The following is a 115,343-nucleotide window of genomic DNA, read 5'->3' on the forward strand; positions in this document are numbered from 1 at the left end:
CTCGCTAGCGCTCGGTACAAATCTGCCCTCTGGCACCACTCTCCTTTCAACCGATTCCAGCCAGCGGGATCGGCTTTTTTGTGTCTCAACCCCTTAGATTGCCGACCAAAGGCTCAAGACAACAAGCAATGTCATGCCTGCTCGCGTTCGCTCGTGAACAGATATGCCCTTTGGCTGCCACTCGTGCCCTTCAAATCACCCCTCACTGTCGGTCTTAGGAAAGAGGTTCTTCGTGGTGGTAAGCACGAGCTTCACATAATGCAGCTGAATCGAGTACAAGTTTTTAAACCTGAACTGCCCCAGAAGAAAGGTGTTCAAGACGAAAGAGCGACAAGCGGATAAACCCACAACGCTACAGAAGTTCGTCGATTTGATGACGGCAGTACAGCTACGTCCCGTTACCAGCAATCGGAACGCAGTTTCTATCCCAGCCACATGCAGTGGGCATTTCGAAATTTCGAATCCTCAGTACTCGATGATGCCGTGCATGAGACAACCACTCAAGCGCCTTGATGACGCGACTTTTCATCTATTTAGAGCCATCTAGCAAGCTATCCAGACTCGGAGCCTGCTGTCCTTCCCTATATTTGAATAGCCAACCCCGCTTGAGCTTGTCTACGTTCTCCAGGCGGCGGATCATGTATCCAGGTTTTCCGGACATTGGCTCGCTGTCGGAAAAATCCGTAATTTTCTCCCAATTGCGCAGGTCCGGGTTGTACTCGTACAACCCAATCGTGCTCTCGGTCTCCGTAGGCATTTCGATATGCACCAGCTCTAGCCGGCTTCCATCATAACTGAGTCGCAACTCGATTGCTCCTTCGTCCACAAACGGGTTCATGTCCCAAAGAAATTCTCGGTAGTTTGAGAGGCCGTCAAAGTCCCTATCCGCGCTGGGCTCGAGCAATGAAAGATCGTAGCCTTTACCTCCGGAATAGCGGTGCCACCAGTCGAGGTAGTCCGACTTTCCCTCACCCTCTGACATCGAAAAATCAAAGAGCTGCACGAAAGCTCCCTTCTTGGATGAAATACTGAGCTCTATCACATCCTCCTCGGAATCGACCACCACGAGACCTTCATACTTGCCTGATTCTTTGATCGGACTATGCCACACGCTGCCGTCTTCGCTCGTCACACTGAGGTTGACAAAAATCCTTTCTGCGGCGGAAAGGTCTACCCTGAAAATTCCTGCGCGCCCTGGCTTGAAACGAATTCGATTAAGCTCTCCTGCGTGCAGCGGTCTTAGCTGGATCGTCCCTCCTTGGTGGATCCAGTCCTCGCGACCAGAATACTCGGCCAATATTCGATTGAAATAACGCAGCCTCCAAACGCTTGCCGTCGGCTCTGCGTGCTCGGACACCGTCCAACGTGCCCTTTCCCCCTCCACGACGGCGCCGGCAGGAAGATTCGACCACTCAAACCCACGCGTCACTCCGCCGGTCAAGGCCATCAACTCGATCTCAGTGCCTTCGGGATAAACCTCCAAATCCGGCGAAACCGCATAGCTACCACCGTTCACACTGGGCATTACTAGATAGCCATCCAAAAGATCAAACACCGGTGCGAATCCGTATCCATTCGTGTATTGGCTAAATACAAATGCGACTTCATGCTCCGCCTCTGGGATAGCAATGTAGTAGTCGCCTCCACGCAACTCATGCAGAAAATCGCTTTCCTCCAGTTCCGATCCATCCAACCTGAGCCTCTGTTCTGAAGACTTCGAGATCCGCAAAACGCACGGTCCCGAAATCTTGGTATTCATCACACCTACTTGCTCGCCATAGGTTCGTGGATACAGCTGCGTAGTGTACCCATTCCATGCATTAGTCGAACGCCTACTCATCTCCATACCGCTCACTTCCCAGGTCAGTCCAAACGCCTCTATCTCCGAGCGTTTCAGCGCGAATCGAGGCTCTGGCTGCACGAAATCTGATCTGACCTCCGTTTCGAACGACTGAGGCTGCCCCGCATACTCGCCCTCCCAGTCTAGAAACTCATAGCCGTCATCGGGTAATGCTACGAATCCGATCGCGTCTCCCATTTGAAACAGCTCGCGACTCTGCATCACGCGTGCCGTTCCGCCTTCGACTGCGATATCATCGATCAGATAACCACTCTGTACCTGTATATTCGATACAGTTAGAAAAGACATCTCTTCAGCGCGAAAAGCCACCGTCACCTCATGAACTCCCTCAGGTATGTTGACCTGAACCGTTTCCCCGTAATAGGGAAAGTCATAAGCCGACTTCACTACCGTCCCGTCTATCATCACGATCAGGTCGATTTCCCCGCTCTCTTCGTCAGCCACAAACCCGATTGAAGCGGGCCCTTCCACAGTAGTGGAAAATGAGGCATCCTGACGTTCGACTCCCGCCAACACGCTTTCCCAAAAGACAAGATCTTCATCATCCTCGTCAGCGCTCTTCCACCAAGACTCCATCGGAGAGAACTCGATTTCTCCGGCCTGAGTTGTCTGCGTATTGCTAAAGTAAGGACGGATCACCGCCTCGTCGCCCTCGGCGACTGTCAAACTCGCATCATAAACCGTCTCTCCGTCCACAGACCAGTATTCAAACCACTCCTTCGCGCTTTCCGGTATTCCGACTTTGACCTCTCCATTTTCCGCATCCCAGGCATAGGTCGGAACAATCGACTCTGCATACACCATCGAGGGTCCCCAACCTGAAGTCACTTGAATATCTCCCACGTATCCAGATTTTCCGTACCCGCTATCAAATTCGATCTGCGCCCAGCCGCCCGCTTCCACAAAAAGAGAGTAGACCACCCATTCATTCGTCTTCACGGACTTCAGAGTCTCAGTAGAGCCAGAACGTTTCACAGTAAAAGACGACCTATCGGAATCAACCTTCAGAGCGAAAGACACCACCGAATCTTCCAGCACATTGATCGAGATAGAAGCATCATCGCTTATGGTAAACGACTTCGACCCGAGAGGAGTCTCTTCAGCAGAAACCGACCAGCCTCGCGGTTCGGTGAGATCCTGAACAACCCCTCCATCGATGCTCACCAAGCTATCAGAGTAGCGGGCTTCTAAACTCCAGTCCCTAACCACAGTAAAGCTCCACTCGCGATCAGAGGAGTAGAGCTTGCTTCCCCAACGCGTCCACCAACCGCTGAAAGCCTCTCCATTGCTCCCAGTCTCGCTCGCCGTCACCGTTACAAGTTCGCCATAGGCGTAGCTCTCCTGCTCGGGGCTTATCGAGGCAACCCCACCCGATCTAGCTGAGACTGCTATCGCGAACTCGCTCTTCAAGTCGGGCAATCTTAAAGCATGCGAGAAACTGGAGTAGAACCCCCAATCCCAAACGGACAACTCCCAAGTCAATTCGCAGCTCTCGCCCTCATCCAGCGTAACGTCAAATGCCTTCCATGACGATCCGTCGAAAACCACTTCCCCATCCTTCTTCAAGACCACCGTCATCCCATAGGGCAGATTGTAGTAGTCACCTCGATACATCTCCAAAACCCCTGGTCCAGAAAAAGTACCGGTTGTGGTGGCAGTTTCGTCATACAAGCCACCTAACTCCCATAGAAAGCGGGGGACTGACGAATAGTTTGAATACACCGGACGCGCACCCTCAAATTCCCATATCTGTCCGTCGATCTCGGATTCCGCCTCGAAAATCGCATACGCCCTTCCGTTCTCATTCACCTGCACGGAAAAGCTAGCTGCCTTATCCTCAAAAGGCTCCGCCCAACCAACGAAACGATTCCCTTCATTCGCCACCGCCTCGACTTGCACAGTCGTGCCCGGTTCGAAAAACAGTTGATCCAAGGAAGTCTCAATCGTCCCGCCCCCATTCGTGCTCGTCGTGAACAGGTATCCTTCCTCATAACCCAAGCCGCGAACTACGTAGTCGATAAAGTCACGACGAAATCCCCCCCTAAACGGTTCGGTCAGCTCAATGACAAGATCTAGATCATGACTTCCTTCCTCAATTGCATGAGCCCGATCACGCTCCGGAAATCCTTCCACCACCTCGCCATCCACAAATAGACGCGTTCGCATTCCCCAATTCTGTGGGAAGGCATAAAGAATTCCGGGTCCTTCCACCGTGGCAGACAGAGTCGCGCCATCAGTGATGCCGTTTAAGCCAAACACGCTAGCATCCCATCGTTCGGTGCTGATTCCGCCACGTCCCTCAGTCACGGTCCAATCCGCTCCATTTCCCACAATATCGACATCAACAAGAAGATCCGCAGAAATCGGTCCATCGACGACCGTATCGATCGCTTCTGGCTGCCCCTCGAAACTCTTCGTCCAACCAACAAACTCCATCCCCGCCGGTATCGTCGGCGTCACCGCTAGAGCCGCGCCTTTCTCCACCCAGCCTTCCCAAACGGGAGTCTCGTAGGCGTCGGGATCTGGCAAAGCTCCATTCGTATCGATGGAAACATTGGGAGAAAAGATCTCCACCCAATACTCCATCTTCAATTCCGACAAGGTTCGCGGCTCATAATTCCCATCGCTGTCAGAACGAGCGGATACGGAAAACCGATGGGCCCCTTCGGGAATCGTTAGGTAGCTTCCAGTGTAGTTTGATTCCGCAGTCAATAGCCGCAGCTGATACGCTCCAATCCCGTATCCTAAACCGAATTTCAACCGACCTGGGCCCGTCACCTCGCCGATTAACACCGCAGTCTCGCCTTCCTGCATTTCTGCGGGCGACCGCCACACTCCATCGATCTTCTCCCAAGCAGTCGTTCCGCTCAAGGCAGTCACATACGCGTCGTCTTCAACCTGGGTTTCAAACCAAGCCTCTAGCTCGATCGGTCCGTCCACCACAAGTGAGAGCGTATCCGTATCTACAATTCGACTACCATTCCAACCACCAAATTCATAGCCTTCGTCCGCCGTCGCCGTCAGTTCCAGAGACGTCCCGCCCCAAACGCGACTAGATTCCGGAATCCCCGAAACGCTCCCCCCTGTTCCCACTTTCACCCGTACGGGATACCCGGGCTCAAACCGTACATTACTCAGCGAGAAACTCTCCTCAGAGTTAAAATCCCATGTATCATAATCCACGATCCACACTTCGTTCCTCCCTACTGGCAGTTCTATCGCTACCGAAGTGCCCTCAAAATTGTCATCGAGCCTGTAGATCCGTTCCCCATTTACCTTAACGTCAAAGCCGTCCCCTCCAGTTTCGAAATCAAAGCTCAACGCACCGGGCCCATCCAAGGTGAAACGCACCCCAGGCGACACTCCCGGAGTCATCTCTCCACTGGCTTCAAGCTTCTCCATTCCATCTACGACGGACTTCGTCCAAATCGGATCTCCGATCGTATCGATCGCTAGTCCCCCCACAGTCTCCTTCTTATAAAAGATCGCAACCAACTCGACCGATTCGCTTGGGGCCAAGTTCAAAGTCTCAGTACCGTAATCTCGCTTACCTACCCACTTCCATTTTTCAAATCGCCACCCGTCGTCCGCAGTCGCGGTCAAATTCAAGGCTTCGCTCGGATCCAAAATCCCACCTTCAGGCATACCGCTAACAGTGCCCTGCCCTATGATCTCGAGACTTACCTCGTACCCAGGCTCCCAAACCAAATCCGTCAACTGGAGGCGTCCCCCCACCTCAATCGGAAAGCTGAACGCGCCATCACTTAGAACCCGCAACTGGAATTCCTCGTACTCTGCTTCGAATCGATAATTACCGAATTCCGAGTAGCGCGCCTCGCTCCCAGGCGTCTTTCGACCTAGCCCTTTCAGAATTCCTGGCCCCTCGCCAGAAATCGTGATCGTCGGAGTCGGGTAGGTATTCCCAACCTCAACGATATCCAAAAGCAATGGCTCGCCCTCGGCATTCAAAGCCGCCACATCGTAGTCGTCCAACGGCACAGCTAGCGAACCCCATTCCAACTCGAAAACCTTTTCGCCTGCGGCCGTAAGTTTCCGATGCCCGACCACTTCGTAGAAAACTTCCGCGCTCTCGGACAATTCTTCATTCCCTTCTTTCCACCGAAAAAACCGTACCGATTCGTCCTCTGACCAAGCCGTCAGTTTCACGATCTCCCCGCGCTCGTAAGTCTCCTTCACCGGGTTCACATCCATCTCCACGCCCGCTTCATCGATATCGAGATATAACCCTGGCAAAACCTCCAATCCGTCGAAATACAGCACCCGCGATTCGGGACCGCTACCGGAAGAGTACAACTTCCAGGAGAAGCTTGTCGAATTCTCCTGCTCGCCAAACGCGAACTTGTAATCAATCCACTCATCCTGTGGAGATTGATAAGCCAACGAGTCATTTCTTCCATAAGGAAGGTCCTGCGCATACAGATTACTCACCGGGACTTCCGAAGACAATTGGTAGCGAAACCTCACGAGGTGGCTGCCTGTCATCGCTCTCTGGAGCTTGAATTCCTCGTTCATCGGCACGCTCACTTTTAGGGCCGTGCCATTGGTCGCCCCTTCCATTTCCACAACTTCCAGGGTCACGCCTTCCCCTGCCTCCAGAATCCAATCGGTATCGATGTCTGTGTCGAGGGCCTCGCTTACACTGGCCGAATCGATCTCGGCGAACGCGCTCGCGCAAAATAGAAGGATCAAGGGATAGAGAAATCGTAGAGTCACGTATATCCCTAAAAGCGAACACTTAGGTCGAATCAAGTATTCTATCTGTAATTTTGCCCAACCGAGCCAGGCGTCTTAAATCAGACCGGACTCTTGCCCCTGATTGAGTGCCCACCTAAGTTCCGTGGTTAGAATAGATCGTTCAACATACGAAACCTCCATCGATGCAAGGATTTCGTCGATGCCTTCTCCAAGCGAGGTCTGAGCCTTGCCTTGCTTGCGCCAATGGTTCTGCTGCCGAGGCTAAACTGATCGAAGGTACGCACAAATAAAAAGACCTCGGCTTATCGAAACCGAGTTCTTTGAGTGTTGTTCGGATTCATTCCGAGTGCTTTAGTAGACTTCCCTCGCCTCGACGAAGATCGTGCAAGAGAGGGCGGCAAGGATAAGTATTGAATAAGCAACTACGAGCATCATGGCATTTATGGATTTAGCGGTTTCAGTCATCGATTGATTTCGATATCCATAAGTGCCCTTCCCTCAGCAAAAGGTGACAACATCTTTGAAAAGAATCAAAACCGGGTATGATTCTAAGGTCCGAGACTTAAAAATACCAACGACTTCGCCTACACCGCAGCGGCGGGCTTGTGCTGCTTGATTTCGTCGGGGCTTAGACCTTTAAGTTCGTAGGGGAAGACCAGCCATTCGTCGGTGGTGTGCAGAAAATAGTTGGGCTGCACGTCCGCTCGCTTGAAATGAGGGCGGTGCCAGAGAACTGCGGTTTGGGTCTCGGCAGGATAGTTCCGCTTGAGCTTCTTCTGAAGGCGCATCTGCACGGCCCGGATGCTGTGGCCGGAGCTGCAGACATCGTCGACGATCAGCAAACGATCGTGGGCGTTGAGGTTTTCATAGAGGTATCGAGCCCCATGCACGCGGATGTTCTCCGGCGCGTCGATCATGTCTTGGTAGCCGGGCAGCCCCTGGTAGGAGGTCCTCACCGAAAAGTGATCAGTTTCCACACCGAGCGCTTGCAAGCACTCCTGCACGTAGATCCCCACCGAACTGCCACCGCGCCATAGGCCAACGATAAAAGTAGGACGAAAGCCGCTTTCGAAGATCTGAACGCCGAGGCGAAAGGAGTCTTCAATGATGGTTGCCTCGTCTAGAAAACGCTTTTTCATGGGTCTTGTTCGATTAGCTGACGTGAATGTCATTGGCTTTTCGATTGCCGGTCGATTTTAAAAACGAATGGAGAAGCTTTTTCTAACCGCTGAGGGTCTCTTGGAAGATTCGTGGAAGCTCGCCGCGAAGGTGCTAGCAAGCGGCTTTCAGCCCACCTTCATGATCGCCATCTGGCGGGGCGGAGCTCCAATCGGTATCGCGGTGCAGGAGTACCTGAGCTACCACGGCATCGAAACGGACAATATCGCCATTCGCACATCCTCCTACTCGTCGGGCATCGACGAGCAGAGCCGCGAGGTGCAGGTCTATGGACTGAACTACCTGATCGAGAAGGTGCAGTACGAAGACAGCTTGCTGATCGTGGACGATGTTTTCGACAGCGGGAAATCCGTGGAGGCCATCATCAACGACTTGAAGGCCGGAGCCCGCCTGAACATGCCACACGACGTTCGCGTGGCGGTGCCGTATTATAAGCCTGAACGCAACAAGACCGATCTTGTACCCGATTATTACATACACGAGACCAGCGCTTGGTTGAAATACCCGCACTCCTTGGAAGGGCTCACGACAGAGGAAATCAGAAAAGAACGTCCAGAGCTGTACGAGATTTTGAAGAATCACCTTCCCCAGCCCTGAATCTGGTTCGTGGCAAGTCGCTACTCGCCCAAGCACGCTTTTATGCAGACCTTGACTCCTTCCGCCAGGTCCTCAGTCGAAAACCTCTGCTCCGACTGCTCCAGACACCTTGGCAGATGGATGAAACCACAGGACACGCTGCCTCCGCTTTGAGCGATGTAATGGGCGACCCGATAGAAAACATGGTTACATACGAAGCGCCCCGCGGAGTCCGATATCTCCGCTGGTAAGCCGAGCTGCTGCAGACGATGAACCATCGCATCCAAGGGAAGTGTCGATGAGTAATGAGGGGGACCATCTTTCACAATGGTCTCGTTACGAGGCTGATTTCCTCGATTGTCTCGGATTTCAAAGTCATCCAAATTGACGGCGATTCGTTCGGGCGTGATGGAAGACCTTCCCGCAGCTTCGCCGAGCATGATGACCACGGTGGGCTGCAGCTCGCGAACAAAGCTCTCCACCATCGAGGGAGCTTCACCACGAACAACGGGAAGAACCCGTGGATGCAACTCGACCTCGCCCCAATCCTCAGCTTGCAATCGCTTAAGCGTTTCAAGGGAAACATTGCCTGCGCGCCCGCCGAACGCTTCAAACGCCGTGATTAGAACGCCACTCATGGAGCCGCTTTTTCTTTCTGAATACCTGAAAAGTCGACCAGATAAAAAGCCCAACGCAGACGCCTCCCTTTATCCATGTAGGGCTGAGCGCTGGTCCGCTGCCGCTGGAATGTCGCCTCGAAGCGGCGAGCGACGACGTACGAACACCATTGGATTCGCAGACGAATGTGGCGTCCAGCAACTCCTCTGCCGAAAGGATTGCATGACCGAATAGTAGCTGCAAATCTCCCGCAATACGCCTGATCTTAATACCTTTGAAATCTCGTCATGGCCGAATCCGATTCTAACTCTCCCGCCCGGGGCAAACTCACTTCCAATCAATGGCGCCTCCTCGGCGCTGCGGTCGCGGTTCTTAGTGTCACCGTCATCGCCTTCTTCATCCTCGGCATTTTCACGCTGCTGCGGGACTTCATCGCGACCTTTTCCGATGTCCTATGGCCCCTTGCAGTGGCAGGCATCCTCGCCATGATCTTCCGTCCCTTCGTAGTCTTTTTGCAACGACGGGCCAAGTTCAGCCGCACCTGGGCCATCGTGACCCTTTTCCTTGTCGCGGCGCTATTGCTGGCCGGAGCTTTACTGATCGTCGTTCCGACTCTGGTGGACCAAACGGTTCGATTCATCGAGTACCTACCGGATCTATTCCAAAGTCTCCGCACCGCTCTCGCTGAAAACTATCCGAAGGTCGTTGAATTCGCGAACGAGAAGATTGGTCAAGAAAACCTACAACGTATCCAAACGTTTCTCACAGATTCTGTTTCCGTGATTCTGAGCAAATCAGAAACGGCTATCGCAAACCTTGGGGGCTTCGTATCGCGCATCATCGCGATCGGTACGGGACTGGCAATCATCCCTGTCTACCTCTTTTTCATGTTGGAAAGCCGACGCAACCTGATTCGCGATCTCAAGAAACAGCTCTCCTTCATCCGTGACGACTGGAGGGACGACATTCTCTTCCTCACCGAGGAGTTCGTCGGAAGCGTTGTATCCTTTTTCCGAGGACAGATCATTATCGCGTTCATCATGGGCGTCTTGCTCGCCCTCGGCTTTATGCTGATCGACCTCAACTTCGCCATCATCCTCGGCCTCGCCATTGGTTTCCTGAATATCATCCCCTACCTAGGAAGCATCATCGGCTTGGGCATCGCTCTCCCGCTGGCCTACTTTCAGAAAGACGGGGGAGGAATCGAGCTATTGCTCTTCGCGATTGGTGTCTTCGTCGCTGTGCAGATGATCGAGGGCTACCTGCTAACTCCGCGTATCATGGGAAAGACTACCGGCCTGCACCCGATGGTCATTATCATCGCCATCTTTTTCTGGGGCACGGCGCTCAACGGCGTCCTTGGCATGATACTAGCCATTCCCTTGACAGCATTCTTCGTTGTCGCTTGGCGACTGGCCAAACGCAAATACCTCGACCATCTCCGCAATTCGCGGACGTCCGATGCGTCTGAATAGACAGGGCTCGGTGAAACACCGTCCGTGCATCGAAAGATGATCTTGTTGAGAACAGACCTCTTCGGTTTCGCTTGGAGGGCGAAATGGTCGAAGCCGCTCTGAAGTGCAGAATTCACTTCTGATTTGCGAGTCGTTCCGCGATCTGGCGGGCGACTTCGCGTTGGATCCAATCGATGTCTTCGCGTCCGGTGCGCCGGGCGTCGGGTCCCGTCATAAGGGTCGACTCGGTGATAGTGAAACTTCCCACGAATTGCTGGCTGGGCTCCACCGAGATACGCACTTCTACTTTCATGGAAGACTGCCCGACAGCGCTCCCGTATTTGATGCGAGCAGGAACGTTTCCTTCGACGTAACGCTGTACGTCTCCCTCCACTACAATCGAATTGTCACCCGTCGGTTCACGAAGCACCTCGCGATAGTCTCCAAGACGCAGGAGTTCGCTAGCGACTTGATCTGCGAGCTCGCTCCCTACCCCGGTTCCCCGATCTTCGAAATCCTCGATAACAATCACCTCGTAACTCGACAAGTCCACGAAAGGATTCCAATCGCTCGTCGAACGACAGCCTGCCACCATCAGTCCGAGCACCAAAAGAAACCCAACCCAAAAACGAACCGTTCTCTGCATGCCCATACCTTCGCGCCCATCGCGAGGATTGCCAAGACATTCCATTTCACGTCCCATCCCGCTCGTCGCGTACGGAATACGTATTCAATTGTTAACGACATTCATCCCTGTCGCCCGAGTTTTCTCCACGAACGCTTCTCAACGCGTGATCTTCGAAAAAAGAGCCGATCGAACGCAAGCGCCCATTCGCCAATCAGCCATCAACAAGCGAAAGGAGCAAAGTCGCCAAACGGCGCCTTTCTCGACGAGCCAGGTCGACGACTAGTACAGCCATCCGATTCGAAACGATGCTCCTACGAAGGCGAGCAAAACCGAAAGAACGGTGATTAGGGCGACATGCCATCTCAAGATGCCCAGGCCGGTGGTTTCGATCCTCGGCAGGAGTCGAAATCGCAGATCGATCCCCAGCCCGAACGTTAGGGCGAGCAGGAGGATTTTCATGCCGATCAAACGCCCCATCGGATTGTCGAAATCAAACCAGCTGCCCACCCTCGGCAAATGTCCATAAGCCAGTAGAAATCCCGTCATCGTCTGGACGACCAGAGCCGGTATGCCGACGGTCCGGTACACCGATTCGATTCGGTGCCAAAGGAAATTGTCCTGTACCCGTAAGGCCTGCGGCAAAAGCGAAAACGCGAGCGCTAAATGCCAGCCAACCCAGACGCATGCCCCAAGCAAATGCAGAACCACAACTGTACCATAGGTGTTCATTCGAAACCGCGGGCCTCACAGGTCCCCACTCGCAATGAAAACACTACAGCGGGCGTCGACACGCAACACACAAAAGAGAGGAACGCCTCCTAAGCAAGACGGGGGTTCAAACAGAAAAAACGCCGCGCCGTTCGCCCGCTTTTCCTTCGCTCTCCACAGCCTCCCAATCCCATCAAGGCGATTTCCGCTGAGAAAGCGGCGTGATATCCAAAGACTCCTTCTGTGCGATCCACCTTTCTGCGATTCGGGGCGCTGACTCGCCACTCTGGATTGCCGACTCGTCGCGGCGACCGACCGAACATCGTTCCATCCCAAAACGAATGCGATCAGTTGAGCTCGCGAACTTGGTCGATCAGTCTATGTTTCCCAATTCAGCGATCTTCATCCGAGACACCACTTACGTATCCGTTTTCCCTATACTCGACCAGCGCAATAGAAACATCGCCAGAATCGTCACTAGAAGCATGACCAACAAAGCCCAATTCCCCGACGAGCAAGGCGAGGACGGATCCTTCGAGCGACAAGAGGACGCCTTCGACAATTGGATCGAGAATAAGCCTGACGCGGAGTTTCCCGCTGTCTCCGGCCGCTATCACCTTTACGTTTCGCTCGCCTGCCCCTGGGCCCACCGCACCATCATCATGCGCGAGCGGCAAGGGTTGGCGCCTCACATCGGCATGACCATCGTAGATCCCATTCGCGATGACAAGGGCTGGCGCTTCGTGGACGATGTTTCGCGCTGCGAGCCGGATCCGGTCAATGGATTCAGATTCCTCAGCGAGGCTTATCACGCCACCGATCCCAAATACAAAGGCCGTGTGACGGTACCCGTTCTCTGGGACAAGGAAACGAAACGCATCGTCAGCAACAACGACGACGCCATCATGCGCATGTTCAACCGCGCTTTCCAGCACCTGACTGGAGAGCGACACGACCATTGCCCGCCTCACTTGCTTCCCCAAATCGATCGACTCAACGAAGTCGTCTACCAAACGGTCAACAACGGCGTCTACCGAGCAGGATTCGCTTCGAGCCAAGAAGCCTACGAAGCAGCGGTGTATCCACTCTTCGATACGCTTGACATGCTGGAATCTCGCCTCAGCCGGGGACCTTACCTATTCGGAGAACACCTTACGGAAACCGACTGGAGACTTTGGGTGACGCTGATTCGGTTCGACGCCGTGTATCACGGCCATTTCAAGTGCAACCTGCGACGCCTTATCGAATACCCAAATCTCATCGCGTACACCAAGCGACTCTTCGACATTCCGGGCATCGCCGAGACGGTAGACCTCGATCACATCAAACGCCACTACTACCTCACCCACGACGAGCTCAATCCCAGCGGCATCCTTCCCGCGGGACCGCAGTCGATCTGGTTCTAAAAGAGTCGGGGCATCGCAAAAGCCAATGCGCAGCGGGCGCTCCCTGGAACGTCATTTGACGCGTTTCCAGTTCCGCGACGCTTGTTCGTAAAGAGCTTTTTCGCCAGACTTCTGGCTCTTCTTGGTCCACTTCTCGCGTGTGGCGCCCCAGAAACCGTCGTAGAACACCAGCAGCCGCCCATCGAAGATGCGATAGCTCTCAGGATCGACGTCGACTTTTTCGCCGTCGAGCATCGCCCACGCGCACCAACCGCCAAACGCAGGTTCATAGCGCTCCGGATCTTCGAGAAACGCTTGCCGATGCTCTTCACTGGAAAACCGATACAACGCTCCATCTCGCTCGACCACGATATCGTCTCTCCCCTTCACCGGCGCCGCTTCGGTATGGTAGGACACCGGGTCGTATCCCTGCAGGGCCAAGCCGTCATCCTTCGCCACGTTGCGATCCTCCCCCAAAGCTCGATCCGGGATGGCCGCAAACAAGAAAAGCCATGCGAGGTAGAATCCTATAGCGCCGTATCCACAATCCAGTTTCATGTTCGTTCTCCCATTTTCGAAAAAGTTGCCTGACACGAGCCCATCGGCGTTCCAGAGCCAAGGCCGTGCCTCTGAAATAGGAACGAATGACGGGGAGATTATTCCAAAAGAGTTTCGCTAAAGGTTGAGACGGTCTTCTTCTCGCAGCGGGCGGCGTCAAATCCGCATTTTCGAAGTGAGGCCGAACACAGTTCCTTCGGGCAGACCGAACCGTTTGCAATCCGCAGCAGCGGCAGCGAGGTACGGTTGCAGCATGCATCCAGCACAAAAAAGTCCGTTTGGCCGTGTGGGCAATTTCGTAAAATTGGGCGGAACGAGAGGCCGGATCGGGGCTCAACCCCACGTTCTTTCGAAATTGGCATCGAGCCTGCGAGTTCATCTCCCGTTCGAACCGAAAACCGTGCAACCCACAAACAACGAGTTAAAATGATACCGAAGACAAAGAGACACCTAAGCATCGCAGCCGCCAGCATCGCAGCCTTGATGCTGCAGCCAATCGCGTCTTCAGCTCCCAAGGTAGAGACCAAGCCTGATAACTCATGGATCTCCGTGAGCGGCTCAGTTACCAAGGCGTACGTCGACTCCTTCCGACTCGACTACGGCGAGGGCGTTATCGAAGTGGAAATGGACGACGGCGACTACGACATGGATGGCCTCAAGATTTACGAGGGCGACCAAGTGACCGTGACGGGCAAGATCGACGACGACATGTTCGAAAAGCGAACCATCGAAGCGAGCAGCGTGTACGTCGAAGACCTCAACACCTACTTCTACGCGAGCGCCAGAGACGAAGAGGACTACCCATACATCGCGATGACCAATGCGGCAGATCCCTACCAGACGATCGTACAAGGCACTGTCAGTTCGAAGAGCGACGAGGAGTTCACGATCGACACCGGCAGTCGACTGATAACTGTGGAAACCGATGAAATGGGCTACAATCCTCTGGATGACGAAGGGCTGCAGCGCATCGAAGTAGGAGACCGCGTGAGCGTCTACGGCGACACGGACTACGACTTGTTCGAAGGTCGGGAGATCGTGGCGGACAGCATCGTCACCCTCAATGATGGCAGCTCCTAATCGAGGAAAAAAAACGCCTCGCCCACGCTTGGCTCAATGCCCCAGTTCCAACGCTGGGGCATTTCTGTATCTAGATTTGGATACGATCCTGTTCCCCACTGCCCCCCAAGCCATCTAACACGCTCCGGCATCGCGATCCGCATGGATGCGAGCCGCCATGGCGCGAGCCTCGCCCTGTCCCTCCACCACATGGAAGGTGTGCTCCGGAAGGTTATTCAAGAAGTGGGCCCTGATCAATTCGGCTAGGCCTTGGTTCAGAGGGTTGGCGCCGAACAAGATTGTCGCCCGGATCGCCTTCGCCTCATAGGCGCCGACATAGCCGCTCGGCATGCTGGCGGCTTCTAAAAAGTCGACGTTGAAGTGGCTCACACGCGAAATATCCACCAGCTCCACCGCCTCGCATGGCACCGCGGCATCGGCCTTTAGGTCGTCGAAGTACGTCATGATTTCGTCTATGACGAGTTCTCCGATGCAGCTAATGTCTATCGTGCGGAGATTTGAATTGTAGCGGTATTCGACAGGCATGGATTGGCCGGTTGGACCTTAGCAATCGATGCCTTTTCTCTCCATTGTCAACTGATTGAAACAGGCAGCAAGAATCGAAGCTCGGCTACCAGCGCCTCAATCAGGCCGGCATCTCGCTTCGCCGAAGCGCCCGCTATACCAAGGCCTCCTAAGCGTCCTCCGCTAAGGTGTGAAACGTCCTATGAGCGAGCAAATCGAACTGATGCATGGCGAGACCGAGGTCACCATACACCTCCGCCGTCGCGGCATCGACTTGACCCGACACCAAACGCCGCTGCACCCGCCGGAAACGCTTGGTGAGCGAAAGCGTCTCATCGCGCTCCCCCGCATCGCGCAACAAACGCCGCACCTTCTCCGCCTTGCGTCGGGCCTGCTTCACGGTTCGCAAAGCGCTTTCGATTTCGACCCGGCCGGCCGCCACCTCCTTGAACACCTGGCACTCGAAACTGCGGCACTGCCGGGGACGGTTTTGGTAAACGCCGCAGGCGCAATCGGCCCCAAGAGCTCGACAAGGCTGGCGGAAGTAGGTCACCGGCTTTTTCGCTCTCGAGCGTCTCACCGGCAGGCCGCGACGCTTCAAATCAGCGGCGTCATCGTTCGGTCCGAGTCGCACGTTGTCGAAAAGGGAGCCATCGCAGCAAAGGCCACAAGAAAGGCAAAGGGTTTCCAGCTTCGTCACGCCCCACCTATTCGTCGGGCCGCTCGATAGAGCAAGCTCCGTTTTCGCTGCAAGCGTGCACATCGTTACGCTGTCAACACACCGCAAGACTACTGAAAAGACGGGTGCGGTTCTACCCATGAACGTTACAGGAACGTTCGGTGCCTGCAACAATTCGGCGCCACACCCACCCTTACTTGACTTCACTCAATACGAGGGACTTGAAGGGCCCTTCTTTACAGAAAGCTAACAAACGACAAACGGATTCATCCAATGACAGTATCCAATCCTACAATACTAAGACTTTCAGCGTTTTCTGCGGGTTTCGCCCTATCGCTTTCCCCCCTTCTAGCAGATGGTTCACTTTCAGGTCGAGTAGTTGACGCGGACACTGGCGTCTATCTGGATGGCGTGCTCGTCACCCACCTCGCTACTGGCCAGACCGCGATCACACGTCGCGGTGGCGAATACGTTTTCAGCTCGCTACCGGAAGGCCCTCAGCAATTTCAGTTTCGCTACCTAGGGTTCGAAGATGGTGTAGAGACAATATCGATACAAAATGGCCTGAACGAGCGCGATCTGCAAATGAGCGGCGACTTCGTGGAGCTCGAGGGCGTGACCGTGAAAGGTTCCGTTATCGGACAAGCTCGCGCCTTGAATTTCCAGAAAAGCAGCGATGCTCTGGTAAATGCCGTATCCGCGGACGCCATCGGCCAGTTTCCTGATCAGAACGCGGCGGAGGCCCTTTCCCGCTTGCCGGGCGTTTCGGTCGAGCGCGACCAAGGTGAGGGTCGCTTTGTAGTCATTCGCGGCATCGACCCGAACCTAAATTCCGTTTCTGTAGATGGAGTGAAGCTGGCATCGCCTAGTACCGGCGACCGAGCCACCTTGCTCGACACCATTCCGTCCGACAATCTCCAGCAACTCGAGGTCTTCAAGACGGCGCTTCCAAGCCACCCGGGCGATTCCGTTGGAGGGTACATCAACATAAAAACTCCCAGCGCCTACGATCAGGAAGGCATCACCGCGCGCATGTCCCTACAGGGCAACTACAGCGACTTGATCGGCGACTGGAAAGGCAAGCTAAGCGGAGCGTATGGCAACACCTTCAACGAAGGCACGATTGGTTTCCTCTTCAGCGCCTCGATGGAGGAACGCAAGTTTGGGTCCGATAACAACGAGTCCGACCCATGGGTTGAAGAAGACGGGGAAGACGGTTCTAGCGGCTTCGTTTCGGAAGCGGTTGAACTTCGCGAATACGACCTGCTGCGAACGCGCAAAGGACTGACTTCCAACCTAGAGTTCAAGCCTAGCAACGACGCCTACTACTTCCTGAGAGCGAGCTGGAACCGCTACAAGGACACCGAGACGCGAAACGCTGGAGTGATCGAACCCGACGGATTCACCGAGATCACGAACGATTCTTTCGTCGGTCTAGATAGCGAGCTAGTGCGCGAGTTCAAAGACCGCACGGAAAAGATGGGTATCGAAGCCTATTCGCTTGGCGGAGAGAATCAATTTGGCGAAACCAAAGTCGACTACACACTCGCCTACTCGAAAGCAGAGGAAGATACGCCTTACGATTTCGAAGCGATCTACGAGTTCGAAGACGGTGTCGATATTCGCTTTTCCGATACGACACGAAACGTTCTTGGACTTAGCCAAATTGGTGGCAACGGGATCTACGACCCGAATGGTTACGCGTTCGACGAAATCGTCGTTTCCAACCAGTTGGTGGAAGAAGAGGACCTGTCAGCGAACGTCAACGTTACCCATTTCATTTCCGATTCCGCCCTCCGGGAAATCAAATGGGGTGTTCTGGCGCGTGAAAAGGAAAAGACCAGCGATCTGGATGAATTCGAAAACGACGAAAATCCTGAGATCGTGGATACGCTTGATGCCTTCACGCTCGCTTCGCCGCGCGACCCTTTCGGTTTCGGTCTCCCTCTTATCGATCACTCCATCTCCACCTTTTATCAGGACAATCTAGCCGCATTCGCGATGGAGCTCGCAGAGGATGCTTCCGCCTTGGAAGACTTCACTTCCAACGAAGACGTATTGGCAGCCTACCTACAAGCGAAGTTCCAGTTATCTGATTGGGAATTTATAGCCGGAGCGCGTCTTGAAGACACCGACTTCACCACAACTGGCTTCGCCTACAACGACGATACAGAGGAAATCTACCCCACGTCCGGTGGCAATAGCTACTCGAACTTCTTGCCAGGCATCCATGCTCGAAAGGAACTCGACGAAAATACGGTGCTACGCCTGTCATGGAACAACACCATCGCTCGCCCAAGCTTCGAGCAAACCATCCCCTTCGCCGAGATAGAAGGCGACGAGGTAGAAATCGGAAATCCGATGCTGGACCCTCTGGAATCGATGAACTTCGACATCTCGGTAGAGCGGTACTTGCCTTCGCTTGGCATCCTTTCAGCGGCTGTGTTCCACAAGGAGGTTGATAACTTCATCTACGAGCAAACTCTCTTTCAGCCCTACGCCGATATCGAAGACGCCGAAGTGACCACTTTCCGCAACGGAGAAGATGGCTCCATCACCGGTCTCGAACTAGCCTTTCAGCGTCGATTCTCCTTTCTGCCAGCTCCCTTCGACGGTCTCGGCACCTACATCAACCTGACTTTCGTGGATGGTGAGGCGACTGTCGCTCCAGCAGAAGAAGGCGACCCCACGCGCGAGCTGCCATTCATCAAGCAATCGGAAATGGTCGGCAACATCGCTCTCACCTACGAAAAGGAACGAATCTTTTTGAGACTCGCAGCGTCATGGAGGGATGAATACCTTGATGAAATTGGAGCGGAACCGATCGAAGATCGCTATATGCAGGACCACATGCAGTTGGACCTCACTACGAGCTATCAAATCACCCCCCAGCTTTCCGTCTTCGCAAACTGGCTAAACATCACCGACGAACCGCTCCACGCGGCATGGGGCGAAACGGGTCGGCTATCTCAGCTCGAAGAATACGGATGGAGCGCCAATACCGGCATACGCTGGTCCTACTAAGACCTTCCTTGATCTTCACTTTTTTCAAAACCTGAAATTGATCTGAAACTTCTGGCGTCTCACGCGTCTTCAAACCGTGAGACGCCTCATTTAGATTCGCATGTATTTTAAGAAACTTATCGCATCACTCTTCCTTTCCGCCGCCTCGCTCGTGACTCTAAGCCTCGGCGCGCCGCCATCTGTCAAGGTGAAGGAAGTCTTCTTCACTACCGACCAATCGAGAGAAAACATCGACTCTCCCGCGACCTGGCACGGGCCAAACGGCGAGCACCTTCTCTTCGCCACGAGCAAAGCCGGTCATTCGGTAAACGTTTTCGACGCGGTCAATGGGGCCATGATCCAGCGCATCGGCGGTCAAGGAGTGGAGCTCGGCCAGTTCGACCGGCCCAATGGCGTATCAGTGGTCGACGACTATCTGCTCGTAGTGGAACGCGACAACCGCCGCGTGCAGGTGCTTCACATACCCGACTACACTCCCTTGACCACCTTTGGCGAAAGCGAGCTTGGCAAACCTTATGGACTCTACGTCCAAGCGCTCGAAGCGGGCGAATACCATGTGTATGTGACGGATAACTACGAAACGCCAGCTGAAGAGATTCCTGCGGATTCGGAGCTTAACCATCGCGTTCGCCGCTACCTGCTGGAAACTGAGGGCAAGACGGCGGAAGCGGAGCTCGACTTGAGCTTTGGCGAGACGAGCGGTCCGGGAAGACTCTTCGTGGTGGAGTCAATTTTCGGCGATCCGGTTCACAACCATTTGCTCATCGCGGACGAGCTGGAGCACGACAAGCGCGGCCGACAAGTGAAGGTCTACGATCTCGAAGGGAAATTCACCGGGAAAACATTCGGCAAAGGCCTTTTCAAGTATCAGGTCGAAGGCATCGCCCTCTACCAGACCTCGGAAACTGACGGCTACTGGTTCGTGACCGACCAGAGCAAGACGCTAAACCGATTCCTGGTTTTCGATCGCCAGACATTCGAGCACCTCGCGACCCTGGAAGGCGAGCGCACCTTGAACACCGATGGCATCTGGATCACCCAGGCGTCCATGCCGCGCTTCCCGCACGGAGCGTTGTACACCTGCGACAACGACCAAGCGATTTCCGCCTTTGACTTGGCAGACGTTTTCCAAGCCCTCGGTCTGGCCCACTGAACGTGGGCGATTTGTCGTCTCGACCTCTCGATCGTGACGGGTTTGGGTAAAGGCTCGCCTCGACCGAAACCTAGAGCCGCACACGACCATGCCTCCCTCCGAGCTACACGCCCTTACAGAAAAGATTGTCGCCTTCCGCGACGCCCGTGACTGGAAACAGTTTCACAATCCCAAGGACCTCGCCGCTGGACTGGCCATCGAAGCAGCCGAGCTACAGGAAATATTCCTCTGGAGATCGAAGGAAGAGCTGCAGGATACGGTTTCCAAAAAACGGATACAGCTCTCCGAAGAGCTAGCTGACGTAGCATGGTTCACATTGTTGCTGGCCCACGAGCTGGATATCGACCTAAACGAAGCCATCGCTGACAAGCTGGCGAAAAACGCGGCCAAGTATCCAGTCGAGAAATCCAAAGGCTCTCACGCCAAGTACGACGAGCTCTAGGGCGGGTTTCTCCCTACACAATCAGGCAGCTCTCCCACAGCGATTTCAAACTGTCAATACGCAGAGGCATTTACTTGCTCCCTCCCGTGCGATTGGGTGGATGCAAATCGCCTACCCCACCCCGTATGACACGCTGCACCATCTGGCTCTTCGCCGCCCTTTCTCTGCCTTTCTCGCTATCTACCGCTCAAACCGCGGGCGAGGACGCCAAACCTGCCCTCGGACTTTGGCGCGAGCCCTCCGACTTCCCCATCCCCTACGCCCCTATGGAAGCGGAGCAGATCGAAACTGTCATGGGGCGGGTAGTAGACTATCTCGCAGTCGCGTCACCCATCCGTATCATCGACCTGGATACCGAAGAACTGCTCGAAGAGGGCCAGAGCTGGCCCGATCGCCCAGGCCTGCAGCGCGGTCTGTTTTCCTTGATCAGCTACGAGTGGGGGGTGACCTACGCGGGCATGATCGCGGCGGGTGAACAGACCGGAGACACACGCTACTGGGACTTCGTCACAAGCCGCCTCTCCACCATCGCTCGCCTCGGCAAGGTGTATGGCGAGATGGATGCGGAGCAAAGACCAAGGCGTTATCCAACCCGTCGTCTCCTCGATCCCCACACCCTCGACCATTGCGGAGCCATGTCGGCGGCTCTGATCAAAGCAAGGCGCTCGCAGGCGTCCATCGGGGGCTTGGAGCCCTTGTTCGAAAGCGGCCTCGCGCATATCAGCCAGCAGCAGCTCCGGCTTTCGGACGGCACCTTGGCTCGCAATCGCCCCCTCCCCAACAGCCTATGGCTCGACGATCTCTACATGAGCGTCCCGGCGCTCGCGCAGATGGGACTCGAAACAGGCGAAACAAGCTACTTCGACGACGCCGCGAAACAGGTGCTGCAGTTCGCCCAGCGCATGTTTGTGGAGGAAAACAAGCTGTATCGGCACGGCTGGGTAGCAGGAATGGAGGAGCATCCGTTCTTCCCCTGGGGACGCGCCAATGGATGGGCGTTTATGGCGAAGGCGGAGCTTCTTTCGGCCATGCCCCTCGATCATCCGCAGCGGGCTGCCACGCTAGACCTGTTTCGAGCGCACGCACAGGGATTGGTCCGCGCTCAGGGCATCAATGGACTTTGGCATCAACTCTTGGATCGACCGGAGACTTACGAAGAGACGTCCGCAAGCGCCATGTTCGTCTTCGGTCTTGCCAAGGGGATAAACGAAGGGTGGCTCGACGCAGCCGTCTATGGTCCCGCTACTTCGCTCGGCTGGAACGCGGTCTCTCAACAGGTCAACGAGCTGGGCCAAGTCGAAGGTACCTGCGTCGGCACCGGCATGGGCTGGGATCCCGCCTTCTACGCCTACCGAAACACCAACGTGTACGCCGCTCATGGATACGGACCCGTTTTGCTAGCGGGAGCGGAAGTTCTGGCGCTGATGCGGGCAGCCGGGAAAGAGGCCAACCTCCATGACGGGGCGGTCCACTTCGGCGAGACCCCCGATTGGTAAGGCTCTCCGCTTGAGTGCGCCTCCTAGAAGGGGTCACCGTCTCTACCCTTTCATCATCTTCGGAGAGGAGGTATTCTCTTCCGGATCCCTGAGCCGTTTGAGGGCCCAAAACGCGATCAGCCACAGCAGCGTCAACCCGGCTGCTGTGGTCCATTGCTTGAGAACAAGAAACATCGGCAGCATGAAGGTGCTGATCTGCCAGACCAACGCCACGGCGAGCCGTATCCAGTTTTTCCACAACTCGCTGCGATGCTCCGCCTTCCATTCGTTTGGCCAAATGCCATTGGGACGCACCGTTTCATAGAACCGCTGCAGGACTGCTTGGTCAACCGGGCTAAAGAAGAAGGTACCGATCATGCATCCGACCAAGGAAAAGCCTCCGATGCCAGCCAGCACCTGGACTTCGTTCCAACCAGCGGCCAGTTCGCTCCAGGCTACAGTCAGAGACGCAGCGAAGCCGAACAGAATGCCCATGCTGAAGCCCTCCCCGTTGAATCGGCCCCAGAACCAGCGAAGCATGAACGGTATGAGAAACGCGGGAAAGAGCTGAATAACGATGGTCACCCAGGCGTCGACCACCGAGTCCACCACCAGCATGGCCAAGGTCAATCCGATCGCCACAATGCCCACCGACGCCGCGTATCCACAAAGCACTTGCGCCCGCTCGGTGGCGTTTCGCCTAAGCGGCACGAAAATATCGCGCACCACATAGGAAGCTCCCGCATTGATGGTGGAGTCGAAAGTGGACATGGATGCGGCGAAGAGCGCCGCTATCACGATGCCACGGATGCCGGAGGGAAAGAAATCGGAGGTCAACACCTGTGGCAGCACCCGCTCCGGATCTTCGTTTCCAATCCCCAAATGGATGCCGATGATGGCGATGCCGATGGCCATGGGCCAGCGAAACGCGAACAGGATGGTCCACAGCATGCCGATCTTCTCGCACTCCGCGGCCGATCGAGCCGCATAGAAGCGCTGGGCCATGTAAGCGGATCCTCCACTTCCGCCTAAGCCCTCCACGATGCCCTTCGCCATCCACGCCAGCAGAAAGGCTCCGAAAAACGAATACTCGCCGAGCCCCTGGTCGCTCCAACGGGGCAGCGCCGTGTTATACCGAGCTCCTTCCCAATTCGCGAGCAAATCGACGTCTACGAGCAGTCCCGCCCGCACGGAGATGTAAATAGCGGCGGCGGCGATCAAACCTCCTTGAAAGACGTCCGTCCACACCACTCCAAACAAGCCGCTCATCAGCGTGTAGACCAAAGCGACGATCGCCATGCCGATGGAGCAGGCTTCAGGAGAAAACGGGAGAAAGACCGCGAGAAACTTGCCCGCCGCCGCCAAGAAGAAAACCACCATGCCGATGGTGATGACCAAATAGGTCAAGGCCGCGAGAAAGCGCGCTGACCTACCGCCGAAGCCTTGACCGAAGCGCAGGTTCATCCACTCCGCTGTAGTGACGACTTGACTACGCTGATGCCATTTTCCCATGAAGGCGAGAAACACCGCGATAGGCAGGACCACGCCTCCTCGCATCTCGATGAAAAAGCCGTGCGCACCGAACAAGTAGAGAAGCGTCACGATGGTCATGGTGCCGGCGGCATCGAGATTGCTGGTCATGCCGGATGCGCCAAGAGCCCACCAAGGCAGCTTTCGCCCACCAAGAAAATAGGCTTCCGAGTCCTTGCTCGCTTGGCGTGAGAGGTAGACGCCGCAGGAAAGCAGTCCAACCAGATAGGCGACAAGTATCGAGTAATCTAATACACTCATAGTCTGAAAGGGGACGAGAGATTCGGATGGATCAGGGAAAGCGTTTGGAAACGGCCCCTTAGCCAAGCAGTCCTACCGCAAAATGCAAAGGTCTATTGCCGCGCCGCGGCTTGCCGCCGGTTTCGCGACCGATAAGACGCGCATCGGACATAGGGCGAAGAAGGCCAGAGCCTCTACGATCGCCAAACCGACGACGAACGCTGTCGCGCTCAAAGCGAGCGGCGAGGGCCCACGTTGAAAATTCTCAAACCTCGTCTCAGGGCTATCATGGATTCCCGGCAACAGGTCGTATATGCTCGAGTTCATGGCAATGCCTCCACCTTGCCTACCCCTGTCACACTCCCCCTCCCCCCATGATTGATACGCCCCGATTCGTTCTCCATACGGTTGCCCTGGCCGCTTGCTCCGCGCCCACTCTCTGCCAACTGCACGCAGCCAGCGTCGAGAACTTCGCCTGGGAACGCTCCGACGTCTCGATGTACGGGAAAGCGGAAGCGTCTTTCGAACTGAGTTCAACTTACGACAACCCCTACGATCCCGATGAGATCTCCGTGGACGCGCTCATAAGCGGCCCCCATGGAGAATCCTACGAAATGCCCTGCTTCTGGTATCAGCCCGTGACCTGGTCGGAGGTGGAAATCGGAGAGTTCGCCGATTTCAATCCTCCCGGCGAGGGCGTCTGGATGCTGCGCTTCTCGCCAGAGAGCGCCGGTAGATGGGAAATTCGCATCCGTTGCTCGGACGAGGACGAGACCGAGCTCGGCGCGGCTCACGCGATCGATGTCGCCTATTCCGACGCGCCAGGCTTCGTGAGGCTCGACCCCGAGGATCGCCAGGGATTTCGTTTCGACAACGGAGCGCCCTACCTTCCCATCGGCATCAACCTTTCATGGAACGACCATTCCCTGACTCCATTCTACGACGAGTACCTCAGTTCCTTCTCGGCGAACGGCATGAACTGGATGCGCCACTGGTTCGTCGCCTTTTCACGCCAGGCGCTCGAGTGGAGCGAGGACTACTGGTCAAACACCTACCACGGCGTCGGACGCTACAGTCAGGAAGCGGCGGCCCTGACCGACATGATGTTGGAAAAAGCCAGCCTGCACGGCGTCTACGTGCAGATCGCGCTCGAGCAGCATGGAAAGTTTTCCACGACCGTGGACTCGACTTGGGCCGACAACCCCTACAACGAGGCCAAAGGCGGTTGGATCCCCTCCGACGAGGTGAAGGAATTCTTCACCGACGCCCAGGCCATCAAAGCGATCCAAAACAAGTATCGCTACATCGTCGCTCGCTGGGGCTTTTCGAGAAACGTCTTCGCTTGGGAGCTCTTCAACGAAGCGAACTGGATCGAGCAGTTCGACAGCTCATTCGACTCGGTCCTAGGCCAATGGCATAAAACCATGTCCAGCTACCTGAAGGAAATCGATCCGTATCAACACCTCGTGACCACCAGCGCCGCGCGAGAAGAGCTCGAATACTTCGCGGACCATCCGGACATCGATATACTTCAAGAACACCTCTACGCGACGGATATCGATCAACAAGTGGCGCAACTCGACGACCAGATGCTGGAGCATTTTTCCAAGCCGGCGCTCGTCGGAGAGTTCGGCATCTACGGTTCCAACCTCAGCTACGGAAGCGCCGACGAACCGACGCATCCCGACCTTTGGGGAGATCACGTGAGGCAGTCCGCCTGGATTGGCACCATGAAGCGGGTCCCTAACATGTTCTGGTACTGGTCCGAATACCTGCGGCCGTACGACTTGTTTCCCCTGTTCAAGCCCATCAGCGCGTTCTGGGCGGGGGAGGATCCCGGAGCGCAGCCCAATATCGCCGCGACCAGCCTGGAGCTAAGCGGAGCGCAGGAGAGCGCCCTGGCAGAGCTTACCGCATACGCTCTGCAAAGCGATGTGTCGGTTTATGGATACCTATACGACGAGAGCTATGGCGAATGGGCGGAAACCGGCCCGACCCTATCGAATGTCACCGTGACCGTGCCAAACCTGAAAGCCGGCGCCTACCATTTGAGCTTCACCGATCCCGTTTCCGGAGCGGTCACCTCCTCCGAACCGATCACGATACTGGAGACGGCCGACTATCCGATCGCCCTGCCGGACTTCTCGAAAGACATCGCCTTCAAACTGACCGCGCCGCCTCGGCTGTATTCGCAATGGGTAGCGGACCATTTTTCCGAGAGCGAGATACTAAACGGGCAAGCAGCGCCAGATGCCGATCCAGCGGGCGACGGGGTGGCCAATCTCTTGAAGTTCGCCCTCGGCGTCGACGATCCCACTTCGCGCATGGATAGCGGCATGCTGCCGAAACTCGAAGCGCTCCCCGACGGCACTTCCCGCTATCGGTTCGCGACCCCAGGAGGAGACGTGGCGTACATCGTCGAATCATCCAGCAACTTGCAGAACTGGCAGAACGTATCCGAAATATCGATACCTCGAGGCGAAGAGCAGATCATCGCCCTGCCCTCAAGCCAACTGCAGCCCGCCCTTTTCCTCCGCCTCCAGATTCGTCGGAAATAGCTCAACCGCCCGACCTTACCGGCTCGGCCGTGAGGCAAACGCAGGGAGGACGAACGAATTCCCGCAGACTGCGGCGAAACGAAACCATCGCAGACGCTCGCGCGCCATTCTCGAGATGACCGCTGGCGAGCCATCGAAAAATGATGGAAAACCCCAAGCAGCGGATTTTTGTACCCATTTTTCCGCGACATGTAAAATCCATCGCAGGTTTTTAACAACTTTCGCCCACCTAACGGGTATTTCACAAAGGCGTTAACATTTTTTTGAATCTACGAATCAATTTGATGTTAATAGAGACCGGTCCTCTTGCCGTGAGGGGATGTCCTCATACTGTCATAACATACACCACAAGCGACCTGACAAGTCGCCCTACAGTTTGAGGGAAAAAACCAAAATGAAACGACTATACATAGTAGATGACCTTACGACCGTCCGCCAAATGCTTGCGGACATTCTTGAGCGCCACAACTACGAGATCATTGGCGAAAGCGGCAATGGACAGGACGCGCTGAAGGAGATTCTCGAGCTGCAACCCGATGTTGTAGTAGTGGACGCCCGCCTGCCAGGCTTGAACGGCCTGGAGCTGATCCGCCGTTTGAATCGCCAGCTGCCGCACACGCGCTATCTGGTCTTCTCCGCCTACCAGAATCCTTCCATCGTGAAAGACATGCTGGAAGCGGGCGCCCACGGCTTCGTGGAAAAGACCGCTCACTTGCGCGAGTTCATCAACGGCCTGGGCATCATCGCCGAAGGCGGCACCTTCTTCGGTCCCAACGTGGCGGAACTGATCCGCTCCGTGGTCGCAAATCCCAACAGCGTGCAACGCTCCAAGGACTCGCTCACCGAGCGCGAGCGCGAAGTGCTGCAGATGATCGCCGAGGGACACAGCACCAAGGAAATCGCCCAGAAGCTCGGCTTGAGCGTCAAGACGGTGGACAACCACCGCACCAACATGATGCGCAAGCTAGACCTGCACAACGTGGCCAGCATCACGCGCTACGCCATGCAGAACGGGCTGATCGAACTCGATCCAGCCATCTAACGGTTCCCGGGGCGCAGCCGCATCCGAATTTCAAGCGACAGGTCGACCTGACCTGTCGCTTTTTCGTATCCAAACTTAGCGGACGCGAGCCCGAGATCGCATTTCCCGATACCTCCGCTCCAGCAGGTCGATCAAGTCCGGCAACTGGCCGACCAGTTCCGTGAAACGGACCTGGCCGCCGCGGCGACCCCACTCCGACTCGGACACGATCTGAGCGATGTCTCCCCCAGGCCCAGCATGTCGTCCGGGCGAGAAAAACATCAGAGCGATGACGAGTTCGGTCTCGCCGGGACGCAGTCCTTGCAGCGCTCCTTCCAACAGCGGCTCGTTAAAAGCGTACTGCTCCCCCTCCCGACGCTCCATCGAGGCGGCCACCACTCTGCTGACACTGTCTCCCAAACGCGCCCCGAGTTGCTTCGCCACCATGTTTCGACACTCCGCCACCTGCGGTATCGGGCTACCATGGTCGACCACGATCACGGTCGGCGACGCCTCCATATCCGCCAACCGCGCCCGCGTCGCCCTCTCCAATATCCGAGCCACCTCATCGTCGCTCGGATCGTCGCGGTTCACCAACGGCCTGCCCACGATCAGCCTGCAACGCTGCTCGGCGCTCATCGTTTCCCTCCAGACCTTGGGCAAGTAGTCGACGATCGCCGAGCTCGGCCCGAAAAACAGCGGCAGCACGAACACCCTCTCCACGGACTGATCTTGGATGGATTTGAGAAACCGTTTCCAGGTCCACGCTCGTTCGCCGTCAAGTTCCACCGGATCTATCTTGCCAGAATGAAGCAAGGACACTGGAGTAATCGATCGATCGAGACGCTTCGAGAGCTCCGCCGCAATGCGCCTCAGACTGAAAACCGCCTCGGGCTTCAACGAACCATTATCCAATAAAACGACGCGCTCCTTCATAGTCGAAATCACAAACCTGTCCTCGAAGAGGGCTTTCAGCGAAACGGGCAAGGTTCGCCGCTGACTTCGTTCGAGGCAACAAAATCCCCGCTTGCGGTCGATTCGGCCCGAGAAGCCGCTCAAAGCGTATCAATCCTGAGTAAATTCTTGCCGAACTTTATCTTATGCCGATAGTCCATCACTAAGAAGACCACACGACCCATCATGTTGAAGAAAACCATTCTTATCGCCTCCGCCCTCTTGATCGCCATCGCATTTTCCGGCTGCTCGAAAAAGCCCCGTCGACCTAACCCTCTCGACACCGTAATGGGCCAAGGCTACGACTCCAGCAGCAGAGACGAAGGCTTCAACCCCGTCGACCTTGGCAGCGATGCCGCCGCCGCAGGTCTGACCTCACGCGGCAACACCGACCAATGGATCGACCGAGCCCAACGCGGCGTGCTGCCTACCGTATACTTCAGCTTCGACTCCGCCACCATCAGCCCGGATGAACGCGGCAAGGTCAATCAGGCCGCTGAATACCTTCGCAACAATCCCGGCTCCAACCTGGTGCTGGAAGGCCATTGCGACTGGCGCGGCACCACCGAGTACAACCTGGCCCTCGGAGATCGCAGAGCGAAAGCGGTGCAGAACTATCTGGCCACGCTCGGCATCTCCGAATCCCGCTTGCAAACCCTCTCCCAAGGCGACCTTCAAGCTACCGAAGGCGCCAGCTCCGCTCAGATGACACAGGAGCGAAAGGTGGAGTTGCTGGTGGTCGACTAGCCCCCCTCCAAAAGCTAACTTTCGAATCGAGCCTCGCCACTTCCATTGGCGAGGCTTCGTTGTTTTCGCCCCCTCCGTCCACCTGTCCTGACGCTGTGAATACCGATCAAAAAAACGCGGAGTAAACCGTTGGCATAAGCTGTGCTTTCGGCGCTCAAAAGAGAATTGAAGAGTTCTCTTTTCCGTAACCATCCAACTGCGCCTATTGTTTGCTATTCTGAAAGACACTCTATTACTTTCCCCACTTCGAGACCCTGATAGTGAATCAACTCTTGCTAGCAGCACAGTCTCCAACGGCATAACCAACTAGTCACATGAAAAAGAGATCGATCGCAGCTGCCAAAAAGGCGGCGAAGAAGGCTGTAAAGAAAGCTACTAAAACGACTGCAACGAAGGCAGTAGCCACCAAGGCGACCGCCAAGAAAGCGACCACGAAAGTCGCAGCCAAGAAGGTCGCAGCCAAGAAGGCTGTCAAAAAGACCGCGGCGAAGAAAGCGGCTCCCAAGAAGACGACCGCAAGCCCGGCCGCGAGCAAAACCGCCATCGTGGCCAAAATCGATATCGGCTTCGGCAATACTCTTTTCCTGCGAGGCGACGCCCCTGGCCTATCCTGGTCGCAAGGCGTGCCAATGGACTGCAGCGGCGACAGCTGGACCATCTCCATGGCAGGCGTGACCGAGCCCTTCGAGTTCAAGGTGCTGATCAACGACAGCTTCTGGAGCGCTGGATACAACCACAGCGCGGAGCCGGGAGGCACCACCACCGTCTTCCCCCAGTTCTAAGTCCATTTTTTGGATACGGCGGATAGAAGCTCCTCTTCCATCCGCAAACCATCCTCAAAGGGCGTCCCTCCATACAGGAACGCCAGCACCTACACAGTATCCATATTCCCCCTACTACGAGGGTGAAACTCGTCGTGGGCGCTCCTCACACGCTCCGATTCGACGCTGGTGTAGATCTGCGTCGTCGATATGTCCGCGTGTCCCAGCAATTCCTGGATCACGCGCAGGTCAGCCCCGCCGGACAGGAGGTGCGTGGCGAAGGAATGCCGCAGCATGTGCGGTTTGACGGGCTTGTCGATCCCGGCCAGCGATGCGTATTTCCTGATCAAGACCCAGATCGTCTTGCGAGATATCGCCGACCCGCGAGAGCTGATAAAGACCGAGCTCCCGGTCTTGGCGCGAACCAATTGCGGGCGCCCCACTTCCAAGTAGCGCTCGAGCGCGGCAATCGCCTTTCGTCCGATCGGACACACTCGCTCCTTCGATCCTTTTCCAAACACCTTCAAGGCCCCGATCTCCAAATCCATCTGCTGCAGCTGCAAGCCCGTCAGCTCGGATACTCGCAATCCCGAGGAGTAAAACAGCTCGAGAATGGCCACGTCCCTCAGCCCTTGAGGCGTTGTCTCATCAGGAGCCGAAATAAGCCGCTCCACTTCCTGGATACTCAGCGTGTACGGAGCCTTCCTTCTCAGAGAAGGACCGCTCACGATTTCCGTAAACGATTTTCGGATACATCCATCCCGCAGCAGAAACGCGTCCAGAGAGCGGAGCGAGCTCAGCTTGCGACAGAGGCTAGCGTTTGAGTAGTCCGCTTCGCTTAGCGAGTAGATCCAATCGGAAACGTGACCTGCCGAGACCTCTTTCCAAGACCTCACCTTCCGAGCCTCCATCAGAAAGAGGCGAAACTGCTCGAGGTCGACCTGGTAGTTCGAAAGGGTGTTTTCGGAGAGCCCCTTCTCAAGGGTTAGAAAAGCGAGAAAGGCGTCGAGCTCGTCTTGCAGTTGAGAGGCCATGCGACAGTCACGCTAGCGGCCCTGCCAGCCCTTTGACGAGCTAATTACTTGCGACGGCGCGGGCCGAAGGAGCGGATCGGCGCGTTGCGGTTCTGGGCCGCGTTGCGCAAGCGATAGACGATGCGAGCCTTGTCCAAATCGTATGGGCTCATCTCCATCTTCACCAGATCACCCGCCGTAATCTTGATAAAATGCTTACGAAGCTTTCCAGAAATGTGAGCAAGAACCTGATGCCCATTTTCCAGTTCAACACGGAACATGGTTCCGGGCAGCACTTGGACAATCTTGCCTTCTACTTGGATTACATCGTCAGCCATATATAGTGGTAAAGGATCTAGCTACTCCGGCTAGGGCGGTGAACATGAAAGCGTCGTTCCTTTCATATCCTTGCTATTAGTCAAGAGTAAACATAGGCCTCCATAGTCAACGCGAACCGATGAATAATCCCGTCAAAGCCGCACCGGAGTGCCCTTTTCAGAAACGCTTCCCCTCCCAGCTCCAGCGAGACGACCTCTATTTCATGTCCCTGGCATACAATCAAGCCATCGACGCTTGGAAGGAAAACGAAGTCCCCATAGGAGCCGTGGTCGCCTACCAAGGTGAAGCCATCGCAGCCGCGCACAACCAGGTCGAATCGACGAAAGACCCCACCGCCCATGCCGAGATGCTCGCCATCACCCAAGCCGCCCGCCACCTCAAGGACTGGCGACTCAACGAGACGACGCTCTACGTGACCAAGGAACCCTGCCCCATGTGCTCCGGCGCCAGCATGATGTCTCGACTCGGACGCGTGGTGTACGCCGTGCCAGACCCCAAAATGGGCGGGCTCGGCGGATTGTACGACGTCAATAGCTACCCTACCATCAACCATAGCCTGAGCGTTGAAATCGGCACCATGCGAGAGGAATGCCTCGAACTGCTGCAGGCCTTCTTCCAGCTCAAGCGCGAGATGAGCAAAGGAACTATTTGACAAAGATTATTCTTTATTTACAAACAAGGGACATTTCCAACACCAACATCAACCAAGATAAGACAATGGCATACCAACTACCAGCACTCGACTACGCTTACGACGCGCTCGAACCCCACTTCGACGCTAAGACGATGGAGATCCACCACTCCAAGCACCACCAAACCTACATCACCAAGGTGAATGCGGCCATTGAAGGCACGAATCTGGAATCCAAGAGCGTCGAAGACCTGATTTCGGATCTGGACGCGGTTCCGGAAAAGATCCGTGGCGCCGTGCGCAACAATGGCGGCGGCCACGCCAACCACAGCTTCTTCTGGAAAATCCTCAGCCCGAGCGGCGGCGGAGCTCCGACCGGCAAGTTGGCTGAAGCCATCAAGTCGGAACTGGGAGGCTTCGACAAGTTCAAGGAAGACTTCGCCGCCGCGGGAGCGAACCGCTTCGGCAGCGGTTGGGCTTGGCTGTGCGTGCGCGACGGAAAGCTTTGCGTCTGCTCGACTCCCAACCAGGACTCTCCGCTCATGGACGGCGGCACGCCCGTGATCGGTCTCGACGTTTGGGAGCATGCCTACTACCTGAAGTACCAGAACAAGCGTCCGGACTACATCTCCGCCTTCTGGAACGTGGTGAACTGGGACGCTGCCAACAAGAACTACGCAGCGGCCCTCTAGAACGACTTTTTCGACGTCTTAAGTTTAATCCGAAAGCCGAGGCGGTCCGCCTCGGCTTTTCGTTTGGGAGAATCGCTAAAAGCGCGATGCGGGTCGGCGACCCGCCCTCGGGCAATGGAGTCGCCTCAACGCGGCGACCCGCCGTACCAGCGCCACCTACGCCTTCGCCCTATTCAGCGATAAAGCTAGGCTGGGAAATCTTGGAGCGTCCGCCGGAAAGATTCGCGCTCTTCAAGCTGAGCGTATCCACAATCTTGATCTGGCTGCTGTTGGCCCGGCGATGGGTGTAGACGATGTGACGTCCATCGCTCAGCCACTGCGGCTCGATAGCATCTCCCCGCTCGGAGGTGATGAAGCGGCTCTTGCCCTCGTTCATGTCGTAGACCGCCAACTGGTAGCCAGATCCCATTGCGGCGGTGAAGGCGATTTTGTTCGGATCCACCGGATTCCAATCCGGTTCCGCGCAATAGCCGCTGATGTCGGTGCGCAAGCGGCGCATCTGACCACCAAACGAAGGCACTACGAACAGCTGAACGCCTCCGTTCTGGTCGGAGGAAAAGACGATGCGCGAGCCGTCGGGAGACCAACAGGGAGCCGCCTCCAGTCCACTGGACTTGGTCAGGTTACGAAACTGCCCATTGGCTTCCCGCACCCAAACGTCCGCGTTGCGACCGCCGGAAATGATCAACGCGATGCGCGAACCGTCGGGGCTGTAGCGGGCCCCCATGTTGGTGCCTTTGAAATCGACGACCACCTCTCGCCGACGGTTTCGCAGGTCGAGGCGGTGAATGTCTGGAAAACCGTTTTTGTAGCTCGTGTAGAGGATGCTGTCGCCGTCGGGCGACCAATGCGGCCGCACCGCGTTCACTCCGTCCGAAGTCAGCCGGGTCATGTTGCGAAAGAGAAAGTCGCTAGTGTAGATTTCGCTGGTGCCTGTGTCTTCGCTCACGAAAACGAGCTTTCCGGAGAAGAAGCCCGGCTTGCCGCTGGTCTTAAAGATCGCGCGATCGACGGCCCGCAGAATCGCGCTGTATCCGTCTTCCCCGGTCAGCGTTTCAGCGAATTGCTGGCGCTCCGGAACGCCTGAGCTGATCACCAGACGCGCCCCCGTCGGGCCCGATGGTTCGATGGCGATGGCAAACGAAGCGTCCTGCATCGATTCGACGACCTGATAGCCGCCATGCACGGTGAAAGCGGACTGGAGAATCTCCAGGGTCGCCGGGTTGGAGGAGCGAGCGACCACTGGCACCAGGTCGCGGCTGCCGGTCACGGTGACGGTGCCACCGGAAACGCCCTCGCGGCTTTGCGCGAAAGCGGAGCAAGAGAAGGCAACGGCAAGAAGCGTTAGAAAAAGAAGGCGAAATCGGGAAAACGGATTTTGGTTCATGCGGCTTAAGCCCAGACTTGACAGAGGTGCGATTGTTTCAGGTTTCTACAAAAACAGTTTTTACAGAGCCAGCTATTGCAAGAGCAAGCGTGGGCGTCGATGGTCGACAACAAATTAAGAAAAGCATCAGCCAAGTGAGCCTCGAAAAAGTTAAGCAAGCCCTCAGTACCGTAAAGTATCCCGGATTCAGTAGAGATATCGTATCCTTCGGACTCGTGCGTTCGGTGGAGTTCGAAGATGGCAAGGCCAAGGTCTCCATCGCCGTGTCCACTTCCGATTCGTCCATCCCACCAGCGATCCGGGACGGCGTCGAAACCGCCCTCAAAGCAGTGCCGGAAGTCACCGACGCGGAGGTTTCGGTAGTCATGAGCGGCAAGAAGCCCGCGGGACCGAGCGCGCCCCAAGGGGCGTCTCCCGAAGGCGGCATTCCCGGCGTGAAGCACGTCATCGCAGTCGCTAGCGGCAAAGGTGGCGTGGGCAAGTCCACCTTCGCGGTCAATCTGGCCTGCGCCTTCGCCGAAATCCTCAAAGCGGACGGAAAGACGGCTGGCATCATGGACTGCGACATCTACGGCCCTTCCGTGCCCCTCATGATGGGGCTTTCCGGGCGTCCCTACGTGGAGGGCGAATCGCTGATCCCGATGGAGGGAAACGGCCTGAAGGTCATGTCGATGGGCTTTCTGGTGGACGAGGACACTCCGGTGGTTTGGCGGGGACCGATGGTGATGAAGACCATCCAGCAGTTTTCTCAGAACGTGAAGTGGGGCGAAATCGAAATCCTGGTAGTGGATCTCCCGCCCGGCACCGGCGATGCCCAGCTCTCCCTCGTGCAGACCATTCCTCTCAGCGGAGCGGTGCTCGTCACCACTCCTCAGCCAGCCGCCACCCAAGTCGCCAAGCGCGGCGCCCGCATGCTGGAAAAGACCAACGTCAAGATCCTTGGGGTCGCTGAAAACATGAGCTATCTGGAACAGCCCGATGGGACGCGGGTCAACATCTTCGGTGAAGGCGGTGGCCAGCAAACGGCGAACGATCTGAAAACCGATTTTCTGGGTCAAATTCCACTCGATCAATCGATTCGCGAAGGCGGCGACGCCGGCAAGCCGATCGTGGTCGCGGAACCGGACTCGAAGATCGCCCAAAGCTTCAAAACGATAGCTCGCGACATTCTGTCTCGCATATAGTCGGCCAGATTGCGAAGCGCACTGATCTTCGCCCTGATTGTAAATTAGGGACAATCCTAGAGGAAAAGGGTTGGCGTTGAACGAATTACCCTCAATGCTCCCGCGTATTATCCTCGCACCACTCCCACAACGAACGCCGGTTAGCAATCTGTCAAAAGCAGCAATGCGATTGCCAAGACCTTATGGAATAGCCATAAGTTCCGATTGCTTACCTAGGACAAATTGTCCGTTCGCTGCGGAGCGAAGTTAACCGTCATGGCAGCAGAAGAACACAAGTCGAGCGACCAACACGAATTCGTGAAACGTTCCAGCCTATACCAAGAGTTTTTAGCGGAACGCGAAGAGATCCTGCGGCACAAGTGGCTCGAGTCGGAGCGACTCGGGTACGACATTGGCTTCGAGCGCGCATTGCTGGACTGGATCCGCAAGCACCGAGACAGCTGGCGAGCCGCCCGCCGCCACCCTGAAAGCGGCGAATAGCCGCACGTCCCGTTCCTCAGCTCGCGTCCAGACGCCCGACGGCCTTGGCGTAAACTAAAAAAGCGACCCTCGAACGAGAGTCGCTTTTGTCGTAAAGCGCTGGGAGAAAACCAACTACTTGATTTCCTTGTGAACCGTGTGGCGCTTCAGATGAGGATTGTACTTCTTCTTCTCAACGCGCTCGGTGACGGTTTTCTTGTTGCGGGACGAGAGGTAGCGGGAAACCGGCTTACCTTCGGCCTTTGCTTCGGTACATTCGAGAGTGATTACTTCGCGTGGCATGGTTTTTTAGAAATTGAAGCCGCGAACTCTCGCATCTCGGGAATAGAATGCAAGGGGAAAATACAGGGGACTCGGACGGAGGCGAGCTCTCGATCGACCGGCTCCGTCTAGAGAGCCTTGCGCCCCAGCGAACGCTCGACCAGCGGCAGAGCGATGCCGTTTCGAAAGACCGTCACCTGCCCGGTGCTCGAGGAAACCACGATGGCCAGACAGTCGGAGCAAAGCGAAATCGCGGCAGCGGCAGCGTGACGGGCTCCAAGTCCGCTCGGCAGCTCCTGATCGAACTCCGGCGTGTGGATCAAGCTGCCCGCCGAGGCCAGCACGCCCTCGCCGTTGATGACGAAGGCCCCGTCCAGACTGGAGAACTCCTTCACCGTCTCGTCCATGAACGGGCTGAGAATGTTTCGATCCTCCTCCTTGTACCCATGAAACGGATTCAGGACCAGCGGCTTGGTCATCGTCTCCACCTTCTTGGTATCGCCCAGCACGAACAAGGTGCCCACCGGCTTGCCTTCTCGACCCTCCACGGAAAGCTCCATGGCGATGCCGATGACGCGCTCCAGGACCTCAGGCGAAACGTCGCTCGGCATGAAGTTCTCTCGCTCCGCAAGAAGCGCTGAAAACTCCTGCTTCATGTCCACCACTACCAACGTATCAAACTGATCGGTGCTGGGGATGCCTCCGACGCAGCAGATCTTGTCACTGATTTTGAATACGCCGCGGGTCAAACCGACCAGGAATGCGGATCGCAGCTGGGAAAGTCGCCCTTCCGAGAAGGAACGCACCTGAATCATCTCGTCGAATTTGGAATCCTCCGCGTCTCCCTCTTTCGCTCGCCGAGAAATCAGCACCGTTTTAAATTCCTTGAAGGCCGGAGGCAATTCCAGGGGACTGGCCAGCATGGTGTCTCCAAAGACCGCGATGGAACCGCAACGCGCCCCTTTCGCCACGCGAGCCGCTTGACGGAGCATCAGGCGGTTCAGCGAGCTTTGGCGAGCTTTCGGCTGGGCCGTGAGGATGCCACCGAAGGCGGAAGTCAGCTGCTCGTAGAACGTATCCAGATTTTCAGACTTGAGCAGCATGTCGACGAAGGCCTGGTCCTTCACTAGACGGGCCACCGCGGCAAGCACGTTCAAGTAGTCGTTCGCGGTTTCGCCAGCGAGCAGCAGCACCACCAAGTGCACCTTCTCCTGATTCTTCAGGCCTTCGTAGCTGATTCCCTCCTTGGAGCGGCCGATGGCGAAGACATACTTGCGGCGCATCTTCACCCGCAAATGCGGCAAAGCCACGCCGTTGCCCAAATAAGTCGTCATGGTGTTCTCACGACGCATCAGTCCGGGAAGCAGCTTCTTGCGCTCCAAGTCCTTGAATCGAGACGTGGACACCTTGAGCAATTCCTTGAGTGAACCCTCTAAGTTATCGCTCTCTATATCCAGCGTTCGCCTACGCGAAAAGTATCGGTCGAGTCTCATATCGGGGTAGCACCCGCTGCGACCTGGTTAGCACAGCCCTATTTTTCCCACTCCAAAGCGCCCTTCTTCAACTCGTAGACGAGGCCGACAACCAGCACGCCGATGAAGAAAAGGATTGGGCCAAGAATTGGTAGGCTGCTCGCCACGAAATCGCGGTAAACCAGCACCCAGGGGATGAGAAAGAGAACTTCGATGTCGAAGAGGATAAAGAGCATGGCGGTCACGTAGAACTTGACCGAGAAGCGCGTGCTCGTCTTGCCATCGGATTTGATGCCGCATTCGTAGGCGTAGTTTTTGATCGCGTTCTTGGAGCCGCGCTGTCCGAAGAGCCAACTGCCGGTGAGAATGGCTCCAGCGAGCCCGGCAGCCAAGGCGATCTGAATCAATACGGGTACGAAGTCTGATACGGTCATGACTGCTGCAAACATTCCTAATAAGCCCCTTATTTCAAGGCAAATACTGAAAGAAGCGCCAATCATCGTACGGTTTCGCCCAAGTACGCCTACATTTGTGGGATATTAAGCGATCTCGTCTTCTTCTAGGTGGGTCGGCACGTCCCCGGGACGACCGTCACTGCTAGATCCACGTTTTCTGAACGTCTCGGGGACGAGCCGTTCCACCTGACCGGACCATAAAAAAAGCGAGCCCCTGGCGAGGCTCGCTTCGAAAAGGTTCGAGAAACGAAGTTTCGACTACTTGTTGGCTGCCTGGTCGAGGATGTCGCCCAGGTTCATCAAGTCGCCGCCGTCCTTCATGTTTTCGTAGGTAGCGGTTTCCTGAGCCAGCTGGCTGTCGTCGTAGTTGGCCGCCTTGATGGAGAGGCCCAGACGACGCTCTTCGCGGTCGATCTTGATCACGCGAGCGGTCACGTCGGCGCCGATGTCCAGCACGTCCTTGATCTTCTCTACGCGTTCTTCGCTGATCTGGCTGATGTGCACCAGACCGTCGATGTGGTCTTCCAGTTCGACGAAAGCGCCGAAGGAAGTGATCTTGGAGACCTTGCCGGAAACCACGTCGCCGATGCGGAAGCGGCTGTCGATGTCTTCCCATGGGTCGTCAGCGAGCTGCTTCATGCCGAGGGAGATGCGCTGGTTGTTGGTATCCACGTCGAGAACGATCGCATCGATCTCGTCGCCCTTCTTGAGCACTTCGCTCGGGTGGTTGACCTTGCGGGTCCAGGACATGTCGGAAACGTGAACCATGCCATCGATGCCTTCTTCGAGTTCGACGAAGGCTCCGTAGGTGGTGATGTTGCGCACCTTGCCATGCACGTGGGCCCCAACTGGGTAGTTGTGAACGACCATGTCCCATGGGTTCGGATCGAGCTGGCGAATGCCGAGAGAGATCTTCTCTTCGTCCTTCTGGATGCCGAGAACCACCGCCTCGACTTCGTCGCCCACCTTGAGCAGTTCGCTCGGCTTGGTGATGCGCTTGGTCCAGGACATTTCGGTGACGTGCACGAGACCTTCCACGCCTTCTTCGATTTCGATGAATGCGCCGTAGGGAACGAGGTTGACCACCTTGCCGGCAACCTTGGCTCCGATCGGGTACTTGGACTCGATGTCCTGCCATGGGTTGGACTTGGTCTGCTTGAGACCGAGGGAAACGCGTTCCTTCTCGCGGTTGATCTCGATGATCATCACGTCGATCTCCTCACCCTGCTTGAGCATTTCGCTCGGGTGGGAAATGCGGCCCCAGCTCATGTCGGTGATATGGAGCAGTCCGTCCATGCCATCGAGGTCGATGAAGGCGCCGAAGTCGGTGATGTTCTTGACCACACCCTTGACGACGTCGCCGGGGTTGACGCGCTCGAGAAGCTCGCGACGCTTGGTGGCGCGCTGCTCTTCGATGAGCTCGCGGCGGGAAAGAACGATGTTCTTGCGCTCCAAATTGATCTTGAGAACCTTGTAGTCGTAGGTTTGGCCGACGTACTGGTCGAGATTCTTCGGGGGCTGGATGTCGATATGGGACGCTGGCAAGAAGGCGTCTACGCCCATGCCTACGATCAGACCGCCCTTGACCTTGCTCTTCACGCGGCCCTGAACGATGGAACCTTCCTCACACTTGGTGATGATGTTCTCCCAATTCTTCTTTTGCTCAGCCTTGTCGAAGGAAAGCAGCGGATTGCCTTCCTTGTCCTCGAGCTTTTCGAGGAAGACTTCGATTTCTTCGCCAATCTGCAGGTCGCCGAGATCGACGAATTCGTTTGCAGGTACGAGGCCTTCGGACTTACCGCCGATGTCGACAACGACTTCGTTCTGGCGGATTTCGGTGACAGTGCCCTTGATGATCGATCCTTCCTTCAACTTGTCGAAGGAGGTCTGGGCGAGAAGTTCAGCCATTATTGAACTCATGATATGCGTGGCGCTTGCTCGCGAATGCTTCCGGAATCCGTCGAGAAGAGCCTGGGACGAGCCGACGAATCGACTCAACTGTTTGGTTTTTGCTAGCTCGATCGGAAGCGACGCGACGAAATCGAGCTTGTTTAGGTTTGTCGCGAGCGGGCAGAAGATGCAGCCGAGCCCGACTCATGCAAGAGAAATAGCTTTTTCCTCCCTATATTAGCGTAAAAAGAGAAAGGAGCGACCCTCCCGACTCGTTTTCCAGAGAAAACTGGGAGAAACGCCCCTCGAAATCAGCCGCTGCTAGATCAGGCCTCCTGGACCGAAAGCGGCGAGCCTAGTAGACGATCTTGTTGAGCGGGTACTCGATGATGCCTTCCGCTCCCAGATCCTTGAGCTGCGGGATAACGTCGCGAACTTCCTTCTCGGAGAGCACCACCTCGACCGCCGACCAGCCCTCGTCGCTGAGATCGTTGACCGTCGGGTTGCGCAGCGAAGGCAGCACTTCGAGGATCTTGGCTAAGCTGGCTTTGGGAGCGTTGAGCTTGAGCCCGACCTTGTCCGCGGCGCTGAGAGCGGCCTGCAGCATCATGGCGATGGTTTCGATCTTGGCCCGCTTCTCCGGATTCTCCCAGCTCTTGCGATTGGCGATGAGCTTGGTATTGGTTTTCAGAAGCGTCTCCACGATGCGCAGCTTATTGGCCCGCAGCGAGTTGCCGGTTTCGGTGAGATCCACGATGGCGTCCACCATATCCGGCACCTTCACTTCAGTCGCGCCCCAGGAAAATTCGACTTCGGCTTCCACGCCATGATCGGCGAGGAACTTGCGGGTCAGGTTCACGACCTCCGTAGCGATGCGTTTGCCCTGCAGGTCCTTGACAGTCTTGATGGGAGACGCTTCGGGAACCGCCAGCACCCAATAGGAAGGGCGATTGGAGGCGCGGGAGTAAACCAAATCGCAAACCTCGACCACGTCGGAGCCGTTTTCCACCACCCAGTCATAGCCACAGAGCCCGCAGTCGAAGTAGCCATGATCCACGTAGCGGCTGATTTCCTGGCTACGCACGAAACGTCCATCCAGCTCGGAATCGTCGATGCTCGGCTTGTAGGAACGCGAGCCCTTGCGAATATTCCAGCCCGCTTTCGCAAATAGGCTGATGGTAGGTTCTTCGAGACTGCCCTTAGGAAGCCCGAACATGATCAATGGCTGTTCTTGTGACACGGCAAAGTCAAAAGACCGACTTTCTCTCCGCCTCAAGCCAAAACAATTTCGAAAGAAAAAGCCTTATTTTCCTTGGTCGGAGGTCGCGCCCTCCAGCCTGCTCGCCCGGTTTTTCCGCCCCGGCAGCGACGACGCCAAGCGCCTGACAAACGAATTAAGAGATTCACCCCAACAAAATTCCATTTTTTTACATTTTGTGATTTTACATTTGTTAATAATGGTTATCGTTACGGTTGTTGCAGCGATGCGCCGCCTGTCCACCCCGACCGCGAGTCCCACCGCTCGACACTCGGCGACCCTCCCATCAAGGATCGACTCACCCTGCATCATTCAGAAAGTAAATATCGCTAAACACCACTCGAGACACCGCCATGCCCACAAAACCCAAACCTTTGGTATTGATCGTTGAGGACGAAGTCGAACTCGCCAACGTCATTTCGGAACACCTCGAAGCAGCTGGCATGCAGACGCAGATTTGCAACCGCTGCGCCCTCGCGATGCGCTTCCTCAAGCACAACTTCGCGAACATCCTTCTGCTCGACCTCACCCTGCCAGATCAAAACGGGTTCGCCTTCCTGGAGGATCTCAAGCGCGAGGACATCAACATACCGACCATCTTCCTCACTGGCAACGACTCGGAGATCTCCAAGGTGAAAGGGCTCGAACTGGGGGCGGACGACTATGTGACTAAGCCCTTCAGCGCCCCGGAGCTGGTGGCTCGCATCCACGCCGTGCTACGGCGCGCGGAAGTGGCCCACGACTTCAACGTCACCAAGAACGTGCGCCTCACCGACGCGCCATTCGAATTCAACACCGCTTCGGTCAATCCGACCTCCATGGAAATCACCTTCCCGGACGGCGAGGTGATCAACATCGGCCGCAAGGAAATCGGCATCCTCTCCTATCTGCACGAGAATCCGGACACCATCATCACGCGCAAGAACCTCATCCACTCGGTATGGGGCATTCACGCCGACATCCGCAGCCGCTCTCTCGACCAGTACATCGTGAAAATACGCGACCTCTTCAAACGCAAAGGCGCCCCGCTGGACAATTTGAAAACCATCCACGGCATCGGCTACCAGTACGAGCCGCTGGTGCGCTCCTCGGAAGCCGGCTGATAGGCGACTCCTCCTGCGGAAACCGAATTTATACCCCTCAAACGAAAGCCCTGCTGGATCGAGCATCCAGCAGGGCTTTTCGATTCGCCTTGGAAACGGCGAAATGCGTCCGAGATCGATCTCCTAGGAGCGTTCGCTATCGAGCTCGAGATCCTCGCTGCTCTGGCTCGCGACCGGAGCCGGAACCACGTGAAATCCGTCCTCGTCCTCGTATCCGAAGGGCGCTTCAGCCATTCCGTTCAACATGAGCCAAGAACCTGCGATGAGGGAGATTCCGTAAAGAAACAAGAAGGTCTCTAACATGCCTTCTTATTACGGACCGAAATCTTCGATCTTTATCGAATAAACGGAAATCATGGTCGAATGTGCCTACCTGCTACTGAGGGATGCGGTAGTAGCCGTCAGGGTTGTAGATGAAATAGAAATCGTAGGGCTCCAGCCGCGGCAGCTCCACGTAGGACCTGCCCTTTTCATCCTTGAGCACCTCCTGCTCGGCGCTGGCCCAAAACTGCTTCCCGTAGCGATCGGGATTTCGATCGATCGACGTTTCCCAGATCTTGTCCACGATCTCGTCCACCCAGCCATACTCCTTGGCCACGTCCGCGAACTCCTGCCAATCGCCGGCGCTGCTCTTCTCGTACATCAGCGCCCGAAATTCCTGCAGCGTCACGCCCATCTTGGCCGCAACCGGCGTCGCCAGGCGGCGCCACCACTCCTTGGCGTCCTCCTGATACTCGCTCTGCCGCGAGAGGTTTCCCGAAACCCCGTACCAGCTGAGCTCGTGATGGAGAATGATGGCGTTCGGGTAGGCGAAGGACTTTTCCGCCAAAGTGGTGATGATCGCCGCCATGCTGGCCGCGTAGGACTTCACCACCACGTAAACGGGAGCCTCGCTGGCATCCATCGCCTCCAGAATCCGGTAGCCAGCCCAGACCGATCCTCCCGGCGACGAATCGATCACGATGAAGATCGGGTACTCAGTGCTCTGGTTGTTGTAGAAATTGATGCGCTCCGAAACGTAGCTGGAAAGGTAGACCCCGATCGGACCGTTGAGGGCGATGCGCCGGTCGCTGATTTGCAGAACGCCGTCACGGTACGGCTCTTCCGCGTAGATCTGCTGACTGACATCCACCAAGTCGCGCACCTCCTCTTCCTTGTCTCGGATGGAGATCCTCGCCTGAAGCTCCGCGAACTGCGTTTCCAGCTCGGTGCGACGCAGCTTGAGCTGCGTTTCCGCGAGACGCAGCCGCTCCATTTCGATGCTGGCCTCCTTCTGAGCGAGAGCCGCCTCCGCCGCTAGTTCCTGCTCTCGCCGGCGCGTCTCGGCCAAGGTCTCCTGCAACTCAGCCTGCGATTGGGCGTTCGCCAGAGCCATGCCTTTGTTGATGGCGTCGATCTCTGCCGACATCCGGTCGATTGTCGCTTGATGCTCCAGCAGATCCGCTTGCGTGCGGGCCTTGAAAAGGGAGTTTTCCAGCGACAGCCTCTCCTTCTCCTCGCGCAGCTCGGCGAGCTCCTGCTTCAGCTCCTCGGAACGAATCGAGTTCCGAATCGACAGCAGATCGCGCTCGCGACGCAAACGCTTCAATTCCTGATCCAGCAGCTCCTCTTCCGACAGTTCCTCTTCGACCTCCGGCGCCTCGAACGTCTCCTCCGCTTCGATCGACTCGGAATCCTCCGGCTCAGCGACCCCCACCTCGTCGGCGCTGACTTCGATCGGTTCCAGCTCCTCCTGGGCCCAAAGGCTCCACGAGCCTGCGCTCAGCAAAGCGAACGCAAGAATGCGAGTGAGAAAACGAGTAGTGTTCGAAACGATAGCCATAGGAAAAACGCCTGCTTGGGATAAGGAAAACGCGCCGAGTCTTCGTTTGATCGAGAAAAACGCAAGCGGAAGGACCGAGAGCGCCCGCTCGGAGTTCCCTATGAGGAAGATTGCGCATCTTTTTCAACAAAGGACTAGCCCTCGCCCTCGTTACCCGTACAGATAAGCCCCGTGCAAATCGAGAAACTCGAGCGAGCCAAAGCCTTCCTGCAAGCCTACCAAAAAGACCTCTGCCTGCGCCTATCGGAGTTCGAGCCCGAAGGAAATACCTTCGTAGCGGACCCATGGACCCGAGCCGAAGGAGGTGGAGGCATTTCACGCGTGCTCGAAGAGGGTTCCGTCTTCGAAAAGGCAGGTGTCAACTTCTCTCATGTGATGGGCTCCAATCTCCCGCCATCCGCCACCGCAAGCCGACCCCAGCTCGCCGGCCGGTCCTTTCACGCCACCGGAGTCTCCATCGTCATCCACCCACGCAATCCCTACGTCCCGACCTCCCACGCCAACGTTCGCCTCTTCATCGCCCCCGCCACCGAAGCGGACCAGGAAGACATCTGGTGGATCGGCGGCGGCTTCGACCTGACACCCTACTACGGATTCGAAGAAGACTGCGTCAGCTGGCACGCTCAGGCCAAAGCCGCTTGCGACCCTTTTGGAAACGACCTGTATCCAAAGTTCAAGATCTGGTGCGACGAGTACTTCTTCCTCAAGCATCGCAATGAACCGCGAGGCATCGGCGGCATCTTCTTCGATGATTTCGACCAAGGCGGCTTCGAAAACGCCTTCGGGCTCATGCAAAGCGTCGCGAAAAGCTACGCGGACGCCTATTGCGAAATCGCCCAACGGCGCAAGGACACACCGTACACGCAGCGCGAGCGGGATTTTCAGCTGTATCGACGCGGCCGATACGTCGAGTTCAATCTCGTCTGGGACCGCGGCACTCATTTCGGTCTGCAGAGCAACGGCCGCACCGAGTCCATCCTCATGTCCCTCCCTCCGCTCGTCACCTGGAAATACGACTACCAACCAGAGCCCGGCACGCCCGAAGCCGAACTCTACGACAGGTTTCTCAAACCCGCCGACTGGCTCGGTCTGGAGTGAGATGCGGAACCAAAAACCTTGGCCCCGAACGCGCCCATCCCTTTTTTCATTTCACGCCTACAGCTAGACTATGACTTCCAAACAACGCTTCCTTGCAGCCCTGAACTGCCAGCCCCTGGACCGCCCTCCCATCTGGGTGATGCGACAAGCCGGCCGCTACCTTCCCGAGTACCGAGCCCTCAAGGAGAAATACTCCTTTCTTGAGCTAGCCCAAACCCCGGAGCTGGCCCTGGAGGTGACCATGCAGCCTCTGCGTCGCTTTCCGCTCGATGCAGCCATCCTCTTTTCCGACATTCTCGTCATACCGGAAGCCATGGGCCAAGGCTACCACTTCCGCGACCAAGGCGGAATCGGCATGGACTACACCTTGGACTCGGCTTCGCAGATCGAGCAGCTGACGACTGACACCGTAACGGAAAAACTGGACTACGTGGCCCAAGCCCTTCGTCTCATAGCGGCGGAGCTCGACAGCTCGAAGATGCTGCTGGGCTTCGGTGGTTCCCCTTGGACGCTCGCTACCTACATGGTGGAGGGCGGCAGCTCGAAGAATTTCGACAAGATAAAGGCCTTGTACTACGAAGATCGAGCGACCTACGAGCGATTGCTGGAAAAGATCAGCGACGCATTGATCGCCTACTTCAAGATGCAACACGCCGCAGGCGCCGACGCCATCCAGATCTTCGACTCCTGGGGCGGCATTCTTTCCGGAGAAGACTACGAGGACGCATCATTGAAATGGATACGCAAGATCATCGACGCCGTGAAGGATGACGTATCCATAATTCTATACGCGAAGGGCACCACGCCGCACTTGAAGCGACAAGCGGCCTGCGGGCCGAAGGCCGTTGCCGTGGATTGGACCGTGCCCATCGAAGAAGCAGCCGCCCAGATCCCCGCAAACATCGCTATTCAAGGAAACCTCGACCCGGTCCTGCTAAACACCACGCCCTCGATCGTGCAAGATCGGGCTTCCCGAATCCTCTCCGCCATGAAGAATCGCCCGGGCCATATCTTCAACCTCGGTCATGGTATCCTTCCCACGGCAAAGATCGAAAACATGGAAGCCCTCTGCCACACCATCACCACCTGGAAGGCCTAGCCACCAGCTGTTTCCCGTCACCCGCTTTCGAGCCGTATGAACTCCTTTTCCATAGAATTGATCGAGGACCTCAACGCTCTCCTAGTGCGTTTCGAAGGAAAGGCGAACAAGGAGAGTCTAACCTTTCTCTACGACCAGGTCCTCGGGCATCGAAGCTTTCAAAAGCATAGAAACGTGATTTGGAAAGCGGCCAACGCTCGCATCTCGGAGCTCGGCATCGAGGACTTCATCCCCATGCTGGATTACGTGCTGAAAACCGCCGAACGCCGCGGCAAATCGTTCACCGCGTGGGTATTTCCGGACGGTGAAGACTACACCAGAGCGTGCGCCTTCAAGGCGGCCTCCACCGATACCGGCCTCATTTTTCCCGAAATCTTCACCGACCTCTCCGAAGCGATGGAGTGGATAGGTGAAAAGGAAAACCAACGCCGAAGCGAAACCTCACTCTAGCGACCAACCGACCATGCAAGACGCAATCATACTCGGAGGGGGCATTTCCGGCCTGACCGCTGGCTACTTGCTGCAGAAGCAAGGGCTCGACCTTTCGGTCCTTGAGAAAAACAGCGAGCCTGGCGGTCCGATATCCACGGCGCGCCAGGAAGGCTACTTGGTGGAGCGCGGGCCGAACTCCCTGCTCCTTCCAGACCCATGGGTCGAGCGTTGGTTGGCCGAGCTCGCGCTCAGCGATCAGATCCAAGAAAGCCCCGCAAGCGCCAGCAAGCGATTCATCGTCAAAAATGGCCGTCCTGTCGCCGTACCCGCCTCACCACTACAAGCGCTCACAACTCCGCTCTTCTCGTTCCGTGGCAAGCTTGGCGTGCTTCTCGAGCCTTTTCGCAAACGCATATCCGAAGAGCAAGGCGACGTCGAAACGGTGGCCAGCTTCGTTCGCAGGCGGCTCGGACCGGACTTCCTCGACTACGCCATCGATCCGATGGTGAGCGGCGTCTACGCAGGCGACCCTCAGCAATTGATTCTTGAATACGCGTTTCCCTTGATGCGCGGCTTCGAACGCGACGGCGGCTCGATCATTCGCGGCGCTCTTCGCTACAAGAAGCGACGTAAGCGAGATGGCACCGCGTACAAGAAACGCTCCATCAGCTTTCGCGATGGACTGGGCATCCTGCCACAGACGCTCTCGCGAAAGCTCGGAAATCGGCTTTGGCTCGACTCGAACGTCACCAAGGTCGATCGGGTCGACCGGGGCTGGCAGGTCACCTGGGAGCGAGCGGGCGAAACCTTCCAGGGCGTCGCCAACAACCTCATCGTCTGCCTGCCCGCCTACGCCATCAAGCAAATCGTGTGGGCGGATGCGGTTGCAGAACAGCTACAAGACACACCCGATCTGAAATATCCCGCCGTTCACAGCTTAGCGCTCGGATTTCGACGCGAGCAGATCGAACATCCTCTAGACGGATTCGGCATGCTGGTGCCGAGCAAGGAGCCGCACAACATTCTCGGTGCGCTCTTCAGCTCAAGCCTTTCTCCAGGACGAGCTCCAAACGGGCATTGTCTTCTTACCGTCATGATCGGGGGGATACGCCGACCGGAACTCGCAAACGCCAGCGAGGACGAGCTCATCGCGTTGGCGATGCCCGACCTCGAACGTCTCATCGGAGCAAACGGTTCCCCCTGCTTCTCCTTGCTGCATTCCTGGCCACGCGCCATCCCGCAGTACACCAGCGAGTTTGGCCCCTGGCGAGATACCCTTCGCGGCCTCGAAAAAGAGTTCCCGGGCCTCTATTTCGGAGGCAACAGCATCGACGGCATCGCCATGGGTGCTTCGATTCTCAGCGGCAAACGTCTCGCGGAGCGAATCAGGCTTCTCAATCAAAGCTGAATGCTGTAGTATCTCCTACAGATTCGTTTTCGCACCTCCTGTCCCCGTAACAAATCCCCAACCCCATACAACATGAGACGGCTACTCCTCCTTGGCCTCTGCGCATCGCTATGCGCCCTCCCCATCTCCAGCTCCTTCGCAAAGAAGAAAGAGCTCAAAAAAGGCAACACCACCGAAAACCTGCTTCGCCCTCCGCGCGTCTACAACATGACGATGTCGCCAGATGGCAAATACGCCGCCAGCGTGGCTCCAATCGGCGACAAAGGCGACCGCGGCATCGTCATCTTCGATCTGGATACCAACGAGATCCATCGAAGTTTCAAGTGGTCGGGCAAAGAAATCGACAGCGTGGTCTGGACCACCAACGAAGACGTAGCCTTCAACCTCAGCAAATGGGGAGCCTTCGTGGAAGGCGTCTTCAGTGTGAACGTGAACCGCAAGGATATTTATCCACTGATATCAAATGACGCGGTGGTCCGCTTCATCGACCCGATGAGGGAAGAAGACTCGGCATGGATCTGGATCGTCGACAGCAACACGACCAAACCAGGCATCGCCCAACTTGCTGTCACCGGTTCAGCCTTAGAGCGTAATATAGCCGAACAATACATGCCGGATACGGGCGGAAACCGCTTGGTATCCAACCGCATACCCAACCCTCCCGGAGAAATCCATGGCTGGCACATCGACCAGAATCACGTCCCGCGAATCGTAACCCGTTTCGACAGCGGCAAGATCGAATACCTACACCGCTACAGCGAAAGCGAAGAGTGGGCTCCGCTGGCCCTTGATCCCGAGCTCTGGAGCATCGAACTGTTCGGAGCGGACAAAAACACCCTCTTCATCGCCGGATACAACGGCGAAGACACGAAAGGACTGTACACCTACGACATCGAAACCAACCAGATCGGCGACCTGCTCTTTCGGGACGACTACTACGACTTCTCCGACTCGTCCCGGTATCTTTTTTTCGGGAAGCAAATCGTCGGCTTCCGCTACATGGCTGACACGCCAAGATTCGTCTGGCTGCATCCGGACCTCAGCAAGATCCAGTCCTTGATTGACTCCACCATCAGCGGTCGGGTCAACATCATCTACGAATCCAGTGTCGATTTCAGCCGCCACCTCATCTACTCCTATTCCGATAAAACCCCACCAACCTACTCCATCCTCGACCTCAAGGCCAAGACCTTGAAACAGATCTCCAACACCGCGCCTTGGCTCAACGAGGAAACGCTTTCGGCCACGCAAGTCTTTCATTTCAAGACCTCAGATGGTCTGAAATTGGAAGGTTACCTCACTCTTCCGTACGGCGAGGAAGGCCCCTATCCCACCATCGCCTTGGTGCACGGCGGACCATGGGTCCGCGATAACGGCGGCTACGACGACGAAACACAATTTCTCGCCAGCAACGGCTACGCTGTCATGCGACTCAACTATCGCGGATCGTCTGGCTACGGAAAACAGATTTCCTACGAGAACGAGTTCGCGTTCCGTAAGATGCAAGACGACATCACCGAAGCCATGCAAATGCTGGTCGACCAAAACATCGCCGATCCGGATCGACTCGCCATCATGGGGGCCAGTTTTGGAGGCTACTCCGCCCTTTGCGGAGCGGTCTTCGAACCCGATTTCTATCGATGCGCCATCACCAACATGGGCGTCTTCGACTGGGAGGAAATGATCAAGTCTCGCAAGTGGCAGCGACATGAATACTCCCACCACAAGCTTCTCCAGCAGCTCGGCGACCCGAAGCTCAATCGCGAACGCTTCGAGGATATTTCCCCTATCTACCACATCGACAAGGTGAAAGTCCCCATTTTCGTGATACACGGAAAAGACGATCGAAATGTCTCCATCAAACAGTCGAAACTCCTGAAATCCGAACTCGAAAAGCACGGCGTGGAGCACGAGGTCCTCTTCGTGGGCGACGAGGGTCATCATATCTTTTCCGTCAAGAAACGGGTCAAAACCTACGAGCAGATTCTCGCTTTCTTAGACAAGCATATGAACTAGCCGCTTGTTCACTGCGGTTCGAACCGATACCCGACATCGCGAATCGTCTGAAGAAACCGAGGATTCGCGGGCGATGCCTCGATCTTGGCTCTCAAGGTGGTGACGCAGCGATCGACGCTTCGCTGCGTCACCAAAACGCTGCTTCCCCACACGCTCGCCATGATGCCCTGACGCGAAAGCGCTTTGCCTTGATTGATCACCATGTATTCGAGCAACTGATACTCCTTGCGGGTTAACTTCACTTCCGTTCCCTCACGGGTGAGACGTAGTGAATCCCGGTCCAAGATGAACTCTCCAAACGTGAATACGCGTTGATCCTCGCATCGGTGCCGCCTGAGAAACGCTCTGACGCGGGCGATCAGCTCCTTCACGGAAAATGGCTTCACCACATAGTCGTCGGCTCCGAGCTCGAGTCCCTTCACCACATCACGCTCTTGCCCCTTTGCCGTCAGCATGAGGATCGGCATGGAGCAGCCCTCCCGCCGGGCGGTCTCGCAAATCGAAAATCCGTCGATACCGGGAAGCATCACATCGAGCAAAACCAAGTCCGCTCCCTGATCCAGCAACAGGTCTAAACCCGTCGTCCCATCTGCAGCGTATGCTACTTCATAGCCCTCGCAGGCGAAATTGTCACAAAGTCCGCGGGCGAGAGCCTCGTCGTCCTCCACTATCAGAATTTTAGGCATAGGGTATACTCACTCTAAACAGGCTTCCTTTTCCGAGTTCGCTTTCGACTTCGACGTGTCCCATGTGTTTGGATACGACAAAGTGAACAATGCTGAGTCCAAGTCCAACGCTCCCCGAGTGCCGACCCCTGGAGTTCGCGGTTTGATAGAATTTTCTGAAAATCAATTTCTGATCCCGTTTCGAAATTCCCACGCCGAAGTCGCGCACCTCGAACGAAGCGGCCTTCTGCCCCTTCCGAAGCCTCAGCTCGATCCTCGGGTTGGGACCGCCGTACTTGAAAGCGTTTTCCATCAAGTTCCCCAGCACCGTCACCAAGGCGTCTTGATCAGCCGCAATCTCAGGAACTTCCTCATCCACCTCGCAGGCCAGTTCAAAGCCCTGCCCTTGGAATCGTTCGCGAAAGGCCTCCACCGCGACTCGTACCGTCTCCGCAGGAGAAACCGGCCTGATCTCGAAATTTCCTTTCGACCGCTCCATGCGGGAGAATGACAGGAAATTGTCTATCAGGCGGCCAAGGCGCTGGTTTTCTCGCGACACCAGCTCAATGTATTCTCTCGCATCCACTTTTCCGATACGATCTTCATCGAGCAAGGTATCGATCAAAAGCCGGATCGAAGAAACGGGAGTCTTGAGCTCATGCGTCACCGTGGCGACCAGATCGTCCTTGAGCTGATTCACACTGGCCTGTCGTTTCAACATGACCACAATGGTCCCTCCGGAAACCAGCGACAGGACCAGCACGATGACCACCACCCAGAGATAGAGCATCAATCGATCGCTCGAGAGCTCCTCCAACGAAACGCCATCGCGCAGGCGCAATTCCAGGAAAGACAGCGGAGCGGCAAGGACTCTTGATTCGGTTTCCGCAGTCCGCGGCGTCCCCGCCAACGACACACCAACGCCAAGCTCCTTTAAGTCGGGCTGCGATTCGAGCTTGTCGAATAAGGCATCCAATCGAAAGACGCGTACTAACGGCTCGCCCTCCTTTCTCAGGTAAAGGAAGTTCTCGGAGCGCGCCATTCCATCGAATTCGAGAAGACGTTCCCTCCCTCCCACTTCGTTTAGCCAAGCTTCCACCATGCGCTCCTTTTCTGCGAATGCGAGGATGGCTTCCGAATCGGAATGCGGCGCATAGGTCCGCATCAGAAATCGTTTTTGAACCGGATCCGCTTGGCTCTGAAGAAACCGCAGTACGTAGGCATCGGCGGCTGACTGGAAACGAGGCGACAAGACCGCCCCGTCATCGATCTGCTCCACCGCCATCGCCAAGAGAATCGGACCGATGAAACGCCCGCCGAGGAGACGAAGGCCCGTTTTTGCATCGTCCTCAAGCACGGACGCGAACCAATCGAGCGCTTTCCCATCCCGCGCTTCCTGCAGGACCTGTCTGGCGCGGTCCGACTCTTGACGAGTCACTGAGGGCGTTGAAACATCCAATGGGTAGGCAACGCTTCCCTCGCCCAAATCCAGTTCACCCGACTCTAGCCAGGTCAAGATCAGCCCCTCGGCATCGGCGAGCCGCCGCTGGTTCGTTTCCGCTACCAGCCTAGCCAGCGATTCGTTTTCATTCTCCACCGCATTGCTGACCAACCAGACGACGCAGAGCACTGGGCTCACGATGCCGATAGCCAGAAACAAGTAGGTTACCCAAACCGGAGTTTGGGCAACGCTCTTTGATCGAGATTTTGAAAGGCCTAGCACCTTAGTCGGTTTTGACGAAACTGTTCATGATTCCCTCGAAAACCGGCAGCATCTCGGGCTCATCCGAAGCAGGGATTCGAGCTTCCCAGAGGTAGTGACGGTCGTTTCCGAGCAAGGCATACAAATAAGCGCGCTGCTCATCGCCTGACTCATCATCGGGTTGCGTTCGCAGAGCGATTCCCGAAAGCTCGCCGAGGCGAAGCTCCTTGGTCCACGTTTCGTCCAGACCCCCTTTAGCGGACGAGGTCACCTTCTCAATCGCTTTGTTTTTGAGAGAATCTAGCGTCAACGCCTCCTCTTCGATCCATTCGGAATTCGCGAGCGAGGTGAGATTGTAGACGCCCCGCACCGTTGGCTCGGCGAGCCACACCCTCTGCTTGTCAGCGCTGTTGGATTCATCCTGGGGAACCGCTCCCCAAGAAGCCGGCAAAGTTATGGCGTAGTCATGAGCCTCATTGCGGTACTCGATGGTCCCGTCGTAATCGATGGTTTCGACTTTGCGAAGCACCGACTCGATGCCGCCAGAAATCGTCTTGACCAACAGTCTCCGATCATCCGCCGTGAAAAAGGCGTGCTGCTCCTGCCCCACAATCTTGATCAAGACATCATAGCACTCCACCTTTCCGAGGACAGTATCCATCTCGCTGATACTCTCGACTTTGAACGTCACGTCCACGGGAACGCCGGAGAAACTGACGAAGATTTTCTTGGTCATGGTATAACCCGGTTCCAAGGGGAGCTGACGCATCAGTTCGTAAGCCTGCTCGTTGTCGTAGACGCGCTCATTGAAGTTGAAACTCCGCTCCTGACCGGACTTCGCGTACTGGACCTTCGCGGAAAGCCCGTCCTCGGCATACCAAGCCCGTACGCGCCCCATTTCCTTGAGACTCATGTGGCTGTAGAGCGTCTTGAAGGTCTCCGGCTCGAACTCCACCACGGTGCACCGATTTCCGTTTAGCAGGTAACGCGTTTCCTTTCGCCAGAGCTCGCGCCCTTCCCAGTCATATCGAAAAATGGTGGAGAAACTGTGTCCAATCACATTGCCCGTAGGGAGCACCCAGTCGTACCAGGTCCTTTCTCCATCCTCCCAAGGAGTAATGGTCGGATCGAAATCCTTCGGCAGCAGAGCCTTGGCCTCGGTGAACCATGGAGCTTCTTCCGGATAACGTTCGACCAGCTCTCCTAGCAGCTTGAAGGCGAGCGACTCTTTGCCTTGCTCCAAGTAAATGCTAGCGAGTCGGAAATGAGCCTCAGCGGCGAGCGAGTCCAGCAGTTCGGTCTCGGCCAGGATCCCCTCGAACACGAGAGCCGCCGCATCGAGGTCGGCTTCGCCCTCCTGCAAGTAGACCGCCTTTTCCAATTGATCCGAAAGGAGCAGGGAGCTGGTCCCATCTTGGGCGACTGCGAAGTGGCTGATAGCGACCACGGCGGACGCCCCTAATAGAGTTCTAAGCAATGGTGTGTTTTTCATAGTGCCGCCATCATAGGCAGTCCATGTTACCGCCATGTTACCTGCAAGTCACCGGTGTGTCTTTTTTTAGCGAACCGCGTGCGAATCTTTTGTTTCGCCAAGACCAGCAATCCCACTTTCCTTGCCAATCCTTCCATGACCATCGACACCTCCATCATCTCTCAGCACTTTCCCGAACTCAGCGAGCTGCAACGTGAGCGTTTCCAGCAGTTTGCCGAGGCCATCGTCGAGTGGAACGCCAAGATAAACGTCATCTCGCGCCACGACGTGGAAAACGTGGCCAAGCGCCACATCCTGCATTCCCTCGCCATCGCCAAGACCATGCGCTTCGAGCCGGACAGTACCGTTATCGACGTGGGCACCGGCGGCGGTTTTCCCGGCGTGCCATTGGCCATTCTTTTCCCCGAGGTTCGCTTCCTCCTTGTCGACTCCATCGGCAAGAAAATCAAGGTGGTGCAGGACTGCCTCGAGCGACTCGAACTCGAAAACGCCGTGGCTGCCCAGTGTCGCGTGGAAGAGGTCGATCGCCAGGTGGACTTCATCGTGGCCCGCGCCGTGACCCAGTTGCCGAAATTCATGGGATGGATTCGCAAAAAGGTGAAACGAAACGGCTTCAACCCACTCCCCAACGGCGTGCTGTACCTCAAAGGTGGCGACCTTTCGGAGGAATTTTCCGGCATCCCGGAAACGCCCAGCGTTCACCCCATTCGCGACTATTTCGACTACGAGGAGTTTGACCAGAAATACGTCATCCACGTCCCGGTCAAAAGATAGCGACACGTCTTCCATTCTTCCATACTCCTTCTTCCTTCTTCGTCTAGAGAGCATGCGTCTTCGAATCATTCTCCCGCCTAACCTGGAAACAAGCGCCCCTCGGGACGCCATCCCCACTAAGCTCGAGATCGAACTCTCACCGGGCAAAAATTCGGCTCCCGAAAAAGTCGGCATGGACCAGCTCGCAGCTCTTGACGAAGCGGGCCGCGTGGCCGCGTTTTCTCTTCTGCAATGGGGAGGAGGAAAACTGGGCTCCTTCCTGCAGCTCGATCGCGAGCAGCTCGCGCAGCTCGTCACCCAGCTTAGCGGGCAGTCGTGCTTTTTCTGGGCCAACAAACCGAAGGAGCCGATCGATTGGATTTTCAGCGAACTCGTAGGCGTATCCGAACATTTAGGACAAGAGAGCTCCAAGGGAAACGAGCCCATCAGTGAGGAGCAGGAAATCGAGGACCTGGAGGAGCCTTCCGAGCCCGAATTGCCCGACCTGTCCGGCTATGAAGGCACGCCGCTACGAGTGGATGGCTCGACCCACTACCTCGCTATCTCTCTACCGTCTCGGGAGCATCCCTGCTACGACGAGATTCGCGAACTGGTGCAAAGCTATCGCTTCAAGCTCGAACCGGGAAACAGAAAATGGTGGCTGCGCGACCGGCACCAGACTTTGAATTTCCTGGGCGAGCATTGGGATGACCTAGAGCGTCGCTACGGGGCGGAGTTTTCAGCCAATTTCCAGCAGCGCGCCGCAGGGATTCCGGAAGCGAAAATCAAAACCGAAGTCATCGAAGAGAGAAACGGCTACAACGTCAGCGTATCCATCAGCGCCGGACAGGCTTCTGAGCGAGAAATCAGTCAAAGCCTGAACACCGGGAAAAGCTACGTCGAAACCAATGGCAAGGTCTACTTGCTGCGCAAGGATCGGCTCAAGAATCTGCAAACCGCGCAAAAGAAACTCTCCCTCGATTTCAACGCCCCACTTCTTCACAACGGAAACTACAAAATACCGTACTCTCGAGGCGCGGAAGTGGAGGAGTGCCTTTCCGAGCTCAATCCCAACTTCAAGCCTCCCGCCACCTGGCGAGCTCGTAGCGAGGCGCTCAAGGACTTAACGAGACTCCCTGCTCCGAACCTCGACAGCTCGCTCGAAAACACCTTGAGAGGCTACCAGAAAACAGGCGTCGCTTGGCTGTATCATCTTTTCAATCACCAGCTAGGAGGCATCCTCGCTGACGAAATGGGTCTGGGCAAGACCCTGCAAGCCCTCTCCTTCATCAGCTCGCTAAAAGGTGGCGCGACTTCTTCGAAGACACGCTCTGCGACGCAACCCTCGCTCATCGTCTGCCCGGCATCGCTGGTGGAAAACTGGCGCCGCGAAGCGGCCAAGTTCGTCCCGCATCTCACCGTTTTCGCCAATCACGGGACCAACCGCCTTCAAAACGCGAGCGAATCCCTTCGCTACGATCTGATCATCACCTCGTACGGCACCTTGATTCGCGATCGAAAGCTCTTCGCTGACATCTCGTTCCGATGCGTCATCGGGGATGAAGCCCAACACATAAAAAACCGCCGAACACTAAACGCTAAAGCCATCGCCACGCTGCAGACAGAGGGACGTTTCCTGCTCACGGGTACTCCTATTGAAAACAGTATCCAAGATCTCATGTCGCTGCTCGACTTCATCATGCCAGGTGGATGGAAGCCGATTCCCAATGGAGCTCGAGGGGATGAACGACGCTGGCACGAACGCCGCATTCTCGAGCAGGCAGCTCCCTACATTTTAAGAAGAACGAAACAAGCTGTGGCCACAGAGCTGCCGGAGAAGATCGAACAAGTGCTCTTCGTGGACATGACGCCGGAGCAAAAGAGCGTTTACGACAATGCTCGTCGCTTCGCGGAAAACGAAATCTCGCAACTCGAAAAGAGCGGAGCCAGCGAGGGAGCGATTCGCATGAAGACGCTCACCCAGCTGCTTCGTCTCCGCCAGACCTGCTGCGATCCTCGTTTGATCGACGACAGCCTCAGGCCAGAGCATTCCTCCAAGCTCAACTCTTTCAGCGAACTTTTGGAGGAAGCCATGGATGGCGAGCATCGCATCCTCGTTTTCTCCCAGTTCGTATCCTTGCTTTCGATACTGAAGGAACAACTGGAGGAACAGAGTATCCCCTACTGCTATATCGATGGCTCGACCCGAAACCGCATGGCGGAAGTCGATCGTTTCAACGATTCTTCGAACATTCCCATCTTCCTCATATCGCTCAAAGCGGGCGGCACCGGACTCAACCTCACCGCAGCCGATACCGTAGTGCACTTCGACCCTTGGTGGAATCCTGCTGCGGAAGCTCAAGCCACCGACCGAGCCCACCGTATCGGTCAGACCAAGGTCGTCACCAGCTACAAGCTCATCGTGAGCGATAGCGTGGAGGAAAAGGTGCTGCTCATGCAGAACCAGAAACGCAAGCTGCTGGAGGACATTTTCGAAGCCAGCGAAGCCGCAAACGCCAAGATCACCATGCAGGACCTGAAGGAGCTGATCTAGCAGCGTTTTCCGTTCAGGTAGGGCGTGACCGCCGGGCACGCCGCCAAGGCAACCTAGTTTCACCGTGCGCAACAAAACAAAAAAACGACAAAGCTGGATTCGCCTACTCCGTCTCGATCCCCTTCTCGCTCTGCCGCACCTTGAAGCTACGTCGGCAGGCTCGACAATCCGCCTTTCGCGATACCACCGGGACCAGCAAAGTTCCGAGAATGATGAACAACGCCGTGATGCCGCTGAGCTGACGCAAGGCCACGTCCGAAGAACCGCAATGCGGGCAGCTAAAACTCGATTCCTCCGCTCGGGGCAGGTTCATGAGCTCGATCGCTTGTTCGTATTCGGAATCTGGAACTTCCACCTTAACGCCTCCGACCGCTTGCGTGTAGAGCCACTGCACGCTCGACATGTTGTCGTCCCTCACATTGGGGTGCAGCCCATTGCCTTCCAGCATCGAAGCGAAAAGGTGGGCGTCCTCGGACTTGGTAAAACTGTTAACCGTTCTCAAATTGCTATAGCCGCTTGTCGCAGAGTTTTTTCAATCGATCCCACTCCTCGATGTAGCGTTCGAAGTGCTTCTTCCCGCCATCGATCTCCACCTCCATCAAGGCTCTCACCAGAACCTGCTCGTGTTCGTAGGCCGTAGCGCTGAGCAAACCTGCGAAGTGAGCGATGCGAGCCCAAAGCAGATGGGTGGTGATGGCATCGAACTCATTATAGTCCAAAATCGCCTGCAAGTTCCCTTGCAACCAAAGATCGGATACGAAACCGCCTTCCGTGTCCACTTTTCCAGGAATTCCCGATAGCGTCGCGATCTCGTGCAGTTTCGGTGTCTGCCCCCAACGACCAACCATCGGCGCCATATCCACATTGTGGTCACCGCTGGTGGCAAAATAGTCGACGCCCTCCCATGGCTTGTTCGGGCGCTCGCCCATGCCTTGACCGAAGAGGCCGTTCACGATCGCTCGCTGCACGATGATCGGCACATCCGCATTATGGGAGTTGTAGCCGACCAGTTGCGGTTTGCGGGAGCCGATCGCCTTGAGCAGCATTTTCAGGATGGTGCGCTCCTTAGCCTTTTCAGGATCTTCGGCCGTGGCAGGCAGCGTGACCAGCTTCAGTTTCACCTCTCCTTTCGATACCTCGCGCAGTACCCCAGAAACGGATACGATGCGACAAAGCACGGTCTTAAGATAAGGTTGAGGGTTCTCTTCCGTGGCCCCGCCTTCGTGCCAGAGACGTTTCATGGCCTCCAACGGTCCATGGGCTTGGGTGATGTCCGTCCCATACAGGATTTCCGCGCTGAGCGGATCGGGGATCCACTCAAGATCGAATGAAAAGAGACAAGGCTCGATGGTTTTTAACACGGAGGAGCTATGACGCATTTTTCGGCTCTTGTTAAGTCTTTCTTCGCTCGCTTCACCTCCTTGGCAAAGAACTTGCAAAGGGTCGGTCGGAATCCATCTTGAATCACATGCCTTACTCTGAAGAGCTCGCTGTAGCCAAAGAAGCAGTACGCAAGGCGTCCTTGCTCTGCTCCGCCGCCCAAGCTGGCCTCGTCGATAGCGAAAAGCACGACAAAGCCGACAAGTCTCCCGTCACCGTGGCGGACTATGGAGCTCAAGCGCTCGTTCTCAACACGTTGGCCAAAGCCTTCCCGGAAGATCCAGCGGTGGGCGAAGAGGATTCCAGCGACTTGCGGCAGACGGAAAATGCCGAGCTCTTCGAGCGCGTGGTGGACTACGTGCGAAAAATCGACCCTGCACTCGACGCGGAGGGCATTCTCGCCGCCATCGACCGAGGATCGCACGGCGGCGGCCCAAAGGGACGCTTTTGGACGCTCGACCCGATCGACGGCACCAAAGGATTTCTTCGCGGCGAGCAATACGCGGTGGCCCTGGCGTTGATCGAGAACGGCGAGGTCGTTCTCGGCGTTCTCGGCTGCCCTAACCTTCCCATCGATCCCGCTGACGAAAATTCGGAAAAGGGCTGCCTGCTGTTCGCCACCAAGGGGTCTGGCGCCTTCCAGGCACCATTGAGCGATTTAGATAAGGTGTCGCCGGTCAAAGTCGATTCGGTAGCAGAACCCAGCAAGGCGGTCTTTTGCGAATCCGTCGAATCCGGCCACACCGCTCACGTCCGCTCCGCGGCCATCAGCGAATCTCTAAAAACCGAGGTCGAGCCCTTCCGCATGGACAGCCAGTGCAAGTACGCCGCGGTGTCGCGCGGCCAGGCCTCCGTCTACCTGCGGCTCCCCACTCGTCCGGGGTACGAGGAAAAGATCTGGGACCACGCCGCCGGCTTCATGGTGCTGATCGAAGCAGGTGGAAAAATCGCCGACACCTTCGGCAAGCCGCTTGATTTCTCCATTGGCCGAACCTTGAAGGAAAACAAAGGCATCGTCGCCACCTCTCCGCTCGTTTTCGACCAAGTCGTGAGGGCGGTGGTCGCATCCGGAGCCCCCGCCTAGCCAGCCTCTCGCCACGGCCTGCCGCTCCTTTTTCCCGCCTTCCACTCCAAGCTCGACCCATCCGGAGCTACCAGGGAAACGCCCGCCTGGCAGAGAAAATCCCCCTCTCGCTCGACCGGAGATGCCCTCATTCTCCATCGGAGAGGAGGCCTCTGCGAGAATGCTCATTTGACCCTTGGGTGGCAGACCTCTCAAGTTTGAGCGCCACGAAACGATAATAGAGTGCAAAGCCTATACGCAGCACTCTGAAAACGTTCGCCCCAACCGCAGCCTTCTCCGCAGGCGCCAGCCACCACGCTTGGCGCGCAATTGCCTGCGCCCTTGTCGCCAGTGCGCTCGGCTTGTCCGCCTTGTCCGGTCAGAGCTTGCGAGAGGCCTTGGAGATCGCTCTCGAGCGCTATCCCAAAACGAAAGCCCTCGAGTCGCGGGTCGCGGGAGAAGAGCAGCGGCTAAGCATCGAGCGAGCCAGCCTCCGTCCCCAGCTTAGCCTCAACCTGCGTGGAGGCGAGGAGCGCTTCACCAACACCCTCGGGGAACGGCTCCTGGACGAAAACGGCAGCGCCGCCTTGCAGGGACGCCAGCTGCTGTACGACGGCGGAAACGCCCGGGCCCGCATCCGCGAAGCTCGAGCGAACCTGAAGACGAGCCAGCATTCCTTGGAACGGGTCCGCCAGGACGTCGCCCTCGAGCTGGCCATCTCCTACGTCAACATTCTCAAATTCACCCACCTCACCGAGCTGGCGGAACAAAATGTAAGCCTGCATCGCGAATCGCTGCAAAAGATCGAGAGCAAGTTCGAAGCCGGCGCGGGCCCGCGGGCCGATGTCATGCTGGTGCGGGGTCGCCTCGCCATGGCTCAAGCGGGTCTGGAGGCCCGAAAGCGTCAGCTCAAAAGCGCCCACACCGCCTACCTGAAGCTGACCGGAGCCCTGCCCGGTGAGCTGATCGAACCTGAGTTTCCGGAATGGGCCATGCCCAATTCCATCGACGAAATCGATTTCTCGAAAAACCCGGAGGTGCGGGTGGCTCGCTCCGAGCTGGAGGCCACCGTCTCCCGTCGCGACTCAGCGGAAAGCGCCTATCGGCCTCGCCTCAATTTCGTGGTGGAGGGAAACGCTCTTGAATCCGGCCGCTACGAGCACTTGCAAGAGGACGCCACCGCTCTGCTCACCCTTTCCTACAACCTCTTCGACGGCGGCAAACGCAAAGCCGAAGTCCGCAAAGCCAACGCCCATATCACCGAGGCGGACTGGAAGCTGCAGGACGCCCTTGCGGAAACGGAAACCGCTTTCGCCAACGCCTGGAACGAACTCGTCAGCATCGAGGAGCGTATTTACCTTCTGGAGACGCATCGCGACGCCATCGAATCCGTAGTCGACGCCTACCATGAGCAGTTCGAACTAGGGAAACGACCGCTCATCAATCTGCTCGACGTGGAAAACGAACTTTTCTCCGCCCGCTCGTCTGTGCAAGAGGAGCGTTTCAATCGTCTTCAGGCCGCCTACCGCATCCTCGCCGCAACGGGCGAACTCGTATCCACCCTTCTCTGACACATCGCCCCATCCCTAAGGATCCCTACCATATGAACGACGCATCAAATCCGGAAACTCCCAAAGGCCAACTTCGCGTACTCATCGTCGAAGACTCGAAGATCGAGGCCAAGTTCACCGCGAACCTTCTCAAGAAGAATGGCTACCAGGTGACAAGCGAGCGCGTGGAGACCGAGGAGGACATGACGCGTCAGATCGAGCAGCACGAATGGGATTTGGTGATCTCGGACTACCAGATGCCCGACTTCGACGGAATGCGAGCGCTCAAGGTTTTCAAACGGTACGAGCTAGAAATCCCGTTCATCCTCGTCTCTGGAAAGATCGGGGAAGAAGCGGCGGTGGACCTCATGAAGCAGGGCGCCCACGACTACATCATGAAGGGCAATACCACCCGATTGATCCCTGCTATCGAGAGCCAGCTGAAGGTCGCAGCCAATCGTCGCGAACGTCGCCGCCTGGAGCAGAAGCTCCGCGAAAGCGAAGCCCAGTACCGCGGTTTCTTCGAAAACGCTGCGATCGGCATCTTTCGATGCGAGGAGGATTCGCGTATCCAGGATGTTAATCGTTTTCTAGCCCACGCTCTAGGTTTCGAGAGCAGAGAAGACTGCATTCGCGTGCTGGAAAAGTTGATACCTGAGGTCTACGACGCCCAGACCCGCCAAGCCACCACGGTAGAGCTTGCGGATCAAGCCAGACAAGGCGGACGTTTCGAAGCGGTCTTCCATCGTCAAAACGGTTCCGTGATGGAAGCCATCGTAAACGTCTGGGCGATCGAGGACGAAACGAGACGCACCACGTATCTTGAGGGAACCATCGAGGATGTGACCGAGCAGCGCGAAATGGAACGTAAACTACGCGAGATGGAGCAGCTCCACGAGTCGCTCATCGACCTGACCTCCAACCTCTAATGATCTCCGACCAAAACAAGCAACGTTTGGCCCCTGCCGGAGCTGGTCCGACCCGTAGGGCCAAGGCGCCTGCCTCGCCGCCTAAGGCCGAGCCCAAGGAAACGGCGGAACCCGCCGTGAACCCCATCGACGATCCATTGCTCGACAGCCTGGTGCTGCTTGGAAAGTTGCACGATCGGCAGCTCTCCCCCGACATGCTGGTCGCTGGTCTTCCATTGGTCGAGAATCGCCTCACTCCTCGCCTTTTCGTTCGAGCTGCCGAATCGGCGGGCTTTTCTGCTCGCATCGTCAAGCGCGACCTGAGCTCCATCCCGCAGCTGGTGTACCCTTGCGTGCTCCTGCTCAAAAACAATCGAGCCGCCTTGCTGGTGGGAAAGAACGAGAGCGGCTACAGGATCGTTCTGCCGGAAACCGGTTCTGGCGAAGAGCTGCTGGACGAAGCGACGTTGAAATCCGAATACATCGGCTCCGCGATCTTCGTGAAACCGGAGTTCAAGTTCGACGCCCGGGCCGATAAGGCCGAGCAGCACGTTCGCTCCAAGAACTGGTTTTGGGGCACGCTCTGGAAATACCGCGGCGTCTATCGCAACGTGCTGCTGGCTGCGGTGTTCATCAATCTCTTCGCCATCGCAGGCTCATTGTTCGTGATGAACGTCTACGATCGCGTGATTCCCAACAACGCCATGGACACCCTTTGGGTCCTCGCTTCGGGGGTCACCCTCGTCTACTGCTTCGACTTTCTGCTGAAGATGCTGCGCGGCGCCTTGATCGACAAGGCGGGCAAAAACGCCGACGTGCTGCTCTCCAGCTTCATCTTCCAGCGCGTGCTGGGGATCAAGATGGAGAACAAACCCGCCTCCGCAGGCAGTTTCGCCAATCAAGTAAAGGGCTACGAAAGCCTGCGGGAGTTCTTCACCAGCGCCAGCTTGGCCACCATCGTCGATCTGCCGTTCGTGATCTTCTTCATCGCCTTTATGTATTTCCTAGCCGGCTGGATCGCCCTGATTCCCTTGGCTGGCATCGTTCTCATCCTAGTCGTGGGTTCTATCCTTCACATTCCATTGCGCAAAGCGGCGGAGATCTCGCAGGGCGCCTCCGCCCAGAAGCACGCTTTGCTGGTGGAAGCGATCGGCGGCTTCGAAGCGATCCGCGGCCTTTCCGCTGGTGGGCTCTTCCAGCGCCGCATGGAAAACTTCCTAGGCAGCTCGGCGAAGAGCGAAGTCGCCACACGCCGAATTTCCTCGGCGGCGACCAACTTCACCGTCTTCATCACGCAGATGGTTTCCGTGATCATCGTCGTCGCATCCGTATACCGGATACGCGAAGGAGAAATGAGCATGGGAGCCCTGATCGGATGCACCATCCTTAGCGGTCGAGCCATGGGGCCCATCGGACAGGTCGCCGCCCTTCTCTCCCGACTGCAGCAGTCGCTGGTATCCCTAAAGGGGCTGAACGAGATCGTAGACCTGCCGCAGGAGCGCGATCCGGGCCGCAACTACATTCGAAAGGCGGACTTCAAGCCGAGCATCGAATTCAAGGAGGTGACCTTCGCCTATTCCGAGGATTCCGAACCGGCCGTCCGCAACGCCTCCTTCACTATCGAACCAGGGGAAAAGGTCGCCATTCTGGGACGCGTGGGCTCCGGCAAAAGCACCTTGCTTCGTCTCATTCTCGGCTTTTACCAGCCTACCTCCGGCATGATCCTGGTCAATGGCACCGACATTCGCCAGCTGGATCCGGCCGAGCTGCGCCGAAGACTTGGATACATCGCCCAGGACAACAGCCTCTTTTTCGGCTCGCTCAAGGAAAACATCCTCATGGGCGCCCCATGGGCCGACGAGGAACAGTTGCTCGAAGCGTCCCGGCTCTCCGGCGTGGAGCGCTACGCCAGCCGTCACCCCCTAGGCTACGATCTTCCTATCGGCGAGCGTGGGGAGCGCCTTTCTGGCGGTCAACGTCAGGCCATCAATATCGCCCGCGCCATTCTGCCGAAGCCACCGGTACTCGTCATGGACGAGCCGACCAGCGCCATGGACGCCAACGCGGAGCGCGAATTCATCGCCAACATGGAGAAATATGGAAACGAAGGCGGCCGTACCCTGGTGCTCTCGACCCATAAACCTTCCATGCTCAAACTTGCAGATCGCATCATCGTGATGGACCAAGGCCGCATCGCGGCTAACGGCCCCAAGGCGGAAGTGATGCGACAACTCTCAGCCGGAGCGGGAAGAAACTAATGTCTGATTCCATGAATACGCCAAACAATCCCGGCAATCCGGACAGCGCTTCGTCCCCCGAGAACCAGACCCGCGAGGCGGCCGCCGCCCCCAAGGCTCAGGCCCCGAAGCTCAAGTCGAGCGATCTCGATTTCGTGGCCGATGCCAAAGCAGCCTTTCTGGAAAACCGCAGCCCCTACGCCAGCCTGCTGCTCTTTCTCATCGTGGGCATCATCAGCGCCTGCGTCTACTGGGCCACCACCTCGGAAGTTGATGAGATCACACGGGGACAAGGGAAAGTCATTCCCACCGACTCGCTTCAGGTGGTGCAAAGCCTGGAAGGCGGCATCCTGGCGGAGCTTTTCGTCCAGCAAGGCCAGACCGTGGAGAAAGGCCAGTCGCTCGCACGCATCGACGATACGGCATTCACCGCGGCCCTGAGGGAAAACATCGCTCAACGCGACAACCTGCTCGCCACGGTGGCTCGCCTCGAGGCCGAGGCCAACGATCTCGAGCGTATCCAGTTTCCGGAATACGTAAGCAAGCATCGCCAGGATTTGGTGAAAAGCGAAACTCGTCTATTCGAAAGTCGCCGCAGCAACTTGAAGCGCTCAATCCAGCACCTGACAAAGAGTTTGGAGCTAAAAAACAAGGAGCTTTCCATGACGCGTCCGCTGGCTGAAAGAGGTATCGTTTCGCAAGTCGAGCTGCTCCGTCTCGAAAATGCGGTCAACGATACCGAAAGCGAGCTGGCTCGTATCCAAAACGAATATACAAAAGAGGTCTTGACCAAGCGCAACGAGGGCAAGGCGAAGCTGGAGCAGATCGCCCAGAGTATCGCCGCCTACGAGGACAAGATCCGCCGAGCGACCATTCTCTCCCCCACCCTCGGCACCATCAATAAAATCCACTTCAAAACCATCGGCGGCGTCATCCGCTCAGGCGAGCCCATCGTGGAGATCGTGCCTCAAGAGAGCGACCTGATCGTGGAGGCTGACGTATCGCCATCCGACATCGGCTTCATTCATCCAGGCCAGGAAGCGACCGTCAAACTCACCGCTTACGATTTCTCTATCTACGGCGGCCTCAAAGGCGTCGTCGAACAAATCAGCGCCGACACTTTCACCAACGAACGGGGTGAAAGCTTTTACAAGATCCGCGTTCGAACAGGCGAACGTTCGCTCCATACAAGTGATGCTGAACTGAAGGTCATCCCCGGCATGCAAGTCCAAGTGGACATCCTAACGGGGAAGAAAACCATCGCCGAATACGTATTCAAACCACTCCTACGGGCGAAGATGAACGCCCTTACGGAGCGCTAGCGGATCGGGAGCGATTGCCCTCAGGCTCTCAAAAAAGAAGGCCGCCACGAGACGCGGCGACCTTCTACCCATTGAATAAATCGCATTCGCGATCTAAAAGTCTAATACGAAAGCTGGCCCCTCACTCTAAAGCCGCTGACCGTTTCCTCTACGCTCTCAGTCGATCCCGGTCCCGAGATTGCGGAACTGCCATCGCCCAATTCGTATCCTACAGAGAGCTTAAGGTGATCGCCATCAATCAGGTAGTTAATCCCTAAATACAAGGAATCTACACGCTCGTAGGCGTAGCCCGAAGCGGGCGCCTTACGAATGGCGGAAGAAAGCTTGAGAGGGGCTCCATCGGTATCCACCGAAGACAGACGAGCAACCCATTCGAAATCGGACAAAAACGAATGCGACGCCTCGGCATGCCATCCAAACGCGTTGGCAACTTCCCCCGAAGACAGGTCGATCGCTCCCCCCGTCGCCTCGAAGAGCAGATTGTAGCCCTTCACAAGAGCGCCACCGAACAGCGAAACGCCGGCAATCTCCCTCTCATTTTCCATGGCCTGATAGCCAAGATCGAGCCCAAGCTGGAAATGGCTCCCATCGGAAAACGAGCCTGACTTCACGAGGCGACCATAAAGCGATACCTCTCCACTTCCCACATCCGGCCAATCCGACTCGCTCTTCACGTTGTGAGTGAGGGCCAGGGTCGCCTTCAGGTCGGGATACATGGCTCGCGTGTAGAAGATGCCGGAATGGTAGGAGCCGAGCCCAATGACCTCGTTCCAGAAACGCGTATTGGCCGACCGCTCGATCGCTTTCAGACGAGTGCTGGAGCTCGTGTCTTCGTTTCCGAATGGAGCTTTCTGATATCCGAAATAGAGCGTATCCGCCGAACTGGGAGACCATTCCAGACGCGCGATGTGATTCTTGACCTGGTGGTCGTTGAAGTCCGCAACGTAGTAGCTGCCCCAGCGCTCCGAGAGCTTGAATTTCGCTCCCAACATCAGTCGACGAAAAAAGTCGCGCTGGTACCGATCCGGCTCAGGTGTATCCGCGTTTTGGAGATCGCTCTCCAACGAGTCGAACTGCGGATGCAAGATGAGCCGATAGCTCAAGCGATTCTCCAGTCGTGCAATCCAGCTTTCAATATCCTTCCCTTCCTGCGCCGATCCATCGGGTAAAACGGCGAGAACGGAAGCCGCACCGATCGCGACGACAACCTTCCATTGCCGCCTAGACCTCGCTGCTCGCTTTCCTGACTGATTAAGTCTCGTCTGTATCATTTCCCCGAATTGGCGGGGTATGTAAGAGCAGAGAGGGGCAAACGTGACAAGATCAGAGTCCCTTATTACAAGAGAGTCGCCTGAAAAGCTTTTCTAATCGCGTTGAGATCGCGTCTTCTTGATGAGGTAGTAGATCACGGCGCCGATCATGCAGAGCGGCAGGAAGCTCATCACCGCGGTGGTGGCATAGTAGGCGCCGCGGGCTTCCTCCTTGGCCACGCCGCACACCGAGCAGGCATTGGCCGTGGCGAGACCGACGCCAAGCGACAATGCGGCGAAGGAAAGAGCGCGTAGGAAACGGGTGGCAAAGCAGCTTTTCATCTAAATCTCCTCCTTAGTTGAGATAAACGAGAACGTAGAGAATCGGCCAGACGCCAACTACGAAATACCAGAACGCCTGACCGCCATGCAAACTGGCCAGCCGCAAGGTGCGGTTTCTCATCTTGAAGAAGAGGCGACCGAGGGCGAACAGGGCGCCGATGGCGTGCACCGCGTGGGTACCGATGATCAGATAGAAAAACGCCCCGTAGGTGCTTGATTGCATGGTCAAACCAAAACCGAGCAGTCGCGCCCATTCGAAGCCTTGAAACACCACGAAAAACAGTCCTAAACCGAGAGCGAACAGGAACAGCTGCTCACTCTTGCGACTAAAGCCTTCCCTTGCGAAGGTTTTGCTGGTCAAGAACATAGCGACGCCGCTCGCCAATAGGGCGACCGTGTTGAAGGCGGTCGCTCCGATCGGCAGACGCGGCTGATCCAGCGGCGGCCACTCCAAGGCGTTGGCCTTGGAAATGGAATAGGCGCTGATCAGTCCGATGAAAAACATCATCTCCGTCAGAATGAATATGATCACTCCGAGAAGACTGTTGGAGATGACGGGCTCGCGGCGGCTTGAACCGCCCTCGCCCGATAAGCTTGCTTCCGCGTATCTCATTTTCCGCTCCCTTCCCTAGTTGAGCCCATTGGGCTGCGCTTTTTAGTGATGCGACTCCTCCTGGTGGCCGTCTTCCTCTTGGTGAGCGTCATCTCCATGGTGTCCGCCTTCGCCTGCCGCGACCTCAGGTTCCTGGTATTCCTTCACCCAATTGTGTCCCTCAGACTTCATGCTGTCGGTGGCCACGCCGAAAAAGAAGACGAACATGATGGCCACCATGGAAAGAAGGATGTACGGAGCGTAGATCTTCTCGAACTTCAGGTGCATGAAATAGGCCAGCACGTAGTAAGCTTTCACCAAAGCGATACCGAAGGCGGTGATGAGGATGACGATGAGCCGAGTGGCTCCCTCGAGATGCAATATGTCCGCTAGCTCGGGCCCAGCCACGCTGATGATGAAGAGCACCAGCAGCATGATGTAGATCTTGAGGTAGCTTGGAGAGTTATGTCCTGCCATTTTGAAAAAGCGTATTCAGGTTTCGATTACTTGGCGATGTAGAGCAGCGGGAAGAGGAAGATCCAGACGATATCCACGAAGTGCCAGTAGATGCCGATGTTCTCCACGCGATGCAGATTCTGCCCGTGCTTGACGTCCTTTTCCGCGATGATCGCCATGATCACCATACCGCAGAGAACGTGAAAGCCGTGCAGTCCGGTAGCGGTGTAGTAGAAGCTCCAGAAGTTGCTGGTGAAAAGCGTGTAGCCGTGGCTGATTTCGCTGGCGTATTCGTAGGTCTTGAAACCCATGAAGCATCCGCCAAGCAAGATGGTGAGCCAAAGGAACTTTCGCGCTTTCACGATGTCCTTCTTCTCCGCCGCTTCGTGAGCGATGACCACAAAGAAGCTGGAAGTGAGCAGCCAGAACGTGTTGATACCGCCGATAAAGGTGTTGGTATGCGCCGCGGACTGAGCCCAGGAGCCGTGCAGAAAGCGGTTCAACAAGTAGGACGCTATCAAGCCGCCGAAGATAACGATTTCCGAAGCGACCACCCACCAGACCGCGAGTCGTCCCGTGGGGATTCCGGTGGCGCTTCTGCCAGTTGCAATGATTTTGTGACCCATTGTATCTGAAATTTGATTACGTTAAGTTGGTTCAGTTCGGCTTGTTCTGAGGCCAGTAGTCTTCTTCGCGGCCTTCCACCGAAAACTCGTAGGGACCCCGGTAAACCTCAGGGAAATTGCCCTCGAAGTTGCCGTGCGGCGGAGGCGATGGAGCGACCCACTCCAGCGTATTCGCCTTCCAAGGATTGCGGCCGGCCTTCTCGCCACGCTTGAGGCTGACGATCAAGTTAACGAAGAACGGGATCTGGAAGAGGATCAGAACGATGAGCGAACCGGTGGCGAATACGCGCAGGTCCTGCAGGTTTTCCGTGAAGAGATCCGGATACGCGGTGTAGCCAGCGATACGTCGATGCTGTCCAGCGGCCCCGAGGATGAAGAGCGGCAGGAAGATCCCGTTGAAAGGAATGACCGTGCCCCAGAAGTGGATCTTTCCCCAGAACTCGTTCATCTTGCGACCGAACATCTTGGGAAACCAGTAGTAGATCGCCGCATAGGTCGCGATCACCGCAATCGGAACGAAGGTGTAGTGGAAGTGAGCCAATACGAAATAGGTGTCATGCAAGTAGATGTCGGTACCGCTAGACCCCAGCCAAATGCCAGTCACACCGCCCACCAGGAACTCGCCCAAGAACGCCATGGCGAATAGCATTGGAGTGGAGAATTCGATGGATCCACCCCAGAGCGTGGCGATGTAGGCGAACAGCATGATCGCCACCGGGATGGAGATCAGCAGGGTCGTTGTGGTGAAGAGGTAGGTCGCTCGCGGATCCACCCCGGAAATGAACTGGTGGTGGGCCCAAACGAAGAAACTCAAAATGCCCAAACCAATGGAGCTGTAGAGAATCATGTTGTACCCGAACAGCTTCTTGCGGGCGAAGGTGCACATGACTTCCGCCACCACGCCCATGGCCGGCAGGAGCACCACATAAACTTCCGGGTGTCCGAAGAACCAGAACAAGTGCTGCCAGAGCACCGGATCCCCGCCCGCCGCTGGATCGAAGAACGTAGTGCCCAGCGTTTGGTCGAAAAACAGCATCACCGCGCCAGCGACCAGCGGACCCACCGAGGCCATGAAGAGGATCGAGGCGATCACGATCATCCACACGATGATGGGGATGTCGTACAGCTTCATGCCCTTGGCTCGAGCGTTCATGGTGGTAGTGACGAAGTTGATACCGCCTATCAGGAAGGCCACGATTTCCAGCGTCACCGCAAGCAGCCAGAGCGGCGCCCCGAATGGGGTACCGTTGTATTCAGCTTTTGTCGACAAAGGCGGATACGCCGTCCACGCCCCACCGAAGCCGCCTTGCGGCACGAAGAAGGAAGCGATCAGCACGATACAGCTGATGAGGAAGATCTGGTAGGAAAGACGATTGAGTTTGGGAAACACCATATCGTCGCAGCCGATCATGAGCGGGATAAGGAAGTTTCCGAGGGCGGCGATGAGCACCGGCATGGCCACGAAGAAGATCATGATCGTGCCGTGGTTGGTCACCAGCGAGTTGTAAGCAGCGGGCGAAACCACTCCGAAGAACGGCACCGAAGAGCCCGGAAATGCCAGCTGCATGCGGAAGACGTAGGAGAAAAAGCCTCCGATCAAGCCCATGGCCATACCCGTGAACAGGTACTGGAAGCCAATGATCTTGTGGTCAGTGGAGAAGACGTACTTGCTCCAGAATGATTCTTCGTGCCCATGATGCTCGTCGTGGGCCACGGTTGCGGTAGCGGTCTCAGCCATTGCTCTTTGCCTCCTTAGTCTTGGAATCTGTCGTTTCAACCGCCGCGATGGACGATGCGCCGCCGCTGGTTTCGGGCGCGTTTTCGGCGATCCACTCCGCGTAGTCCGCTTCGTTTTTCACAAACATGCGGGCGGGCATGAAACCATGTCCAAAGCCGCACATCTCCGCGCATTGGATGTCCCACTCCCCTTCGAGGATGGTCTTGAAGTGGCCGGTGATGATACGTCCGGGCACGGCGTCCTGCTTGAGACGGAAAACAGGGATGGAGAAGCTGTGCATGACGTCCGGCGACTCCAGGTAGAACGTGTACTGGGTATTGTTCTTCAGGTAGAGCTCGTTGACCTTCGCGATGTCGTCGTCGGTGCCGAGCACCCCGTCCGCTCCAGCGTGATAGAACGACCAGGCCCACTGCTGAGCCACCACCCGTATCTCCTCGTCGGCCGGCGGCAGATCGATCTTCACCTTGTGCCACACCATGAAGGTCCAGACCAGGATGACCAGGTCGCACACCAGAATGAGGTAGTGCGGAATCTCCACCGCGAGCTTTTCGCGATGGGTTTCGCCCGTGAGGTACTGGGCTTTTTGGCCTGCTTTGCGACGAAAGCGAAACAGGACGTAAAAGAAGAATCCAAGCGTGAGGAGGAACCAGAACCCGACGAGATAAGTGATCACGTCAAATAGGTGGTCGATGTCCTTCGCGTACTCGGAAGCACGAGGCAAGAAGTACTCAAGCATTGTCTGCGGAACTACGAGTTAATCTGTTGGAAAAGGAAAGGCGGCTGGCTCAAGACGTCTCCCTAGGCGGAGGAGACGCTCGGAAATGTTTCTGTCTAAAACACGTACCAGAGGACTACAATCACAATGGAGAACAGCACAGTTCCTACCAAAGTGAAATTGAAAAGCTTCCGCGTGACGGCGTAGGCGTATTGCTCCTGTCCTGGCTGGCTCTTGGATGATTTGGCGCTCATGGAAAATTCTCGGTGTAAAAGCGTGCTCTCGTTCGGTGTAAACGCGTCGCTGGAAGGCTTACTCGGAAAGGGACTGGATATAGGCGATCACGTCCTTCATGGCCTGCTCGTCGGCCAAAGTCATGGCCATCGGTCGCATCTGGGATCCGGTGACGTCCTCAGGATTCGAGCCGCGAACGCCCTCCTTGAACTTGTGAAGCTGATGGAGCGTGTACCAGTCGTGCTGATTGATCAAGGATGGAGAGTTGAGCATGTCGTTGCCCTTTCCGTCCGGTCCATGGCACGCCTGACAGGTCATGTAGAGCATCTTGCCCTTCTCAGGATCGCCTCCCACAAGCGTCGCCTCCACCGGCTTGGAAGGCAAAGACGCGATGTACTTCGCCACCGCCCCAATGTCCTCCTCCGTCACCAGCAAGGTCGCCATCGGGCGCATCTGCATGCCAGTGGCGTCCTTCACGTTGCCGCCACGATGCCCCGCCTTGAACTTCTTGATCTGGTTCACGATGTACTGCTCCGAGAGTCCCGACAGAGCAGGCGCGTTGAGAAGCTTCATGCCCTGAGCGTCGTCGCCATGACAGGCCACGCAGTTGGCGTAGAGCTGCTTGCCTCGAGCGTCATCCGCCTGGGCGGCGCCGAGCGCCACCAAAGCCAAAAGGCCGCCAAGCGCAGCCTTGATTCCGGATGAAGTGCGGGACGATAGAATCGTTTTCATGATGTCGGGAAGACGGACTGAGGGCAACTCCCCTCCAGGTCGTTAAGTAGCGGATTTGTTTTGAGTGTTCGGTGGTCGTCTTGGCGCGGTCGAAATATGCTCGGTAACTGTTTCTAGAGCAACCTATAAGGAGGCCCCGAAGCGGAGGTAATACCCGTTTTGAGCCAGCTTATGTCAAGGCTAAAGCCCATCGATTGAGATGCATAACCGGCACTTATAAAATTCCCTATTCGAACGGCTAACAACTAACGCGAGACGAACCGAAAACGAGCGATCGGCGAAGCGCTCCAGGGGGCGCCTTTTTGGTAAAACCGTTCTTAAAAGATACGTAGGAAAGCGGATCCGCTCATCCGAACTGGCGTTCGGACGTAGCTAGATGTTGGATAGGCCCACGATTCCCGCAAGCACCCCCATGCGGCACTCCCTACCCCTAAGATTTCCCGGACCGATTGATGACTCTAACCCGACAGGCGACTTTTCACCATGCATGACCCGCGCAGCAGCTCGCAGAAGCGGCGTGTGCTGATCATAGACGACACCTCCGCAATCCATCGCGACTTCGAAAAGGTTCTCACTCCAAGCGAGGTATCGGAAAACGAACAGGCCCTCGAGGAGCTCGACGAGCTGATGTTCGCCGACGAGGAGGAGCCGGAAAAGATAGCGGATCGCAGCCACAAGCTCGATTTCGAGCTTTCCCACGCCTACCAGGGCGAAGAGGGACTGCGCAAAGTGGAACAGGCCCAGCAGGAGGGAGCGCCCTTTTCGGTCGCCTTCGTCGACATGCGCATGCCTCCCGGCTGGGACGGCCTCAAGACCGTAGCGGAAATCGCCAAGGCCGACCCCCATATCCAGCTGGTCATCTGCAGCGCCTACAGCGACTACTCCTGGAGCCAGATCATCGACCGCCTCGGCAGATCGGATCGGCTTCTCATCCTTAAAAAGCCTTTCGACCACGCCGAAGCCTATCAGCTGGCCACCGCTTTGAGCGAAAAATGGCTGGCCGAAGCCCGCACGCGCTCGCTGCTTTCCGATCTGGAGAGCAAGGTGGAATCCCGCACCTTCGCCCTGAGCGAAAGCAATGCCAAGCTTCGCATCCTGAACGAGGAGCTGAAGCGAGCCGCCGAAGAGGCCCGTTGCTCGGAACGGGCCAAGGGGCGCTTTCTCGCCACCATGAGCCACGAGATCCGCACCACCCTCAATGGCATCATCGGAGCCTCCAACATTCTCAGCACGAGCAAAGGCCTCTCCGAATCCGACCTGGAGCTGGCCACCATTATCCAGACCAGCGGCGACGCCCTGATGATCGTCATCAACGACATCCTGGACTACTCGAAGTACGAAAACGGCCAGCTGGAGCTGGAAAGCATCCCCTTCTCCCTCCGGGCCCTCGCAAAGGAATGCGCCAGCCTGCTGGCGCCCAGCATCGAGCAGAACCAGGTGCGCTTTCGCATGAACCTGCCCGACGCCCTGCCCGAGTCGCTGGTCGGCGACCCCGCCCGTCTGCGCCAGATCATGCTCAACCTGCTCAACAACGCCTTGAAATTCGGAAAAGGCACCGAGGTCGATCTCTCCGTCGCGATTCTGGAAGAGCGGGACAACGCGGCGGCGCTTCGCATCGACGTGAGCGACAAAGGCATCGGCATGGACGAGGAAACGCGCAGCCGCCTGTTTTCGGCGTTCATGCAGGCCGACTCCTCCACCACGCGGAAATTCGGCGGCACCGGCCTGGGGCTGGCTATCTGCAAGCTGCTGGCTGATGCCATGGACGCGGACCTGAGGGCGGAAAGCTCCTTGGGCCAAGGCTCCACCTTCTCCCTGACACTGACGCTGCCCATCTCGGATTCGACCGAAGACGATCACCCCAGCAGACAGGAAAGCAAACGGGTCAGTCATTCGGCTTCTCGGAGCTTCGAAGGGCGACAGGTGCTGCTGGTGGACGACAACGTCATCAACCGTAAGCTCGGGGCCCGCTTCCTGGAGCGGCTGAAAGTGAATACCTCCCTGGCTGTCGATGGCTACGAAGCCTTAAAAGCCGTCGAATGCCAAAGCTACGACCTCATTCTCATGGACTTGCAAATGCCCGGAATCGACGGATTCGAGGCCACTCGACAGCTCAGAGCGTTCGAGCGTGAACAGGGCCGCGAGCGCATTCCGGTCATTGCCTTGACCGCTAACGCATTCGCCGAAATCCGCGATCAATCGCTGGAGGCCGGCATGGACGACTTTCTCACCAAACCTCTCCATATCGAAGACCTGTCCTCCGTGCTGGATCGCTGGATTGGCGAGGGCGCCAAACCCTAGCGAAAGGAGCTTGGCCGCGATCGAGTGATGCTACGCCATCTGACAAGCCTCCTTCTGCTCTGCGCCGCGCTGGGCTGCGGCCCCCAAAGCGGAGCTCAGGATTCGGATGGGCCAGAGGCTCGCAAACGCCTCAACGGCATACCGCTCTACCAGATCTTCGATGAAAACGACATCGAGGACAACGCCCGGGGAAACTTCATCACCAGCAGCCCCGACAACCGGCTGTACTTTGGAAACGAAACCGGAATCTACGTCTACGATGGCTCCAACTGGAAGCTGGCCATTCGCACCGTAGCCACCCGCGACAAGATTCGCTCCATCCACTGGACCGACGACGAGATCTACGCGGCCGGCTACAACACCTTCGGCACCCTCGAACTGAGCGCCGAAAACCGGCTTCGCTTCCGTCCGATCAATCAAGAGCCGCTCTCCTCAAACGCCAGCGAGTTCTACGGAGACATTCTCGAAAACGGCGATTGGCTCTACTTCATCGGACAGCGCAACCTCGCCCTCTACAATCGCGTCACCAAGGAGATTCGCACCCAAACGTTCGACACCTGGCTCACCTGCGCAGCCGTCAGTCAAGGGCACCTGTACATCGCCACCGACACCGACGGGCTTTGGAAGGAAGAGAACGGGACCTTTCAAGCGCTGGAAGCGTTTTCGGGCTTCACCGAGGAGAAGGCCATCGAGATGATGATCGCCAAAGGCGCCCAGTTCGTCATCGCAACCCAAGACGGCAAACTGCACGCCGTGGAGAACGATCAACCAAAGGAAACGTATTCCAATCTCCCCTACAAAGGCTCGAGCACCATCAATTCGCTAAGTTTTCTCGACGAGCAGCGTCTCGCGGTCTCGATCCCCTCCGAAGGCATCGTCATCCTGAACAGCGATGGCAGCGTCGCCACGAAGCTGAGCAAGGATTTCGACTATCGCTGGGGCGCCGTACGCCAACTGCACACCGACCGACAAGGAACGCTATGGGTGATGTTCAACGCTTCCATAGGCAAGGTCCTTATCGACAGCCCGATCACGCCGATCGATGAGCGCTTGCGGCCAAACGTCTACTACCCTCTGGCCCAGCGCATGGGGGATCAGCTCTACCTGACAACCCATGGAAGGCTGTATCAAGCAAGTCACGACGCCAGCGGACAGCTTGTCTCCTTCGAGGACATTTTCAGCCGCTACGATCTTTCCGTCGCCATCGCCCTCCCCGGCCCCGATGGCCTCTACGTTCACGCCGAAGGCACCACCTACCTATACACGAAGGAAAACGGTCCGACGCCTCTCGGCTCCCACCACCGTATCGATAGGTTGGTGACATTTCGAGATGATCCTAATCTGTTCCTTGGCACCTCCTCCACCAAGGCTATCCTCCTCAAACGCGAAGGCATGTCGATCCGCGAAATCGACTCGCTCAACCACACCGCCGGCCTCGTCAACAAAATCGCCCGAGCTCCAAACAACGTCTTCTGGCTGGAGATCGGCCTTGAGCAAGCGGGCAAGATCTGGATCGAAAATGGTGAACTGAGATTCAGAATCTACACCGCCAAGGACGGACTCCCCGCCGACTGGGTCGCGATCTGGGAGCACGAAGGAGATGTGTTTCTCACCGAATCGTCAGGCGTCTTCGAATACGATGAAGAATCGGATCGCTTCAACAAGATCGAGGACTTCGAAATCTATTTCCCAAGCGACCGCGGCTCTCTTCACCGCCTCTGCACAGATCCAAGCGGAAACATCTGGGCTTCGTATAACAACTACAACTACATTCTTTGGAAGCAAGCGGACGGCTCCTACCGCAAGGACAGCTACTCGCTCAGCCAACTTGGCGACCTCTACATAAACGAGTTCGCTTTTCTGGAAAACGGAAACGCGGTCCTGCTGACCGAAAGCGAGATCTTTCAAGTCGACGCCTCGCTCTTCCAGTCGCTCGGCGACCAACCGAACATCAGAACCCGCTTGTTCGAGATCGCCGACCTCGAAGGAGAGGAGATCCACTTTTCAAATACAGGCATCGGTTCGCTTCCTGAACGCATCGAGCTCTCCTCGGACCAGAGCAGCTTCTCGGTGAGAATCGGCAACACCTTTTCCGCGACGCTGCGCCAGCCGAGTTTCCAATACTACATCGAAGGCGCCTCTAGCGGCTGGTCCAAATGGAGCGCTGCCAACGAGTTTTCCTTCACCAACCTCGACCATGGCGACTACGTGCTGCGCATGCGGACCAGGCTTGGGGAGCTGGTCGACGAGGCCGGCATTTCGCTGCCAATCTCCATCACCCCGAGCATCTGGCAGACGCCCTTCGCCTACCTGTGCTACTTGGCCTTCGTTTCGTTCATCATCCTGAGCGGCTACCGCTACTTCTCGCGAAACCTGAAAAGCGCCAACGAAAAGCTGGAGATCATGGTGGCGGAAAGAACGCGGGAAATCGAAGCCAAGAACGCAGAGCTTCAGCACAAGACCAAGGAACTTACCAAGACCCTCGACGAGCTTCGCGACGCTCAAGACCAGCTCATTTCCACCTCGCGCAAAGCGGGCATGGCGGAGGTCGCCACCAATGTGCTGCACAACGTGGGCAACGTGCTGAACAGCATCAACGTCGGCGTGCTATCGCTCTCCCAACGCATCGACACCGGTCGCGTCGAAAAGCTGGAGCGGATCGTGCAACTCATAGAACGTCATAGTGAGCAACTGGATACGTTTTTCACCACGGATCCCAAGGGCAGAGCAATTCCCGACTACCTTCGCCGACTCGCTCTCGTGATGAAGGACGACTTCGCTCAGTACCAAGTCGAGATCGATTGCATGTCGGACAACATCAGCCACGTGAAGCGCATCATCTCCACGCAGCAGGCCCACGCCAAGACGGTGGAAATGTTCCAGGAAGTCAATCTGCCCGACATCATCGACTCCGCCATCACCATGATCATGGGCGACATGGAACACACCATCTACGAAGTCACCCGGCAGTTCGACGACGACCTGACCATCGTCTCGGACAAACACCTCATTTTGCAAATGGTGGCGAACTTCATCAAAAACGCGAAGGAATCGATCTCCGAAGCCTCGCCCGCTCTCGGCATCATTTCCATCGAGGGGCGTTTCAACCGCGACCGAACGGCTATCGAGCTGCGGATTCACGACAACGGCGTGGGCATCAGCAGCGAGAATCTGAAACGAATCTTCACCCACGGCTTCACTACCAAACGCGACGGACACGGATTTGGCATGCATTCCTGCTCCAACTCAGCCAAGCGGCTCGGAGGCGACCTGAGCATCGCGAGCGACGGTCCCATGAAAGGAGCCACGGTGACCCTGACCCTTCCAGTCAAGCCTACCGCAAGGGAACTGACCCCCAAGACCGTTCAAGCCAGCGCGTATCCAAAAGCCAAGGTCGTCTAAAACCATCTGCCAATCCTTGGCTTTGTTGCGCCGAACCGCGCGGCGCGACCGCCACGATGGTTCCCAAGCGAAGCCCGGTCGCGGATCCGCGGCGCCTTAACAAGGCAAGTCCTGCAGACTACGCCTACTCCGCCAATCCGAAACGTCTGGTGAAGGGATAGTAGATCATGATGGGCCGACCCACTACCGAATCCTCCGGTACGTAGCCCCACCCTCGACCATCGAAGCTGTTGTAGCTGTTGTCGCCAAGAGCTAGATACGAACCCTCCGGGATGGTAACCGTTCGGGTGAGATCGATCACCGTGCCGCCGGGAGGCGTCGCAGTATAGCCGGCGTACAAGCCTTCTTCGCTGGCGTTCCAATCGAACGCTTTGGAGCCCGTCGCTGGCTCCCCGTTCACGATCAGGCCGCCATCCTCTATGCGCACCTTGTCGCCCGGCGTGCCCGCAAGGCGCTTGATGTAGAAAACGTCATCCGTGATGCGAGCGATCTCACCGGTCTTGAACACGAAACCGTCGCCGACCTTGGGCGAGACGAAATGATAGGACATGCGATCCACGAAGAGCTGGTCGCCGGTCATCAGATCGAAGTTCATCAGCGTATCCCCCTTCTCGACCTTCAAGCCCGTCTTCACCAGGTAGACCGTCACCTCCACCCCCTCCTGGCTCTTGGCGTTCCAGATCTGCTTCTGGAACGTTCCAGCGATATCATCGAAATCGATGGTCCGCGGGATCAGATCGAACGGCGAAGGCGAGCCCGTCTGTCGCAGCGGCTCGCGGACTTCCTTGTCGAAATTGAAATCCGCGGGGAACTTGAAGCTCGTTTTCTCGTCGCCCACATACAGCGAATACTCCTTGCCCGGTGCGTTGAGCACGAAATAGCGCTTCACCGTGGCCGGTTCGTACAGCACATCGAAATCGTTGCCGCGATGCAGCATGGGCACCAGCACCTCGCCGCTCGCCGGAGCCTCCACTTCGTAGTGCGAGGCCCCGAATGCCACGGTACGAAAGGCCCTCTCCACTAGCCCAGGGGCCTGCGCGTCGTCGGTGTAGACCTCTCCGGTCATGCCGTGATAGGTCGGCCACATGGAGTTCGTAGGGATCTTGAAGGGCTTTACGAAAAAGGTGGTGACCCCCACATAGATAATCACCGCGGCGAAGAAAAACTCCACGTTCTCCGCCATGGAGCCGCGCGGGTAGTAGTTTCCCCCGACGTGATCCAGATGCTCCTTGAGCCCCTCGATAGCGTTTCGCAGACGATTCTCGTCCTTGGCCTTCAACTGGGAGCGAACCTCCTCGCTCAGCTGGACCAGCTTGGACACCTCCGATTCGCTCAGCCTGTCCTTCCGGTAGTGATACACCTTACCCGCGAGGTAGAGCCAGTTCTTCGCGGTTTCCCGCAGTTTCGCGCGTTCGGATTTGAGGAAGGAAAACATGTATCTCTGCGATTAGGGGCGTTGCCAGGCAGCCGACTTTGCGTCGCCCGCCCTGACTCCGCGAGAGAAAAATCAGTCGTTTTTCAAAACCTTGATGAAGGCGTCCGGCGGTATGGATACGTTTCCGATGTTCTTCATCTTGCGCTTTCCTTCCTTCTGCTTGTCCAGCAGCTTGCGCTTTCGGGAGATGTCGCCGCCGTAGCACTTGGCCGTGACGTCCTTGCGCATGGTGCGCACGTTGTCGCGAGCCACGATCTTGCCGCCGACCGCCGCCTGAACCGCGATCTTGAACAGATGGGGCGGAATGATGTCGGCCAGCTTGGCGCAGAGTTCGCCGCCTTTGGTGTGGGCCTTTTCGGTGTGCACGATGGAGGAAAACGCGTCCACTGGCTCGCCGTTGACCAAAATATCCATCTTCACCAGCTTGGCGGGCCGGTACTCGCCCAGCTCGTACTCCATGGAGCCGTAGCCGCGAGTGATGCTTTTCAAGCGATCGTTGAAGTCCACTAGGATTTCGTTGAGCGGCAGGATGCATTCGAGGATCAGCCGCGTCCCGTCCAGCGTGTCGGTGCGCTCGCAGGAGCCGCGCTTCTCCATCACCAAAGCCAGGATGTCTCCAACGCAGTCGTTGGGCACGTGGATGTGAGCGACGATGGTGGGCTCGTAAATCGTTTCGATGGCGGAGGGATCCGGGAGATTGATCGGGTTGTCCACTTCGATCTCCTCGCCATTGGATTTCTGAACCTTGTATACAACGGACGGATACGTGGAGATGATGTCCACCTTGTACTCGCGGCGGATGCGCTCCTGGATGATCTCCATGTGCAGCAGGCCGAGGAAGCCGCAGCGAAAGCCGAAACCAAGGGCCACCGAGCTCTCAGCCTGGAAGCTGAACGCCGCGTCGTTGAGCTGGAGCTTGCCCATGCTGGCCTTCAGTTTCTCGAAATCCTGCGTCTCCACCGGATAGATGCCGCTGAAGACCATGGGACGCACCTCCTTGTAGCCGGGCAGCATCTCCTCGGCTGGAGTCGCGTTCTGAGTGATGGTATCGCCGATCTTGATATCCGACGGGTCCTTGATGTTGCAGACCATGTAGCCGACGTCGCCCGCTTCCAAGGCGTCCACCTTCTGCGGCGCGGGCGTGAAGATACCGACCTCCTTCACCTCCGCTCGGGTATGGTCGCTCATCATCAGAATCTGGTCCTTCTGCTTCAAAGAGCCGGAAAAGGTGCGAAGGAAAACGATGGCCCCACGATAAGCATCGTACACGGAGTCGAAAACCAGCGAACGGGTGGCGGGATAGTCAGACCAGCGTGGCGGGGGGATGCGGCTCACCACCGCTTCGAGAATCTCATCGATGCCGATGCCGCTCTTTCCGCTGGCCAGAATGGCCTCCTCCGCAGGAATCGCCAACAAATCCTCCAGCTGCTGCAGGCACATGTCCAAGTCGGCGCTGGGCAGGTCGATCTTGTTGATCACCGGAATGATGGTCAGCCCCTGCTCCTCCGCGAGGTGGGCGTTTGCCACCGTCTGCGCCTCCACGCCCTGGGCCGCGTCGATGAGCAGCAACGCCCCTTCGCAAGCCGCCAAGCTGCGCGAGACCTCGTAGGAGAAATCCACGTGGCCGGGCGTGTCCATGAGGTTGAGCTGATAGACCTCGCCATTCTTGGCCGGGTAGAGCATGGTCACCGGATGGCTCTTGATGGTGATGCCGCGCTCACGCTCCAGATCCATGGAGTCCAGGTGCTGGGCCTCCAGCACGCGCTGGGCGACGGTATTGGTGTACTCGAGCAGGCGGTCCGACAAGGTCGTCTTGCCGTGGTCCACGTGGGCGATGATGCTGAAATTACGCTTATTAGCCGTCTGCATAAGGAAAAGCGCAAGACGTTGAGCAGTCCTCCCTCCGCTTTCAAGTCGGGAGTTTGCTTATCGGAGGATCGATTCGCCCCCTGCTACGCTCCTAGCGAGCCTCTCCGTCGATGCCGAAGGCCATGCGCTCGCCAAACAGAGCAAGCAACTCTCTGCGCTCCAACAAACTAAGCTCGTCCGTGCCCTTCAGGTACGCTACCGCGGCCTGGCGATCCGTGGCCGCCCATTGCTTGACCACTCGGGAAACCGCATCCGCCCGCAGGCCGGCGTCCCACAGCGACTCCGCCCACCCCAAAGCCACCTCCGGTCGGCGCTCCGCCAAATACGGGTGGTTCACCAACGCCAGCAGACCGGCATCCAATTCCTTGGCCGGCTCCCGGGTCGCAAGCCAATCCGCCGCCTCGGCGGGATCCTGGCTCACCCACGAGGAAAGCGACTTTCGAAGGGCTTGCTCCCGCACCTCGCCCTCCGGCAATTCAGCGGCGAACTCCGCCAGCATGCCGGGGTCGGACTGGGACCAGCTCCCCAAAGCGACTTCGCTCGCCAGCTCCCGATCCGCCCTTCGCTGCAAATCCAAAGCCGCCACCAACGCTGTCTCCGGCTCCCAACGCGCCCAGGTGGAAAAGCTCTGTCGCAACATGCTCTGGCTCTGGGATCGAGAGGCGGATTCTCCTGCGAATGCCACCGCCTCCTCAAAATGGCCATTGGTTAGCAAAGCCTCGCACACGCCGCGTTCCGCCGCCTTTTCGAGATGCGTGGGAAACGTTTCATCGTCGGCAAGCTGGGAATAAACCGCCAATAAGCTCCCCGGCTGCTCGGCCGCTCCCAGCATAGCGTGCTTCAACGCGGAATCCTGTTCCGCGATATCCTGCTCCAAGGCGAAGCGAATCGCCGCTTCCGGATCGCGAGCTCCCCACCCTTCGAACGCCGCCTCCTTCAACGCCTTCCGCTCGATGCGACTCGCCGCCCGTTCCGCTAGAGCGAACGCTCGCTCGGGATCGCTAAAGGCCAGTTCACGAAACGCCTCTCGCTGGCGACTCAATTCGCGCTCGGATCGGGCCGATGGAAAAACGTTCGTCGGACGGGCTCGCTCCTCCCCTGCAGCGGCCGCTTTCGCTGGCTGCTCTGTACCGACGTCCCGAGAGCCAAGCTGCTCCCTGAGGGTTTCCGAAACCAATGGCTTCCCGCCTTCGCGCTCCAGATTGGCGGCGGTTCCGTCCGCCGTCATCCGCCCCGCCCAAAACGAAAGGAGACAGCCTCCGATGAGGAGGCTGCCGACTATCCCTGCTTTCAGTCTGCTTGCGACGGAGGACATGCCTACTCAGCTCGAGCAAACTTGCGACGAGCCGCTAAAACCATCAGAGCCGCGAAGCCAAACAAGGCGCTTGTCGACCCGGTGTCGGGGACTTGATTTACCACCACGTCTTCCTCGGAGGCATCCAAAATCTCCCAAGTCCACCCATCAAGAACCTCAGTCGTGTTCGAATCCTCAAAGGTGAATCCACCTCCAACGGACAGAAGAAACAGCCCCCCGGCGGCTCCGATGCCTTCCATTTCAGGCCCAGAGCCGATTCCGTTCCCAAGAATGTCGTCCCCATCGAGGTCAAACGAGAACGCCTCCAGCTCGGACAATCCCCAAGCGAAGGAGCCAATGATGCTGTTTCCAGAGAAAACTAGGGAGAAGCTGCTGAGCTCTTCGATCGATTCAAACGGCAGATGGCTCAGGTATCCGTCACCATTCGCATCCGTTCCCGAAAAGGAACCCAAAAGGTCGCCCCTTCCGCGAAGCCTCCTTGCGAGAAGGTGAACGTGAGGGCGTTGGCGCTGGTGGCCACGCTGGCGCCAAGGGCCAGGATCAAGGCAAGGGCACGAGCCTTCTTAAACAGTTTTGTATTCATTCGTATAACGTATTCAGTGTTTGGGTATATTCGGGGCGTTCAGAGCGAACGCCCCATTTGGTTCAGGATTTCTCTCAAGCAAACTATTCCACTTCGCTGAGCGTCCAGCGCTGGAAATCGCTGCTGGCGTCCGTCGCCCAGCCGACATTGGCGTCATCGGCAGAGCTGTCGCCGTCCACACCGAGCACGCTGCCGGTGCGAGACTGCGAGCCGATGCGGTGTCCGCCGTCGGCAAGCGTGATGATCCAGTTCTGATTTCCGTTTCCAGGATTGGCGGTGTAGGTGCCGACTTGGTTGTCGTTGTAGGTATCCAGATTCTCGGAGTTGCTCACCGCAGTGATGGTGTAGTTTCCATTTTCTAGCTTGGTCAGGGTGAAGGTCTGCTCCACGCCGCCCGTGGCGACGCCTTGCGTCACTTCGCGACCGCTATTCTGCAGCATCAAGCCGCTGCCGACGTTGGTCAGCGTGTAGGTCGCGCCCGAGATGATGCCTGTTTCCGGATCGGGCTCCGCCGGTGGAGCGACTTCGAAGATGGCGTGGAAGCTCTGCGCTTCGGCTCCCATTTCGAAGATCATTAGGCGGTCGGTGGAAACGAGGTTTCCTGATCCGTCCTCCCACTGCACGAACTGGTAGCCCGCGCTTGGCAACGCCTTTACGGTGACGGTCGCTCCTTCCGGATAGCTCGCGGTGCGAGTGACCAATCCCAAGGCCGTGTCGTTGCTGGACACCGCGACCTCGTACATCGGATCAATCCATTCGATCAGCTGGCTGACATTCGTATCCGTATCGAGAGACTCGATACCTTCGATCACCAACCTCGCCATTTCATGAGCTCCCATTTCCTGGAAGTGGACGTTGTCCGCTTTGGCTCCGATGTCGTATTCGCCCGCTTCCAGATTCATGTAGACAAACGGCCCTGCGTAGTCCGGGCCAAGCGTTTCCAGAAGCTGCTTGGCAGCGAGGTTCAGATCGATCAGAGGCACACCGATCTCGGCTGCCAGCTCGCGCGTCGCCACCGGATGCTCGTGATAAGCGTCATACATTGTGCTCGAATCAACCCAGGCATTGCGACGTACCGTCGAAACCAATACCGGATGAGCCCCGGCCGCTATCGTTTCATTCACATACAGGGTAAGGAACTCCTTGAACTCCTCTTCGTTGGTGTTTCGTTCCTCGTCCGCGGCTCGGTCGTTGATGCCAAACTGGATGAAAACGAAATCGCCTGCTTCGAGCTCCTCCACAACCGGAGTCCAGAAGCTATTGTAGAAGCTCCGAGAGCTGGTACCACCAACAGCGCGATTCTTCACTTCGACTTCGGGATCGAAGAACTGTCCGAGCACCTGTCCCCAGCCGGTCTGTGGATAGTAGCCTGGAGCGTAGTTCGCGACGGTGGAATCACCGATGGTGTAGATGGTGTGCGTCTTCGGCTCCGCCTCGCCCGGAACTTCGATCGTCCAATGCTGGCGAGCATCCCCGATGTATTCAGCTTGCACGACATTCGCTCCGTCCGCGTCGCTGAGACCCTCCGGACTGAGCACCATAGACTCGGGGCTATTTAGTACCGATATCTTGAATACACCTTCCTCCACAGGAACGATCCTCCAGAGTTGATTGCTCTTGGTGGAGTTGAACGTCCAGGTACCGATCTCGTCGCCGGGATAGTGATCCAAGCCTTCGGTGGTCCCCTTCAGAATTATGCTGTACACGTCCTCCGACACTTCATCGATCACCCATTGCTGCGAATCGAGGAACGCGTTGACGCCCTGATTCACGGCGCGGGATTCGGACTGTAGGGCCATGCCGTTGCCGACATTGACGATCTGATAGGTGCCGCCGTTCTTGAAGCCCAGTCCCGGATCGACGCGGAGCTCCACTTGGTCGATGCTGACCGGTTCGCTGTATCCGAAACGCACGGTGTGGGGTCCGGCCGCGAGATCGATCTCCAGCGGTTCGGTCGAGCCTGACTCCATCACGAAAGCGCCCACGAATTCGGAGCTTACCGGCATTTCCCAGAAGTACTGCTCGGCTGGTCCTCCGTCTATGGATACGAACGACGAGTTGCTGCTCTCGTCAATCGCCTTGTAGGTCACCCACAGGTTGTAGGCCCCATCCTCCTCCACGTTGAACTTGAACTCGACGTAGTTGCTTTCTGAGGCGCTGCCTCCTCCGGAAACCGGTGTAATCGTCCAGCGCTGATAGTCGCTGCCCGACTCCGCGCTCCAGTCGATGTCTGCTCCGGCGTCGGAGCTCTCTCCCGCTACGCCAATCGAGTAGTCGCCGCGGTTGGTGGTCTTGAAGCGATACGCGTCACCGTCCTCGATGAGCGTCCAGTTCTGGTTCGGATACCTGGAGGCGTTGGCGACCCAAGTCCCGATCGTACCGGAGGTAGCGTCGCGGCCACCGTAGGCGTCTACGTTTTCTTCGTTCTCCAAGGCGAAGATGGAATAGTTTCCGCCACCCAAATCGGTGATGACGAACTGCTGATTCCGCTCGCCAGTCGGCGTCTGCTGATAAATCGATCCACCGTACGCGCTGTCCGAGTCCGCCGCTTCCATGGCCATACCGCTACCGACGTTGGTGATAGTGTATGTCATTCCGGATACGAGTCCTTCCGGATCGGCGAATTCGATGTACTGGCCTCCGCTGGCACTGGCGTCGTCGACGACGATCACCGCTCCTTCGGAACTACCCGACTCAGCCTCCTGAATCGGCTCGCCGCCATCGGAGAAGAAAATGCCAATCGATACGGCCTCGGAGCTCCCAGTGGCGCCTTCATTGTCGGTCGCCACTGCAGATAGAGTCACTTCGCCCGCAGTCGCTCCGCTCCAATCGACGGAAAACGGCGCTTGGCTCGCTTCTCCGATCTTCACGCCATCTGCGTAAAACTCTACGAGGGAAACGGAACCATCCTCATCGGAAGCGCTCGCGCTCACAGTGATGGTCTCGCCTTCCGCGAACACGTCGCCAGAAACTGGAGACACGAGCGAAACCGTCGGGGCGAAGTTGCTTGGCTTCACGCGATCGAGCTCCAGCTCGACGAGGTCGAGGAAAAGATTCTCGCGATAGGCGAAACGTACCGTATGGGCGCCTGCCTCGAGCAAGACGATCACGGGATCCTCGCCGCGGCGGTTCTTCACGTAGTCTTCGATGTAAGTGGCGTTGCGTTCCACATCCCAAGTATGGGTCGTCGCTCCGTCACCGTCGATGGTCACGAACATGGAGTCGTGAGTTCCGTCGATGGCTTTGACCAGCGTACGGATCTTGTAGAAGCCGGCGACTTCGACGTTGAAGTTGAACTCAACCCAATCGTCGCCTCCGCCGATCGCTTCGACTGCCTTTCCACCACTGGCTTCGGCGTCTTCAACGATGACAAAGTTGCCAGAGAGCATGCCGTCTTCGGCCTCCTGCAGCAGAGCTCCGCCTTCCGGAAAGAGCACGCCCACGGCGATGGTTTCGATCTGCGAACCTTCGCCGAAGTTGTCGATTGCCCGAGCGCCTAAGGTGTAGGAACCTGGCTCGAATCCGTCGAAGTCCCAGGTGTAGGGAGCCGTATCGTCGGATCCGAGCAGACTGTTTCCTTCGAAGAAATCGACCCGCAGGATCGAACCGTCGGGATCGCTCGCGGTGGCTTCCATCGTGAAGGATTCGCCAGCGGAGAGAGTGGATCCGTTCGAGGGCGCGACGATAGACACGGTCGGCAGCTCGTTCTCCACTTCGATCGCGATCGAATAGGGATCGGAAGCTCCGCGGGCGCCGTGGTTGTCTACCGCTTCCGCCCAGACGTCGTAGATACCGCCTTCGACAATCCAAGTGAAGGCGTACGGCGGCTCGGTAGCTTCGCCGATCTTGACGCGAGTGTCGCGGGCGTAGTACTCGACGCGGTCGATCGTTCCATCGGGATCGAAAGCTTCCGCGGTGAACAGCATTTCATCGCCAAGCTTCCAACCACCGGTGGAAGCCACACCGCCACCGATCTTCACGCCTGCAGCAGGCGGAGCGACGACTTCCTCGTTGTCGAGATAGGCGATGAAGGATTGCGCTTCGCGGCCCATTTCGAAGGTGTAGATATTCGTAGTGGCGATCTCATTACTTTCGCCATCGGTCCAGCGAATGAAGCTATGCCCGTCCTCCGAAAGCGCTTTGAGCGTCACCGTCACGCCCGCAGGAAATTCCGAGCCCATGGTGATTTCGCCAGCTCCGTCTACGTTCGCTTTCAGCGAGACCGGGTACTGCGTCACCAGAGCATCCGCCAACGGCCCGATTTCCGGATCGTCTTGCTGCTCGCGAATGCCCTCGGCGATAAACTTGGCCATGTAGATGGCCCCCATTTCCTGGAAGTGAGTACCGTCGTTGTTTCCGCTTGGGAAATTCGGGTATTCACCTTCTACATACGTATTGTAGAAGAAACGGGCGTTATACTCGTAGGACAAGCCGCTGAAAAAAGCGTGCGATTTCGCATTTAGGTCAATCACGTCCACTCCTAGCTCAACGCCCACTTCCTTCATGGCGCCAGCATAGTCGTTTCCGTCTTCGGTGAAAACGTTGCGCATGGAGTCATTTCTCCACGCATTCATCACCATGGGAGTCACGAGGACCGGGATCGCTCCGAGCTCGCGCGCTTCGTTCACGTACTGAGCGATGTAGACCTTGTAGTCAGGAACTGGCGTATAGCGTTCGGCCTTGTTCCAATCGCGGTCGTTGTGTCCGAACTGCACGAATACATAGTCGCCTTCGGAAAGCTCGGCCTTCACCGACTCCCAGCGTCCTTCTTCGATGAAGCTTCGAGAGCTGCGTCCACCGATAGCGCGATTGTTGACCACGAACTCGCCGTCGTAGAGGAAGCTTTGGAGAATCTGCCCCCAACCTTTCTGTGGATACGAGCCGCTGTTGTAGGAGGCTACCGTCGAGTCGCCTACCACATAGATGCTGGTGGCTTCGCTTACCTTATCCTTGGGCGTCAGAAGCGTCACTTCCGGCACGTCGTTGGGCGTGATACCGGAGAGCACGATTTCGTCGACGTTGCCAAGGTCGTTTCCGATCGACGCGAAGCGAATGGTGTTCTGAGGTCCAGCCAGCAGCGAGACATTCAACTGGATGAAGTCGTAAGTCGACCAGCCTCCTGTCGATGGGAATACGATGGGCTGCTCGTTTCCGTTGATCGTGAGCGTGCCAGCCCGTTCGCCGGCAGCTCCGAGAGCGTAGCGAATCTTCAGCGTAATGGTTCCGCCTATACCTCCGTCGACTTCCTGGAATTCGAGAATTCCATCCGTACCCGGGAAATTGATGGCTCCGGTGCCGTTGAAACCGAGGTTGCCCGTTTCGAACGAGACGTTTTCCTGATAGGCGTTTTCCGCGTGATAGGTCTGGTCGTCCTCGCTTTGCAGACCGAGAACTGTGATTTCATCGACATTCGCCAAGTCGGCGCCGGTCGATTCGAAAAGGACTTCGTTCGACTTTCCTGCATCGAATGGGAATGCCAAATCCATAGTCTTGTATTCAGCCCAACCACCGGTTGACGGGAACTCGATATCCATGCTGCTACCATTGACCGTCAATCGGCCGATGCGTGGATCCGCCGCACCGAGAGCGTAGCGAATGCGCAAAATAGCCATGCTTCCGGAACCTCCATCGACCTTGTCAAAGAGGAGGGCTCCGCCATCGCTAGGGAAGTTCGCATAGCCGTCGCCATTGTAGCCAGGGTTGGTGGACTCGAAGAAGATCTCAGTACCCTCTGCCTCTTCGGCTTGATAGGTCGCAGCGTATCCAGCAGGGCTGACAATGAGCTCGATGGGCTGGGATTCCATAGCGGCGCCTCGGTTATCGGTAGCGACTGCAGAGAAGCTGTAGGGCCCCTGCTCTTCGCTAGACCAATCGAGGGAAAACGGAGCTTCCAGGTCCGTGCTCAGTAGCTCGCCTCCGACGTAGAAGTCCACGCTTTCCACGGTGCCCACGCCATCATCGGCCTCGACTTCGATGCGAACCGTTTCGCCCGAAGGAACATAGGAACCACTGGACGGAGAAACAATCGCCACGCTGGGCGGATTGTTTACGAGAATCTCCACTTCCTCGGAAGTGGTTTCGGCTCCCATGTCATCGGTCGCTGTAGCGGTGAGAGCGTAGAGGCCTTCGCCAACATCTTCCCAATCGAGCGAATACGGGGCCGTGATATCGGTACCGAGAAGCAGGTCTCCGGCATAGAAATCTACCGATGCGACGGATCCGCCTATATCTTGCGCGGCTACGCCTATCCCGATATCCACTCCTTCAGGGAAGCTGAATCCATTTTGTGGAGACACGATTTCGACTGCTGGCGCCTGATTGCGTACGATGCCAGCTACGGAAACTTCGTCCACCATGATGGCTCCGCCTCGGGCCTGCAAACGGACCGTGTTCGAAGGACCGATCTCGAGGGCGATTTTCACTTCGAACTCCTGCCAGTTCGACCAATCTCCGGTCGAGGGCAGTCGAACCATTTGGCGTTCCCCGTTAACGATGAGGAAACACGGATGTACGCCGGGACGCTGGGCGCTATAGCGAATGCGGAGCGTCTTTTCACCGCCGACGAGACCGCCGTCCAAGTCGCGAAATTCAATAAAGTGCCACGGACGGCTAAAGGCGAAGTATCCATCGCCTCGATACCCTTCATGCTCGCTCTCGATCGGAGTCCAGCCACGCAGGGCGGTCGATTCGTCATAGATTTCGGTATGCCCGACAGTCACCGTAACCGGCAGAGATAAGGTTTGGGCGCCGCTGTCGTCAGTCGCCACAGCTCGCAGATGGAACGAGCCGCCCATGGTCGCGTCCCAGAGCGCCGTGTAAGGATCGGTCGGATCGAGGCCGAGATACTTGTCGTTTTCGAAAAACTCGACCTCTTCGACTACGCCGTCTGGGTCGCTCGCTTCAGCTACCAGCGAAGCGACATCGCCTACTTCGAAGAAGCTGCCATCCGAGGGCGAAACGAGTTCGACCGCTGGCGACTGGTTCGAGCGGTTGTAGAAATAGTCCGGACGCTCCGGAGTCTCCATTCCATCTCCGAGATAAAATCCGGTATGAGGCGGCTGGTTGTATCCAACATTCTGCCACGCGATGGCGAGGCGATATTGACGATCATGCATCAGCGTGACCATGCGGCTACGGGCTGGGATAATGGTCGAATAAATGCGCAGCTCGGAGCTGTCCGTCGACCTCCAGATCACCTCTTCGCGCCAGTCGCCGTAGATGTCAGCAGAGAGGTTTGGCGTTGCTTTGGTGCTGTTGTTGGATGCGATGCCACTGTCGGTAAACAGCAGCTCGGAGTGACCCAGATTCCAGTTCCATTTTGTAATCTCGGTGCCGGAAAGCAGCTCGCGAAGTGGATCGGCGTCCCACCAGACGAGGAAGTTCATCGAGGGAAGTCCGTTCGTCTCGATCGCTTCACCGGTGATGGAATGCATGCCCCCGCGCGAGGCCCATGTCTCGAAGCCACGATAGCGAGGGTCCAAATCCGCCGCTACCCCGCGACCGACATCGGAGCCTTCGCCACTTACGCCGAACAGGACTTCTCCCGTCGCCGCATCATGCAGTTCGGATCCGTTGTCGCCATACGAAGACGGAGACTCGTGCGGCATCCAGATCTCAAGACCGGGACGATCCGGGTCCATGTCGGAAAGGTGCAACGCATCGCCATGACCAATAAGCGTATTGTAAAGACCAGTACCATCATCATCGATCGTCGCTGCGCCATAGACGATTTCGTCGCGACCGTCCTGGTCGACATCGCCAACCGTCAAGCTGTGGGCGCCCTGACCACGGTAGGAATCGTTCTCTGGGTTTTCCCAAGTATCGAAGACCCAGCGCTTGCTTAGCACGCCGTCGCGCCAGTCGTAAGCGGCCAGAACAGTGCGCCCTGGAGAACCGTTTCTTCCGTAGTAGTATCCACGACACATTACAAGACTAGGACGCTCGCCATCCAAGTAGGCTACCGCTCCTAAGAAGCGATCGATACGATTTCCGTATCCATCTCCCCAAATCGCTTCAATCTGGCCGGGAGTCGGGAAATAGGTGCCAGGAACGCGCTGCGGATCATAAAGTATCGAAGCCGCTTCCAGACCGGTTTCGCCGTTGTAGACGGTCAGGAACTCGGGTCCCTCGAGTATGTAACCGCTACCATTGCGACGATCCGCGCTGTGGTCAATCGGCGGACGCTCGCCAAACCACTTGTCCTCCGCGGCCACATACGCGCCGCTGGCATCCATGGACCCTTCGGCGGTACGAACCGCCACTTCCGAAATACCGTCTCCATCCAAGTCATACACCATGAACTGCGTGTAGTGGGCCCCGGAACGAATGTTTATCCCGAGGTCTATGCGCCACAGCAATTCACCGTCCAAGGTATAGGCGTCAAGCAGAGCGTTGCCAGTGTATCCACCTTGCGCATTGTCCTTCGCGTTGGTCGGATACCACTTAACGACGACTTCATAGCGCCCATCGCCAGTCAAATCCCCCACCGACAGGTCGTTCGCCGTATAGCTATAGTTCACCCCATCAGGAGTGACTCCGCCTTCCGGCACTTGCAGCGGCAAGCTCAGGTACTGGCGAACAGGAGCGTCCATGTCAATCGACGCAACCCTGCTCGCTCCCAACTCCACGCCATTCTCAACCGGCCTGATGTAATAAGAATTGGATACGCCAAAGTCGACCGATGCATCGATGTAGTCGGTCGTACCGCGAATAGGCGACGAATTGAGTTTGACCGCTGGCAGCCCGTCCGAGGAACGGTACATATTGAAACCCACGAACTCATCGTCGCTAACCAGCAATCTCCAGCTTAAGTAGGCTTCGCTCTCGCTCGCCTTCACGGCGACGAGTCCTCTATCTAAATACTCCAGCTGATGAGGCTGGGCGTATGCTTGAACAGTCAGGACAGCTAAAAACAGCGTCAAAGCAGTAGCTATCCCACGATACAGCGGGCATCTATTTGGCATAGGGGGATGGGTATAGTACGAGTGAATAAGATGAATCCCCTAATTGGGCATGAGATTCATCCTACAGAAACGTCTAGGGTGAAAAAATCGTTATGTTTAGATTCTGAATACGAGACTCCGCGTGCTGCGGCATTGGATACAGGTGAACGAATTTGAGATATTTTCCACGCTACCGGAATCAGACAGTCAAAACTTCGTAAATTCGCTAAACCTCAAAAAGTATTAGAAAGTCACCTACACCCAATCGATGAAAAGCGCGATCTGCTCACTCCTCCTAACCTTGTTTCTCGCCGCCCCCCTACTTGGGCACGACACTTACGAGATTACGCTCGAACTGAAGGAGGGCCGAAAAACGGTCCAAGCTCGACTGGAACTGGCGCGCTCTACCAGCGTGGCCGCCTGCGATCCGGCTCCGAGCCAAGGCGTCTATTTCGAACCGGCCGAATTTCCAAAATGGAAACCAAAGCTTGAAGCGGCGGCTTCCGAGTTCATCGCGATTCTTGGCGAAGAGGGATCTCTCGCGATCGAAAGCTTCGCAGTCTCGCTCAACCGCGAGGACGACATTCTGATCGATTACGCCTTCCAGGCCAACGGTCTTTCACTCGAAAAGCTTCACGCACCCATCCTCTCGCGCTTTCCACCGGAAGGATTCGGCGTTCGAGTGACCTATCGAGACAAATCCGGATACTGGTATCCGCCCTTCATGATCTTCGAGGATCGGCAAACGGTTGAGCTGCCCACTCGCTAGCTTGAGCTCGCGTCGAAACCTGATCTCTCGGACTGGGTTCGAAACTGCTCTAGAAATGACGCGTCAGCTCAACCGCGAGCGATCGGGGCTTCATCACGTGGCTATGTACGTCCGCTACTGCATCGAACTCTCCAGCGAGGCGCGACTCGTACCAGTAGCTGATGTCCGGATCCTGCGAATCAAGCAAATTGCTCAGAAGGATCTTCCATTCCCAGTTTTCGTTCCCTCCCCTCACAGTCACGTTCACGGTTTCCGATGAGCGAGACCGAATCGCTCCACTCTCCTCCAAAGGCCTGTCTCCAAAATAGCGATACTTCAAAGAAACGCGTCCCTTCTCCCCCCATCCGTAGCTGAGTCCCGCTCCAAGCTTCCTTTCCACCACGCCAGGAATATGCCGCCCCGCCGGATTCAGATCGCTAAAACGAGCGTGACTCCACGCCACATCTAGATCCGCCATAAACCCGGAACCGAGCCGAGCGAAGCTCGTCCAATCCAGCCCCCACCGCTCGCTGGGGCGCGACGCTTCCGTCTCCCCTGCGTCGCCAACGTACAGCAGCTCCGAATCCAGATCCAATCGCCAGAGACTGAGCGAGGTATTCAGGCGCTGCTCAAACCGATAGCGAAGCCCCAGCTCGGCGCCTTGAGAGGAAACCAAGGGATCCACCTTGTCGCCAACGCTGGCGGCTCGCGCGTCGTTGCTGTGAAATCCGTATCCAGCGCTCGCATACCACTCCAAGGCATCGTTCATGGTGTAGACGATATTGGTCTTGGGGCTGATCAGCCAATCCGACGCCACTCCGCTCTCCATGCCCACCCGACTGCGAGAACGATGATCCACGTTATCCAATCTCGCCCCAAGGTGCATTCTTAACTTGGGCGACCAATCGACTTTCGCCTCGTAGATCAGTCCGCTCGACACGACGCCGACCTCGTCTTCGCGAATAGTTGAAAGTCGATGACGCTCCTTGGTCTTATAAAGTCCTACTTGGTCGATGTCATCCCAGCGAAACTGCAAAGCGATGGTGTGGTTCGTCTGCTTGCCGAACAGCTCCTGATAGAAGTAGGTCTTTCCGAAGCTGGCGCCATAGACCATGCGTCGATCGGCCTGCTCGAATTGGTCGCCATTCACCGGATCTTCCAGGAAATAAGTGAAATTCGACCACAGGTTCATGTCGTAATAGATCGAATACGCGTTGGCGAAGGTCCGCACATGCCCTTGGTCCCGACGCCAGTTCGCGGACAGACTATAGCGCGTCGTTCGTCCCCCCACAGTCGGGTCCACAAACCCATAGATGGATAGGTCGCCACTGGCGATCGCTCGTTCTGGTATCTGGTCCGTCGCATCCCAGCTGGAGTCGTAGGCCATCGCGGTCACCGAGAATCGCTCGTCGTAGTTCCCCGCCGAATACCGCAGAAGTCCGCTGCGCTTGGCGAGGTTTTCATCCAAAACCCAAGGACCGTCGTTTTCCTCCAGCTCCAGACCAAAGAGCAGGTTTCCCTCGGCCGCCGGCCGAGACATGCCGCTGACCAGCCGCTGCCGGCCATATTCGCCGACGCTCGCCGAAACGAAGTCCCGCTCCAGCATGTCTTTGAACCCAATGCTGGCGGACCCGGTGGAGGAGAAATCTCCGACCATCGCATAATACGGCCCTTTGAGGTAGGAGATCATGGATACCATTTCCGGAATGACAAAATTCGTATCCGCGTATCCCTGACCATGGCCATGCGTAGGAAAATTCACCTGCATCCCGTCGACCATCGCGGCGAAATCGGTTCCGTGGTCGAGGTTGAATCCACGTAAGAAATACTGCTTGGCCTTTCCGGTCCCGCTATGCTGAGTGGCGATCATGCCGGGCACCGCCTCCAGCAAATCAGAGCCGCCCTCCGCGGTGGCCAGCGCCAGGTCGTCACCTCCAACATAGCCTTGCGAGGCGCTCATCGCGGCTCCGTGGAGTGAAGTCTCCTGTCCCTGAACTTCGAACGACGGCAAATAGACCGCGTCATGAGCCAACGACGAGGACGCGAAAACGGCAGGTGCAAGAAAAAGACGAGCGAGGGGCGACACGCCGTTCATGCAAACGAGCCCTCGCCCCAAAACAAGCGCCGACGGATTCAGACGGTAAAAAGACGCAAAAAAGCCCGTCCTCACAACGGAGCGACGAGCTTCTAACGCTGCTCTGCTACTTGCAGAAAACTAGGCCTGCAAATCCGCCCAGGTTTCAAAGCTGGCGTTGGCGTAGTCGCGATTGGTGCGCTTGACCTGACCCTTGAGCACGCCGCCCACGCCGAGTTCCCAGAACATGTCCGCGCCCGCCTTGGCCGCGTTGACGATGCAGTCCTCCCAAAGCACCGAAGAGACAACCTGCTTCACCAAAGCCTCGCGGATGGCGGCCGGATCGGAAATCACATCTCCGGTGGTGTTGGTCAAAACAGTGAGCTTGGGAGCCTTGAATTCAACACCCTCGAGAAAGGCCGCGAAGCGATCGCGGGCAGGCTGCATCAGCCGGCTGTGGTAGGCGCCAGCGACGTCGAGCTCCATCACGCGACGAAAGCCCTTTTCCTTGCCGGCTTCGACCGCGGCCACGATCTTTTCCTTCTCGCCTGAAATCACGATCTGCCCCGGGCAATTGAGGTTGGCCATCTCCACGTCCATTTCTTGGCAAAACGCAGCGACCACATCGCGCTCCACGCCGATCACCGCAGCCATGGATCCTTTGCTGGCTTCGCAGGCCTCCTGCATGAGTCGTCCGCGCTCAGCCACCACCTTCAAACCGGTTTCGAAGTCGAAAACCTCAGCGGCCGTCATGGCGGTCACTTCGCCGAGGCTAAGCCCCATGGCGATGGCCACGTCGTAGAGCTTTCCCTGGGCCTTCATGATCTGGTAGACCGCATAGCCGTGCACGAACAGGGCTGGCTGGCAGACCTTGGTTTCCGTGAGGGATTCCTGAGGGCCTTCGAAACTCAGTTCGCTTATCTTCCAGCCAAGGACCTCGTCAGCCTTGTCGTAAACGGAGCGAGCGATCTCGCTGCTCTCGTACAAGTCCTTACCCATGCCCACCTTCTGGGCGCCTTGACCGGAAAACATTAGAGCGATTTTCATAGGGGCCTAGTTGCCAACCTATTTCGCCCTGACTGACAATAAAATTCACCCTTGGCAGGAAGTCGATAAAGCGGGGAAACGAAGCTTATGGCGCCGTCTAATCCGCGCTACAAGCTTGTCTGCTACCTCCCTGTCGAGAGCTCCGCCGCAGCTAGGAGGCGTATTCGTCGAGGCGCTTCTTGAGGGTGTTTCGCGTGATGCCGAGGATCTCCGCGGCGCGGGCTTGGTTGCCTCCGGTCTCCTTGATGGCCCGCTCGATCATCTGGCGCTCGATCAGGCCGAGGATGCGCATCTCCTGACGCTCCCGCAGCTCCTTGTAGAGCCGGTCGTAGATGGCGGGCAACGAAATGGGCATGGACGGCGGCGGCACCACCGCGTTGGGCGTGATGGGCGTGGGAGCGGAGATTTCCGAGGCTGCGGCCGCTGGAGCCTCCACCGCGGCTTCGGGGGCCGGAGCAGGAGGAGCGGAAACTGGCTCTCCCTTGGCGGGAGCGACGGTTTCGGGGGTTGGCGACGGGGCGGGAGCCGACGCTGGCGCCGCCTGCTGCCCGACCGCTCGCACGATGTTTTCCGGCAAATCCTTTACCAATATGGCGTCGCCTTGGGCCACCACGGCGCTGTGGTAGACCACGTTTCCGAGCTCGCGCACATTGCCCGGCCATGGATACGCCACCAGGGTCTTCAACGCATCGTTGGAAACGCGGGTGGCCCGAGCTTTGCGCTCCTTGACCAGGTTCTGCAGCATGTAGTCCACGATGTCCGGGATGTCCTCCTTGCGCTCCTTGAGAGCCGGCACGCGGATGCGAAATACGTTGAGGCGATAGTAGAGGTCCTCGCGAAACTCCTTCTCCTCCACCATCTTCTCCAGATCCTTGTTGGTCGCGGCGATCACCCGCACGTCGACCTTGATGGTCTCGGTGCCGCCGACGCGCTGGATTTCGCCCTCCTGCAGGACGCGCAGGATCTTGGTCTGCGTGGCCAGGGCCATATCCCCGATCTCATCGAGGAAAATCGTGCCGCGATCGCACTGCTCGAAACGCCCGATGCGCTGCGTGGTGGCTCCGGTGAAACTGCCTTTCTCGTGCCCGAACAGCTCGCTTTCGATGAGATTGTCCGGGATGGCGGCGCAATTGATGGCCGTGAACGGGCCGCCGGAGCGCAGGCTGTGCTGGTAGATGCACTTGGCGATCAGCTCCTTGCCGGTGCCGCTCTCGCCCGTCACCAGCACCGTGGCGTCGCTGGCCGCCACCTGACCGATGACCTTGAACACCTCCTGCATCGCCGGGGAAGTGCCCACGATGCCTTCCTTGTAGTCCTCGTAGTTGACCTTCTTCTCGTAGTCGCTGGCGCTTTGCAGGTCCTGATTCGAGCTGATGGCCTTGGCCGCGATCTCGATGACCTTGTCCACGTCGAAGGGCTTCATCACATAGTCGTAGGCCCCGAACTTCATGGCTTCGATGGCGGTCTGGGCCGTGCCGAACGCGGTCATGAGCACGATCTGCAGGTTGGCGTTGACCGAGCGCATGTGCTGCAGGGTCTCGATGCCGGAAATCCCGCCCATGCGGATATCCATCAGCACCAGCTCCGGCTTCAGGCCGTTTTTCACCTTCTCGATGCCCTCCTCTCCACTGCCGGCGGTTTCGATCGCGTAGCCTCGACTGCCGAGAACGCGACCGAGCGAGTAACGAATCTCTTCGTCGTCATCGACGATCAAAATGGTGCTGGATCTATCTTCAGAAAGCATCGGGAGAAAAATGGAATCAAAATAAGTTACGTGGCGGCGCCGTTTCGCCTCCGAGCAGGAAGCATTCCCAGCAAAGCCCTTGCGGGTCAATGCCGATGTTAGCCGACAAATCAGTTCCGCGAACCCCTCGCTCTCCAAGAGCTATTTTCGCCACATCCGCCAGATATCCAGCGAATCGCTCAGCCAAACCTCGCCCTCAGCCCCTTGCGGCCGGTACTCGAGCGGCCAGACCGATACGATCAGGATGCGAAAATGGGAAACGAACAAGCCCAGCCATAGGATCCACCAGCCGCTGCCCACGAGGGTGTTGGTCGCTAGAGCCGCCAGCAGGCCGCAGCCCAACAAACTGGCCGCCGGTCCCGCCAAGGCCACCCAGGTCTGACGCGCCCGGCTCTCCGCCGCCCGATCGTAGCGGGTGAACCCATAGCGAAACCGTCGAGGGCTCAGCCTCAGCTCCAAGCGTCCCAACGTGAAAATCGAGCCTTCCCGGCCCGCAGCCGGCTGGCCAACCTGCAGGCTCACCTTTTGACGCGTCACCAGCAGCGCCATCACAGCATGACCAAGCTCATGCGCCACCACCGCGACCCCAAGCCCGAGCCAATAGACCAGCCCGAGCCAAGCGAATTTGACCAAGGCCCAAAGCAGCGGAGCCTCATCCATGGCGCCGTCCTCCGGCCAATGGCCTAGCCCCTGCCAGCCTAAGACAGCGGGAGCTGCCGACTACTCGGCGAATTCCTTGATGATCTCCACAAAGCGCTCTCTGCATTCGAAATGCGGGTTATGTCCGCTTTCCGCGATCACTTCAATCCCGCTCGCCGGAAAATGCCTGCGGATCAAAGGGATGTCCTCCTTGGAAAAAAACCGAGACCGGCCGCCCATCACGAAAAGGCTATCGCCGTCGTAGCGCTGCTCGTCGCTCAGACTCGTCCGCTCCAACTCCCGCAGCGAATCCTGGATCGCGTCGAGATTGATGGTCCAGCGAAACGCGTTCGTCTCTTCGTCCCGGACCAGGTTCGTCACCAGAAACTTGCGCATGGACCAGCTTTTCACGTACGGCTCCAGAGCCGCTTCCGCATCGGAGCGCGATTTCAGGGAGGACAGTTCCACCGCCCGCATGCCCTCGAATTCCGGATCGTGGGCCGTGGGATTCTTCTTCGGCACGATGTCCACCACCACCAGCTTGCGCAGCAGCCCAGGCTGCTCGCAGGCGAGCTTCATAGCCAGTTTCCCCCCCATGGAATGACCGATCAGAATCGGCCGAGCGGTCAGGCGTTTCTCGATAAACCCCGTCACGTCCTCCGCCATCGCCGCGTAGGAATGCGGCGCGGCCCACGGAGATTCGCCATGGTTTCTCAAATCCAGGCAAAACACATGAAAAGCCTCGCCCAAGGCCTGAGCGGCCGCCTGCCAGTTGCGAGACGACCCCAGCAGCCCGTGCATAATCACCAGCGGCTGCTTCCCCGCCTCGCCATATTCTCGGTAAAACAAATCGACCATCGCCCCAACACCAAGCGATTCCGCCGCATCATAACAACTCAAAAGGCAGCGTCCAACGTCCCCCTCTTCCTCCCAGCTTCCAGGCGAACTATCCCTTCCGCTTCGCGAGATTCTCTAAAATCCTAGCCCTTACCTCTTCCGGCAGCTCGTCGTGATCTTCCACATACTGCCTGACCGCCCACGCCAATCGATCCGTCATCTCCCCTTTATTCACCGCCATCGTGTACTCGCTCATGCTAAACAGAGCCTTACCTATCGAAACGGGATCCTCCAAAGCATCTACGAAGCCCACGATGCGTTCCACCGGCTCGCCATGATGAACCGCCGGGTTGAACAATCCCCAGATCGCGTACTCTTTCGTCCGCCCCGCTGGCAGCTCTCGATAGTAAGCCTCAGCCGCGTCCAAGTCCGCGATGGCCCACTGCGAGAGCGCATCCCGGGTGTGATTCGCCCGGGCTGTCTCGCTTTTCAAGGTCGAGATTCCGGCCAAAGCGAGTTGCGGATTCGCTTGCGAAAGCGTTGGCACCAATCCCTTCAGCACCTCGTCCGCTTGCTCCAGCTCCGCCACACGTCCGATCAAGGTCTCCAACTCGTCCGCGGTGCAAGCGGCCGCCCACTCCTTGGCAATCGGCACCAGAGCATTTCGTATGAGACCCGCGTCGCCACTTTCCAAAACGTATTCAAACGCCCCTTGCCCATCCACCGACGCCCAGCCTTCCAAAATCCCCGCCATCGCTTTCTGCGAAAGCTTCGAGTCCCCCAAACGCCCCAGCTCAGCGATCGGGGCCTCCGAGTCGTAACGTCCCCAATCCTTGAACAAACTCTCCACGAGAAACGCACGTCCCTCAACTTCGCTGCTCAACAAGCGCCCCAACATCGCTCTCCGTTGATCATCCGTTTCCAGTCGAGAAACCGCTTTGTCGAACAAGCGCGTGCGATTGTACTGACTATCCACCTCGAATAGAAACCGCGTCGCCTGATCGCTATCCATCTCCGCGACCGCTCCCAGCAAGGCCCCCACCGATCCCACCAGCATCATTCCCTGGTTCGAAATCTCCATCATCGCATTCCAAGCCTCACGCGGCGAACGCCGAGCCCAGCCGATAGCCGCGCTTTCCAGATACTTGATGCGATCCCGTCCGCTCAACGTTTTCGCATACGCAAACGCCGCCTCGCCATCCGCTCGTCCCCACTCCTCAAACAGCCGTGCGATCGCCTCCACCTTGCTCGGCCCGTTCTCGCGCCCCAACAACACCTGATACCGCGACTCGAAATCGCTAGACTGCGCCTCGACTCCAACCACCTCAGTCGATCGATCGCCTGATAGCTCTCCACCCGTCTCCGACGATGACGGACTAGCCTCAACCGCGCGGCGCTCTGCGGCCTCCTTCTCTTCGTTCCACAGCCAAACGCCGATCAACGAGGCGGAAACAAAACCAAACAATGCGACAGCAATCGGGGCGGATTTCATACGAGGGAGGGCTCCAGAAGAGTGAAAGGACCCGCTCTTGGTAAAAATCACCAGCGCTTTGTTCCCCACCCGGGACTCCGAGTATGAACCGAAACGCCCCATCCTCCCACATCAGCGACTCAAACCAACGTGTCGCCCCAACGAATCCCCCTCGTCGAACGAAAGCAAACGATCCCAAAAATCTGCGTAATCTGTGGGCAAACAACCTTTTCGCTCCCCCACATTCCCCGTCGTTTCAAAAAACCCTTTACCTCCCAACGCCTCCCTTCAAATTTTCTCCCTTCCCAGTCCGCCTTCCATCTATCACCTTTCATTATTCCACCCATCCCTTCTCCTATGGCTCGCGAAAAGAAGCTCACCCCCATGATGCAGCAGTACTTCGAGGTAAAAAAAGGCCTCCCTGCGAATACCTTGCTGCTCTTCCGACTGGGGGACTTCTACGAGATGTTTCACGAGGACGCCGAAGTCGGCGCCCAAGTCCTGGGCATCACCCTGACCAAGCGCAGCGACTACAAGATGGCGGGCATCCCTTTCCACGCCGCGGAGCAATACATCGGCAAAGTTCTTAAAGCGGGCATGAAGGTCGCTATCTGCGATCAGGTGGAAACGCCCAAGGCGGGCAAACTGGTCAAACGGGCCCTGACCCGTATCCTAACTCCGGGTACAACGATCGAGGACAACCAGCTCGACTCGCAGCGAAACCACTTTCTCGCCGCCCTCGAGTACGACAAGGCTGGCTTCTCCCTGGCGTGGATCGACCTCTCCACTGGCGAATTCACCATCGCTCACGATCCCAAGCCGGACGACCTGCTTCCAGTACTCGTCTCCATCGACCCGGCGGAACTGCTGCTCATCGAAGGCAGCCAGGAAAACTGGCAGAAGAACTCTCACCACAATCCGGTATACGAAGAGCTGATACATTTCGCCAACAGCCGAGCCACCAGCGAGCTGCCAGGATTCCAGTTCGATAGCGACGCCGGAGCCCAGTCGGTGATGGAAACCTTGGGCGTTATCAACCTGGAGGGCTTCGGTATCGACAAGAAACACGATGCCCTCGGCTGCGCCGGAGCCCTGCTCCACTACGCCACGGAAACCCTTTGCGCCAAGCCGGAGAACCTGTCCTCGATCCATGAATACAGCGCGAAGGAATCGCTGCTGATCGATCCCGCGACCCTGCGAAATCTCGAGATCTTCAAATCGACACGCGGCCTGCGTGAAGGCTCGCTCATCGATGCCATCAACGGCTGCAAAACCGCCGCTGGCTCCCGCAGACTGGAAAAGTGGCTCATAGCTCCGGAACGCGACATCGATGAGCTCAATCGACGACTCGACTGCGTCGACGCCCTCTACGCCAATCCCATGGCGACCACCGAACTGCAGGACAAGCTCAAGTCCGTGCGGGATATCAAACGCATCCTCTCGCGCATGCAGAACCGCCTGCGCAATCCGCGCGAGCTTGGCGGCGTGCGCGACACCCTGGCCCAAATCCCCGTACTGCGCCAGCTCATCGAAGAAGCCACCCCAGAGGGGGCGACCTCAATGGTGGCAGCCGACGTCCCGGCGGGAGCAAACGATGCAGGATCACCCCCCACCCACTCCCTTCTCGCCCTCCGCGACGCCCTCCACCCGCTGCCCGCCTTGGCGGAGCTACTGGATCGAGCTCTCAAGGAGGAGCTTCCCTCCAAGCTCGACGATGGCGGATACATCGCCAAAGGCTACGACCCCGAACTGGACCGTATGCTCTCGCTCACTACAGACAACAAAGTCTGGTTGGCGGAACTCGAGTCCAGCGAACGCGCCCGCACTGGCATCAAGAACCTGAAGGTGAAGTACAATGGCGCCTTCGGCTACTTCATCGAGGTCACCAAATCCAATCTCTCGCTTGTACCCGAAGAGTACATACGCAAGCAAACCACCGTGAACGCGGAGCGCTTCATCACCGAAGACCTCAAAGCGAAAGAAAAGGAGATCTTTCACGCCGAAGAAAATTCCAAGCGGCGCGAGGAGGAGCTTTTCCTCGGACTGATCGAGGCGGTCCTGGAGGAAAGTCACGCCCTCACCGAAACCGCCGACGCGCTGGCCGAACTTGACGTCTATTGCGGCTGGTCGGAAATCGCCCGTCGCTGGGACTACTGCCGCCCCTCGCTGCACGATTCCGATCGCATCGACATTTCCCAAGGTCGTCACCCCGTGGTCGAGCAGATGCTGCGCAAAGATTCCTCCGGCCTCGCAGGCAGTCACGCCTTCGTGCCGAACAACATAGACATCAGCGCATCCGAAAATCAAATACACCTCATCACCGGCCCCAACATGGCGGGCAAGTCCACCTTCATTCGCCAGGTCGCCCTCATCACCCTCATGGCCCAGATCGGCTGCTTCGTGCCAGCCGCTGAAGCTAACATCGGTCTGGTGGACCGCATCTTCTCCCGCGTCGGCGCCAGCGACGACCTCGCTCGAGGAAACTCCACCTTCATGGTGGAGATGAACGAGACCGCCAACATCCTCAACAACGCCACCGAGCGCAGTCTGATCATTCTCGACGAGATCGGACGCGGCACCTCCACCTACGACGGGCTCTCCATCGCTTGGTCGGTCATCGAGCACCTGCACCGCGACCCCGATAGCGGACCCAAAACCCTTTTCGCCACCCACTACCAAGAGCTCACCCAGCTCGACAAGCATCTCGATCGTCTGGAAAACTACAGCGTGGCGGTCAAGGAGTGGAACGACGAGATCGTCTTCGTGCGCCAGGTGGTCAAAGGGGCCGCCGATCGCAGCTACGGCATCCAAGTGGCCCGCCTGGCTGGATTGCCCGCTCCCGTCATCGATCGGGCCAAGGAAATACTGGAAAAACTGGAATCCGAGGACGCCACCGTCACCGTGTCCGCTCCCGCCAAAGCCCCGGTCGCCAAACCGCGCAAGAAGATCAAGGTCGCCAAGGACGAGAACCAACTCGGCCTCTTCTAGCTGGTGGAGCGGGACCTCCGGGCACGCTCCCTCCTTCCTCCCCTCCAGAAAAGCTCCCGTTGCCCAGCGGATCAGTTTTCCTTCAACCGACTTGCGATATGCGCATAGGAATTGAATTAGACCACCTAAACGTATAACATCCATAAATTAGCCAAACTAATCCGTTTCCGCCATGCGAAGTTTCGCGCAGGAAGCCTCCGACGCTACCGCTTCGCCTCCAGCGAGCGACCGCCTCGTTTTCCGTCCGATCGAAAACACCCAACTCCATACTCCTATGCTGAAGGAAAGAACTCTGGAGATCCCCTGTAAGATCATGAATCAGGATGTGAGATTGTCCCTCGCGTGCTACGAAGACGAAAACACTTCCTTTCATAGCCCCAGCATGCTCAGCAGCTGCGACTGCTCCCGCCAGTGCGGCGTGAAGACCGAAAGCTGTCTGCGCTGGGAACGCTGCGCCTTCTACGGCGCCACCTTCGAGTAGCCGTACCTCAGTCCGGTTCGCCACGAGGCGACACCTTGTCAAGAGTCCCTTCGCCAACCACGAGACGACTCCCTGCAAGGTGTTGCCTCGTCGCTTTTTCAGCCCCTTCCCAAGCCCTCCGTATCCGGCCCGCGCGCGCCATCCGAGTTTCCTCATTTTTCGTACGGAAACTCTAATTCTAGGGTCTGCTAAGATCCCTTGCGATCGAGCTCCTTCGTTCCAAACGCCCGTAAACACTTCGACCACTCCCAATCAAACGACATGACACCCCTGCTCTCGCGCCTGACCGCGCTGCTCGCGATTTCCCTCGGCGCTTCGTGCCTCGCCAACGATTCCGCTATGACAGACGCTCATTCCCCAATCAGTTCTGCAGATTCAACGATTTCCCCAGAAACGGAAGCCCTCCTGCGGAACCTCCACCGCATCGGCTGGGATCCTGATAAAATCATGTTCGGGCAGGAGTTTCCGCTGAGCTATTCGCGCAGCATGACCGGCATCACCGATGCCACCACTTCCGATGTCAAAGACGTGGTGGGCGACCATCCAGGCGTGCATGGCTCGGACTTCCATTTCCTGATCGACAAGGATCCCCACGAACGCGTGGCCCACAAAATCGCCGCCAAAGCAGCCTACGATGCCGGAGCCCTCGTGACCTTCGACTACCACTGGCTGGGCAAGTACGGCGGCACCCACGAGTGGCACAAAAGAGACGCCGAAATCCTCTACAACGTCGTGCGCGACGACGATTCCGCGGGCGACGTCACCTGGTTCTACCACAGCCTCGATCAGGTGCTGAAGGTGGTGAACGAAGACCTGCAGTTCCCCATCGTTTTCCGTCCTTTCCACGAAATGAACGGCAAGTGGTTCTGGTGGGGCAGCAAGCTCAAAGGCGGACCGGAAACCTACAAGCAAGCCTACCGGATTCTCGTCGACTACCTGTCGGAGAGAACTGAATACATGCTGTTTTCCTGGTCGCCCGACAAGGCCCTCGCCCTCGACTGCTACCCCGGCGACGACTACGTGGACATCATCGGCCTCGATGGCTACGGCCAAGGAAACGAACACGTGCCCTGGTACACCGTGGAGCAGATGGTCGACCTGCTGGAACAGATGACCGATTTCGCCGCCGAGCGCGGAAAGGTGGTCGCCCTGACGGAAACTGGCTACGACACCCAGGGCGACATCGCCTATCATACCGAACAGCCGGACTGGTGGACGCGCAGCGTGCTCGAGCCGATCCTGGCTAGCGAAAAAGCCCGTCGCATCGCCTGGGTCCTCACCTGGATCAACTCCGACTGGTCCGGTCCCTACGCCCCTACCGCCAACTCCCCCCAAGCGTCCCAAGAAGCCTTCCGAGCCTTCCATGCCCACCCGGTCACCCTCTTCCAAAACGAAGTCGCCCAAGAAAACCTCTACCGCTAGCGCCCCGCCCACGCGCAGAACTCGCGCAACTCTTCCTTGCAACGTTGCAAAAAAGAGTTCGCAACACTGGGACTCATCGTCGCCCGCGCCGGGAGCGGGGGCGTCTCGTCGTTTGCAAATTTCTCATTCGTTTCCAAGCTTACGTTTCGATGCTTCGTTTTCCTACCCTCCTGATCCCGTTCGCGGCGCTTTTCTTCGCAGCCTGCTCCCAATCGGAACGCTCCGATGATTCTCGGGCGACCCCGCCCAGACCCGTCGACCCTACGCTCAGCGAGGAGACGCGCGCCTTGTTTCGCAACCTCCACCGCATCGGCTGGGACCCGGACAAGATCATTTTCGGGCAGGAGTTTCCACTCACCTTCAACCGTGCCCAGTCCTTCAATACAGACATCGAGCAGTCCGACTGCAAGGACCTCGTAGGCGACCATCCCGGCGTGCATGGCTCGGACTTTCACTTCCTGATGCCGCACAACGTAGCGGAAAAGCCCTACCATATCGCCGCGGTGAAAAAGGCGTATCGCGAAGGGGCGATCATCACTTTCGACTTTCACTGGAGCGGCAAATACGGCGGCGACTACCACTACACCGAACGCGACGGAGAACTGCTCTACAATGTCACGCGCGGCGACGATTCAGAGGGCGACGTCACCTGGTTCTACCAAACGCTCGATCAGGTGCTGGCCATGATCAACCACGACATCGGCGTGCCGATCGTATTTCGCCCTTTTCATGAGATGAACGGAGACTGGTTCTGGTGGGGCCGCAATCTCAAGGGTGGGCCGGAGACCTATCGTCGCGCCTACCAGCTTCTGGTCGACTACATTCGGGACCGCAGCGAGCTCGTCCTCTTTTGCTGGTCGCCGGACAAGGGCTTGGCTGCGGAGTACTATCCAGGAAATGAATACGTCGATATCATCGGCATGGACATCTACGACACCGGCTCTGTGGAATGGGCCAGCGTCGAGCAGATGGTGGGCTGGCTGGAGGACGCGGTCGACTTCGCGCTCGAAAACGGCAAGGTCGCCGCGTTCACCGAAACCGGAAATCGCGTGGACTATCCAGAGGGGAAACCCGATTGGTGGATGCGGCAAACATTGGAGCCCATCCTTGCCAGCGAAAAGGCCCGCCACATCGCCTGGATGCTCACTTGGATAAACGCGCCCTGGTCCAAGGCTTACGTGCCAGCAAGCGATTCGCCGCACGAAGCCAAGGAATCGTTTCGAAGCTTCTACGAACACCCCGTCACCCTCTTTCAATCCGAAGTCGCCGCGGAGCTCGTCTATCAGTAGTCGCTTCCCCTCGCCCGGACCCCGAAGCTCGATCTACACCGACATGTCCAGAAGGCTCTGATAGTAGGCGCTGAAAAACTGGATCACGTGATAGCCGACGTAGGCGAATATGGCGGCTACGAAAAGCTTCGGATAAATCGCGATCGCCAAGCCGAGACGACGCTTCGCGTCCTGAAAAAAGCGCTGCCCCGCAGCGTCCAGATTTCGATCCAGCTGACCGGTCATCTCTCCGCTTCGATAGAGTTCCAACAAGGCGTTTTCGGACTTGCCCGAGAACTTTCGTATGCCTTCGCTGGCGGGCGCTCCCGATCGGATCGCCTCCAACGCCGACTGGCCCAGCCTAGCAACATGCGGGTGGTCCGCCGCGAGCGTCGCGGACTCCCACGCCCGCTCGGCGCTCACTCCGGAAGCGAGCGACTGACCCAACACTTCGCACAAGGTGCCCAAGGCCCACTTCTTGCGAAAGCCCGCAAACAAGGGCGCCAGCCGAGCCAGCGCGCGCAAAAGAGAGGGAGCGTAGCGGGCCAAGCTCAGCAAAAAAAGAAACCCGAGCCAAAACGGAACGATCACCATTCCAGCGGAAACGAGGAAGCGAAGATCGTCTCCATCCACCAAATACGGGAGCGAGAAAACGACCGCTGCCAAATGGAGCAAAATCGCCGGATAAACCAAGGTCATCCAAATCTTGCGCTTGATTTTGGCCCGATCCACTCGCGACTTGGCCAAGCGCCGCAATACCCGCGGCAAATTGCCGGAGGATTCCGCGGCTTGCAGCATGGCGAACTCCGACACACGGATACGCAGGCCGCTTTCGTCGATGGCGCGAGTGAGCAGTTTCCCGGAGCGCAGAGCCTTGGTGATTCGCGCATTCACTCCGCCCGGCAAATCGCTGGCCAAGGTAAGGGCATTCGCGTAGTTCAGGCCGGTTTCAAGCCCTTGGGCGACCTGCTCGAACCAGTCCGCCATTCTCATGTCGGAGACACGAGCCATGCGACCTAGACTTCTCCAGCGTATCCACCGCTCCACTTCAACTTACGGCGAACCACGTTGAAATGGCTGTAGTCCAGCTTTTGAGCGATATGTAGTTGACGCTTAGATACGGATATATCGATCGAGGTGTCTTCCAGAATGTTCAGGTTTCGCTGACCATCCACCGCGACCAGCAACCGCTGATCCGGCTGGGCGTTTTCCACTCGCATGGTCACGTCGCTGGGGAAGATGATGGATCGGTTGCTCAAGGTATGCGGACAGATCGGAGTCAGCGAGATGGCCTTCATATCCGGGTGCACCAGCGGACCGCCCGCGGAGAGCGTGTAGGCGGTCGATCCGGTGGGCGTGCTGAAAATCAAACCGTCGCAAACATAGGTGGTCACGAACTCCTCGTTGCAGAAGACTTTGACATGCACCAGACGGCTGGAGTCGGCGGCCTTGATCACCACGTCGTTGAGAGCGATGTCGGAATGGCTCTCGTGGACGCTGCATTCCAGCATGGCCCGGCTCTGCAGCTTAAACTCCCCCTCGAGCACGGAGGGAAACAGCTCCTCCACCTCCTCGGCGGTGTAAGTGGTCAGAAATCCGAGCGTACCGCGGTTCACCCCGATCATGGTGAGCTGACACCGGGTCGCCTCCGCTGCGGCGCTGAGGAAAGTGCCATCTCCTCCGACCACGCAGCAGGCGTCCATGCCATCCATGCTGCCCGAGGGTACGGGGAAGTCCTTGATCACGCGGCACTCGATCCCCCGCCCTTCCGCACTCTTCACCAGACGGGAGACCAGGGAAACGGAGTCGTTTTTTCCTCCGTTCACTACAAATGCCAGACGCTTGATCGGGTTCATCTCCTTAGAGCCATGTTCCATTCCGCCGTACGATTCAACCGCTAAACGTCATTCGCTGCTCGAACGGCGCTTGAGACCAATCAGAAACTCCACATTCCCATCGCCGCCTTTGATAGGCGAAACCATCTCCCCTACCAGCTCCGCTCCGGGAAGCTCGCCCAGAGCGAAATCCTTGACGTCCCGCAAAGCCTTCTCCCTGGCCTTCTCGTCCTTGATCACGCCGCGAAACTTGTCGGCGATCTCCTTTCCGACTTCGAACTGCGGCTTCACCAGAGCGATCAAGACACCGCCCTCTCCCAAGAAAGGCCATACCGCAGGCAGCACCGTCTTGAGGGAAATAAAGGACAAATCCATCACCACTCGCTCGTAGCTCGGGCGCGGCAAAATATCGGCGGAAAGGTAGCGAGCGTTGGTCTTCTCCAAATTGGTCACTCGCGGATCCTCCCGCAGTTTGCAGTGGAGCTGACCGTATCCAACATCCACGCACGTCGCTCCGACCGCTCCGTGCTGCAGGGCGCAATCCGAAAAGCCGCCTGTGCAGGCCCCGATGTCCAGCACCTGGCAGCCTTCGAAGTCCAGTCCGAAGGTTTCGATCCAGCCGAGCAGCTTCTCCGCCCCGCGTCCCACAAATCGCTGCGAGGCTTCCACTTCCAGCTCGATATCCTCTTCGTACTTGGCCCCTGCTTTGGTCAGACGCTCCGTCCCCCGGCGCACCTTGCCGGTCATGATCAATGCCTTCGCCTCGCTTCGCGAGCCAGCAAGCCCGCGCTCCAGCACAATCTCATCGAGTCTCTTTTTCTTGGCGCCCATCGCTCATCTGGCAGGCGCGACCTCGCGTCGCGACTTTCTAAATACCGTCCCCTCTTTTGCGTTCAGCGAAATAGGCCTTCGCCACCTCCGCATCCTTGGCGATCTGGGCCTTCAGCTCGTCCACGCCGGCGAACTTTCGCTCCTGACGGATAAACTGATGCCAGACGACCTTCAACCGATGCCCGTAGTCGAACGGGCATTTCTCAAGGAGAAACACCTCCAGCAGCGGCTTGCTCGTCATCTCCACCGTAGGCCGGACTCCGAAATTTGCGACTCCCATGTATTCGCGTTTCAGCGACACGTCCGAAACGGAAACCGCATAGACGCCATACGCCGGACGGAGGTCGCCTTCAAAGGGGAGGTTCAGGGTCGGAGCATCGATGGTCCGCCCCATGCGCTTGCCTTGGGTCACCGTTCCCAGACTGTAGTATTCGTAGCCCAGCAGAGCGTTCGCCTCTTCCAGATTTCCCAAGGTCAGCAGGTCGCGTATCCGCGTGCTACTGACGCGAGCCCCTCCATCGGCAAGACAGCCCACCGAAAACACGTCCACTCCAGCTGCCTCGCCGAGGGCGGCCAACTGCGGCATATCCCCGCTTCGCCCATTGCCAAAGCGCCAATTTTCGCCTGCGTGCACCGATCTCAGCTGCGGCACGAGCCGCTTCAAATGGGACATGAACTCCTCCGCTTCGATGGAGGCGAAGGCATGAGTGAAGGCTTCCTCCACGATGAACTCCAGACCCAGCTCCGCCAGTTTGCGTCGCTTGATCTCCGGACTGAGAATCATGCGGGACGGGGCGTCGGGACGAAACAAGCGGCTCGGATGCGGCCAGAACGTGAGAGCTCCGCAGACGCCGCCATCCTCTTTCGCCCGACGCTTGGCGGAGTCGATCACCATGCGGTGCCCGCGATGCACGCCGTCGAACATGCCCACCGCCAGGTGCACGGGACGATCGAAATTCGAATCGAGCGCGGCGAGGCTTTCGAATTGCAGGGCGGGCGACATGGAGCGACTAGAGCAAATTCTGCGGCATCGCTTCGTGCCCAGGGATTAGAATCGATTCGATCTCCGGAATCTCCATTTCCTTGAATCGATCCAGCTCCACCGCCTTGGAAGTGTTGAACTGATCCGAAGCGTCGCGTCGCAGCGCGGTCAAATGCGCCCCACAGCCGATCTTCTCTCCGAAATCGTTGGCAAGCGTGCGCACGTAGGTCCCCTTGGAACAATCCAGGCTGAAGTCGATCTCCGGCGATTCGAAGCGTGTGATGTCAAATCTGGATACGCGAATGAAGCGCGGCTCGCGCTCCACTTCCTGCCCCTTGCGGGCCATCTTGTAGAGACGCTGACCATTGATTTTCACCGCGGAAAACATCGGCGGCGTCTGGTACTGATCGCCTACGAAGGTTTCCATAACCGCCCTGGCATCCGCTTCCGATAGTTGCGGCACTGGCTTGGTGCTGGTGACCTCTCCGTCCGCGTCCTGCGTATTGGTGGTCTCCCCAAGCTTGATGGTGCCGGAATAGGTCTTGTCCAAACTGGTCAGGTACTGCGAAAGCTTGGTCGCCTTGCCGACCAGGATAATCAGCAATCCCGTAGCCATCGGGTCCAACGTACCCGCGTGGCCAATACGCTTCATGCGCAGTTTCCTCCGCACCTGATCCACCACGTCGTGCGACGTCATGCCAGTGGGCTTGTCTATCAGCAAAATTCCTTCCAGATCCTTTTTCTGTTCCATGAACGATCTCCTTCTCGCTATACGATTCGATTCAAATGGGTCTTCCGCCCTCCCTAGGTCTCGCTTAGCTCGACTTCCTTGATCCGCTTGACGATCGCTTGCACAACCAGCGGCTCGACCTCCTCCAACGACAGATCGGTGCTAAAGGCCGCAGCGCAGGCATGACCTCCCCCTCCGAACTGACGGGCGACCTGATCCACGCGGTAGTCCGCGTTTTCCGCTCTGAGGCTAGCCTTCACGGTTCGCTTTCGCTGCTCCAGATAGAGACCGACCTTGGCGCCGCGAATCGAGCGCGTGTAGTCGACGAACCCTTCAGTCTGCTCGTAGTCCGCCTCTGTATCCAAAAAGTCTTCACGCAGCAGCTTCCCTATGCCAAGCTTGCCTTCGAACTCGGTGCGCAAGCTAGCGAGGAAATGCTGCAAGAGCTTCAAGCGCGAAAACGGCTCGTTTTCGTAGAGCGATTGCGTGGTGATATGTGGGCGGGCACCGCGCTCCACGAGCCGGGCGCTCAGATCGAAGACTCGGCTGGACGTAGCGGCGTATCCAAACCGACCCGTATCGGTCATGATGCCGGTCAAAAGCGCCTGAGCGGCACAATCGTCGATGTCCCAGCCGAAGTCAAAGGCCAAGCCCGCGAGGATTTCACACGTGGCCGCCGTGGTCGCATCCACAATGTTCATACGAGCGAATTCCGTATTCGAAATGTGGTGATCGATATTGCCTAGAAAATTCGCGTCGCGGATCCACTGGCTGGCTTCGTTCCCCACCCGATTCTCGTCGGCGCAATCCACGAAGATCATTGGACTGCCATCCAGCGACTCCGGGCGAAGCAGCCCGATCGGTTCGTTTTCGTCGAGAAACGACAAGGCCTTCGGCACCGGATAAGCGTTGAGCGGGACCGCGTCCACGCCTTGCTGGCGCAGCAGACGCGTCAGGGCGATCTGCGAGCCGACGCAATCTCCGTCCGGACGAGCGTGGCCCAGGATCAAGACGCGGTCGTTCGCGATGCTGGCCAGCAACTCGCTAAAGGTTTCCGCCAGGTGTGGAAAATAACTCATCGCTCGGAGCTGTCGCTCTCTTCCGGATCATCGTCGGAAAACTCCAATCCGTCGATCATCTCGTTCACGCGATTCGCCGCGAGGTTCTTCTCGTCGAAAACGAACTCCAGCTCCGGCATGTACTTGAGAACGATGCGGCGGCTGAGCTCGCGCTTGAACTGCGACTTCTTGGCGTCGAGAAAGCGCTGGGCCTTGCCGACCGAACTGTCCTTGGTCTCGATGACCGAAAAAAGCACCTTGGCGTTCTTGTTGTCCGGCGAGACATCCACCTCGGTGATGGTTATCATCACCGCGCTGCCCTTGAAGCGCGTGTGCAGGATGTCGCTGATCTCACGCTTCATCAGCTCCCCCACTCTGATCTTTCGATTGCTCATATGGATAAAGAGGTAGAAGCGGCTCTGGCCGCGAACCGTCTCAGATAGAAAGTAGGTTCGCGATCAAAGCCACTGCTACAGCGGTTGAAAAATGAAACGCTCTTAGAGGGACGGACGCACCTCGTGAACTTCGTAGATCTCGATCACGTCGCCCGGCTTGTAGTCGTTGAACTTCTCGATCTGAACACCGCACTCCGTACCGGCGCGCACTTCCTTCACGTCGTCCTTCACGCGGCGCAGGGTCTGAACCTTGCTTTCGATCAAGGACTCGCCACGGCGCAGGATGCGGGCGCTGGCGCCGTGCTGCACGCGGCCTTCGGTGACCAGACAGCCCGCCACGAAGCCCTTGGCGATCGGGAAAACGGCTCGAACCTCGGCGGCTCCGATCTTGTTCTCGCGGTATTCCGGATCGAGCATCTCGACCATGTCCTCATGCACGCGATCGATGAGCTCGTAAATGACCTGGTAGCTCGAAATCTTCACCGCATGGTGCTTGGCGACCGCTGCCACGCCGTTGTCCATGCGCACATTGAAACCGATGATTTCGGCTCCGCCGGCGCTGGCTTTCTGCACGTCGCTCTTGTTGATCACGCCCACGCCCTTGCCGATGACCTCGAGAGCGACCTTGTCGCTCTTGATGCCCTTGAGAGCTTGGATGATCGCCTCAACCGAGCCGAAGGTGTCGCCCTTGACGATGAGGCGAAGCGTCTTCTTCTGCGTCTTGGCGATTGCCGCGAAGAGCTTTTCCTGAGCGGACATGCCGCTGGTGGCTTCCTCTTCCGCGGCCGCTAGCTCAGCTTTGATTTCGATCTCGTTCTCAGCCGCGGTGGCCTTGGCCTCCTTTTCGTTCTTCACGGTGACAAAGGTCGCACCGCAATCCGGCGTGTCGGACCAGCCGATGACGCGCACCGGCGTGGACGGCGGGGCCTTCTTGATCGGTTTTCCATACTCGTTGAGCATGGCTTTGACCTTGGTGTAGCAATGCCCGCACACCAGGGCGTCGCCCACCTTGAGGGTGCCGCCTTGGATGATAACAGTCGCCGTGGAGCCACGACCGACTTCCACCGCCGCTTCGATGATGATGCCCTCGGCCGCCTTCTGCGGGTTGGCCTTGAGCTCCAATACCTCCGCTTGCAGCAGCACCATGTCGAGCAGGTCGTCGATGCCCTGCCCCTTGATGGCGGAAACTTCCACGCAAATGGTCTGGCCGCCCCAATCTTCGGAGGCGATGCCGCGCTCCTGCATCTGCTGCTTCACGCGATCCACATTGGCCCCCTTGGTGTCGATCTTGTTGATCGCCACGATGGGCTGCACGCCGGACTTCTGAATGAACTTCAGGGCCTCGTCGGTCTGCGGCATGAAGCCGTCGTCCGCCGCCACCACGAGAATGGCGATGTCGGTGACGTCCGCTCCGCGAGCTCGCATGGCGTTGAAGGCTTCGTGGCCCGGGGTGTCGAGAAAAGTGATCTTGTGGTCGTTGTGCTCGACCTGGTAGGCCCCGATGTGCTGGGTGATGCCGCCGGCTTCGCCCTTGGTCACGTTGGCCTTGCGAATGTAGTCGAGCAGAGAGGTCTTGCCGTGGTCGACGTGGCCCATGATGCAGACCACCGGCGGTCGGTGCTCAAGCAGCTCGGATTCGTCGACGACCTTCTCCTCCTTCTTCTTTTTCTTCTGCCCTTCGCCACGATGGCGGATCTCCAGCAGGTAGCCGTGCTTGGCCGCCAAATCGCTAGCGACCTTCTCGTCCAGGCTCTGGTTGATGGATGCGAAAATGCCCATCTCCATGAGCTCCGAAATGAGCTTGAAAGGCTTGAGGCCAATTTCATTGGCGAAATCGCGCACCACGATCGGCGGCTTCAAAACGATCTGCCTGATCTCGTCGGACTGGCCATCGCTGGCTTCCGGCTTCTCCGCCGCTGCAGGCGGAGCCATGGAGGCAGGACTGGCGTTGCCCGGGCCCTTGGGACCGCCTGGCGAGACGGGTGGCGGACCTGCCTTGGGCGGAGCCGGCGGGGCCGGTGGGCCCGAGGGGGCGCTCGCCGCTGGCGCGGCTGGAGGAGCGGCCGGCCTGGGAGCCGGCGGGGCCGGAGCCTTGGGAGGGCTGGACGGTTCCGCCGTGGGGGCGGGACGCACGCCTGGATTGCGCGGCGGCGCCGCGGGAGCGGGCGCTGCGGGAGCAGGCTTGACCGGCGGCGGCGCCATGCGGCTGGGGCTTCCCGCAGGGGGAGGCGCCATCGGCGGCGGAGCAGCTGGCTTGGGAGCCTGAGGCGCTGGCGGAGACGGGGGAGCCGGCGGAGCGGCAGGCGGGGCTTTCGCCGCTTCGGCCGCCTTTTTCGCCTGTTCCTTCTCCTTCTCGAGATCTTCCTTGCTCTTCACAAAGGAAGAAATCGATGGAGCGGCCGGCGGTTGCGATGCCTCGCTCCCGCTTTCCTTAGCCGTCGCTTCAGGAGCTTGCTTTTCTTCCTCCTTTTCTGCGGAAGCTTGGTTGGCGAATTCGTCCTTGATCGAATCCGCTGAGATGTTGTCGATCGTGCTGGAGGCGCTCTTGACCGCGAAGCCGCGCTCGCGCAACAGCTCGATCAGCTCGCCATTTTCCATGCCGATTTCTTTAGACAACTGGTAGATTCTTACGCTCATGCAGTAAACTGGGTGTCGCTATTTGCTAGGGGAGTAGGGAGGAAATTTAGGTACAGGTGACGTCAGGCCGACGAGAGGATCAGGATGAGATGTTTTGCGATGCCAGG

At 57.4% G+C, this 115,343-nt stretch carries 91 protein-coding genes (1 of these 91 running past the window's edge); 36 read left to right on the forward strand and 55 right to left on the reverse strand.

Features of this window, described 5'->3' with window-relative positions; translation table 11 throughout:
- Window positions 1–529: 529 nt before the first annotated feature.
- Both QEH54_RS17850 and QEH54_RS17855 read right to left on the reverse strand, forming a co-directional pair.
- A complete protein-coding gene (locus QEH54_RS17850; protein ID WP_309020065.1) occupies window positions 530–6,571 on the reverse strand; it encodes a hypothetical protein in 6,042 nt (2,013 codons plus the stop codon).
- A gap of 590 nt (window positions 6,572–7,161) precedes the next feature.
- Window positions 7,162–7,716 carry a phosphoribosyltransferase family protein gene (locus QEH54_RS17855; protein ID WP_309020066.1) on the reverse strand — a complete coding sequence of 185 codons (555 nt, stop codon included), beginning with the start codon at window positions 7,714–7,716 and terminating at the stop codon, window positions 7,162–7,164.
- A gap of 67 nt (window positions 7,717–7,783) precedes the next feature.
- Between QEH54_RS17855 and QEH54_RS17860 the strand changes: the two genes are divergently transcribed.
- Window positions 7,784–8,353 (forward strand): phosphoribosyltransferase family protein, encoded by a 570-nt coding sequence (locus QEH54_RS17860; protein WP_309020067.1) that lies wholly within the window; start codon window positions 7,784–7,786, stop codon window positions 8,351–8,353.
- Between the two features lie 20 nt (window positions 8,354–8,373).
- Here QEH54_RS17860 and QEH54_RS17865 read toward each other — a convergent pair whose 3' ends face one another.
- Entirely contained in the window at window positions 8,374–8,970 is a 597-nt protein-coding gene (locus QEH54_RS17865) for a pyroglutamyl-peptidase I (RefSeq protein ID WP_309020068.1), read from the reverse strand.
- A gap of 267 nt (window positions 8,971–9,237) precedes the next feature.
- Between QEH54_RS17865 and QEH54_RS17870 the strand changes: the two genes are divergently transcribed.
- A complete protein-coding gene (locus tag QEH54_RS17870) occupies window positions 9,238–10,425 on the forward strand; it encodes an AI-2E family transporter (protein WP_309020069.1) in 1,188 nt (395 codons plus the stop codon).
- A gap of 112 nt (window positions 10,426–10,537) precedes the next feature.
- Here QEH54_RS17870 and QEH54_RS17875 read toward each other — a convergent pair whose 3' ends face one another.
- Entirely contained in the window at window positions 10,538–11,050 is a 513-nt protein-coding gene (locus tag QEH54_RS17875; RefSeq protein ID WP_309020070.1) for a DUF4410 domain-containing protein, read from the reverse strand.
- 261 nt (window positions 11,051–11,311) lie between these two features.
- Window positions 11,312–11,761 carry a CopD family protein gene (locus QEH54_RS17880; protein ID WP_309020071.1) on the reverse strand — a complete coding sequence of 150 codons (450 nt, stop codon included), beginning with the start codon at window positions 11,759–11,761 and terminating at the stop codon, window positions 11,312–11,314.
- Window positions 11,762–12,120: 359 nt separating this feature from the next.
- On the opposite strand from QEH54_RS17880, the gene QEH54_RS17885 reads away from it, so the two are divergent.
- Window positions 12,121–13,146 carry a glutathione S-transferase C-terminal domain-containing protein gene (locus QEH54_RS17885; RefSeq protein ID WP_309020072.1) on the forward strand — a complete coding sequence of 342 codons (1,026 nt, stop codon included), beginning with the start codon at window positions 12,121–12,123 and terminating at the stop codon, window positions 13,144–13,146.
- A 51-nt stretch (window positions 13,147–13,197) separates the two neighbouring features.
- On the opposite strand, the gene QEH54_RS17890 is transcribed toward QEH54_RS17885, so the two are convergent.
- The gene (locus QEH54_RS17890) at window positions 13,198–13,683 is read right to left on the reverse strand and encodes a YHS domain-containing (seleno)protein (protein ID WP_309020073.1); all 486 of its coding nucleotides are present in this window, start codon (window positions 13,681–13,683) and stop codon (window positions 13,198–13,200) included.
- Between the two features lie 426 nt (window positions 13,684–14,109).
- Between QEH54_RS17890 and QEH54_RS17895 the strand changes: the two genes are divergently transcribed.
- On the forward strand, window positions 14,110–14,763 hold the full coding sequence (locus QEH54_RS17895; protein WP_309020074.1) for a NirD/YgiW/YdeI family stress tolerance protein: 654 nt from the start codon (window positions 14,110–14,112) through the stop codon (window positions 14,761–14,763).
- A 114-nt stretch (window positions 14,764–14,877) separates the two neighbouring features.
- Here the strand turns inward: QEH54_RS17895 and QEH54_RS17900 are convergent, their stop codons facing one another.
- The gene (locus QEH54_RS17900; RefSeq protein ID WP_309020075.1) at window positions 14,878–15,288 is read right to left on the reverse strand and encodes a hypothetical protein; all 411 of its coding nucleotides are present in this window, start codon (window positions 15,286–15,288) and stop codon (window positions 14,878–14,880) included.
- Between the two features lie 148 nt (window positions 15,289–15,436).
- The gene (locus QEH54_RS17905) at window positions 15,437–15,967 is read right to left on the reverse strand and encodes a YkgJ family cysteine cluster protein (RefSeq protein ID WP_309020076.1); all 531 of its coding nucleotides are present in this window, start codon (window positions 15,965–15,967) and stop codon (window positions 15,437–15,439) included.
- A gap of 252 nt (window positions 15,968–16,219) precedes the next feature.
- On the opposite strand from QEH54_RS17905, the gene QEH54_RS17910 reads away from it, so the two are divergent.
- From QEH54_RS17910 to QEH54_RS17925, 4 genes are all read left to right on the forward strand, one after another.
- On the forward strand, window positions 16,220–18,970 hold the full coding sequence (locus QEH54_RS17910) for a TonB-dependent receptor (protein WP_309020077.1): 2,751 nt from the start codon (window positions 16,220–16,222) through the stop codon (window positions 18,968–18,970).
- A gap of 100 nt (window positions 18,971–19,070) precedes the next feature.
- Window positions 19,071–20,123 carry a hypothetical protein gene (locus QEH54_RS17915; protein ID WP_309020078.1) on the forward strand — a complete coding sequence of 351 codons (1,053 nt, stop codon included), beginning with the start codon at window positions 19,071–19,073 and terminating at the stop codon, window positions 20,121–20,123.
- Between the two features lie 88 nt (window positions 20,124–20,211).
- Window positions 20,212–20,565, forward strand: a complete 354-nt coding sequence (locus QEH54_RS17920; protein ID WP_309020079.1) for a nucleotide pyrophosphohydrolase — start codon at window positions 20,212–20,214, stop codon at window positions 20,563–20,565.
- Window positions 20,566–20,690: 125 nt separating this feature from the next.
- Complete coding sequence (locus QEH54_RS17925) at window positions 20,691–22,061, forward strand: glycoside hydrolase family 88 protein (RefSeq protein ID WP_309020080.1); 1,371 nt, start codon at window positions 20,691–20,693, stop codon at window positions 22,059–22,061.
- A gap of 42 nt (window positions 22,062–22,103) precedes the next feature.
- Here QEH54_RS17925 and QEH54_RS17930 read toward each other — a convergent pair whose 3' ends face one another.
- Window positions 22,104–23,831, reverse strand: a complete 1,728-nt coding sequence (locus QEH54_RS17930; protein WP_309020081.1) for a hypothetical protein — start codon at window positions 23,829–23,831, stop codon at window positions 22,104–22,106.
- A 353-nt stretch (window positions 23,832–24,184) separates the two neighbouring features.
- Between QEH54_RS17930 and QEH54_RS17935 the strand changes: the two genes are divergently transcribed.
- Together QEH54_RS17935 and QEH54_RS17940 are read left to right on the forward strand one after the other, a co-directional pair.
- The gene (locus QEH54_RS17935; protein WP_309020082.1) at window positions 24,185–26,368 is read left to right on the forward strand and encodes a DUF5060 domain-containing protein; all 2,184 of its coding nucleotides are present in this window, start codon (window positions 24,185–24,187) and stop codon (window positions 26,366–26,368) included.
- 394 nt (window positions 26,369–26,762) lie between these two features.
- Window positions 26,763–27,410 carry a response regulator transcription factor gene (locus QEH54_RS17940; protein ID WP_309020083.1) on the forward strand — a complete coding sequence of 216 codons (648 nt, stop codon included), beginning with the start codon at window positions 26,763–26,765 and terminating at the stop codon, window positions 27,408–27,410.
- A gap of 75 nt (window positions 27,411–27,485) precedes the next feature.
- Here the strand turns inward: QEH54_RS17940 and QEH54_RS17945 are convergent, their stop codons facing one another.
- On the reverse strand, window positions 27,486–28,325 hold the full coding sequence (locus QEH54_RS17945; protein ID WP_309020084.1) for a hypothetical protein: 840 nt from the start codon (window positions 28,323–28,325) through the stop codon (window positions 27,486–27,488).
- A 204-nt stretch (window positions 28,326–28,529) separates the two neighbouring features.
- On the opposite strand from QEH54_RS17945, the gene QEH54_RS17950 reads away from it, so the two are divergent.
- Both QEH54_RS17950 and QEH54_RS17955 read left to right on the forward strand, forming a co-directional pair.
- Window positions 28,530–29,090: an OmpA family protein gene (locus QEH54_RS17950; protein ID WP_309020085.1), complete on the forward strand. Its 561-nt coding sequence runs from the start codon at window positions 28,530–28,532 to the stop codon at window positions 29,088–29,090.
- 314 nt (window positions 29,091–29,404) lie between these two features.
- The gene (locus QEH54_RS17955) at window positions 29,405–29,872 is read left to right on the forward strand and encodes a hypothetical protein (RefSeq protein ID WP_309020086.1); all 468 of its coding nucleotides are present in this window, start codon (window positions 29,405–29,407) and stop codon (window positions 29,870–29,872) included.
- Window positions 29,873–29,961: 89 nt separating this feature from the next.
- On the opposite strand, the gene xerD is transcribed toward QEH54_RS17955, so the two are convergent.
- Together xerD and infA are read right to left on the reverse strand one after the other, a co-directional pair.
- Window positions 29,962–30,885, reverse strand: a complete 924-nt coding sequence (xerD, locus tag QEH54_RS17960; RefSeq protein WP_309020087.1) for a site-specific tyrosine recombinase XerD — start codon at window positions 30,883–30,885, stop codon at window positions 29,962–29,964.
- A 44-nt stretch (window positions 30,886–30,929) separates the two neighbouring features.
- Window positions 30,930–31,202 (reverse strand): translation initiation factor IF-1, encoded by a 273-nt coding sequence (gene infA / locus QEH54_RS17965; protein ID WP_345785677.1) that lies wholly within the window; start codon window positions 31,200–31,202, stop codon window positions 30,930–30,932.
- Between the two features lie 119 nt (window positions 31,203–31,321).
- On the opposite strand from infA, the gene tadA reads away from it, so the two are divergent.
- Together tadA and QEH54_RS17975 are read left to right on the forward strand one after the other, a co-directional pair.
- Window positions 31,322–31,855, forward strand: coding sequence for a tRNA adenosine(34) deaminase TadA (tadA, locus tag QEH54_RS17970; RefSeq protein ID WP_309020088.1), 534 nt, complete (start codon window positions 31,322–31,324; stop codon window positions 31,853–31,855).
- A 65-nt stretch (window positions 31,856–31,920) separates the two neighbouring features.
- Window positions 31,921–32,526, forward strand: coding sequence for a superoxide dismutase (locus tag QEH54_RS17975; protein ID WP_309020089.1), 606 nt, complete (start codon window positions 31,921–31,923; stop codon window positions 32,524–32,526).
- Between the two features lie 169 nt (window positions 32,527–32,695).
- On the opposite strand, the gene QEH54_RS17980 is transcribed toward QEH54_RS17975, so the two are convergent.
- Window positions 32,696–33,913 (reverse strand): hypothetical protein, encoded by a 1,218-nt coding sequence (locus QEH54_RS17980; RefSeq protein ID WP_309020090.1) that lies wholly within the window; start codon window positions 33,911–33,913, stop codon window positions 32,696–32,698.
- Window positions 33,914–34,047: 134 nt separating this feature from the next.
- Here QEH54_RS17980 and QEH54_RS17985 point away from each other — a divergent pair, with 134 nt between their 5' ends.
- Both QEH54_RS17985 and QEH54_RS17990 read left to right on the forward strand, forming a co-directional pair.
- Complete coding sequence (locus tag QEH54_RS17985; protein ID WP_309020091.1) at window positions 34,048–35,097, forward strand: Mrp/NBP35 family ATP-binding protein; 1,050 nt, start codon at window positions 34,048–34,050, stop codon at window positions 35,095–35,097.
- 255 nt (window positions 35,098–35,352) lie between these two features.
- The gene (locus tag QEH54_RS17990) at window positions 35,353–35,577 is read left to right on the forward strand and encodes a hypothetical protein (RefSeq protein WP_309020092.1); all 225 of its coding nucleotides are present in this window, start codon (window positions 35,353–35,355) and stop codon (window positions 35,575–35,577) included.
- A 114-nt stretch (window positions 35,578–35,691) separates the two neighbouring features.
- Here QEH54_RS17990 and rpmG read toward each other — a convergent pair whose 3' ends face one another.
- From rpmG to hisG, 5 genes are all read right to left on the reverse strand, one after another.
- On the reverse strand, window positions 35,692–35,859 hold the full coding sequence (gene rpmG, locus QEH54_RS17995; RefSeq protein WP_200356797.1) for a 50S ribosomal protein L33: 168 nt from the start codon (window positions 35,857–35,859) through the stop codon (window positions 35,692–35,694).
- 107 nt (window positions 35,860–35,966) lie between these two features.
- Window positions 35,967–37,331 (reverse strand): PTS sugar transporter subunit IIA, encoded by a 1,365-nt coding sequence (locus QEH54_RS18000; protein WP_309020093.1) that lies wholly within the window; start codon window positions 37,329–37,331, stop codon window positions 35,967–35,969.
- Window positions 37,332–37,369: 38 nt separating this feature from the next.
- Entirely contained in the window at window positions 37,370–37,744 is a 375-nt protein-coding gene (locus QEH54_RS18005) for an NADH-quinone oxidoreductase subunit A (protein WP_309020094.1), read from the reverse strand.
- A gap of 279 nt (window positions 37,745–38,023) precedes the next feature.
- Window positions 38,024–39,685, reverse strand: a complete 1,662-nt coding sequence (rpsA, locus tag QEH54_RS18010) for a 30S ribosomal protein S1 (RefSeq protein ID WP_309020095.1) — start codon at window positions 39,683–39,685, stop codon at window positions 38,024–38,026.
- 325 nt (window positions 39,686–40,010) lie between these two features.
- Complete coding sequence (gene hisG / locus QEH54_RS18015) at window positions 40,011–40,871, reverse strand: ATP phosphoribosyltransferase (protein ID WP_309020096.1); 861 nt, start codon at window positions 40,869–40,871, stop codon at window positions 40,011–40,013.
- Window positions 40,872–41,266: 395 nt separating this feature from the next.
- Here hisG and QEH54_RS18020 point away from each other — a divergent pair, with 395 nt between their 5' ends.
- Window positions 41,267–42,016: a response regulator transcription factor gene (locus QEH54_RS18020; protein ID WP_309020097.1), complete on the forward strand. Its 750-nt coding sequence runs from the start codon at window positions 41,267–41,269 to the stop codon at window positions 42,014–42,016.
- A gap of 123 nt (window positions 42,017–42,139) precedes the next feature.
- On the opposite strand, the gene QEH54_RS18025 is transcribed toward QEH54_RS18020, so the two are convergent.
- Window positions 42,140–42,319, reverse strand: a complete 180-nt coding sequence (locus QEH54_RS18025) for a hypothetical protein (RefSeq protein WP_309020098.1) — start codon at window positions 42,317–42,319, stop codon at window positions 42,140–42,142.
- Window positions 42,320–42,392: 73 nt separating this feature from the next.
- A complete protein-coding gene (locus QEH54_RS18030; RefSeq protein WP_309020099.1) occupies window positions 42,393–43,838 on the reverse strand; it encodes an ATP-dependent Clp protease proteolytic subunit in 1,446 nt (481 codons plus the stop codon).
- A gap of 171 nt (window positions 43,839–44,009) precedes the next feature.
- On the opposite strand from QEH54_RS18030, the gene hemF reads away from it, so the two are divergent.
- From hemF to QEH54_RS18055, 5 genes are all read left to right on the forward strand, one after another.
- Window positions 44,010–44,936 carry an oxygen-dependent coproporphyrinogen oxidase gene (hemF, locus tag QEH54_RS18035; protein ID WP_309020100.1) on the forward strand — a complete coding sequence of 309 codons (927 nt, stop codon included), beginning with the start codon at window positions 44,010–44,012 and terminating at the stop codon, window positions 44,934–44,936.
- 70 nt (window positions 44,937–45,006) lie between these two features.
- Window positions 45,007–46,035, forward strand: coding sequence for a uroporphyrinogen decarboxylase (gene hemE / locus QEH54_RS18040; protein WP_309020101.1), 1,029 nt, complete (start codon window positions 45,007–45,009; stop codon window positions 46,033–46,035).
- 36 nt (window positions 46,036–46,071) lie between these two features.
- Complete coding sequence (locus QEH54_RS18045) at window positions 46,072–46,485, forward strand: hypothetical protein (protein WP_309020102.1); 414 nt, start codon at window positions 46,072–46,074, stop codon at window positions 46,483–46,485.
- Window positions 46,486–46,498: 13 nt separating this feature from the next.
- Window positions 46,499–47,875 carry a protoporphyrinogen oxidase gene (gene hemG / locus QEH54_RS18050; RefSeq protein ID WP_309020103.1) on the forward strand — a complete coding sequence of 459 codons (1,377 nt, stop codon included), beginning with the start codon at window positions 46,499–46,501 and terminating at the stop codon, window positions 47,873–47,875.
- A 72-nt stretch (window positions 47,876–47,947) separates the two neighbouring features.
- On the forward strand, window positions 47,948–49,891 hold the full coding sequence (locus QEH54_RS18055; protein WP_309020104.1) for a S9 family peptidase: 1,944 nt from the start codon (window positions 47,948–47,950) through the stop codon (window positions 49,889–49,891).
- A gap of 8 nt (window positions 49,892–49,899) precedes the next feature.
- On the opposite strand, the gene QEH54_RS18060 is transcribed toward QEH54_RS18055, so the two are convergent.
- Genes QEH54_RS18060 through QEH54_RS18070 form a run of 3 tightly spaced genes read right to left on the reverse strand, consistent with a single transcriptional unit; the run spans window position 49,900 to window position 53,750 of the window.
- On the reverse strand, window positions 49,900–50,577 hold the full coding sequence (locus QEH54_RS18060) for a response regulator transcription factor (protein WP_309020105.1): 678 nt from the start codon (window positions 50,575–50,577) through the stop codon (window positions 49,900–49,902).
- On the reverse strand, window positions 50,570–52,279 hold the full coding sequence (locus tag QEH54_RS18065) for a HAMP domain-containing sensor histidine kinase (RefSeq protein WP_309020106.1): 1,710 nt from the start codon (window positions 52,277–52,279) through the stop codon (window positions 50,570–50,572). The genes QEH54_RS18060 and QEH54_RS18065 overlap by 8 nt, the downstream gene beginning before the upstream one ends.
- A 1-nt stretch (window position 52,280) precedes the next feature.
- Entirely contained in the window at window positions 52,281–53,750 is a 1,470-nt protein-coding gene (locus tag QEH54_RS18070) for a hypothetical protein (RefSeq protein ID WP_309020107.1), read from the reverse strand.
- Window positions 53,751–53,885: 135 nt separating this feature from the next.
- Here QEH54_RS18070 and rsmG point away from each other — a divergent pair, with 135 nt between their 5' ends.
- Both rsmG and QEH54_RS18080 read left to right on the forward strand, forming a co-directional pair.
- Window positions 53,886–54,524 carry a 16S rRNA (guanine(527)-N(7))-methyltransferase RsmG gene (rsmG, locus tag QEH54_RS18075; RefSeq protein WP_309020108.1) on the forward strand — a complete coding sequence of 213 codons (639 nt, stop codon included), beginning with the start codon at window positions 53,886–53,888 and terminating at the stop codon, window positions 54,522–54,524.
- Window positions 54,525–54,576: 52 nt separating this feature from the next.
- Window positions 54,577–57,057: a DEAD/DEAH box helicase gene (locus tag QEH54_RS18080; RefSeq protein ID WP_309020109.1), complete on the forward strand. Its 2,481-nt coding sequence runs from the start codon at window positions 54,577–54,579 to the stop codon at window positions 57,055–57,057.
- A 103-nt stretch (window positions 57,058–57,160) separates the two neighbouring features.
- On the opposite strand, the gene QEH54_RS18085 is transcribed toward QEH54_RS18080, so the two are convergent.
- Entirely contained in the window at window positions 57,161–57,559 is a 399-nt protein-coding gene (locus tag QEH54_RS18085; RefSeq protein ID WP_309020110.1) for a hypothetical protein, read from the reverse strand.
- 4 nt (window positions 57,560–57,563) lie between these two features.
- Window positions 57,564–58,436: a hypothetical protein gene (locus QEH54_RS18090; RefSeq protein ID WP_309020111.1), complete on the reverse strand. Its 873-nt coding sequence runs from the start codon at window positions 58,434–58,436 to the stop codon at window positions 57,564–57,566.
- 89 nt (window positions 58,437–58,525) lie between these two features.
- Here QEH54_RS18090 and QEH54_RS18095 point away from each other — a divergent pair, with 89 nt between their 5' ends.
- The 5 genes from QEH54_RS18095 to QEH54_RS18115 all read left to right on the forward strand — a co-directional run bounded on the left by QEH54_RS18095 (window position 58,526) and on the right by QEH54_RS18115 (window position 65,517).
- Window positions 58,526–59,521, forward strand: coding sequence for a 3'(2'),5'-bisphosphate nucleotidase (locus tag QEH54_RS18095; RefSeq protein WP_309020112.1), 996 nt, complete (start codon window positions 58,526–58,528; stop codon window positions 59,519–59,521).
- A 341-nt stretch (window positions 59,522–59,862) separates the two neighbouring features.
- Window positions 59,863–61,071 carry a TolC family outer membrane protein gene (locus QEH54_RS18100; protein ID WP_309020113.1) on the forward strand — a complete coding sequence of 403 codons (1,209 nt, stop codon included), beginning with the start codon at window positions 59,863–59,865 and terminating at the stop codon, window positions 61,069–61,071.
- 32 nt (window positions 61,072–61,103) lie between these two features.
- On the forward strand, window positions 61,104–61,979 hold the full coding sequence (locus tag QEH54_RS18105; protein WP_309020114.1) for a response regulator: 876 nt from the start codon (window positions 61,104–61,106) through the stop codon (window positions 61,977–61,979).
- A complete protein-coding gene (locus QEH54_RS18110; RefSeq protein WP_309020115.1) occupies window positions 61,979–64,216 on the forward strand; it encodes a type I secretion system permease/ATPase in 2,238 nt (745 codons plus the stop codon). The genes QEH54_RS18105 and QEH54_RS18110 overlap by 1 nt, the downstream gene beginning before the upstream one ends.
- Before the next feature lie 11 nt (window positions 64,217–64,227).
- Complete coding sequence (locus QEH54_RS18115; RefSeq protein ID WP_309020116.1) at window positions 64,228–65,517, forward strand: HlyD family type I secretion periplasmic adaptor subunit; 1,290 nt, start codon at window positions 64,228–64,230, stop codon at window positions 65,515–65,517.
- Between the two features lie 101 nt (window positions 65,518–65,618).
- Here QEH54_RS18115 and QEH54_RS18120 read toward each other — a convergent pair whose 3' ends face one another.
- The 9 genes from QEH54_RS18120 to QEH54_RS18160 form a co-directional block, all read right to left on the reverse strand.
- A complete protein-coding gene (locus QEH54_RS18120) occupies window positions 65,619–66,620 on the reverse strand; it encodes a porin (RefSeq protein WP_309020117.1) in 1,002 nt (333 codons plus the stop codon).
- 261 nt (window positions 66,621–66,881) lie between these two features.
- The gene (locus QEH54_RS18125) at window positions 66,882–67,109 is read right to left on the reverse strand and encodes a hypothetical protein (protein ID WP_309020118.1); all 228 of its coding nucleotides are present in this window, start codon (window positions 67,107–67,109) and stop codon (window positions 66,882–66,884) included.
- A gap of 13 nt (window positions 67,110–67,122) precedes the next feature.
- Window positions 67,123–67,722 carry a cytochrome c oxidase subunit 3 gene (locus QEH54_RS18130; RefSeq protein ID WP_309020119.1) on the reverse strand — a complete coding sequence of 200 codons (600 nt, stop codon included), beginning with the start codon at window positions 67,720–67,722 and terminating at the stop codon, window positions 67,123–67,125.
- A 42-nt stretch (window positions 67,723–67,764) separates the two neighbouring features.
- Complete coding sequence (locus tag QEH54_RS18135) at window positions 67,765–68,178, reverse strand: cytochrome C oxidase subunit IV family protein (protein WP_309020120.1); 414 nt, start codon at window positions 68,176–68,178, stop codon at window positions 67,765–67,767.
- Window positions 68,179–68,204: 26 nt separating this feature from the next.
- Window positions 68,205–68,783 (reverse strand): cytochrome c oxidase subunit 3, encoded by a 579-nt coding sequence (locus QEH54_RS18140; RefSeq protein ID WP_309020121.1) that lies wholly within the window; start codon window positions 68,781–68,783, stop codon window positions 68,205–68,207.
- Window positions 68,784–68,814: 31 nt separating this feature from the next.
- A complete protein-coding gene (locus QEH54_RS18145; RefSeq protein WP_309020122.1) occupies window positions 68,815–70,521 on the reverse strand; it encodes a cbb3-type cytochrome c oxidase subunit I in 1,707 nt (568 codons plus the stop codon).
- Window positions 70,514–71,257 carry a cytochrome c oxidase subunit II gene (locus QEH54_RS18150; protein WP_309020123.1) on the reverse strand — a complete coding sequence of 248 codons (744 nt, stop codon included), beginning with the start codon at window positions 71,255–71,257 and terminating at the stop codon, window positions 70,514–70,516. Before QEH54_RS18150 ends, QEH54_RS18145 begins: the two co-directional genes overlap by 8 nt.
- A 95-nt stretch (window positions 71,258–71,352) precedes the next feature.
- Window positions 71,353–71,490 carry a hypothetical protein gene (locus QEH54_RS18155; protein WP_309020124.1) on the reverse strand — a complete coding sequence of 46 codons (138 nt, stop codon included), beginning with the start codon at window positions 71,488–71,490 and terminating at the stop codon, window positions 71,353–71,355.
- A gap of 58 nt (window positions 71,491–71,548) precedes the next feature.
- A complete protein-coding gene (locus tag QEH54_RS18160) occupies window positions 71,549–72,202 on the reverse strand; it encodes a c-type cytochrome (protein WP_309020125.1) in 654 nt (217 codons plus the stop codon).
- A 483-nt stretch (window positions 72,203–72,685) separates the two neighbouring features.
- Here QEH54_RS18160 and QEH54_RS18165 point away from each other — a divergent pair, with 483 nt between their 5' ends.
- Window positions 72,686–74,503, forward strand: a complete 1,818-nt coding sequence (locus tag QEH54_RS18165; RefSeq protein WP_309020126.1) for a response regulator — start codon at window positions 72,686–72,688, stop codon at window positions 74,501–74,503.
- Window positions 74,504–74,530: 27 nt separating this feature from the next.
- Complete coding sequence (locus QEH54_RS18170; RefSeq protein WP_309020127.1) at window positions 74,531–77,905, forward strand: ATP-binding protein; 3,375 nt, start codon at window positions 74,531–74,533, stop codon at window positions 77,903–77,905.
- A gap of 124 nt (window positions 77,906–78,029) precedes the next feature.
- Here QEH54_RS18170 and lepB read toward each other — a convergent pair whose 3' ends face one another.
- From lepB to QEH54_RS18200, 6 genes are all read right to left on the reverse strand, one after another.
- Entirely contained in the window at window positions 78,030–79,340 is a 1,311-nt protein-coding gene (gene lepB, locus QEH54_RS18175) for a signal peptidase I (RefSeq protein ID WP_309020128.1), read from the reverse strand.
- A 72-nt stretch (window positions 79,341–79,412) separates the two neighbouring features.
- The gene (gene lepA, locus QEH54_RS18180) at window positions 79,413–81,209 is read right to left on the reverse strand and encodes a translation elongation factor 4 (RefSeq protein ID WP_309020129.1); all 1,797 of its coding nucleotides are present in this window, start codon (window positions 81,207–81,209) and stop codon (window positions 79,413–79,415) included.
- A gap of 91 nt (window positions 81,210–81,300) precedes the next feature.
- On the reverse strand, window positions 81,301–82,524 hold the full coding sequence (locus QEH54_RS18185) for a hypothetical protein (RefSeq protein ID WP_309020130.1): 1,224 nt from the start codon (window positions 82,522–82,524) through the stop codon (window positions 81,301–81,303).
- A gap of 2 nt (window positions 82,525–82,526) precedes the next feature.
- Window positions 82,527–82,976, reverse strand: coding sequence for a VPDSG-CTERM sorting domain-containing protein (locus tag QEH54_RS18190; protein ID WP_309020131.1), 450 nt, complete (start codon window positions 82,974–82,976; stop codon window positions 82,527–82,529).
- Window positions 82,931–83,107 (reverse strand): hypothetical protein, encoded by a 177-nt coding sequence (locus QEH54_RS18195; RefSeq protein WP_309020132.1) that lies wholly within the window; start codon window positions 83,105–83,107, stop codon window positions 82,931–82,933. Before QEH54_RS18195 ends, QEH54_RS18190 begins: the two co-directional genes overlap by 46 nt.
- 83 nt (window positions 83,108–83,190) lie before the next feature.
- The gene (locus QEH54_RS18200; protein ID WP_309020133.1) at window positions 83,191–92,070 is read right to left on the reverse strand and encodes an Ig-like domain-containing protein; all 8,880 of its coding nucleotides are present in this window, start codon (window positions 92,068–92,070) and stop codon (window positions 83,191–83,193) included.
- 247 nt (window positions 92,071–92,317) lie between these two features.
- Here QEH54_RS18200 and QEH54_RS18205 point away from each other — a divergent pair, with 247 nt between their 5' ends.
- Complete coding sequence (locus QEH54_RS18205; RefSeq protein WP_309020134.1) at window positions 92,318–92,818, forward strand: hypothetical protein; 501 nt, start codon at window positions 92,318–92,320, stop codon at window positions 92,816–92,818.
- A 49-nt stretch (window positions 92,819–92,867) separates the two neighbouring features.
- On the opposite strand, the gene QEH54_RS18210 is transcribed toward QEH54_RS18205, so the two are convergent.
- The 6 genes from QEH54_RS18210 to QEH54_RS18235 form a co-directional block, all read right to left on the reverse strand.
- Window positions 92,868–94,757: a TonB-dependent receptor gene (locus tag QEH54_RS18210; RefSeq protein WP_309020135.1), complete on the reverse strand. Its 1,890-nt coding sequence runs from the start codon at window positions 94,755–94,757 to the stop codon at window positions 92,868–92,870.
- A gap of 255 nt (window positions 94,758–95,012) precedes the next feature.
- A complete protein-coding gene (gene fabD, locus QEH54_RS18215) occupies window positions 95,013–95,918 on the reverse strand; it encodes an ACP S-malonyltransferase (RefSeq protein WP_309020136.1) in 906 nt (301 codons plus the stop codon).
- Window positions 95,919–96,069: 151 nt separating this feature from the next.
- Complete coding sequence (locus tag QEH54_RS18220) at window positions 96,070–97,662, reverse strand: sigma-54 dependent transcriptional regulator (protein WP_309020137.1); 1,593 nt, start codon at window positions 97,660–97,662, stop codon at window positions 96,070–96,072.
- A gap of 141 nt (window positions 97,663–97,803) precedes the next feature.
- Window positions 97,804–98,322, reverse strand: a complete 519-nt coding sequence (locus QEH54_RS18225) for a M50 family metallopeptidase (protein WP_309020138.1) — start codon at window positions 98,320–98,322, stop codon at window positions 97,804–97,806.
- 60 nt (window positions 98,323–98,382) lie between these two features.
- A complete protein-coding gene (locus QEH54_RS18230) occupies window positions 98,383–99,159 on the reverse strand; it encodes an alpha/beta fold hydrolase (RefSeq protein WP_309020139.1) in 777 nt (258 codons plus the stop codon).
- An 88-nt stretch (window positions 99,160–99,247) separates the two neighbouring features.
- Complete coding sequence (locus QEH54_RS18235) at window positions 99,248–100,630, reverse strand: hypothetical protein (protein WP_309020140.1); 1,383 nt, start codon at window positions 100,628–100,630, stop codon at window positions 99,248–99,250.
- A 336-nt stretch (window positions 100,631–100,966) separates the two neighbouring features.
- Between QEH54_RS18235 and mutS the strand changes: the two genes are divergently transcribed.
- From mutS to QEH54_RS18255, 4 genes are all read left to right on the forward strand, one after another.
- On the forward strand, window positions 100,967–103,597 hold the full coding sequence (gene mutS / locus QEH54_RS18240; protein ID WP_309020141.1) for a DNA mismatch repair protein MutS: 2,631 nt from the start codon (window positions 100,967–100,969) through the stop codon (window positions 103,595–103,597).
- Between the two features lie 274 nt (window positions 103,598–103,871).
- Window positions 103,872–104,078, forward strand: a complete 207-nt coding sequence (locus QEH54_RS18245) for a hypothetical protein (protein WP_309020142.1) — start codon at window positions 103,872–103,874, stop codon at window positions 104,076–104,078.
- Window positions 104,079–104,339: 261 nt separating this feature from the next.
- Window positions 104,340–105,500: a glycosyl hydrolase gene (locus QEH54_RS18250; protein ID WP_309020143.1), complete on the forward strand. Its 1,161-nt coding sequence runs from the start codon at window positions 104,340–104,342 to the stop codon at window positions 105,498–105,500.
- Window positions 105,501–105,649: 149 nt separating this feature from the next.
- Complete coding sequence (locus QEH54_RS18255) at window positions 105,650–106,789, forward strand: glycosyl hydrolase (protein WP_309020144.1); 1,140 nt, start codon at window positions 105,650–105,652, stop codon at window positions 106,787–106,789.
- Window positions 106,790–106,822: 33 nt separating this feature from the next.
- Here the strand turns inward: QEH54_RS18255 and QEH54_RS18260 are convergent, their stop codons facing one another.
- The 9 genes from QEH54_RS18260 to nusA form a co-directional block, all read right to left on the reverse strand.
- Entirely contained in the window at window positions 106,823–107,779 is a 957-nt protein-coding gene (locus tag QEH54_RS18260; RefSeq protein WP_309020145.1) for a type II secretion system F family protein, read from the reverse strand.
- Window positions 107,780–107,784: 5 nt separating this feature from the next.
- Window positions 107,785–108,624 (reverse strand): NAD(+)/NADH kinase, encoded by an 840-nt coding sequence (locus QEH54_RS18265; RefSeq protein WP_309020146.1) that lies wholly within the window; start codon window positions 108,622–108,624, stop codon window positions 107,785–107,787.
- Between the two features lie 48 nt (window positions 108,625–108,672).
- On the reverse strand, window positions 108,673–109,434 hold the full coding sequence (locus tag QEH54_RS18270; protein ID WP_309020147.1) for a TlyA family RNA methyltransferase: 762 nt from the start codon (window positions 109,432–109,434) through the stop codon (window positions 108,673–108,675).
- A 37-nt stretch (window positions 109,435–109,471) separates the two neighbouring features.
- Window positions 109,472–110,437, reverse strand: coding sequence for a riboflavin biosynthesis protein RibF (ribF, locus tag QEH54_RS18275; protein WP_309020148.1), 966 nt, complete (start codon window positions 110,435–110,437; stop codon window positions 109,472–109,474).
- Window positions 110,438–110,444: 7 nt separating this feature from the next.
- The gene (gene truB / locus QEH54_RS18280) at window positions 110,445–111,167 is read right to left on the reverse strand and encodes a tRNA pseudouridine(55) synthase TruB (protein ID WP_309020149.1); all 723 of its coding nucleotides are present in this window, start codon (window positions 111,165–111,167) and stop codon (window positions 110,445–110,447) included.
- A gap of 53 nt (window positions 111,168–111,220) precedes the next feature.
- A complete protein-coding gene (locus tag QEH54_RS18285; RefSeq protein WP_309020150.1) occupies window positions 111,221–112,225 on the reverse strand; it encodes a DHH family phosphoesterase in 1,005 nt (334 codons plus the stop codon).
- Window positions 112,222–112,599, reverse strand: coding sequence for a 30S ribosome-binding factor RbfA (gene rbfA, locus QEH54_RS18290; RefSeq protein ID WP_309020151.1), 378 nt, complete (start codon window positions 112,597–112,599; stop codon window positions 112,222–112,224). The genes QEH54_RS18285 and rbfA overlap by 4 nt, the downstream gene beginning before the upstream one ends.
- A gap of 102 nt (window positions 112,600–112,701) precedes the next feature.
- Complete coding sequence (gene infB, locus QEH54_RS18295; protein ID WP_309020152.1) at window positions 112,702–115,236, reverse strand: translation initiation factor IF-2; 2,535 nt, start codon at window positions 115,234–115,236, stop codon at window positions 112,702–112,704.
- A gap of 79 nt (window positions 115,237–115,315) precedes the next feature.
- Window positions 115,316–115,343 carry the end of a transcription termination factor NusA gene (gene nusA / locus QEH54_RS18300; protein WP_309020153.1) on the reverse strand. 1,232 nt of this gene lie beyond the right edge of the window, so 28 of the gene's 1,260 nt are visible here — the last part of the coding sequence; its start codon lies off the right edge, out of view — the gene reads right to left on this strand; its stop codon occupies window positions 115,316–115,318.

Source organism: Pelagicoccus sp. SDUM812003 (assembly GCF_031127815.1).
In the GTDB taxonomy this organism is placed as follows: Bacteria; Verrucomicrobiota; Verrucomicrobiia; order Opitutales; family Opitutaceae; genus Pelagicoccus.

Excerpts from the sequence above, each read along its gene's own strand:
- QEH54_RS17915 (WP_309020078.1), top strand. The coding sequence starts at position 19,071 with ATGTATTTTAAGAAACTTATCGCATCACTCTTCCTTTCCGCCGCCTCG.
- QEH54_RS18140 (WP_309020121.1), bottom strand. The coding sequence starts at position 68,783 with ATGGGTCACAAAATCATTGCAACTGGCAGAAGCGCCACCGGAATCCCC.
- QEH54_RS17865 (WP_309020068.1), bottom strand. The coding sequence starts at position 8,970 with ATGAGTGGCGTTCTAATCACGGCGTTTGAAGCGTTCGGCGGGCGCGCA.
- truB (WP_309020149.1), bottom strand. The coding sequence starts at position 111,167 with ATGGAACAGAAAAAGGATCTGGAAGGAATTTTGCTGATAGACAAGCCC.
- QEH54_RS17885 (WP_309020072.1), top strand. The coding sequence starts at position 12,121 with ATGTTTCCCAATTCAGCGATCTTCATCCGAGACACCACTTACGTATCC.
- QEH54_RS18145 (WP_309020122.1), bottom strand. The coding sequence starts at position 70,521 with ATGGCTGAGACCGCTACCGCAACCGTGGCCCACGACGAGCATCATGGG.
- QEH54_RS17990 (WP_309020092.1), top strand. The coding sequence starts at position 35,353 with ATGGCAGCAGAAGAACACAAGTCGAGCGACCAACACGAATTCGTGAAA.
- QEH54_RS18220 (WP_309020137.1), bottom strand. The coding sequence starts at position 97,662 with ATGCTTTCTGAAGATAGATCCAGCACCATTTTGATCGTCGATGACGAC.
- QEH54_RS18200 (WP_309020133.1), bottom strand. The coding sequence starts at position 92,070 with ATGCCAAATAGATGCCCGCTGTATCGTGGGATAGCTACTGCTTTGACG.
- QEH54_RS18230 (WP_309020139.1), bottom strand. The coding sequence starts at position 99,159 with ATGGTCGATTTGTTTTACCGAGAATATGGCGAGGCGGGGAAGCAGCCG.
- QEH54_RS18090 (WP_309020111.1), bottom strand. The coding sequence starts at position 58,436 with ATGCGTCATAGCTCCTCCGTGTTAAAAACCATCGAGCCTTGTCTCTTT.
- QEH54_RS17880 (WP_309020071.1), bottom strand. The coding sequence starts at position 11,761 with ATGAACACCTATGGTACAGTTGTGGTTCTGCATTTGCTTGGGGCATGC.
- QEH54_RS17925 (WP_309020080.1), top strand. The coding sequence starts at position 20,691 with ATGACACGCTGCACCATCTGGCTCTTCGCCGCCCTTTCTCTGCCTTTC.
- QEH54_RS18170 (WP_309020127.1), top strand. The coding sequence starts at position 74,531 with ATGCTACGCCATCTGACAAGCCTCCTTCTGCTCTGCGCCGCGCTGGGC.
- fabD (WP_309020136.1), bottom strand. The coding sequence starts at position 95,918 with ATGAAAATCGCTCTAATGTTTTCCGGTCAAGGCGCCCAGAAGGTGGGC.
- QEH54_RS18250 (WP_309020143.1), top strand. The coding sequence starts at position 104,340 with ATGACACCCCTGCTCTCGCGCCTGACCGCGCTGCTCGCGATTTCCCTC.
- QEH54_RS18125 (WP_309020118.1), bottom strand. The coding sequence starts at position 67,109 with ATGAAAAGCTGCTTTGCCACCCGTTTCCTACGCGCTCTTTCCTTCGCC.
- QEH54_RS17935 (WP_309020082.1), top strand. The coding sequence starts at position 24,185 with ATGATTGATACGCCCCGATTCGTTCTCCATACGGTTGCCCTGGCCGCT.
- QEH54_RS18155 (WP_309020124.1), bottom strand. The coding sequence starts at position 71,490 with ATGAGCGCCAAATCATCCAAGAGCCAGCCAGGACAGGAGCAATACGCC.
- QEH54_RS17870 (WP_309020069.1), top strand. The coding sequence starts at position 9,238 with ATGGCCGAATCCGATTCTAACTCTCCCGCCCGGGGCAAACTCACTTCC.
- QEH54_RS17900 (WP_309020075.1), bottom strand. The coding sequence starts at position 15,288 with ATGCCTGTCGAATACCGCTACAATTCAAATCTCCGCACGATAGACATT.
- QEH54_RS17875 (WP_309020070.1), bottom strand. The coding sequence starts at position 11,050 with ATGCAGAGAACGGTTCGTTTTTGGGTTGGGTTTCTTTTGGTGCTCGGA.
- QEH54_RS18160 (WP_309020125.1), bottom strand. The coding sequence starts at position 72,202 with ATGAAAACGATTCTATCGTCCCGCACTTCATCCGGAATCAAGGCTGCG.
- QEH54_RS18095 (WP_309020112.1), top strand. The coding sequence starts at position 58,526 with ATGCCTTACTCTGAAGAGCTCGCTGTAGCCAAAGAAGCAGTACGCAAG.
- QEH54_RS18210 (WP_309020135.1), bottom strand. The coding sequence starts at position 94,757 with ATGAGCGCCTCGCAAGGCTATGTTGGAGGTGACGACCTGGCGCTGGCC.
- QEH54_RS18070 (WP_309020107.1), bottom strand. The coding sequence starts at position 53,750 with ATGAAAAACACACCATTGCTTAGAACTCTATTAGGGGCGTCCGCCGTG.
- QEH54_RS17955 (WP_309020086.1), top strand. The coding sequence starts at position 29,405 with ATGAAAAAGAGATCGATCGCAGCTGCCAAAAAGGCGGCGAAGAAGGCT.
- QEH54_RS18270 (WP_309020147.1), bottom strand. The coding sequence starts at position 109,434 with ATGGGCGCCAAGAAAAAGAGACTCGATGAGATTGTGCTGGAGCGCGGG.
- QEH54_RS18255 (WP_309020144.1), top strand. The coding sequence starts at position 105,650 with ATGCTTCGTTTTCCTACCCTCCTGATCCCGTTCGCGGCGCTTTTCTTC.
- QEH54_RS17950 (WP_309020085.1), top strand. The coding sequence starts at position 28,530 with ATGTTGAAGAAAACCATTCTTATCGCCTCCGCCCTCTTGATCGCCATC.
- QEH54_RS18105 (WP_309020114.1), top strand. The coding sequence starts at position 61,104 with ATGAACGACGCATCAAATCCGGAAACTCCCAAAGGCCAACTTCGCGTA.
- mutS (WP_309020141.1), top strand. The coding sequence starts at position 100,967 with ATGGCTCGCGAAAAGAAGCTCACCCCCATGATGCAGCAGTACTTCGAG.
- QEH54_RS18225 (WP_309020138.1), bottom strand. The coding sequence starts at position 98,322 with ATGGATGAGGCTCCGCTGCTTTGGGCCTTGGTCAAATTCGCTTGGCTC.
- QEH54_RS18235 (WP_309020140.1), bottom strand. The coding sequence starts at position 100,630 with ATGAAATCCGCCCCGATTGCTGTCGCATTGTTTGGTTTTGTTTCCGCC.
- rpsA (WP_309020095.1), bottom strand. The coding sequence starts at position 39,685 with ATGAGTTCAATAATGGCTGAACTTCTCGCCCAGACCTCCTTCGACAAG.
- QEH54_RS18185 (WP_309020130.1), bottom strand. The coding sequence starts at position 82,524 with ATGTCCTCCGTCGCAAGCAGACTGAAAGCAGGGATAGTCGGCAGCCTC.
- QEH54_RS18005 (WP_309020094.1), bottom strand. The coding sequence starts at position 37,744 with ATGACCGTATCAGACTTCGTACCCGTATTGATTCAGATCGCCTTGGCT.
- QEH54_RS18030 (WP_309020099.1), bottom strand. The coding sequence starts at position 43,838 with ATGGCTATCGTTTCGAACACTACTCGTTTTCTCACTCGCATTCTTGCG.
- xerD (WP_309020087.1), bottom strand. The coding sequence starts at position 30,885 with ATGGCCTCTCAACTGCAAGACGAGCTCGACGCCTTTCTCGCTTTTCTA.
- QEH54_RS18260 (WP_309020145.1), bottom strand. The coding sequence starts at position 107,779 with ATGGCTCGTGTCTCCGACATGAGAATGGCGGACTGGTTCGAGCAGGTC.
- QEH54_RS17975 (WP_309020089.1), top strand. The coding sequence starts at position 31,921 with ATGGCATACCAACTACCAGCACTCGACTACGCTTACGACGCGCTCGAA.
- QEH54_RS17920 (WP_309020079.1), top strand. The coding sequence starts at position 20,212 with ATGCCTCCCTCCGAGCTACACGCCCTTACAGAAAAGATTGTCGCCTTC.
- QEH54_RS18000 (WP_309020093.1), bottom strand. The coding sequence starts at position 37,331 with ATGAGACTCGACCGATACTTTTCGCGTAGGCGAACGCTGGATATAGAG.
- QEH54_RS17895 (WP_309020074.1), top strand. The coding sequence starts at position 14,110 with ATGATACCGAAGACAAAGAGACACCTAAGCATCGCAGCCGCCAGCATC.
- QEH54_RS18110 (WP_309020115.1), top strand. The coding sequence starts at position 61,979 with ATGATCTCCGACCAAAACAAGCAACGTTTGGCCCCTGCCGGAGCTGGT.
- infB (WP_309020152.1), bottom strand. The coding sequence starts at position 115,236 with ATGAGCGTAAGAATCTACCAGTTGTCTAAAGAAATCGGCATGGAAAAT.
- QEH54_RS17855 (WP_309020066.1), bottom strand. The coding sequence starts at position 7,716 with ATGAAAAAGCGTTTTCTAGACGAGGCAACCATCATTGAAGACTCCTTT.
- QEH54_RS18265 (WP_309020146.1), bottom strand. The coding sequence starts at position 108,624 with ATGAACCCGATCAAGCGTCTGGCATTTGTAGTGAACGGAGGAAAAAAC.
- QEH54_RS18055 (WP_309020104.1), top strand. The coding sequence starts at position 47,948 with ATGAGACGGCTACTCCTCCTTGGCCTCTGCGCATCGCTATGCGCCCTC.
- infA (WP_345785677.1), bottom strand. The coding sequence starts at position 31,202 with ATGGCTGACGATGTAATCCAAGTAGAAGGCAAGATTGTCCAAGTGCTG.
- QEH54_RS17860 (WP_309020067.1), top strand. The coding sequence starts at position 7,784 with ATGGAGAAGCTTTTTCTAACCGCTGAGGGTCTCTTGGAAGATTCGTGG.
- QEH54_RS18025 (WP_309020098.1), bottom strand. The coding sequence starts at position 42,319 with ATGTTAGAGACCTTCTTGTTTCTTTACGGAATCTCCCTCATCGCAGGT.
- QEH54_RS18135 (WP_309020120.1), bottom strand. The coding sequence starts at position 68,178 with ATGGCAGGACATAACTCTCCAAGCTACCTCAAGATCTACATCATGCTG.
- QEH54_RS18115 (WP_309020116.1), top strand. The coding sequence starts at position 64,228 with ATGAATACGCCAAACAATCCCGGCAATCCGGACAGCGCTTCGTCCCCC.
- QEH54_RS18150 (WP_309020123.1), bottom strand. The coding sequence starts at position 71,257 with ATGCTTGAGTACTTCTTGCCTCGTGCTTCCGAGTACGCGAAGGACATC.
- hemE (WP_309020101.1), top strand. The coding sequence starts at position 45,007 with ATGACTTCCAAACAACGCTTCCTTGCAGCCCTGAACTGCCAGCCCCTG.
- QEH54_RS17910 (WP_309020077.1), top strand. The coding sequence starts at position 16,220 with ATGACAGTATCCAATCCTACAATACTAAGACTTTCAGCGTTTTCTGCG.
- QEH54_RS17980 (WP_309020090.1), bottom strand. The coding sequence starts at position 33,913 with ATGAACCAAAATCCGTTTTCCCGATTTCGCCTTCTTTTTCTAACGCTT.
- QEH54_RS18045 (WP_309020102.1), top strand. The coding sequence starts at position 46,072 with ATGAACTCCTTTTCCATAGAATTGATCGAGGACCTCAACGCTCTCCTA.
- QEH54_RS18195 (WP_309020132.1), bottom strand. The coding sequence starts at position 83,107 with ATGAATACAAAACTGTTTAAGAAGGCTCGTGCCCTTGCCTTGATCCTG.
- rpmG (WP_200356797.1), bottom strand. The coding sequence starts at position 35,859 with ATGCCACGCGAAGTAATCACTCTCGAATGTACCGAAGCAAAGGCCGAA.
- QEH54_RS17890 (WP_309020073.1), bottom strand. The coding sequence starts at position 13,683 with ATGAAACTGGATTGTGGATACGGCGCTATAGGATTCTACCTCGCATGG.
- rsmG (WP_309020108.1), top strand. The coding sequence starts at position 53,886 with ATGACCATCGACACCTCCATCATCTCTCAGCACTTTCCCGAACTCAGC.
- QEH54_RS18020 (WP_309020097.1), top strand. The coding sequence starts at position 41,267 with ATGCCCACAAAACCCAAACCTTTGGTATTGATCGTTGAGGACGAAGTC.
- QEH54_RS17940 (WP_309020083.1), top strand. The coding sequence starts at position 26,763 with ATGAAACGACTATACATAGTAGATGACCTTACGACCGTCCGCCAAATG.
- tadA (WP_309020088.1), top strand. The coding sequence starts at position 31,322 with ATGAATAATCCCGTCAAAGCCGCACCGGAGTGCCCTTTTCAGAAACGC.
- rbfA (WP_309020151.1), bottom strand. The coding sequence starts at position 112,599 with ATGAGCAATCGAAAGATCAGAGTGGGGGAGCTGATGAAGCGTGAGATC.
- QEH54_RS18060 (WP_309020105.1), bottom strand. The coding sequence starts at position 50,577 with ATGCCTAAAATTCTGATAGTGGAGGACGACGAGGCTCTCGCCCGCGGA.
- QEH54_RS18165 (WP_309020126.1), top strand. The coding sequence starts at position 72,686 with ATGCATGACCCGCGCAGCAGCTCGCAGAAGCGGCGTGTGCTGATCATA.
- QEH54_RS18285 (WP_309020150.1), bottom strand. The coding sequence starts at position 112,225 with ATGAGTTATTTTCCACACCTGGCGGAAACCTTTAGCGAGTTGCTGGCC.
- QEH54_RS18080 (WP_309020109.1), top strand. The coding sequence starts at position 54,577 with ATGCGTCTTCGAATCATTCTCCCGCCTAACCTGGAAACAAGCGCCCCT.
- QEH54_RS18130 (WP_309020119.1), bottom strand. The coding sequence starts at position 67,722 with ATGAGATACGCGGAAGCAAGCTTATCGGGCGAGGGCGGTTCAAGCCGC.
- lepB (WP_309020128.1), bottom strand. The coding sequence starts at position 79,340 with ATGTTTTCCTTCCTCAAATCCGAACGCGCGAAACTGCGGGAAACCGCG.
- hisG (WP_309020096.1), bottom strand. The coding sequence starts at position 40,871 with ATGTTCGGGCTTCCTAAGGGCAGTCTCGAAGAACCTACCATCAGCCTA.
- hemG (WP_309020103.1), top strand. The coding sequence starts at position 46,499 with ATGCAAGACGCAATCATACTCGGAGGGGGCATTTCCGGCCTGACCGCT.
- QEH54_RS17945 (WP_309020084.1), bottom strand. The coding sequence starts at position 28,325 with ATGAAGGAGCGCGTCGTTTTATTGGATAATGGTTCGTTGAAGCCCGAG.
- QEH54_RS18245 (WP_309020142.1), top strand. The coding sequence starts at position 103,872 with ATGCTGAAGGAAAGAACTCTGGAGATCCCCTGTAAGATCATGAATCAG.
- QEH54_RS17930 (WP_309020081.1), bottom strand. The coding sequence starts at position 23,831 with ATGAGTGTATTAGATTACTCGATACTTGTCGCCTATCTGGTTGGACTG.
- lepA (WP_309020129.1), bottom strand. The coding sequence starts at position 81,209 with ATGCAGACGGCTAATAAGCGTAATTTCAGCATCATCGCCCACGTGGAC.
- QEH54_RS18205 (WP_309020134.1), top strand. The coding sequence starts at position 92,318 with ATGAAAAGCGCGATCTGCTCACTCCTCCTAACCTTGTTTCTCGCCGCC.
- ribF (WP_309020148.1), bottom strand. The coding sequence starts at position 110,437 with ATGTCGCCCGCCCTGCAATTCGAAAGCCTCGCCGCGCTCGATTCGAAT.